The organism is Neorhizobium sp. DAR64872/K0K18, from assembly GCF_050500175.1.
GTDB lineage: Bacteria > Pseudomonadota > Alphaproteobacteria > Rhizobiales > Rhizobiaceae > Neorhizobium > Neorhizobium soli.
In genome coordinates this window covers 2,501-116,902 of the sequence record NZ_CP191445.1, presented here as the reverse complement: position 1 = coordinate 116,902, position 114,402 = coordinate 2,501, and the positions used below count along the sequence as shown (strand labels likewise).

The 114,402-nt window shown below is 59.3% G+C and carries 102 protein-coding genes, 1 tRNA gene, 2 rRNA genes and 4 pseudogenes (1 of these 109 running past the window's edge); 40 read left to right on the top strand and 69 right to left on the bottom strand.

Translation table 11 applies throughout. From position 1 onward, the window contains the following. The 3 genes in view from ACQY1P_RS00560 to ACQY1P_RS00550 are tightly spaced (at most 41 nt apart) and all read right to left on the bottom strand, a layout consistent with a single transcriptional unit that may run on beyond the window. A protein-coding gene (locus ACQY1P_RS00560) for an ABC transporter substrate-binding protein (protein WP_430253407.1) crosses the window boundary here: on the bottom strand, positions 1-1,098 show its 5' portion. It extends 201 nt beyond the left edge of the window; 1,098 of the gene's 1,299 nt are visible here — the first part of the coding sequence; it begins with the start codon at positions 1,096-1,098; its stop codon lies beyond the left edge, outside the window. A gap of 29 nt (positions 1,099-1,127) precedes the next feature. After that, positions 1,128-1,979, bottom strand: coding sequence for a metallophosphoesterase (locus ACQY1P_RS00555; protein WP_113167714.1), 852 nt, complete (start codon positions 1,977-1,979; stop codon positions 1,128-1,130). A 41-nt stretch (positions 1,980-2,020) separates the two neighbouring features. Next, positions 2,021-2,656 carry a TetR family transcriptional regulator gene (locus ACQY1P_RS00550; protein ID WP_430253405.1) on the bottom strand — a complete coding sequence of 212 codons (636 nt, stop codon included), beginning with the start codon at positions 2,654-2,656 and terminating at the stop codon, positions 2,021-2,023. A gap of 198 nt (positions 2,657-2,854) precedes the next feature. Between ACQY1P_RS00550 and ACQY1P_RS00545 the strand changes: the two genes are divergently transcribed. Then, positions 2,855-3,070, top strand: a complete 216-nt coding sequence (locus tag ACQY1P_RS00545; RefSeq protein WP_430253403.1) for an AraC family transcriptional regulator — start codon at positions 2,855-2,857, stop codon at positions 3,068-3,070. After that, positions 3,067-3,207 carry an AraC family transcriptional regulator gene (locus tag ACQY1P_RS00540; RefSeq protein WP_430253401.1) on the top strand — a complete coding sequence of 47 codons (141 nt, stop codon included), beginning with the start codon at positions 3,067-3,069 and terminating at the stop codon, positions 3,205-3,207. Before ACQY1P_RS00545 ends, ACQY1P_RS00540 begins: the two co-directional genes overlap by 4 nt. Here ACQY1P_RS00540 and ACQY1P_RS00535 read toward each other — a convergent pair. Both ACQY1P_RS00535 and ACQY1P_RS00530 read right to left on the bottom strand, forming a co-directional pair. Then, entirely contained in the window at positions 3,202-4,092 is an 891-nt protein-coding gene (locus tag ACQY1P_RS00535) for a hydroxymethylglutaryl-CoA lyase (protein WP_430253399.1), read from the bottom strand. The genes ACQY1P_RS00540 and ACQY1P_RS00535 overlap by 6 nt on opposite strands. Beyond that, a complete protein-coding gene (locus ACQY1P_RS00530) occupies positions 4,085-5,476 on the bottom strand; it encodes a PLP-dependent aminotransferase family protein (RefSeq protein ID WP_430253398.1) in 1,392 nt (463 codons plus the stop codon). The genes ACQY1P_RS00535 and ACQY1P_RS00530 overlap by 8 nt, the downstream gene beginning before the upstream one ends. A 142-nt stretch (positions 5,477-5,618) precedes the next feature. Between ACQY1P_RS00530 and ACQY1P_RS00525 the strand changes: the two genes are divergently transcribed. From ACQY1P_RS00525 to ACQY1P_RS00510, 4 genes are all read left to right on the top strand, one after another. After that, positions 5,619-6,902 (top strand): hydroxymethylglutaryl-CoA reductase, degradative, encoded by a 1,284-nt coding sequence (locus ACQY1P_RS00525; RefSeq protein WP_325265729.1) that lies wholly within the window; start codon positions 5,619-5,621, stop codon positions 6,900-6,902. 101 nt (positions 6,903-7,003) lie between these two features. After that, the gene (locus ACQY1P_RS00520; RefSeq protein WP_113111323.1) at positions 7,004-7,462 is read left to right on the top strand and encodes a hypothetical protein; all 459 of its coding nucleotides are present in this window, start codon (positions 7,004-7,006) and stop codon (positions 7,460-7,462) included. A 1-nt stretch (position 7,463) separates the two neighbouring features. Next, positions 7,464-8,846: a tripartite tricarboxylate transporter permease gene (locus ACQY1P_RS00515; protein ID WP_430253396.1), complete on the top strand. Its 1,383-nt coding sequence runs from the start codon at positions 7,464-7,466 to the stop codon at positions 8,844-8,846. 39 nt (positions 8,847-8,885) lie between these two features. Continuing rightward, the gene (locus tag ACQY1P_RS00510; protein WP_430253394.1) at positions 8,886-9,917 is read left to right on the top strand and encodes an SMP-30/gluconolactonase/LRE family protein; all 1,032 of its coding nucleotides are present in this window, start codon (positions 8,886-8,888) and stop codon (positions 9,915-9,917) included. 216 nt (positions 9,918-10,133) lie between these two features. Here the strand turns inward: ACQY1P_RS00510 and ACQY1P_RS00505 are convergent, their stop codons facing one another. From ACQY1P_RS00505 to ACQY1P_RS00465, 9 genes are all read right to left on the bottom strand, one after another. Then, positions 10,134-11,114 (bottom strand): ABC transporter ATP-binding protein, encoded by a 981-nt coding sequence (locus ACQY1P_RS00505; RefSeq protein ID WP_062460114.1) that lies wholly within the window; start codon positions 11,112-11,114, stop codon positions 10,134-10,136. Continuing rightward, positions 11,111-12,085 (bottom strand): ABC transporter ATP-binding protein, encoded by a 975-nt coding sequence (locus ACQY1P_RS00500; RefSeq protein ID WP_430253392.1) that lies wholly within the window; start codon positions 12,083-12,085, stop codon positions 11,111-11,113. Before ACQY1P_RS00500 ends, ACQY1P_RS00505 begins: the two co-directional genes overlap by 4 nt. After that, a complete protein-coding gene (locus ACQY1P_RS00495; RefSeq protein WP_430253390.1) occupies positions 12,082-13,626 on the bottom strand; it encodes a gamma-glutamyltransferase family protein in 1,545 nt (514 codons plus the stop codon). Before ACQY1P_RS00495 ends, ACQY1P_RS00500 begins: the two co-directional genes overlap by 4 nt. Then, positions 13,619-14,542 carry a polysaccharide deacetylase family protein gene (locus ACQY1P_RS00490; RefSeq protein WP_430253388.1) on the bottom strand — a complete coding sequence of 308 codons (924 nt, stop codon included), beginning with the start codon at positions 14,540-14,542 and terminating at the stop codon, positions 13,619-13,621. The genes ACQY1P_RS00495 and ACQY1P_RS00490 overlap by 8 nt, the downstream gene beginning before the upstream one ends. A 22-nt stretch (positions 14,543-14,564) precedes the next feature. Beyond that, positions 14,565-15,353 (bottom strand): SDR family NAD(P)-dependent oxidoreductase, encoded by a 789-nt coding sequence (locus ACQY1P_RS00485; protein WP_430253386.1) that lies wholly within the window; start codon positions 15,351-15,353, stop codon positions 14,565-14,567. A gap of 8 nt (positions 15,354-15,361) precedes the next feature. Beyond that, positions 15,362-16,225 carry an ABC transporter permease gene (locus ACQY1P_RS00480; RefSeq protein ID WP_430253384.1) on the bottom strand — a complete coding sequence of 288 codons (864 nt, stop codon included), beginning with the start codon at positions 16,223-16,225 and terminating at the stop codon, positions 15,362-15,364. Continuing rightward, positions 16,225-17,151 (bottom strand): ABC transporter permease, encoded by a 927-nt coding sequence (locus ACQY1P_RS00475; protein WP_430253382.1) that lies wholly within the window; start codon positions 17,149-17,151, stop codon positions 16,225-16,227. Before ACQY1P_RS00475 ends, ACQY1P_RS00480 begins: the two co-directional genes overlap by 1 nt. 67 nt (positions 17,152-17,218) lie before the next feature. Beyond that, positions 17,219-18,727 (bottom strand): ABC transporter substrate-binding protein, encoded by a 1,509-nt coding sequence (locus ACQY1P_RS00470; protein WP_430253380.1) that lies wholly within the window; start codon positions 18,725-18,727, stop codon positions 17,219-17,221. Next, positions 18,728-19,507 carry a GntR family transcriptional regulator gene (locus ACQY1P_RS00465; RefSeq protein ID WP_430253378.1) on the bottom strand — a complete coding sequence of 260 codons (780 nt, stop codon included), beginning with the start codon at positions 19,505-19,507 and terminating at the stop codon, positions 18,728-18,730. 713 nt (positions 19,508-20,220) lie between these two features. Here ACQY1P_RS00465 and ACQY1P_RS00460 point away from each other — a divergent pair. Beyond that, positions 20,221-20,664: a hypothetical protein gene (locus ACQY1P_RS00460; protein ID WP_430253376.1), complete on the top strand. Its 444-nt coding sequence runs from the start codon at positions 20,221-20,223 to the stop codon at positions 20,662-20,664. Positions 20,665-20,827: 163 nt separating this feature from the next. Here the strand turns inward: ACQY1P_RS00460 and ACQY1P_RS00455 are convergent, their stop codons facing one another. The 9 genes from ACQY1P_RS00455 to ACQY1P_RS00415 form a co-directional block, all read right to left on the bottom strand. Continuing rightward, complete coding sequence (locus ACQY1P_RS00455; RefSeq protein ID WP_113111311.1) at positions 20,828-21,556, bottom strand: SDR family oxidoreductase; 729 nt, start codon at positions 21,554-21,556, stop codon at positions 20,828-20,830. 57 nt (positions 21,557-21,613) lie between these two features. Continuing rightward, positions 21,614-22,681 (bottom strand): sn-glycerol-3-phosphate ABC transporter ATP-binding protein UgpC, encoded by a 1,068-nt coding sequence (locus tag ACQY1P_RS00450; RefSeq protein WP_325265709.1) that lies wholly within the window; start codon positions 22,679-22,681, stop codon positions 21,614-21,616. A gap of 12 nt (positions 22,682-22,693) precedes the next feature. After that, positions 22,694-24,310 carry an FGGY-family carbohydrate kinase gene (locus ACQY1P_RS00445; RefSeq protein ID WP_430253374.1) on the bottom strand — a complete coding sequence of 539 codons (1,617 nt, stop codon included), beginning with the start codon at positions 24,308-24,310 and terminating at the stop codon, positions 22,694-22,696. A gap of 54 nt (positions 24,311-24,364) precedes the next feature. Next, a complete protein-coding gene (locus ACQY1P_RS00440; RefSeq protein WP_430253372.1) occupies positions 24,365-25,801 on the bottom strand; it encodes an FAD-dependent oxidoreductase in 1,437 nt (478 codons plus the stop codon). Positions 25,802-25,904: 103 nt separating this feature from the next. After that, positions 25,905-27,200: an extracellular solute-binding protein gene (locus ACQY1P_RS00435; protein ID WP_325265706.1), complete on the bottom strand. Its 1,296-nt coding sequence runs from the start codon at positions 27,198-27,200 to the stop codon at positions 25,905-25,907. Positions 27,201-27,226: 26 nt separating this feature from the next. Beyond that, a complete protein-coding gene (locus ACQY1P_RS00430; RefSeq protein WP_325265705.1) occupies positions 27,227-28,060 on the bottom strand; it encodes a carbohydrate ABC transporter permease in 834 nt (277 codons plus the stop codon). Further along, entirely contained in the window at positions 28,050-28,925 is an 876-nt protein-coding gene (locus tag ACQY1P_RS00425) for a carbohydrate ABC transporter permease (protein ID WP_430253369.1), read from the bottom strand. Before ACQY1P_RS00425 ends, ACQY1P_RS00430 begins: the two co-directional genes overlap by 11 nt. A gap of 35 nt (positions 28,926-28,960) precedes the next feature. Further along, on the bottom strand, positions 28,961-30,061 hold the full coding sequence (locus ACQY1P_RS00420) for a LacI family DNA-binding transcriptional regulator (RefSeq protein ID WP_325265703.1): 1,101 nt from the start codon (positions 30,059-30,061) through the stop codon (positions 28,961-28,963). 994 nt (positions 30,062-31,055) lie between these two features. Beyond that, positions 31,056-31,220 carry a DUF2256 domain-containing protein gene (locus ACQY1P_RS00415; protein ID WP_430253367.1) on the bottom strand — a complete coding sequence of 55 codons (165 nt, stop codon included), beginning with the start codon at positions 31,218-31,220 and terminating at the stop codon, positions 31,056-31,058. Positions 31,221-31,443: 223 nt separating this feature from the next. On the opposite strand from ACQY1P_RS00415, the gene ACQY1P_RS00410 reads away from it, so the two are divergent. Next, positions 31,444-32,094: a DUF2461 family protein gene (locus ACQY1P_RS00410; protein ID WP_113166282.1), complete on the top strand. Its 651-nt coding sequence runs from the start codon at positions 31,444-31,446 to the stop codon at positions 32,092-32,094. A gap of 153 nt (positions 32,095-32,247) precedes the next feature. On the opposite strand, the gene ACQY1P_RS00405 is transcribed toward ACQY1P_RS00410, so the two are convergent. Both ACQY1P_RS00405 and ACQY1P_RS00400 read right to left on the bottom strand, forming a co-directional pair. Further along, entirely contained in the window at positions 32,248-32,505 is a 258-nt protein-coding gene (locus ACQY1P_RS00405) for a DUF3253 domain-containing protein (RefSeq protein ID WP_430253365.1), read from the bottom strand. A 329-nt stretch (positions 32,506-32,834) separates the two neighbouring features. Next, a complete protein-coding gene (locus ACQY1P_RS00400; protein ID WP_430253363.1) occupies positions 32,835-33,518 on the bottom strand; it encodes an EthD family reductase in 684 nt (227 codons plus the stop codon). Positions 33,519-33,614: 96 nt separating this feature from the next. Here ACQY1P_RS00400 and ACQY1P_RS00395 point away from each other — a divergent pair. Beyond that, positions 33,615-34,804, top strand: a protein-coding gene (locus ACQY1P_RS00395) for an IS3 family transposase (protein WP_430253361.1) whose coding sequence is annotated in 2 segments (ribosomal slippage) — positions 33,615-33,867 and positions 33,867-34,804 — 1,191 coding nt in all. Because the reading frame shifts where the segments join, the coding sequence is not laid out codon by codon here. Positions 34,805-34,914: 110 nt separating this feature from the next. Here ACQY1P_RS00395 and ACQY1P_RS00390 read toward each other — a convergent pair. Next, a complete protein-coding gene (locus ACQY1P_RS00390) occupies positions 34,915-35,121 on the bottom strand; it encodes a hypothetical protein (protein ID WP_325265701.1) in 207 nt (68 codons plus the stop codon). A 97-nt stretch (positions 35,122-35,218) separates the two neighbouring features. Between ACQY1P_RS00390 and ACQY1P_RS00385 the strand changes: the two genes are divergently transcribed. Further along, the gene (locus ACQY1P_RS00385; RefSeq protein ID WP_062460141.1) at positions 35,219-35,584 is read left to right on the top strand and encodes a winged helix-turn-helix transcriptional regulator; all 366 of its coding nucleotides are present in this window, start codon (positions 35,219-35,221) and stop codon (positions 35,582-35,584) included. 307 nt (positions 35,585-35,891) lie between these two features. After that, positions 35,892-36,178, top strand: a pseudogene (locus tag ACQY1P_RS00380) (IS3 family transposase); the annotation flags it as partial. Positions 36,179-36,267: 89 nt separating this feature from the next. On the opposite strand, the gene ACQY1P_RS00375 reads toward ACQY1P_RS00380, so the two are convergent. Then, positions 36,268-36,717 carry a phage regulatory CII family protein gene (locus ACQY1P_RS00375; RefSeq protein ID WP_430253359.1) on the bottom strand — a complete coding sequence of 150 codons (450 nt, stop codon included), beginning with the start codon at positions 36,715-36,717 and terminating at the stop codon, positions 36,268-36,270. Between the two features lie 396 nt (positions 36,718-37,113). Continuing rightward, positions 37,114-37,803, bottom strand: coding sequence for a permease (locus ACQY1P_RS00370; protein WP_113166279.1), 690 nt, complete (start codon positions 37,801-37,803; stop codon positions 37,114-37,116). 270 nt (positions 37,804-38,073) lie between these two features. Here ACQY1P_RS00370 and ACQY1P_RS00365 point away from each other — a divergent pair, with 270 nt between their 5' ends. From ACQY1P_RS00365 to ACQY1P_RS00355, 3 genes are all read left to right on the top strand, one after another. Continuing rightward, the gene (locus ACQY1P_RS00365) at positions 38,074-38,472 is read left to right on the top strand and encodes a DNA breaking-rejoining protein (RefSeq protein ID WP_113166278.1); all 399 of its coding nucleotides are present in this window, start codon (positions 38,074-38,076) and stop codon (positions 38,470-38,472) included. A 51-nt stretch (positions 38,473-38,523) separates the two neighbouring features. Continuing rightward, on the top strand, positions 38,524-39,261 hold the full coding sequence (locus tag ACQY1P_RS00360) for a CPBP family intramembrane glutamic endopeptidase (protein WP_430253358.1): 738 nt from the start codon (positions 38,524-38,526) through the stop codon (positions 39,259-39,261). A 76-nt stretch (positions 39,262-39,337) separates the two neighbouring features. Continuing rightward, a complete protein-coding gene (locus ACQY1P_RS00355; RefSeq protein ID WP_325265698.1) occupies positions 39,338-39,877 on the top strand; it encodes a hypothetical protein in 540 nt (179 codons plus the stop codon). Between the two features lie 583 nt (positions 39,878-40,460). Here the strand turns inward: ACQY1P_RS00355 and ACQY1P_RS00350 are convergent. The 5 genes from ACQY1P_RS00350 to ACQY1P_RS00330 form a co-directional block, all read right to left on the bottom strand. Then, the gene (locus ACQY1P_RS00350) at positions 40,461-41,639 is read right to left on the bottom strand and encodes an alpha-hydroxy acid oxidase (protein ID WP_325265697.1); all 1,179 of its coding nucleotides are present in this window, start codon (positions 41,637-41,639) and stop codon (positions 40,461-40,463) included. Positions 41,640-41,730: 91 nt separating this feature from the next. Beyond that, a complete protein-coding gene (locus ACQY1P_RS00345; protein ID WP_325265696.1) occupies positions 41,731-43,239 on the bottom strand; it encodes a tripartite tricarboxylate transporter permease in 1,509 nt (502 codons plus the stop codon). 31 nt (positions 43,240-43,270) lie between these two features. Then, positions 43,271-43,732, bottom strand: coding sequence for a tripartite tricarboxylate transporter TctB family protein (locus tag ACQY1P_RS00340; protein WP_430253356.1), 462 nt, complete (start codon positions 43,730-43,732; stop codon positions 43,271-43,273). Continuing rightward, positions 43,729-44,688: a tripartite tricarboxylate transporter substrate binding protein gene (locus ACQY1P_RS00335; protein WP_430253354.1), complete on the bottom strand. Its 960-nt coding sequence runs from the start codon at positions 44,686-44,688 to the stop codon at positions 43,729-43,731. The genes ACQY1P_RS00340 and ACQY1P_RS00335 overlap by 4 nt, the downstream gene beginning before the upstream one ends. Before the next feature lie 51 nt (positions 44,689-44,739). Next, the gene (locus ACQY1P_RS00330; protein WP_062460162.1) at positions 44,740-45,435 is read right to left on the bottom strand and encodes an IclR family transcriptional regulator; all 696 of its coding nucleotides are present in this window, start codon (positions 45,433-45,435) and stop codon (positions 44,740-44,742) included. Positions 45,436-45,566: 131 nt separating this feature from the next. Between ACQY1P_RS00330 and ACQY1P_RS00325 the strand changes: the two genes are divergently transcribed. Further along, positions 45,567-46,589 (top strand): hydroxyacid dehydrogenase, encoded by a 1,023-nt coding sequence (locus tag ACQY1P_RS00325; protein WP_430253352.1) that lies wholly within the window; start codon positions 45,567-45,569, stop codon positions 46,587-46,589. 30 nt (positions 46,590-46,619) lie between these two features. Next, positions 46,620-47,294, top strand: a complete 675-nt coding sequence (locus ACQY1P_RS00320; protein WP_062460163.1) for an RraA family protein — start codon at positions 46,620-46,622, stop codon at positions 47,292-47,294. Positions 47,295-47,568: 274 nt separating this feature from the next. On the opposite strand, the gene ACQY1P_RS00315 is transcribed toward ACQY1P_RS00320, so the two are convergent. Continuing rightward, on the bottom strand, positions 47,569-48,477 hold the full coding sequence (locus ACQY1P_RS00315; protein WP_325265693.1) for a LysR family transcriptional regulator: 909 nt from the start codon (positions 48,475-48,477) through the stop codon (positions 47,569-47,571). 168 nt (positions 48,478-48,645) lie between these two features. Between ACQY1P_RS00315 and ACQY1P_RS00310 the strand changes: the two genes are divergently transcribed. Further along, on the top strand, positions 48,646-49,683 hold the full coding sequence (locus tag ACQY1P_RS00310) for an aldo/keto reductase (protein WP_325265692.1): 1,038 nt from the start codon (positions 48,646-48,648) through the stop codon (positions 49,681-49,683). 84 nt (positions 49,684-49,767) lie between these two features. Here ACQY1P_RS00310 and ACQY1P_RS00305 read toward each other — a convergent pair whose 3' ends face one another. From ACQY1P_RS00305 to ACQY1P_RS00285, 5 genes are all read right to left on the bottom strand, one after another. Continuing rightward, positions 49,768-49,932, bottom strand: a complete 165-nt coding sequence (locus ACQY1P_RS00305) for a winged helix-turn-helix transcriptional regulator (RefSeq protein WP_430253350.1) — start codon at positions 49,930-49,932, stop codon at positions 49,768-49,770. 152 nt (positions 49,933-50,084) lie between these two features. Then, entirely contained in the window at positions 50,085-51,059 is a 975-nt protein-coding gene (locus ACQY1P_RS00300) for an aliphatic sulfonate ABC transporter substrate-binding protein (RefSeq protein ID WP_430253868.1), read from the bottom strand. Positions 51,060-51,106: 47 nt separating this feature from the next. Continuing rightward, a complete protein-coding gene (locus ACQY1P_RS00295; protein ID WP_325265690.1) occupies positions 51,107-51,880 on the bottom strand; it encodes an ABC transporter ATP-binding protein in 774 nt (257 codons plus the stop codon). Continuing rightward, positions 51,877-52,611 carry an ABC transporter permease gene (locus tag ACQY1P_RS00290; RefSeq protein WP_325265726.1) on the bottom strand — a complete coding sequence of 245 codons (735 nt, stop codon included), beginning with the start codon at positions 52,609-52,611 and terminating at the stop codon, positions 51,877-51,879. The genes ACQY1P_RS00295 and ACQY1P_RS00290 overlap by 4 nt, the downstream gene beginning before the upstream one ends. 111 nt (positions 52,612-52,722) lie before the next feature. Next, positions 52,723-54,159 carry a sulfatase family protein gene (locus ACQY1P_RS00285; protein ID WP_113167720.1) on the bottom strand — a complete coding sequence of 479 codons (1,437 nt, stop codon included), beginning with the start codon at positions 54,157-54,159 and terminating at the stop codon, positions 52,723-52,725. A 170-nt stretch (positions 54,160-54,329) separates the two neighbouring features. Here ACQY1P_RS00285 and ACQY1P_RS00280 point away from each other — a divergent pair, with 170 nt between their 5' ends. Then, complete coding sequence (locus tag ACQY1P_RS00280) at positions 54,330-55,412, top strand: LacI family DNA-binding transcriptional regulator (RefSeq protein ID WP_113167721.1); 1,083 nt, start codon at positions 54,330-54,332, stop codon at positions 55,410-55,412. On the opposite strand, the gene ACQY1P_RS00275 is transcribed toward ACQY1P_RS00280, so the two are convergent. Next, positions 55,409-56,905 carry a sulfatase-like hydrolase/transferase gene (locus ACQY1P_RS00275; RefSeq protein ID WP_325265689.1) on the bottom strand — a complete coding sequence of 499 codons (1,497 nt, stop codon included), beginning with the start codon at positions 56,903-56,905 and terminating at the stop codon, positions 55,409-55,411. The genes ACQY1P_RS00280 and ACQY1P_RS00275 overlap by 4 nt on opposite strands. A gap of 161 nt (positions 56,906-57,066) precedes the next feature. Here ACQY1P_RS00275 and ACQY1P_RS00270 point away from each other — a divergent pair, with 161 nt between their 5' ends. Beyond that, entirely contained in the window at positions 57,067-57,738 is a 672-nt protein-coding gene (locus ACQY1P_RS00270) for an SDR family oxidoreductase (protein ID WP_325265688.1), read from the top strand. A 9-nt stretch (positions 57,739-57,747) separates the two neighbouring features. Here ACQY1P_RS00270 and ACQY1P_RS00265 read toward each other — a convergent pair whose 3' ends face one another. From ACQY1P_RS00265 to ACQY1P_RS00215, 11 genes are all read right to left on the bottom strand, one after another. After that, positions 57,748-58,683, bottom strand: coding sequence for a formylglycine-generating enzyme family protein (locus ACQY1P_RS00265; protein ID WP_113167724.1), 936 nt, complete (start codon positions 58,681-58,683; stop codon positions 57,748-57,750). Between the two features lie 78 nt (positions 58,684-58,761). Continuing rightward, positions 58,762-59,514, bottom strand: coding sequence for a TSUP family transporter (locus ACQY1P_RS00260; protein WP_113167725.1), 753 nt, complete (start codon positions 59,512-59,514; stop codon positions 58,762-58,764). Between the two features lie 5 nt (positions 59,515-59,519). Beyond that, positions 59,520-60,668, bottom strand: coding sequence for a mandelate racemase/muconate lactonizing enzyme family protein (locus ACQY1P_RS00255; RefSeq protein ID WP_325265686.1), 1,149 nt, complete (start codon positions 60,666-60,668; stop codon positions 59,520-59,522). Positions 60,669-60,683: 15 nt separating this feature from the next. Then, positions 60,684-61,418, bottom strand: a complete 735-nt coding sequence (locus tag ACQY1P_RS00250) for an SDR family oxidoreductase (RefSeq protein WP_325265685.1) — start codon at positions 61,416-61,418, stop codon at positions 60,684-60,686. Positions 61,419-61,511: 93 nt separating this feature from the next. After that, positions 61,512-62,558 carry a tagatose 1,6-diphosphate aldolase gene (locus tag ACQY1P_RS00245; protein WP_430253347.1) on the bottom strand — a complete coding sequence of 349 codons (1,047 nt, stop codon included), beginning with the start codon at positions 62,556-62,558 and terminating at the stop codon, positions 61,512-61,514. Positions 62,559-62,569: 11 nt separating this feature from the next. Continuing rightward, on the bottom strand, positions 62,570-63,493 hold the full coding sequence (locus tag ACQY1P_RS00240) for a PfkB family carbohydrate kinase (protein WP_325265683.1): 924 nt from the start codon (positions 63,491-63,493) through the stop codon (positions 62,570-62,572). Then, the gene (locus ACQY1P_RS00235) at positions 63,490-64,566 is read right to left on the bottom strand and encodes a sn-glycerol-3-phosphate ABC transporter ATP-binding protein UgpC (protein WP_325265682.1); all 1,077 of its coding nucleotides are present in this window, start codon (positions 64,564-64,566) and stop codon (positions 63,490-63,492) included. Before ACQY1P_RS00235 ends, ACQY1P_RS00240 begins: the two co-directional genes overlap by 4 nt. A gap of 3 nt (positions 64,567-64,569) precedes the next feature. Next, positions 64,570-65,568 (bottom strand): alcohol dehydrogenase catalytic domain-containing protein, encoded by a 999-nt coding sequence (locus ACQY1P_RS00230; protein ID WP_325265681.1) that lies wholly within the window; start codon positions 65,566-65,568, stop codon positions 64,570-64,572. Positions 65,569-65,573: 5 nt separating this feature from the next. Next, a complete protein-coding gene (locus ACQY1P_RS00225) occupies positions 65,574-66,401 on the bottom strand; it encodes a carbohydrate ABC transporter permease (RefSeq protein WP_430253345.1) in 828 nt (275 codons plus the stop codon). 10 nt (positions 66,402-66,411) lie between these two features. After that, positions 66,412-67,287: a sugar ABC transporter permease gene (locus tag ACQY1P_RS00220; protein WP_325265679.1), complete on the bottom strand. Its 876-nt coding sequence runs from the start codon at positions 67,285-67,287 to the stop codon at positions 66,412-66,414. A 78-nt stretch (positions 67,288-67,365) separates the two neighbouring features. Beyond that, a complete protein-coding gene (locus tag ACQY1P_RS00215) occupies positions 67,366-68,721 on the bottom strand; it encodes a sugar ABC transporter substrate-binding protein (RefSeq protein WP_325265678.1) in 1,356 nt (451 codons plus the stop codon). A gap of 175 nt (positions 68,722-68,896) precedes the next feature. Between ACQY1P_RS00215 and ACQY1P_RS00210 the strand changes: the two genes are divergently transcribed. Further along, positions 68,897-69,919: a LacI family DNA-binding transcriptional regulator gene (locus ACQY1P_RS00210; RefSeq protein ID WP_325265677.1), complete on the top strand. Its 1,023-nt coding sequence runs from the start codon at positions 68,897-68,899 to the stop codon at positions 69,917-69,919. A 344-nt stretch (positions 69,920-70,263) separates the two neighbouring features. On the opposite strand, the gene ACQY1P_RS00205 is transcribed toward ACQY1P_RS00210, so the two are convergent. The 4 genes from ACQY1P_RS00205 to ACQY1P_RS00190 are packed head-to-tail and all read right to left on the bottom strand — an operon-like array spanning position 70,264 to position 73,949. Continuing rightward, positions 70,264-71,766: a tripartite tricarboxylate transporter permease gene (locus ACQY1P_RS00205; RefSeq protein ID WP_325265676.1), complete on the bottom strand. Its 1,503-nt coding sequence runs from the start codon at positions 71,764-71,766 to the stop codon at positions 70,264-70,266. Beyond that, entirely contained in the window at positions 71,763-72,224 is a 462-nt protein-coding gene (locus ACQY1P_RS00200; RefSeq protein WP_325265675.1) for a tripartite tricarboxylate transporter TctB family protein, read from the bottom strand. Before ACQY1P_RS00200 ends, ACQY1P_RS00205 begins: the two co-directional genes overlap by 4 nt. A 4-nt stretch (positions 72,225-72,228) precedes the next feature. Beyond that, positions 72,229-73,206, bottom strand: a complete 978-nt coding sequence (locus tag ACQY1P_RS00195) for a tripartite tricarboxylate transporter substrate binding protein (RefSeq protein WP_325265674.1) — start codon at positions 73,204-73,206, stop codon at positions 72,229-72,231. A 26-nt stretch (positions 73,207-73,232) separates the two neighbouring features. After that, the gene (locus tag ACQY1P_RS00190) at positions 73,233-73,949 is read right to left on the bottom strand and encodes a FadR/GntR family transcriptional regulator (protein WP_325265673.1); all 717 of its coding nucleotides are present in this window, start codon (positions 73,947-73,949) and stop codon (positions 73,233-73,235) included. A gap of 208 nt (positions 73,950-74,157) precedes the next feature. On the opposite strand from ACQY1P_RS00190, the gene ACQY1P_RS00185 reads away from it, so the two are divergent. Both ACQY1P_RS00185 and ACQY1P_RS00180 read left to right on the top strand, forming a co-directional pair. Continuing rightward, a complete protein-coding gene (locus ACQY1P_RS00185) occupies positions 74,158-74,700 on the top strand; it encodes a 2,4'-dihydroxyacetophenone dioxygenase family protein (RefSeq protein ID WP_325265672.1) in 543 nt (180 codons plus the stop codon). 95 nt (positions 74,701-74,795) lie between these two features. Continuing rightward, the gene (locus ACQY1P_RS00180) at positions 74,796-75,521 is read left to right on the top strand and encodes an SDR family oxidoreductase (RefSeq protein ID WP_325265671.1); all 726 of its coding nucleotides are present in this window, start codon (positions 74,796-74,798) and stop codon (positions 75,519-75,521) included. Positions 75,522-75,947: 426 nt separating this feature from the next. On the opposite strand, the gene ACQY1P_RS00175 is transcribed toward ACQY1P_RS00180, so the two are convergent. After that, positions 75,948-77,201, bottom strand: a complete 1,254-nt coding sequence (locus ACQY1P_RS00175; protein ID WP_430253866.1) for a type II toxin-antitoxin system HipA family toxin — start codon at positions 77,199-77,201, stop codon at positions 75,948-75,950. Further along, positions 77,194-77,508, bottom strand: a complete 315-nt coding sequence (locus ACQY1P_RS00170) for a helix-turn-helix domain-containing protein (protein ID WP_062460167.1) — start codon at positions 77,506-77,508, stop codon at positions 77,194-77,196. The genes ACQY1P_RS00175 and ACQY1P_RS00170 overlap by 8 nt, the downstream gene beginning before the upstream one ends. A 486-nt stretch (positions 77,509-77,994) precedes the next feature. Here ACQY1P_RS00170 and ACQY1P_RS00165 point away from each other — a divergent pair, with 486 nt between their 5' ends. The 6 genes from ACQY1P_RS00165 (at position 77,995) to ACQY1P_RS00140 (ending at position 85,309) form a co-directional block, all read left to right on the top strand. Continuing rightward, a complete protein-coding gene (locus ACQY1P_RS00165; protein ID WP_062460169.1) occupies positions 77,995-79,020 on the top strand; it encodes a LacI family DNA-binding transcriptional regulator in 1,026 nt (341 codons plus the stop codon). A 29-nt stretch (positions 79,021-79,049) separates the two neighbouring features. Continuing rightward, positions 79,050-80,354 (top strand): ABC transporter substrate-binding protein, encoded by a 1,305-nt coding sequence (locus ACQY1P_RS00160; RefSeq protein WP_430253341.1) that lies wholly within the window; start codon positions 79,050-79,052, stop codon positions 80,352-80,354. Positions 80,355-80,460: 106 nt separating this feature from the next. Next, on the top strand, positions 80,461-81,306 hold the full coding sequence (locus ACQY1P_RS00155) for a carbohydrate ABC transporter permease (RefSeq protein WP_062460173.1): 846 nt from the start codon (positions 80,461-80,463) through the stop codon (positions 81,304-81,306). After that, positions 81,303-82,136: a carbohydrate ABC transporter permease gene (locus ACQY1P_RS00150; RefSeq protein ID WP_062460175.1), complete on the top strand. Its 834-nt coding sequence runs from the start codon at positions 81,303-81,305 to the stop codon at positions 82,134-82,136. Before ACQY1P_RS00155 ends, ACQY1P_RS00150 begins: the two co-directional genes overlap by 4 nt. 12 nt (positions 82,137-82,148) lie before the next feature. Continuing rightward, positions 82,149-84,239: an ADP-ribosylglycohydrolase family protein gene (locus tag ACQY1P_RS00145; RefSeq protein WP_062460177.1), complete on the top strand. Its 2,091-nt coding sequence runs from the start codon at positions 82,149-82,151 to the stop codon at positions 84,237-84,239. A gap of 11 nt (positions 84,240-84,250) precedes the next feature. Continuing rightward, entirely contained in the window at positions 84,251-85,309 is a 1,059-nt protein-coding gene (locus tag ACQY1P_RS00140; protein ID WP_430253339.1) for an ABC transporter ATP-binding protein, read from the top strand. A gap of 710 nt (positions 85,310-86,019) precedes the next feature. Here ACQY1P_RS00140 and ACQY1P_RS00135 read toward each other — a convergent pair. From ACQY1P_RS00135 to ACQY1P_RS00105, 7 genes are all read right to left on the bottom strand, one after another. Next, a complete protein-coding gene (locus ACQY1P_RS00135) occupies positions 86,020-87,462 on the bottom strand; it encodes a M20 family metallopeptidase (protein ID WP_062460182.1) in 1,443 nt (480 codons plus the stop codon). 139 nt (positions 87,463-87,601) lie between these two features. Further along, a complete protein-coding gene (locus ACQY1P_RS00130; RefSeq protein WP_325265668.1) occupies positions 87,602-89,146 on the bottom strand; it encodes an ABC transporter substrate-binding protein in 1,545 nt (514 codons plus the stop codon). A gap of 29 nt (positions 89,147-89,175) precedes the next feature. Further along, the gene (locus tag ACQY1P_RS00125; protein ID WP_062460555.1) at positions 89,176-90,018 is read right to left on the bottom strand and encodes a serine hydrolase; all 843 of its coding nucleotides are present in this window, start codon (positions 90,016-90,018) and stop codon (positions 89,176-89,178) included. Positions 90,019-90,038: 20 nt separating this feature from the next. After that, positions 90,039-91,667 (bottom strand): ABC transporter ATP-binding protein, encoded by a 1,629-nt coding sequence (locus ACQY1P_RS00120; RefSeq protein ID WP_325265667.1) that lies wholly within the window; start codon positions 91,665-91,667, stop codon positions 90,039-90,041. Continuing rightward, positions 91,664-92,482, bottom strand: a complete 819-nt coding sequence (locus tag ACQY1P_RS00115; protein ID WP_184655685.1) for an ABC transporter permease — start codon at positions 92,480-92,482, stop codon at positions 91,664-91,666. The genes ACQY1P_RS00120 and ACQY1P_RS00115 overlap by 4 nt, the downstream gene beginning before the upstream one ends. Next, positions 92,479-93,423, bottom strand: a complete 945-nt coding sequence (locus tag ACQY1P_RS00110) for an ABC transporter permease (protein WP_430253336.1) — start codon at positions 93,421-93,423, stop codon at positions 92,479-92,481. Before ACQY1P_RS00110 ends, ACQY1P_RS00115 begins: the two co-directional genes overlap by 4 nt. Before the next feature lie 180 nt (positions 93,424-93,603). Beyond that, a complete protein-coding gene (locus tag ACQY1P_RS00105; RefSeq protein WP_062460194.1) occupies positions 93,604-94,506 on the bottom strand; it encodes a LysR family transcriptional regulator in 903 nt (300 codons plus the stop codon). Positions 94,507-95,226: 720 nt separating this feature from the next. Between ACQY1P_RS00105 and ACQY1P_RS00100 the strand changes: the two genes are divergently transcribed. The 4 genes from ACQY1P_RS00100 (at position 95,227) to ACQY1P_RS00085 (ending at position 99,132) form a co-directional block, all read left to right on the top strand. Then, positions 95,227-95,670 carry a PTS sugar transporter subunit IIA gene (locus ACQY1P_RS00100; protein WP_062460197.1) on the top strand — a complete coding sequence of 148 codons (444 nt, stop codon included), beginning with the start codon at positions 95,227-95,229 and terminating at the stop codon, positions 95,668-95,670. A 124-nt stretch (positions 95,671-95,794) separates the two neighbouring features. After that, positions 95,795-96,661 (top strand): dihydrodipicolinate synthase family protein, encoded by an 867-nt coding sequence (locus ACQY1P_RS00095; RefSeq protein ID WP_430253334.1) that lies wholly within the window; start codon positions 95,795-95,797, stop codon positions 96,659-96,661. Positions 96,662-96,773: 112 nt separating this feature from the next. Then, complete coding sequence (locus ACQY1P_RS00090; protein WP_062460200.1) at positions 96,774-97,031, top strand: hypothetical protein; 258 nt, start codon at positions 96,774-96,776, stop codon at positions 97,029-97,031. A 190-nt stretch (positions 97,032-97,221) separates the two neighbouring features. Continuing rightward, complete coding sequence (locus ACQY1P_RS00085) at positions 97,222-99,132, top strand: potassium transporter Kup (RefSeq protein WP_430253332.1); 1,911 nt, start codon at positions 97,222-97,224, stop codon at positions 99,130-99,132. A 437-nt stretch (positions 99,133-99,569) separates the two neighbouring features. Here the strand turns inward: ACQY1P_RS00085 and ACQY1P_RS00080 are convergent. Then, positions 99,570-100,490, bottom strand: a pseudogene (locus ACQY1P_RS00080) (IS3 family transposase); the annotation flags it as partial. Between ACQY1P_RS00080 and ACQY1P_RS00075 the strand changes: the two are divergent. The 6 genes and pseudogenes from ACQY1P_RS00075 (at position 100,461) to ACQY1P_RS00050 (ending at position 105,861) form a co-directional block, all read left to right on the top strand. After that, complete coding sequence (locus tag ACQY1P_RS00075) at positions 100,461-101,141, top strand: ABC transporter permease (RefSeq protein ID WP_325265662.1); 681 nt, start codon at positions 100,461-100,463, stop codon at positions 101,139-101,141. The pseudogene ACQY1P_RS00080 and the gene ACQY1P_RS00075 overlap by 30 nt on opposite strands. Next, positions 101,138-102,565: an ABC transporter ATP-binding protein gene (locus ACQY1P_RS00070; RefSeq protein ID WP_430253330.1), complete on the top strand. Its 1,428-nt coding sequence runs from the start codon at positions 101,138-101,140 to the stop codon at positions 102,563-102,565. The genes ACQY1P_RS00075 and ACQY1P_RS00070 overlap by 4 nt, the downstream gene beginning before the upstream one ends. Before the next feature lie 355 nt (positions 102,566-102,920). Then, positions 102,921-103,493 (top strand): annotated as a pseudogene (locus tag ACQY1P_RS00065) (amino acid ABC transporter ATP-binding protein); the annotation flags it as partial. A 330-nt stretch (positions 103,494-103,823) separates the two neighbouring features. Further along, positions 103,824-104,510, top strand: a complete 687-nt coding sequence (locus ACQY1P_RS00060) for a hypothetical protein (protein WP_062460208.1) — start codon at positions 103,824-103,826, stop codon at positions 104,508-104,510. Beyond that, the gene (locus ACQY1P_RS00055; RefSeq protein WP_325265660.1) at positions 104,507-105,052 is read left to right on the top strand and encodes a hypothetical protein; all 546 of its coding nucleotides are present in this window, start codon (positions 104,507-104,509) and stop codon (positions 105,050-105,052) included. The genes ACQY1P_RS00060 and ACQY1P_RS00055 overlap by 4 nt, the downstream gene beginning before the upstream one ends. Positions 105,053-105,570: 518 nt before the next feature. Beyond that, a complete protein-coding gene (locus ACQY1P_RS00050; RefSeq protein ID WP_156466545.1) occupies positions 105,571-105,861 on the top strand; it encodes a hypothetical protein in 291 nt (96 codons plus the stop codon). Between the two features lie 324 nt (positions 105,862-106,185). Here the strand turns inward: ACQY1P_RS00050 and ACQY1P_RS00045 are convergent. After that, positions 106,186-106,337 (bottom strand): annotated as a pseudogene (locus ACQY1P_RS00045) (IS3 family transposase); the annotation flags it as partial. A gap of 356 nt (positions 106,338-106,693) precedes the next feature. On the opposite strand from ACQY1P_RS00045, the gene ACQY1P_RS00040 reads away from it, so the two are divergent. Both ACQY1P_RS00040 and ACQY1P_RS00035 read left to right on the top strand, forming a co-directional pair. After that, entirely contained in the window at positions 106,694-108,514 is a 1,821-nt protein-coding gene (locus tag ACQY1P_RS00040; protein WP_325265659.1) for an ABC transporter ATP-binding protein, read from the top strand. A gap of 382 nt (positions 108,515-108,896) precedes the next feature. Beyond that, positions 108,897-110,086 (top strand): IS3 family transposase gene (locus tag ACQY1P_RS00035; protein ID WP_430253327.1). Its coding sequence is split into 2 segments (ribosomal slippage): positions 108,897-109,149 and positions 109,149-110,086, totalling 1,191 coding nucleotides; the frame shifts between segments, so codons are not numbered across the junction. Between the two features lie 176 nt (positions 110,087-110,262). Here the strand turns inward: ACQY1P_RS00035 and ACQY1P_RS00030 are convergent. From ACQY1P_RS00030 to ACQY1P_RS00020, 3 genes are all read right to left on the bottom strand, one after another. Continuing rightward, positions 110,263-110,339: transfer RNA gene (locus ACQY1P_RS00030), tRNA-Met, on the bottom strand. Between the two features lie 255 nt (positions 110,340-110,594). Then, positions 110,595-110,709: ribosomal RNA gene (rrf, locus tag ACQY1P_RS00025) — 5S ribosomal RNA — on the bottom strand. 254 nt (positions 110,710-110,963) lie between these two features. After that, a 23S ribosomal RNA gene (locus tag ACQY1P_RS00020) occupies positions 110,964-113,928 on the bottom strand. Positions 113,929-114,402: the final 474 nt, after the last annotated feature.

Below are 114,402 nucleotides of genomic sequence, written 5' to 3'. Positions count from 1 at the left end.
GGGGCCGAGCAGCTTTGGATCGTCGACGATGTTGAGGCGAAGCGGCAGATAGCCGATCTTCGAGGTGATGATTGTGTAGCCGTAGTCGGAGGTGAGGAACTTCATCAACTCGTAGGCGGCGCGCTGCTTGACCGGATCCTGCGAGAAGGCATAGAGCGCCGAGCCCGAATTGGTGGGCGCGGTCGGCTTGGTCCCGAAGGCCGGCATGCCGGTCACGCGCAGTTCCCACTTGCCGTCGGCGGATTTGGACAGGGAGTTCTGCAGGGCGCTGGTGTAGAGATACATGCCCAGCCGGCCGGCGGCAAAAGCCTCCTGCGGATTGGCCGGGTCGAGGCGGGCATGGGCGCCGCTGTCGACCATGTCGCGCAGCATCTGAACCGCTTCAATGCCATTCTTGTCGGCGAAGGTCAGCGTGTTGCCATCGCGGACCTTGCCGCCATTCGACATCAGGATCGCCTGATAGACGAAGGTGCCGTCTGTCGGGCCATAGGCGCCGGGAAAGAAGCCGTCCACGCCGGTCTTGGCGACGATGGCTTCGGCTGCCGTCTTCACCTCGGCCCAGGTCTTGGGTGGCGTCTCGGGATCGAGGCCGGCTTTGCGGAAGAGATCAGCGTTGTAGTAGAGGATCGGCGTCGAGAACGTATAGGCAAGCCCATAGGTCTTGCCGTTGATCTTGCCGAGGTCGACGCCACGCGGGATCAGTCCGTCGGTAAGGGCAGCGTAGCCCTTGGCCCCGGCCATGTCCTCGAGCGGCTGTGCACCCAGATCGGAGGCAAGATAGATGAGGTCGCGAAACACCAGCTGGGCAACGTCGGGCTGCATGCCGGCGGCCATATCGGCCTGCAGGCGCGTGATGATGTCGTTGGAGGGAACTCCGACAGTCTTCACCTTGATCAGCGGGTTTTCCTGCTCGAACTTGGCGATCATCTCGCGGGTGGCGTCGGCACCGGCGCTCGCCGTGGCGAGGTTGTAGTTGTAGAAGGTGATGGTCACCGGCTTGGTAATCTCTACAGCCATTTCGGCATGCGCGGCGCCGGTTGTTCCGGCGGCACCGAGGACTGCGGCGACCGCAAGGCCGAGGAAGGTGCGTTTTCTCATCGCGGGAAGCTCCTGTTGGGAGAAATTGGTCATTCGGTGGCGCCCGCCATGGCCGCATCCTGTTTGTGGCGCAGCAGGGACAGGTCGTAGCGGTTGAGTTCGTTGCGGGTCTGCGGCAGGGGAACGAGCGCCATGGTCAGGCCCGAGGTACGAATGGTGCCGATCCCGAAGGAGGCGCCTTCGACCATGCGCAGTATGTCTGTCGTCAGAATATCGGTTGCTGCATGCTGGCCCATGCCGACGATGACGGGGATGCCATGCCATGAGGAGAACCGGTCGTGATGGATATGACCGGAGAGGATCCCGAGGATGTTGCGGCCCTTGAGCACGCCGGCCAGCTGCTGGCTTTGGCTGAACTCGATCGTGCGCCAGTGGTCCCATGGAACAGCGTCGCCCAGCACCGGGGCATGGTGGGCAACGATCAGCTTGGGCAGATCGCCGTGCCGGTCGAGCGCCTGAGCGAGCCAGGCGAATTGCGCCGGCGTCAGGCTGCCGCCGATCTCGCCGGGGGTCGTGGTGTCGAGCGTGACGATATGGATGCCGCCGATCACCTGGTCGTGGTCATAGGGAGCATCGAGATCGTTGGTTCGGTCAAGCATCGCTTCGTAGAAGCCGGCGCGCGTGTCATGATTGCCGATCGCGTAGACGACCGGCACGTCGGTGGCCGCCATCAGCGACCGCAGCTGGCGGTAGCTCTCGACATCGCCGCGATTGGTGAGATCGCCGCTGGCGATAATGAACTGCGGCTTCTGATCCATCGACCCGATCAGCGCGAGCACGCGCGAAAGCGTGGCCGAGGTGTCGCTGAACAGATGGCTATCGGCGACGGAAGGATTGCCGACATGTAGATCGGTGATGTGGATGAACGTCGTTTCGACCATGGGGAGCTCCTGCGTTGGAGCCTGTCTAGGCGCTTCCCGTCTCAGCGGGATGACGGCTTTGAAACGCTGTTTGAAATCGGCGTGGTAAACATCGGCTCCGTTGCTGCAACAACGAGGGCAATGATGCTGCTGGCATTGCCAAGATCGAGCTGGTGGTCCGTCAGTTCGTCGGTGCGGCCGCGGCTTCTCGTCATCTGCGTGCGCACCCCGAGAAGGCACGAGATGCGGAATCCGACATCGACCTCGCTCAGCCATGGCGCGATTTTTCTGAAGTGCGGGACGAACTGGCGATGATGCTCGATATCCTCGACCATCGGCCGGAATATTTCCGGGTCGTCGCTGGATTGTGCAAGCGTCGTCAGATGACGCAGCACCCCGTAACTGGAATGGGGATCGAGGCTCCAGCGGATGGATGGCCCGACAAGCGCTGCGATAAGATCGCCGGCGCAGGCAGGTGCCGGATCGGCCCGTTGAACCGCCGCCTGAAGCAATGCCAGGCGCTCCGCATTGAGGCGGAGATAGACGCGCTCGGCAGCCGAAAAAATCAGATGCTGAAGGGTTCCAAAATGATAGTTGACCGCCGCCACATTGGTGCCCGCAAGACAGGTGATCGTCCGCACCGTCACGGCATCGGGGTGCCGAGCCGCCGACAGCAGTTGCTCGCACGCAGTGCGCAATTTCTCTCGCGTATGGCTTGCTATCATACGGTTGCGTAGCGCAATTCCTGTGACATCCGAGTGAAGGTCCACGGTGAAGGCTGGCGCGGAGCGCCGTTGCCCGATGCATCACTTCCAGCGCCCCCTACTGGTCGCGATGGATGAGGGACAGCGCGCGCGCTAGCAGTCCCGACACCTGTTGATATTGCGACCCGACCGGTGCTGGCCAAAGGTGAGGTACGGCGTGTTCTGGAAGCCGTCCAAACCCTCCGGATGCACTATCAGCAGCCGATCAAAGTGGAAGAGCTTGCCGCTGCAGCCGCTATGAGCCCGCCGTCGTTCTACCAGCATTTCAACGCGATGACGTCAATGACGCCGCTGCAATACCAGAAGCAGATGCGCTCCTGCATGCGCGTTCCTTTGTCACCGCGGTGACTGATAATATTGCACAATTCGCTTACACCGTCGGTTACGGGAGCGTGTCACAATTCCATCGCGAGTACAAACGTGCGTTGGGAATTACTCCGAGACATGACGTCATTCTGCCGATCGCCCCGGATATGGGCTCATGAGGCCGCCAAAATCCTCGAGATCGGAGAGACGGGATCACGTCCGAGTTTTGCCGCCGTCTCCACAGCCACACGTGCCAGCTTCGGCAGGTCGACACCGGTCTTGATGCCCATGCCGTCCAGCATGAACACCAGCTCCTCGGTGGCTACATTTCCCGTTGCTCCTTTTGCATAAGGGCATCCGCCGAGCCCGCCCACAGAGCTGTCGAACACGCTCACGCCCTCTTCAAGGCAGGCCAGGATATTGGCGAGCGCTTGACCATAGGTGTTGTGCTCGTGCAGCGCGATCGATGAAACCGGGATTTCGGCTGCAACCGCTCTGACCATCGTGGCTGCAGCCCTCGGGGTGCCAATACCGATTGTGTCCCCAAGCGAGACTTCGTAACAGCCGAACGCGTGGAGACGGCTTGCGACAGCGACGACGGAACTCAGTGCGACTGGGCCTTCATAGGGGCAACCCAGGACGCATGACACGTAGCCGCGCACGCGCATCCCAGCGTTGCGCGCTCCCTCCATGACCGGCAGGAATCGGTCGAAGCTTTCGGCGATCGAGCAGTTGATGTTCTTTTGTGAAAAGCTCTCGGATGCCGATGCAAAGATTGCGATTTCTTCGGCGCCGGCATCGCGAGCGGCTTCAAAACCTCTGAAGTTCGGGACGAGCATCTGCAGGGTGATCCCCTTGCGATGCCCGACTGAGGACAGAACCTCGGTCGATCCTTCCATCTGCGGCACCCACTTCGGCGAAACGACGCTGCCTGCTTCGATCGTTGTCAGGCCGGCCTCGATGAGACCTTCGATCATCTGCACGCGATCAGCGACGCTGAGTGGACGCTTCTCGTTCTGAAGTCCGTCGCGAGGCCCCACTTCGACCAGCCGAACGTTATCCATCGTGTCCTCCAATGACCGTCAATATTTTAATCTCGTCTTTCAGAAAGGCGCAGAAGCGTGGATCTGCGCCATACGCAACATTCACCCGCATCGCCGCCGGCATGGCTTTCTCGCGATCCGCGTAGAAGACACTTGCCGGCGCGATGAAAATATTGGCTTTCGCAGCCCGGATACAGAAGGCGCTTTCGTCCAGAGCCGCTGGAAGCGGTACCCAGATGTAGAAGCCCTGCACTTTGGGGAGCGAAACTTCCAAACCGACGGCTGTCAGAGCTTGGGCGGTCGCCTTTGCCCCATGCTCGATCCACCCGCGCAAGCGCCTAAGGTTCTTCAGATACTGACCGCTCTCGATCATCTCCAGCACCACCCGCTCGACATGCAGGGACGTGGCAACCATCGTAATCATCTTCAGGTCGACAAGACTACGGATCGTCTCGGGCGCGCCTGCGATGTATCCGCATCGCAGACTTGCCGACAGGGTCTTCGAGAATGATCCGACGTAGAGGACCCGCTGTTGCTGGCCAAATGCCGCGAGCCGCGGCAGTGTCGCGGCGATCAGGTCAGCGAAAATATCGTCCTCAACCAATCGAAAATCGTGAACCTCTGCCATCTGCAGGAGGGCGAAGGCATGCGCGGGCGTGAGCGTGCCGCCGGTGGGGTTATGGGCCTGGCTCTGGGTAAAGAACAGCTTCGGCCGATAGCGCGCGAGCTTCTGGCGCACTTCGTCGAGATCGGGACCGTCATGGAGCCGGCTTATCGAGATGACGTTTGCTTTGGCCAACCGAAGCTTCGCATAGAGGGGATAATAGCCTGGACTGTCGACGAACACCGTGTCGCCAGGCTCGAGGAAATGGCGGATAATCAGGTCGAGTCCGTTATTGACCCCGCTCGTCAGCATGACGCCGTCGGGCTCGGTCGCGATCGACCGTTCTGCGAGCGAAACCCGAAGCCATTCCCTTAGCGGGCCAAGCCCCCAGGAACTGCCGTAGCCGAAATCCACCTCCGCGGTGGCGTTGCGGCTCGTGCGCAGGATACGGCGCATGTCGGAATCTTCCGTCCAGCTGACCGGCGGGCGGCCATCGCCAGGACGCGTTTGATAATTCTGGTCCAGCTGTTCCCGCAACAGCGACATGATGCTGGTCGCCTCGGAGACGTCGGGCTTTATCCTCGGCACCGGCGCTGGGCGGTTCTCCGCCACGTAATAACCGGAGCCCTGCCGCGCAGTGGCCAGCCCTCGGGCAACAAGCCTGTCATAGGCTTCCGCCATCGTGTTCTTGGAAACACCGAATTGCTCGGCCCCACCCCGGACAGACGGCAGTTTCTGCCCGGGCTTGTACAGACCGCTGGCGATCTGCTCGCTGACAACGCCAAGGATCCTATCAACCACCTTCACCGATCGTCCCACCCTTCGGCTGGGACAGTACAGGTAATAATTCTGCCAACTGTCCCTTGCTCATCGCCGACATTCTAGGACAGTTTGCCATCCACGCAAGGGTATGCGTTGATTTGGGAGTGAGCCGTTGAAGAAAATGACCGTGACATCGCGCATTGAGAACATGCGCAATCTGTCTCCAGCCGAGAGGCTGGTACAGGTTGCGGCAGCAACGCAGATGGATGACAGCGCACGCGCCGTCTTGTCGGCACCGGACGCTCTGTCCGTCGAGCGCGCGAACGGAATGATTGAAAACGTCATCGGAACCTTCCAGCTGCCGCTCGGCGTGGCGACGAACTTTCTAGTCAACGGTCAGGAATATCTGGTGCCGATGGCTGTCGAGGAGCCCTCGGTTGTTGCTGCCGCCTCTTATATGGCGCGGATCGTGCGCGGCTGCGGCGGTTTCCAGACGTCATCGACGGCGCCCATCATGCGCGCCCAGGTCCAGATCATCGGCCTGTCGGATCCCAATGGTGCCCGGTTGGCCATTCTGGCCGCGCGCGACGAAATCATCACCCTCGCCAATTCCAAGGATCCGGTATTGGTGAAATTCGGCGGTGGCTGCCGCGACATTGAGGTGCATGTCTTCCCATCGACCTCCCGCGGTCCGATGGTCGTCCTGCATCTGCTGGTCGATGTCCGCGATGCCATGGGGGCAAACACCGTCAACACCATGGCCGAAGCCATCGCACCGATTGTCGAGCGGATCACCGGAGGTGAAGTCCGTCTGCGCATCCTGTCGAACCTCGCCGACCTGAGGCTTGCGAGAGCCCGTATCGAGCTCACGGAAGAAGCCCTTGTGACCAAGGATTTTTCCGGCCGCCGGATGATGGAGGGCATCGTCGACGCCTACGAATTCGCAGCCGTCGATCCCTACCGGGCCGCGACCCACAACAAGGGGATCATGAATGGCGTCGATCCTGTCGTCGTCGCAACGGGCAACGACTGGCGCGCAATCGAAGCCGGCGCCCACGCTTATGCCGCGCGCTCCGGCCGTTATACCTCGCTGACGACATGGGAGATCAGCGCCAAGGGGACACTTGTCGGCACGATCGAGATGCCGATGGCACTCGGCCTGGTTGGCGGCGCGACGAAGACCCATCCGGCGGCGCAGGCAGCCCTGCAGATCCTCAACGTTGCCTCAGCCGTGGAGCTGGCCGAAGTGACGGTCGCGGTGGGCCTCGCACAGAACATGGCAGCGCTTCGGGCGCTTGCGACGGAGGGTATCCAGCGCGGCCATATGGCGCTGCATGCACGTAACATCGCGATCGGCGCCGGGGCTTCCGGTGATGAAATCGATGCCGTTGCGCGCCGGCTTGCAGCCGATCACGACGTTCGCGCTGCGCGGGCCGAGGAAATTCTCGCTGAATTGCGAAAGTAGGACTGACACCGCAAGCCGGGCAAAGGGGGAGCTTTGCCGGCTGCCGGGCACTGATGGGAATTTTTTTCGGCCGACAGGCCGACACCTGGGGAGGTTATCTGATGACAGAACAGAATGGTGCGCGCGCCGCCGGCCCGCACGGTCAACTTGCCGAGATCTGGGGAGACGTCGTATCTCGACCCCAACTCGGAAAGGCCATGATCATCGGCGCGATCTTGAGCGTTGCGATCTACTACGTCACGCTCGCAACGATCGCGCCCATGGCTGCCACTCCGGCCATCGGAAAGGCGCTGGCGATGCTGACCGGCATCGTCGGCTCGGTTGTCAGCGGCGCCATTTGCTCGCGGCTGTTCTTGCCCAAACGCATTGTGGTGGAACAGGCACAGACCGGCACCGAATGGCAGACCGACATCCTCCAACAGCTAGAACAGGAGGGAGGCCCGATCGGCCGGGTTGAGGATCTTCCGCCCGAAGTCGCTCAGGAAATGCGCGAGGTCGGTCTCTACGACCTGTTCAAGACGTACCAGGACCGGCCCGGCGCCGGCCGGCAGGGAGAGTGACATGGACGGCATGCTGTATGAAATCATCGTGGCCATCTCGCTCGGCCTTCTCGGAGCGATCCTGTTTTCAGCCATCGGCCTGATCTCGGGAACGGATGAAACGACCACGATCGCCCCGGTCACGCTCCTCGTCGTTCTTCTGGGTGCGCCGCCTGTTGCCGTCTTCACCTTCTGGATGTGTGCGGCCGTCTCCAAGCACATGACACATGCGGTACCGACCGCCCTCCTTGGAATTCCCGGCGATACCATGGCATTGCCGCTTCTCCAGCAGGCAACGGCGCTTCGCAATCTCGGGGCACCCCATGTCGCTCTGCGAAAGATGCTGGCGGGCTCCGTCATCTCCGCATTCATCGCCGTTCCGCTGGCAGTCCTGTTTGCGGTCATTCTTTCCCCGTTCGGAACCTACATCACGGCCTCGGCGCCGTGGCTATTCATCGGAGCGGCACTCATCATCGCCTATTTCTCGGCCGGTCGCTGGGCGTCCATCCTGGCGCTGATACCGTTCACGCTGCTGATCGTAGCCTTGCAGGGCTACACCGCCACGCACAACGTTAAGCTCGGCGTGAGCTACTTCCTCGGCATCGCGGTGGGGCCTCTGGTTGCGGAGCTCTTCTCGTCCGTGTCGCCGCTCGAGCGCAAACGCATGGACCGCAGCGAGCCTCGGCAGACTACGCTTGCACCCGACGTGAAAGGCTGGGGTGGTTACTTCCCCAATCCGTTCCGCGTGCTTGACCGGAGCCAAGTGGTGACGACCGCGACAGCGGCTGCCGTGACCAGTGCAACCTTCGTGTTCAGCCCTGTCGCCGTCACCGTCATTGCCGGCGAGATCGTCGGCGCGCGCATCAAGCACGCGTATCACCGGCTGACCTCCGTGCTGGCTGTCCGAAACGGCGTGACAGAGTCGACCTATATTGCCGAAGCGCTGATCCCGCTCATTGCCTTTGGTCTGCCGCTCAGCCCAGTCGCTGCCGGCCCGGCAGCGCCGCTGTTCAACGCGCCGCCACGCTTCACGGTCGATGCCGGGACCGGCGTCGTCAACAACCTTCACACGATGATGTCAGTGTCGGAGTTTCTGATCTGGGGGCTGGTGTCGGTCGTCATCGCGGCGGCGATCGCCTATCCCTTCGCTATGAACCATGCACGAAGTGCTGCAGCTTTCGTCGCCAAGTACATCAGCCATGAAGCCATTATCGCGACATTCGTCGGTCTGATCTTGGTGATCGGTCTTTGGGAAGGGGGACTGCTCGCTCTGCTGGTCATCGTGACGGTCGGTCTCGTCGGCGGCCTGCTTTACCGCGTACTCGGCATGAACACCGGCGTCCAGTTCATGGGCTACTATGCCGCGATTCTTAGCGTTCCGGCCATCATGAAGCTGATCGGCTGAACAGCCGGTCAGCATACCGAACGATAAGAGGAGAAAACAATGCCCCTGGATCTACGCACGTCAGCTCTCTGTGTGGCCCTGATCCTGATCGGTGCCGCCGCCCAAGCTGCCGATGACAAGCCGATACTGCCCGCACTCGACATTCCCCAGTCCCTGCAAGGGGTCGTACCCTTGCCGATGGCGGAATCGCAACTGCCTTCGGTGGAGGCACGGGAGTACTTCAAGGTGTCCGACAAAGGCGTTCAGCTTGAATGCCCAACCTTCGATGCGAAAGGCGATCTGCTGTTTTGCGAGGTCTTCGGCGGAACGGTATTCCGTCTCACGCCAGACAAGCAACTGTCGAGCGTCGTGCCCGACCGGGAGCTTCGTCCTGCAGGCTTGGCAGTCCACAGCGATGGCCGTGTCTACATGGCTGAACTTGGGGACTTCAAATCGCGAGGTTCGGTCGTCTCGATGGCGGCCGACGGAATTGACGTGCGCACCATTGTCTCCAGAGATGACGGCTTTCTACCCGACGACCTCGTCTTCGATAAGGAGGGCGGCTTCTACTTCACCGATTTCAAAGGCGGCTCCAGCCTGCCATCCGGAGGCGTCTACTATATCGCACCCGGCGGCGGTAAGCCGGTGATGGTCGTGCCGAACCTGCGGATCGCGAACGGCATCGGCCTGAGCCCGGATGGCAAGACGCTCTGGGTCACGGAATTGGCAGGTGGCCAGCTGCATCGCATCTCCCTTGCCGACGCCACCACCATCGCGCCGTTCGGATCATCTGTCGTCTACAACTTCGTCGGCGGAGGACCCGATTCCGTGCGCGTCGACGCCGACGGGAACGTCTACGTGGCGATGTACGGTCAGGGGCGGATCATGGTTTTCAATCCGCTGGGGCTGCCGATCGCCCAGTACCTGCTGCCCGGTCGCGATGACGGGCACAATCTCCGTTCAACCTCCATGGTTATCCGCCCTGGCACGGACGAGCTGCTGATTTTGACGAATGACTGGGACAAGGGCCGAGGTTCAACCATCTTTGTGGCAAAAGCAGTCGGCAAAGCAGCACCATCATTCCTGCCTTAAAGCTGGCAGCTGTTGTGCGTTACCAGTTGCACTCTCGGCATTCCAGATCGACGCCGCTCGGAGCCTGCTAAGGCTCTCAAGCTTCTGAACGAATACGAACCGACGACCCTGTGATTGCGACAGCTATCTGTTTGAGATCACTCAGAATCGAATGTCAGCCTTACTGGTATGGGAGGCCATTTGAGCTCCCAGAGCGGCGGGAATGCTGCCGTCTGGTCATAATCCGGCGCGGACATGGCAGGCAGCCTCCCTGCCCGGCCCGGTCGAGACCAGCGGCGGGTGCGTGACGTGGCAGATATCGACAGCCAGAGGACAGCGGGTCACGAACTTGCAACCCTTGGGCGGATTGGCGGGGCTGGGCAAATCGCCCTTCAGCACGATCCTCTGGCGCTTTCGCTGCGCCACCGGATCTGGAAGCGGCACTGCCGACAAAAGGGCTTCCGTATAGGGATGCACCGGGCGCGCAAACACATCGTCCGTCCGGCCCGTTTCGATCAGATGCCCGAGATACATGACCGCAACCCTGTCGGCAAAATGCCGGACGACGGAGAGGTCGTGGCTGATGAACAGGTAGGACAGACCGAACCGCCTCTGCAGATCGAGAAGCAGGTTGAGGATCTGCGAGCGGATCGACACATCGAGGGCGGAGACAGGCTCGTCGAGGATCAGCAGTTTGGGGTTGAGCGCCAAGGCCCTCGCGATCACGATCCGCTGTCGCTGCCCGCCCGAAAACGCGTTCGGCTTGCGCTCCGCATGCTGTGGATGCAGTCCAACGAGGGCCAGAAGCTCGGCAACGCGCTCGGCCCTCTCTGCAGCATTGCCGACACCGTGGATCGCCAGCGGCTCGCCGATGCTCTCGCCGATCGACATTTTCGGATTGAGGGCCGAAACCGGATCCTGGAAAACGATCTGTACCTCGCGGGACAGGGCGCGCCGAGACGCGGTCTCGCCATGAACGATTGGCTTGCCCTCGAACAGGATGCTGCCTGCCGACGGTTTGGTCATGCCCAGAATGGCCGCGCCGAGCGTGGATTTCCCGCAGCCGGACTCGCCCACCAGAGCAACGCTTTCGCCGTGGGCGATGTCGAGATCGATGCCGTCGACCGCCTTGACGAACCCGGTCGGACGTCCGAGCAGGCCGCCGCGGATGGGAAAATGCACCTTGAGGCCGGACAGCGACAGAAGCGGTTCAGTCATAGCATTTCTCCCACCCGTTCCGAATGCCAGCAGGCGGCACTGCCCTCGTCACGGCGAGGCGCAAGCGGCGGGATTTCGTCGAGACAGTGCTGGTCGGCCAGCGGACAGCGCGGGCTGAAGCGGCAGCCGACCGGCCACTGGCCGATGTCGGGCACAAGCCCCTCGATCGTCGGCAAAAGCGCCTTCGGCTTCCCGTCGAGCCGCGGGATGGTCGATAGCAGCAGCCGCGTATAGGGATGTTCCTGCCGTGCGAAAATCGTATCGACCGGCGCCTCCTCGATGACCCGCCCGGCATACATGACAGCGACCCGGTCGGCCATATCGGCAACCACACCCATATCGTGGGTGATCAAAAGGATGGCGGTTCCGGTCTCGTCGCGCAGCCGTTTCATCAGGTCGAGAATCTGCGCCTGGATGGTGACATCAAGCGCCGTGGTCGGTTCGTCGGCGATCAGCAGTTTCGGTTTGCAGATCAGCGCCATGGCGATCATCGCTCGCTGGCACATCCCGCCCGAAAGCTCGAACGGGTATTGGCCGGAGCGGATTTCAGGCTCTGGAATACCCACCTCTTCAAGCATGGCGATCGCCGCACGATGGGCCGCCTTGCCGTCGAGCCCGCGATGCGCGACGAGGCTTTCCTCGATCTGCCGGCCGATCTTCATCAGCGGGTTGAGCGAGGCGACCGGCTCCTGGAAGATCATCGCAAGATCATTGCCGCGCAACTGCCGGCGTTTGGCTTCCGGCACCGTCAGCAGGTTTTCTCCACCGAACAGGACGCGGCCGCCATCGACCCGGGCGACCTTTGGCAGCAGGCCCATCACGGAAAACGCCGTCATCGACTTTCCGCAACCGGACTCGCCGACGACGGACAGGATCTCGCCCTGGTCGACGTGGAAACTGACGCCATCGACCACCGGCTGCGCGCCGATCGAAACCCGGAGGTCGTCAACCACAAGCACGGGTCCGGTCATGTGCGCTCCGCCCCGACGGCCGCAAGCGGATGGTTCGGATGTGCCATCCCGATATTCTCTGCGCCGTCGCGAAGAACCGCTGACGGAATGGAGAAATTCACCGGATAGAGCGTATCGGCGATAATCTCGACCGGAAACTCCTCGCCGAGCCGTGATGCGACATCGGGTTTTGCCTTGTCGTTGACCCGCAGCGTGACGCCGCTCGCATCGATCCGCGGCGCATGCATCGCCTCTTCCAGCGACATGCCGAAGGCCGCGACATAGGAAAGGATCTGCGCTACCGCCGGCATGATCTGACGTCCGCCGGCAGCCCCGAGAGCAAGCTTCGGCCGCCCGCCCTGCGTGGCGATAATCGGGCACATGTTGGCCAGCGGCCGAGCGTTGGCCGCGATCGAATTGGGCTGGCCCGGGCGTGGATCGAACCACATCATACCGTTGTTCATCAGGAGGTCGCTCGACGGCAGAACCACTTTCGAGCCGAAGCGTGACAGAAGCGTATTAGTCAGCGACACCATCGTGCCGTCGCGGTCGACAATGCTGATATGCGTGGTGCAGCTTTCTCCGCTGCTGCCGTGGCCGAGCGTGCGCAAGCGATGTTCCGAGGCGCGACGAATGGCGCGACCAAACGCAAGCGCCGTCCCGCCGGACAACGGGCCATCCTGCGGCAGCGTCCCTTCAAGCTCGGAGAGTGCCTCGACGAGCGTTGGACCGCCGGAAAGACCTGGCATCGCATTGATCGTCATGCCGCGGTAATCGATCTGGAGCGGGTCGGACCAACGCGGCTGGTAGTCACGCATTTCGGCAAGGTCGATTGGCGATCCGCCGGCGTTGAGATCGCTGACGATCGATGCTGCGGTTTCGCCCTCGTAAAAATCGCGGGCACCGGCCTTCGCCAGTCGTTCCAGCATGGCGGCCTTGCGCGGCATCGGGATCGTGCTGCCCGGTCCGATTTCCTGCACGCGCGGTGCACGGCCATCCTTCAAGAAAAGCTGCGACGATGCCGGGAAGCGTGCGAGGCCTTCCGTATCGATGGCGAGACAGAGCACCGTGAACCAGTCGAGCGCGAGGCCCCGACGGGCATGTTCGATCGCCGGCTGCAGCGCCTCGGCAAAGCTGATCGTGCCGAACCGTTCCAGTGCCGCCGAAAGGCCGGCAATGGCGCCGGGAAGGCAGATGGAGCTGTAGCCGATCAGGTTGCGATCATCGCGCACCTGCGGCCAGTCGAACCAGTCTCCGTCACGGCCTGCCACGACAGGATAATCGGCTGGATCGATGTTGCGCGACGAGCGGACGTTGAAATCGAGCGTATCGACCAGGCCATCCTGCCCGTCGGCCCGCAGCAAAAACCCGCCACCGCCGACACCCGAAAGCCACGGCTCGACGACGCTGAGTGTCAGTGCAGTCGTGACGGCCGCATCCATGGCATTGCCGCCGCGCGACAGCACATCGGCGCCGCTTTCCGCTGCCATCCAGTTCTGGCAGGCGACGAGCCCGCCGGCACTGCGCCGCTCGCCCTTGTGGACGTTCCAGTGTTCACCCATGGCTGTGTCCAATATCCTGTCCGAACCTGCGGGTTCCGATCGCCTCGGGAGCCTTGCCATCAACGGCAAAGCGGCCGGCATTGCCGGATGTGGCGTGGTGGTGGGCAATCTCGGCGGCCGTCCCGATCCAGCTGGCCTTTTCGGCAGTGATCGTATCCAGCAGCTCTTCGAGAAGCGCGATGCGCTGGGCACGGCCGGAAATCCAGTCATGCACCGTCAGCGTGAACAACCCGCCGAAGCGGTGAAGCGCCTGCCATTCCGCGATCCAGTCCTGCAGCACCGCACGGCCGGACTGATAGGGCCACTTGTCGCGGCCTCCCCCTTCGAACTTGAAGAAGATCGCATCGTCGAGCGCCCATTGCACCGGGATCTCGACCACACCGTCGATCTCGTAGGGATGATCGAAGCCCGAGAGCGATGAATCGTAGGCGAGGCCCACACGACGCAACTCGGTCAGCATATGCGGCGTCATTTCCCAGGCCGGGGAGCGGAAGCCGACGGGCTTTACCCCGGTTTCCCGGGTCAGCAGTTCCATGCTGGCCTCGAGCGCACCGGTAAATTCGTCGTTAGAGACTTCCGAGACGATCTCGTGGAAATAGCCGTGCAGGCCGATCTCGTGGCCGCCTTCGAGGATGGCGGCAAGCATCTCGGGATTGGTCTCGGCCGTCAGCGCCGGCACGTAGAAACTGGCCTTTGCCTCATAGCGGGCGAACAGGTCGAGCAACCGGTAGATCCCCGTGCGCGGACCGAAACGGCGGATTTCAAGCGTGCCCATCCGGTCCGGCACATGGTCCTTGTTCGCCCACATGAACGGCACATGCGCATCCACGTCGACCGACAGCAGCACTGCCGACTGCTTGTCTTGCGGCCACTCATAGGCCGGCCAGGGGGACTTTATCTGCAGGGGTTTTGACATCCGACCTCGCTTGAAGCGCTTGTTACAGCGCCTTTTTCTTTGCCTGGAAGACGACCTGGGAGCCGATCGAATTGCCGCCGTCGACGGTCAAGGTCGCGCCGGTCATGTAGGCGCCGCCGGCTGACGTGACGTAGAGAACCGCTGAAGCGACATCCTGCGCCGACGACGTTCTGCCAAGCGGTATGGAGGCCGTCACCGTGTCGATATGATCCTGCGCCAGCGCGCTGACATCGCTGCCGGAAATGAACCCCGGCTCGACCGCATTGACGCGGATCCCGTATTCGGCGAGTTCCAGCGCAAAACCTTTGGTCAGGCGGTCGAGCGCTGTCTTGGATGTGCAATAGGGAACCACTGTCGTGCGCATTTTCCGCGCGGCACCGGACGAGATGTTGACGATCGAGCCCGGCTTGCCGGCGCTGATCATCTGCTTGGCAAACAGCTGCGACAGCAGGAACGGTGCGCGCAGATTGACGCCCATGATGTCGTCCCAGTCATCGATCGAGATGTCGAGCAGAAACCCCGACGGATAGATGCCGGCATTGTTGACGAGGATATCCGGCGCGCCCCAGCGTCCCGAAACTTCTTCCGCAAATGCGGTCATCGAGCCGGTATCGGTGAGGTCGGCGGCGATCGCCACATGGCCGGTGCCGGGCAGCGTCGCCATTTTCGCCTCAAGCTTTTCGGTATCGCGGTCGGTCAGGCAAACCTCTGCGCCCTCGCGCGCAAACGCATCGACGATCCATCCGCCGATAATGCCGCAGGCACCTGTGACGATGACTTTCTTGGCCTTGAACTCATTTTCGAAATTCATGAAAACTCCTATCGCCCACGCGGATCGAGGCGGTCGCGGGCATGATCGCCAATCAGGTTGATCGAGAGAACCAGCAGAAACAGCGCCAGTCCCGGAAATGTTGCGATCCACCAGGCGGACCCGACATAGTTGCGGCCGGTGGAAAGCATTGCGCCCCAGCTCGCCGTTGGCGGCTGCACACCGAGGCCGAGGAACGAAAGTCCGGCCTCGAACAGCACCATCAGGCCGAACTCGAGCGTCGCGACGACGATCAGGCCGCCGGCGATATTGGGAAGGATGTGGCGCCACAGCAGCCGGAACCACCCGGCGCCCATGAACCGCGAGAGCCTGACATAGGGCATGTTCGCGACCGACAGCGTCTGGCCGTAGGCAACGCGCGCGTAACGGGGCCACCGCGTCAGAGCCAGCACGATGACCACGTTGGAAAGGCTCGGGCCGAGTACCGCAACCGTGATGATCGCGAGAAGAATGGCGGGCACCGACAAGACGATATCGACCAGCCGCATGATGATGGTTTCGACCCAGCCGCGATAGAAGGCAGCGATCATGCCGAGCGCGCTTCCGAAAATGCCCGACAGGATGACCGAGGCGAAGGCAACCAGCAGCGACACCCGTGCGCCATAGATCGTCCGGCTGAGAACATCACGGCCGAGTTCGTCCGAGCCGAGATAATAGACAAGGCCGCGGCTTTGAAACCCCGGTGCCTTCAAGCGCGCCAGAAGGTTCTGGGCATTGGGATCGAGCGGCGCCACGAGAGGCGCAAAGATCGCCATCAGCACCAGAGCGACCAGAATGGCGGCAAAGGGCACCACAGTCCACGGCATGCGTCGTGAACGCGACGCCGTCCGCGGTGCGGGAGTGGTCACTGCCATCAGGCGCTCCCTTCGATGCGGATGCGCGGATCGATGATGCTGTAGAGCAGATCGGCGACGAGGTTGAGAACGATGGCCGTGATGGCGCCGAGCAGAACGACGCCCTGAACCAGCATGAAATCACGCGCGTTGATGGCCTGCACGGTCAACTGGCCGAGCCCCGGCCACGCAAACACCGTCTCGACGATCACGGCACCCGCCAGAAGATTGGCGATTTCGAGAGCTGCAACGGTTACCACCGGAATCGCGGCGTTTCGCAGCAGATGGCGCATGACGATGCGGATCATCGGCAGCCCCTTGGCGTGGCCGGTGCGGACATAATCCTTTTCGAGTTCATCCAGCACCGCGGTGCGCGCCACACGGGCGAAGGTCGCCATGGAGAGAAGACCGAGCGAGATCGACGGCATGATGATGCTTGGCCAGTCGCGCGCGCCGGATGGCGGCAACCAGCCGAGCCACACCGCAAACACCATGATCATCAGGATCGCGCTCCAGAATGTCGGCATCGACTGCCCCGCCAGAACCACGCCCATCATCGCCTTGGCATCCGCCGAGCCGCGGCGCACGGCCATTGCCACACCCAGTGGAATGCCGACACCGAAGGCGACGACGAGAGCGCCGCCGGCCAGCATCAGCGTATAGGGAAGACGGCTGGCGATCAGCGTCCAGACCGGCACGTTCTGAACATAGGAACGGCCGAAATCGAAGGTCAGAAGTGCGCCCATATATTCGAGATACTGGACCGAAAGAGGCCGATCGAAGCCGAGCGACGCCCTCAGCGCCTCGATATCCGCCTTGGTCGCATTTTCAGGCACGAGCAGCAGAACGGGATCCCCCGCAAGCCGCTGCAGAAAGAAGATCAGCGTCATCACGCCGATAATGGCGATAACGGCCTGGAACGCGCGCTTGAGGAAGAATGCCGGCAATATTGCAGTCCACTTCGTGACTTGCGGGCAAAACGGCCCCGCAACCGGGGCCGGCCCTGAACCGAAATCAATCGGTCCACTTCATCCGGTTGAGAAACAGGCTTTCGTTCGCCGTCGGCTGCCACTCAAGGTTTTTGGCTGCTCCGTAGATGATCGCCGCCTGATAGATCGGCACCATAGGCACCTCCTCAACGACGTAGGTGCTCACCGTCTTGTAGGCTTCGAGGCGTTTCTTCTCATCCAGCGTGTTGCGGGCGTCTTCCAAGAGCTTGTCGATCTTCGGGTCGGCGATCGAAGCCCACGCGCTGGACGAATGCAGCAGCGAGAACAGCACGCCATCGACATCCTGGCAGGCGCAGGACCAGCGCCCGAAGGAAATTGGCGGCTGGCTGGCCGGCGCACTCTGGGCCTTTTTTAGATAGGTCGCCATATCCGTCATCTCGATGTTGACGGTCAGGCCGGTATCGCTGATCATTTGTGCCACCGCCTGGACGATGCGCTGGTCGAATGTCGGAGATGTCGCAAAGGCGACCGACTTGCCGGCCGCACCCGCTTCCTTGATCAGGCGCTTGGCCTCATCAAGATCATAAGGGTAGCCTTTCAGGCCTTCCACGTAACCAAAATGCGCCGATGTCGCCATCTGGTCGAGCGGCTTGTCGACGCCACCCAGAAGACCGTCGACGATCCCCTGCTTGTCGATGGAGCGAGCGACCGCTTCACGCACGCGCTTGTCGTTGAATGGCGGAAGGTTCGGGTTGAGCTTCACATAGCCGATCCGCTCGGTCAGAACCGATAGCGGCTTGGCGGCGCCGGAGCTCTTGAGCTGCTCGGAAAGATCCGCATCGAGACCGACGACGAGGTCGCTGGCGCCGGCTTCGAGGTTGGAAATGCGCGTGGCGGCATCCGGCACGGCGCGGAATTCGGCGGTCGGGAACACGCCCTTTTCGCCCCAGTAGTCGTCGTTGCGGGCAAGCGAAACCGAAACGCCACGCTGCCAGGCGGCGAACTTGTAGGGGCCGGAACCGACAGGCGCGGCATTGAAGCCGTCATTGCCCTTTTCCTCGACGACGTGCTGCGGCACGATCGACAGCTTGACGAGCTGGGCGAGCAGCACCGGATAGGCGCCGTCCGTCTTGATAGTGACCTCGTGTTCGCCGGTCGCTTCCGCCGACAGGATCTTGTTGAACTGGCCGAGCTGCGGGCTGGCGAATTTCTTGTCGATGATGCGGTTGACGCTGAACGCGACGTCCTTGGCAGTCAGCGGCGTGCCATCGTGGAATTTGACGTCGCTGCGGATCGTGAAGACGATTTCGCTGTCGGAAGAATATTTCCACTCGGTGGCGATCTGCGGCGCGATGGCACCGGCATCGTCACGGGTGACGAGATTGTCGAAGATATTGCGATAGACATAGTAGCTGTCCGGGTTCCACTGCTTGTGCGGATCGAGCGACGAAGGCTCGTTGACGAGATCGACGACCAGCTGATCCTTGGCCATTGCCTGTGACAGGACCATTGGCGAACAGGCCAGAAGCAGGCCTGCCAGAGAGGCGCGCATCGAACGACTGACTATCATCATCTACAATGTCCTTGTTTTTCCAGTGGGCGGTTGAGGTCGCTGATTGCGACCCGGTTTATCTTTGTTCGCGGTGCGACGGGTGGAGTTGCGTCCAACCATCGCGTCGGTCTCAAGAAAACGATCCAGCAGATAGGCTTCCAGCGCAGCGCTGGCGGACGCGAGATGTGCGATTGCATCGGCGTTGCGGCCCTCGACGAGAGCCTCCGCGAAAGCCGAAAGCCTCGTCGGCAGAAACTTTGCGCGCCCGTTCCGCTCGAAGAAGTTCACGAGCCTGTTGGAGCGATCCCAGAGGTCCGCAAGAAAACCCGCAACGACAGGCATGCCGAGGGCGTTGGATAGCAGATCCAGCATGTCCCGCTCGCAGCGACGAATGGTGGGAAGCACATCGCCACCCACATCCGGCCGCTGCAGCAGCGCCATATGCATCTGGGACAGCGTGGTCAGCCGCCGTTTGGCGGCGTCGTCGAGAGCAGCCGAGCACAGTATCGGATCAAGGTGGCGGCGTGCGGCTATCAGTTCGCGGATCTCTGCCGCGGAAATCGGAGCGACCTCCCAACCACTGCGGGCAGTCGAGGATACAAGCCCACTCGCCTTCAGCCGCGCCAGTGCGGCGCGTACGGCACCGCGACCGAGCGCGAATTCGGTGGTCAGCGAAGTCTCCGAGAGACGCTCTCCCGGCATCAGAACGCAACCGACGATCGCGCTCCTCAACGCCCGTTCCGCCACTCCCGCTTTGCCTTCCGGCGGCGCGGGAGACACGTAAGCCTCAGTATCAAGCATGCTCTCGTAACCTCTCAGTTTTCCAGTCTGACATCGCAGTTAACAGAGTGGAAGCGAAATTTTTCTATTCTTGGTATGAACCGTAGAATTCAATCACGCTGCTTGCGGCAGGCTCACGAAGGAAGTGACAGGCCCACTCCCGCAAAACATCTGTCTCAGGACGTTCTAGAGGTGGAATGGGATTTCCCGGATACGGTTTGTTTTGGAACACGAAGAAATTGTTGGTCAATCGACGCCTGGCAGGATGTATTTTGATATTGCAGTGAAACCAACTGATGTCAGTTGGCACTACCAACTGATGGCTTACTGGTGATTATAGTCGGGGACCCGACGCCTCTGTCGGAAAGAGACAAATCCATGCGCATGAAAAGTCTTACGTATGCAGCTATGCTGGCCGCATCGTCGCTCATTGAAGTTCCTTACATGGCGACGGCGAAGGACTTGCTGGTCGTGGACAGATGATGAGAGTGGGACCGAAGTTAAGGATACACACCTTTTGTCGGAAGAGCCAATTTGTATTGGTGATCGACAAGCCTCCTGCGCCACTTCGTCCAAGAACATCATAACCTCGGTTCCAGCTCGACTCTTGGATTGTCGCGGAAGCAAGCAGGCGCGCTGAGGGTCGCCGCCTTGCCATCCTCGATGACGAGCTAGATGAACTGGAAGCCACGCGTGAAAAGCTTGTCCTGGAACTTACCGGCATATACACGCCGGTGGAAGACTTTGAGGAGAAGATCGGCAATCTGAAACAGCAGTTCAATACCAACAATGTCGAGGTTGCCATCCGCAAGCTGTTGTTCCTCGCCCGTAACAATGGCGACGAAGAAGCCAAGCGGCGTCTAATGGTGATCGTTCGCGACCTGGTCCCGACGGTGGCGACCGGCAAGACACCAGGCCACCAGCCGGCATTCCTGCAGATGCATCGCGCAATTGCCAACATCATGGCTTCGATGGGAGTCCTCGATCCCTTGCAGCAGCAGTTCATGGCAGCCAGCAACGGTCTGATAGCCCGAATTGCGGCCGGCGAGATCGACCCGCGGGACAAACTGAAAAAGCTCCTCAACTTCTGCGGCGAGGAGCTTAAAAGCAGATATTTGGACTGTTCGAAACAGCAAGTTTTGTTGGTTACGGGGGCGTTGACGTACCGCGACTTGTAAAATCACCTGCTTTGAAGGGATTTGAACCAACGATCTGTCAATTGTCGAAGTCAACATCAAACGTGTCTTTTAAAAACTGCATATAGAGCATCTGATCCGCCAAAAGTCGATTCGTCCTCGCTTTCGCGCCGACTGCCAAAACGGTCCCGTTGTCCGTTGATGGTTAAAGGTCTGTTCCATTGGGAAGAATGACCAAATCGCGCACAGTGACGTTGCGCGAGCGCGTCAGCATGAAATAGACGGCATCTGCGACCTCCTCGGGCTCCATGAGACTTCCTGCCGCCAGCGCCTCATCCATCTTTTCCTTCGGCCAGTCTTTCAGAAGTGCGGTAACGACCGGGCCGGGCGCGACGGCGCCGACCCTTACGCCGTGCGGAGCAACCTGACGGCGAACCGTATGCACGAAAGCCTGAACGGCATGTTTCGAGGCGGTGTAGATCGGCTCCCAAACGACGGGGACAAGGCCGGCAATGGAACTGGTAAAGATGATGTCACCGGTCTTGCCCTCGATCATGTGTGGCAATACGGCGTGCACGGTCCTGAAAGCCGAGTTGATATTGAGGTTCAGCATACGATCCCAAGCGTCGGGATCGCCACTGGCGACCTCGCCACCTACATAGGACCCGGCGTTCGCGTGGAAGATGTGCAGGCGCTCACCATGCTCCAGAATCCCCGGTAGCATTGTTGCGACATTCGCTGGGTCCATAAGATCGATAACGAGGGGATGCGCCCGGGACCCAAGATCCGCACGAGCCGCCTCCAGTGCACCCGCATCCCTATCCACGAGAACGACATCGGCGCCACTGGCGACAAGCTTGGCGGCACAGGCAAGCCCTATCCCAGAGGCCGCGCCTGTGATGGCGGCCAATTTACCGACCAGTTCCTGAGACATGTGGGAATTCCTTTTCGCTGGGATGGATAGATTTGATGGGAATACCGGTCGTCGGTTTTACGCCCTTGGGAACAACACGGCCTGTGCAGGATCGAAGACGCAGGTAATCTGGCTTCCCAGTTCGACTGCCTCATCCTCAAAAAAGGCAGCGCAGATGTTTTCACCGGACGGCATCTGGAATCCGATGATCGTCTCCGTTCCCAGTCTTTCGACAAGCGTCACGACACCACCCAGCGATGCGGCAGACTGCACCCCCTCGCCGCGCTTCAGATATTGCGGACGGATGCCGAGGATCGCCTTGTCACCCTTGACAAATCCCTGCCCGTCGACCGCGATCGGGCGCAGAATGTCGGACGACACGTCAACCTTTCCAGAGCTCACTCCATCGACACGCACGTCGAGGAAATTCATCCTGGGCGAGCCGATGAAGCCGGCGACGAATTGATTGGCTGGTTTCTTGTAGATCTCCATCGGTGTGCCGATTTGGCGGACCACTCCGCCTTCGAGCACGACGATCTTGTCGGCAAGCGTCATGGCCTCAACTTGATCATGGGTAACATAGATCATGGTTGCGCCGAGCTCCCGGTGCAGCCGTGCGATCTCCACCCGCGTTTCCATGCGCAGTGCTGCATCCAGGTTTGACAGAGGTTCGTCAAACAGAAACACGGCCGGCTTTCGGATAATCGCCCGGCCAATGGCGACGCGCTGACGTTGACCGCCCGACAGTTGGCTCGGCTTTCTGTCGAGCAAATACTCAAGCTGGAGGATGCGCGCCGCCTCCTGAACGCGACGCTCCACCTCGGCTTTCGGCGTCTTGTTCAGAGACAGACCGAACGCCATGTTATCGTAGACCGTCAAATGCGGATAAAGCGCATAGGACTGGAAGACCATGGCAATGCCGCGTTCGCGCGGTTCGGCCTCGTTGCAGAGTTTCCCATCGATGTGGAGCTCTCCACCGGTGATGTCTTCCAGCCCGGCGATCATCCGCAGCAACGTGGACTTGCCGCAGCCAGATGGACCGACGAAGACGACGAACTCCCCGTCCGAGACCTCGAGATCGACGTTCTTGATTACTTCCAAACTGCCAAAACTCTTGTTTACGGATTTAAGTGCAAGACTTGCCACTGTGGTTCTCCTTCAGGACATATCGCGTACAAGGCGCGCAGTGTGTTGCAGGGCCTCGAAGGCCCGGTAGCGGCGATGATGCAGTTCGGCGATGACGCCACTTGCCGGCAGGAAGGTCTCTCCCGGCTGCGTCATGGCCTTCATCGCCGCCTGAAGGCTCAGCATCGAGCCGCTTGCCGCTGCACCGAGCATTGCCGCCCCCAGCAGCACGGGATCGCTCTCGCGATGAACAAGCACCGGAAGCCCCGTGCAATCGGCCAGCAACTGGCGCACGAGCGGATGGCTGCCGGCGCCTCCGCTAATTGCTATCGAGTCTATGGATGCGCCCTTTTGCCGGCTCGTCTCGATGATCTGGCGAAGGCCGTAACCGATGCTCAAGATGCCAGCCACGTAGAGCGAGACGAGGCTATCGATGCTTCTGTCCATGGCAAGTCCGGCGATCAGGCCGCGTGCCTGCGGATCCGCCATCGGCGACCGGTTGCCCAAGAAGTCTGGGACGACATGCAAGTCACCGGCAAGCAATGCCGCATCCGAGGGAGTTGAAACGCGTCGCGTCGCTTGATCCGCCAGCCAGGCAGGCAGCGGGCTTTGGCAACGGGCGGCCGCATCGCAGCCCTCCTGATACGCTGCGTGATGTGTCACCAGATGGTCGATGGCAGCCCCCGCACCTGACTGGCCACCTTCGTTCAACCACAGGCCGGGGATCATCGCGGAAAAGTAGGGTCCCCACACGCCCGGTATGAACAATGGCTCCATACTGCTCGCCATCGTGCAGGCGGAGGTTCCAAACACGTAGGCAAGGCGTGTTGTGGCTTTGCCCTCCGCACGTGAATCGCCAAGCGACCCGACACCGCCCGCATGCGCGTCGATCAGTCCAGCGCCGACAGCAGTTCCCGGGGTCAGCCCTAGTTCTGATGCGGCTGACGCCGTCAATCCCGTGCCGAGCGCCTGGCCGCCGGGCACGACCGTTGTGCCGATCCGCTTGAAACCGTCTTCTGTAAGATCGCCGAGCCCGACCGCCTGGAAGTAAGTGTCGTCCCAGCGGCACTCATGCGCGAGATAGGTCCACTTGCAGGTAACGGTGCAAACAGACCGATCCAAGCTTCCGGTGGCCTTCCAGGTGAGAAAGTCCGCGAGATCCATGAATTGCCATGCGACGTCATAGGTCGTCGGCAGGTGCTCCTTCAGCCAGAGGATCTTGGGCGTCTGCATTTCCGGCGAAATCGTCCCGCCGACATATTTTAGAACGGGATGGCCGGTTGCGTTGATGCGCGCAGCTTGGTCAATCGCACGGTGGTCCATCCAAACGATGATGTTGCGGTCCTCATTCCCATGGGCTCCGACCGCCAGAGGCTTTCCCTCCCGCCCTAAGACCACAAGCGAGCATGTCGCATCGAAGCCGATCCCGGCAATCTCATCTGGCCGTAGGTGGCTCTGCGCCACAGCTTCACGAACGCTGGAGCAGACCGCACTCCAGATGTCGCGGCTCGACTGCTCGGCCAAATGCGCGCCGTCCCGGAAAAGCTCGATGTCCCGCTTGGCGGTCGCGATCATTTTGCCACGCGCGTCGAAGATTGCAGCGCGCGCGCTACCAGTGCCGACATCGATGCCGATGAAATGGTTGGTCATGAGAACAGCCTTCAAGAGAAAGGGTGCCGGGCGAGTTTCGCCCGGCCCGACGGTTCAGGCCGCTTTTTCGCGTCCGCCTAGCGGCGTCGCACGCGTGCCGTCCGGATTTCGCAGATAAACGCCGTGCTCGAGCTGCTGTCGGCGAAGTTCGTCGATATCGATGTCCGCCGGCGCGCGATTGCCCCGCACGGAGATTTTTGCCGCGCGGCCCGCCGCCTCGCCCATTGCCATGCAGGTTGCCATGACGCGGATGGCGCCCATCGCCTCGTGCGTGGCGGAAATGCTGCGCCCGGCCACGAGTAGATTGCTCACCTTCTGCGGAACGAGCGACCCGTAGGGAATATCGTAGCAGTCACCGCACCAGATGAGCGTGCAGCCCTCGTCCGACGGTCGATGGATATCGATGGGATAGCTGGCGACAGCGATGGAATCGTCGAAGTGGCGGCAGCTCAGCACGTCTTCCTGCGTCATCATGTATTGGCCAACGATCCGGCGTGTTTCCCGGATGCCGATAAACGGCGCGGTCTTGGTGAAATGAGCGTGCTCGAAGCCTGGCACATAGTTGATCAGATAGGTGACGATGTCATCGATCTGATGACGACCCTCGATCTCTCCATTGGTCAGGCTTTTGGCATCGGTCCCGTCGGTTCCGGTGACCCGGGTCATATTGATCCACACCTCGCCCTTCTTCAGGCCAGTGATGATGATCGTGCGCTCATTGGGGATGTGAAGGCCACGTTCCTCTTGCGCCTTGGCAATCAGCTCGCGAAGTCCGACCACGATGAACTGGTTGTTTTGGCCGAAATATTCGGCAGGGATGAAATCGGTGAGGTAGGTCCGCTTCTCCGTTGCGATGCTTGTCCTAAGCTTTTCCGTATCGACGCCTGCCATGCAGAACATCAGGGTCGGCGGCTGCATGCCGCCATTGGCGTTGCCCTTTTCAGTCGGAACGCCGGCCTGGTAGGCAACGTCTGCGTCACCCGTACAGTCGATAACGACTTTCGCAAGAATGGCGGTGCGTCCGCTTTTGCTTTCGGTGATGACGCCGCGGATAGTATCTCCATCCATCACGACACCAGCAAAGAACGTGTAGAAGGTCACATCGACGCCGGCTTCGGTCAGCATGTCGAGAGCGACGGTCTTGACCGCTTCCGGTTCGACAAGCGTAATCCCCATGTGCAACGGACATGGCCTGTGCTCACTGGCACCATCCCTTTCGGTGCGCAGCCGCTGAATGAACTTCTCGGGCAGGCCATCGATGATTTGGTTGCCTTTCTGTCCAAGGAAGCCGAGCACCGGCAGGCCGATTGTCATATTGCCACCGACAAAGCTGCGGCTTTCGATCAGCCCGACGCGGAGACCATCTTCGGCCGCCGCCAGAGCGGCAGTCAGACCGGACGGTCCACCGCCGACGACGAGCACGTCGTATTCGGCGGACACCTGAAGGGTGCGGGCCGGTTCTTCGATGGAGCGGGTTGCAGGATTCAACATGATTCAAACCTCGGTCATTGCGCGCCAGCTGTCTTGTGCGCGGTTCACTGTCATCATTGGTTCGGCGGCGCGCCTGACGCTGCGCCGCCGACGGGCTGTCTCATTAGGCGGGCATCATGTGCTTCACGCGCTCGGCGATCGCGGCGACGGCCTCCTTCACAGGCTTGCGTCCGAGCACTGCCAGTTGCACCTCTTCAAGCATGGTAGCCTGCGCTCGCGCGGCCTGCGGAAAGGGCGGAAATGCACCTCGCGCGTTGGAAAGGACTGCCGCTTCCGTCGCGGCAAGCGGGTTCTTGGCCTTCAACGCGGCATCGCTGTAAGCCGATACCCGCACGGGTCCATTGCCGTTAAGGGCCATGCCGGTGGTGACGCGCTTGCTTGAAACCTCCTTGATGTATTTCCAGGCTAGCTCCTTGTCTTTGGCATTCTTCGGGATCACCATGCCCCAAGCCTCCACGACCGAAGCCATAGGCATCTTGCCTTTCAGGGCGGCAGAGATTGGAAATTCGACGGCCTTGATCCGGCCCGGATACTTGCTCTGCTCGGGATTGTTCAGCTGACCGTTGCGAGCAAACGGAAGCACCGTGAAAGCGGCGCGGCCCTGCTGCAACCAGGTGACCTGATCGTCATTCTTCGTCGTTGCATAGCTGCGTGGCAGGTTACCGGCCTCGAACAGTGTCCGCAGCACATCGAGCCCTTTTTCGAACGCAGCTGGCTCCGGCATCAGCTTGAAGTCCGGGGTGATGAAGTCTCCGCCGAAGGCACGAGCGAACATCACCGGGAACACCGCCAAATCGCTTGCGAGGATCATACCGACAACCGGCGTTCCAGCCTTCGAGGTGAAGGTCGTTTTGCGCGCCTGCTCGACAAGCTGCTCAAGGGTCGTGGGAGGCGCCGTGATGCCGGCCTCTTCCAGCAGCGCCTCGTTGTAGAAGAGGCCCTGCGTCGCGTGACGGACGGGAATCCCGATTAACTTGCCGTCTACCGTCATGCCTTGGACCAGACCCGGCGCGATATCAGCGAAATCCTCGATCGCATCTGTCTTCAGCATCTCGTCCAGCGGTTCGAAGAGTGCAGCAATCTCTCTGGTCGGACGATTGTCGACCATGTAGCCGACGCCGTACTCAGTTTCCCCGAGGCTTGCTTCGCGGAACAACCGATCCTGAAGCGGATTTGAATCGAAGGTCGTGAAGGTCGGCTCGACACCGTTTGATGCCTTCCAGTCCTTTAGCAAATCGGCGTCGCCGGTGCCGAGAACCGTCTGGTGCACCTTGTGGCTGAGGATGTTCAGGACCTTTCCGGCTGAGAAGGACGGCCCGGCCGCCAAGACGGCAGCTCCCCCCAGGGCCGTACCCATGAACCGACGGCGCGTGACTGCATATGCGGATGTATCTGACATAGTTTCCTCCCTTGGCAGATTTTGGTTCACCCCTTCGTCGCACCGGCTGTCAGGCCGGCCACGAGGAAGCGATTCATGAAGATAACGAAGAGCAGCACAGGCGCGAGTTGCACGGTCGATGCCGCAAAAAGGATGCCCCAGTCGACGCCATCGATCGAACCGATCATCTCCGAGATGACCAGTGGAGCGGTCTTTGCCTTGGTCGCGGTGAAGATGAAGGCGAACAGAAACTCGTTCCAGGCGAACACGACGACGAAGACCGCGACAGCAAGGATGCCCGGGGTCGACAGCGGCACGATGACCCTGCGCAGGATCGTCAGTCGCCCTGCGCCATCGATCATGGCCGCCTCGTCAAGTTCGCGCGGAATCTGATCGATGAAGGTCCGCATCAACACGGTGCCAAGCGACACGAAAAACGTCGCGTAAAGCACGATCAGCACGATATGCGTATCGTTGAGCCCCATCGCGTTGACGATCGGAAAGAGCGGGAGCGTGACGACAATCGGCGGTATGAGCCGCACGACGATCAGGAAAAGGACACTTCCGTTGAGAAGCCGGCTGCTGTTGCGGGAGTAGACGTATCCCGCGCAGGTGCTGGCGACAACGGCCAGCGCCGCAGCGCCGGCAGTGATGACCGTGCTGTTCAGCAGGCCCTGAAAGAACACGCCCCATTGGTTCCAGAGGGATGCGTAGTGCTGCAAGGTCGGGACGAAGAGGTACTTTGGCGGCACCGCAAAGATGTCCTGGCCGGGTTTCAGCGACGACATGACGATGAAGGCGATCGGAAACAGCGACCAGAACAGGATCACAAGGACAGCAAATGCCTTGGCAAGACGCACGGTGAGGCTTTTAGTGCGCATTGGCGTTCACCTGCTTGCGAAGAATGAAGATGTAGCCGGCCGCCAGCAACAGCGAAGACAACACCATGATCCAGGCCGTGGCCGCCGCCGTGCCGAAGGCATTGAAGCTGAATGCTTCTTGGTAGAGATAGACGGCAACAACCTCCGTCGAACGCGCTGGCCCGCCTTGCGTCAGCAGCCATACTTCCGAGAAAATGCGGAAGGCGAAGATGTAGCGAAACAGCAGCGCGACAACAATTGCCGGCCCCATCAGCGGCAACGTCACCCGGCGAAACCTCTGCAGTGGGGTAGCGCCATCGATGCGAGCGGCTTCGTAAAGATCGCTCGGAACAGCAAGCCGTGCCGCGTAGAGGATAATGAACGTGAACGGCAGGTGCAGCCAGATGGTCAGCAAGGCGATCAGAATCATTGCGTGCGTGGGCTCAAACGACCAATCGAGGATCGGCAGGCCCAACGCCTGCAACATCAGCGTGATTGGCCCCGCATCCGGATCAAACAGGAAGCGCCACATGACGACGGCAATGACTTCGCTCACCGCATAGGGCGCCAGAACGGCAACCAGTAGAAACCGCCTAAACGGAATGCCGCTTGCAAACAGCAACGCCATGCCCAGGCCGATGGCAAGTTCGACATGCACCGCAACCACGACCAGCACGACCGTGTTCCAGAGGGCCCTGTGAAAGGCAGGATCGGAGATGACTGCGAGATAATTGCGCCAACCAACGAAAGACGAGGATTGGCCAAAACTCGATTGTCCAAGGCTGAGCCAGATCACGTAGATTGACGGCACGACGATCACGCTCAGGATCAGAATGTGAACGGGCGCCAGCAAGGGCAACAATTGTGGCAGACGTTTAGCGCGCAAGTTTGGTCCTCCCGACCTTATTGCAAATGGGTATCTCAGACTTTGGGGGTGGCCCCAACAATGTCCTTATGGTGGATCTCGTAACCAGCCTTCTCCTCGATCGCCTGGTCGTCCGAGTGCAATGGGTCGCTGCCGATCTGACGGACTGAGTTCCGCGCTTGCAGCGACACGTTCAGAACGGTGTGGTGAGGTTCCTCGAGCTCACCTGCCATGCGAATGCGTAGCCTCTGCCAAATGGCTTGCGCCATGGCGTCAATTGGCTGGCGCACGGCCGTCAAAGGCACCTTGCGGGCGCTCATCCACACGTAATCGTCAAATCCAACCAAGGCGCTTTGTTCGGGCACATCAATGTGGTGACGAGCAAGTGCCGCAAGCACGCTAAGGGTGGTGACATTTGTCAGCCCAAAGATCGCGCTCGGCACCGAATTTGCCTCGAGCCAATTGGCGAAAATTTCTGCACCGCGCTCGGCATTGGATCCCAATTCAACGACGGTAGGCTCGCGACCATGCTGCAGGAAGACGTTGCGGACACCCTGGATCCGGTCCCTGATCGGCGCGACGGAAAGATCGGAGGCAGCGATGACGACATCGCGGTGACCGAACTGCCGAAGGTGGTCGGCGACCATCTCACCCGCCTCGATATTGTCGATTGTCACCGTATCGGCGAAGGCCTCCGAAAGAATGACACGGTCGGCGAATACCAAAGGGATCGAGCCGGCTTCGTCGCGCAACAGATCCGGTATAGTGTCCGAGCACGGGATAGCCACCAGGCCGGATGGGCGCCATCCGAGCAGCGCCCGCAGCCTTGACTTCTCCACTTCGACATCGTCGCGTGAGCTGGTCACGATGACATCATACCCGTCCTTGCGTGCCATAACTTCGAGCCGCGACACCAGGGAAGTAAAAAAAACGTCGTCGAGATCCGGCACCAGTACGCCGACGACCCTCGCCTGCCCTGATCTCAGCTGTGAAGCAGCACGGTCGATCTGGTAGTTGAGGTCCTTCGCGGCCCTTTCGACCCTACGGCGCAGATCATCATTCACCGGCTTGCTGCCGCTGAAGACATTCGAAACCGTCGCAATCGAAACGCCTGCGAGAGCCGCAACTTCTTTTATCGTGGATCTCTTTTTGGCCATAGGACTCATGTGTTAAACGTTTTACCGTTAAACGTTTAACAGCATGATCTGGTGTTCGCAAGCAAAAATTAATTTAAGACGGCGGCAGAACTGTCACCGCAGCTTTCCGCGGATCCCAGTCGCCGAAACGCAGGGCATCGTCAGCTTCAACCGGCAAGGTCCGAGCCTCCAGTTTCCGCGGCTCTGATGAGAAAGTTCATCGCCGTTCGTGGCGACGCGAATCAGTGGCGCGTGTCTCGCGGTGCGAGTGTAACTGCCTCTTCGCCGCAGGTTTTTAAGGAAGATGCCGGAGCCATGCCGCGGTAAAGGTTCGAATGTCAGTGTACCACGGGAACGTAAGAGACGATCGGCGATACTGTGGCGTTGGCAGAATAAGCCTCGACTATTCTGCATCCTCAATACCGTCGTGACCACAAAAGCAACGCCATGCCGCAAGCTGCTGTGAGGGCCCCACCGACGATTTAGGGTCGTGGGTCGATCATGAAACTCTTGGCGGGATAGGGAAAGAAGCCGCTCCTTGGGCCGCCCAGATCAGCCCGGCAACGATCAGCAGTAAGCCGAAACCCAATAACGCTTTTTCAGCCATCGCTGCCCCTTGCCGGCACGGTAGGCACCGCGGTGAATCGATCGGTAAAACTTTGCGTAGCTGTCGTAAAGACTTGTGTCAGACCTTGGGGCTCTGCGCGACTTACCCGGTCTTACTGGTGGTACGATGCAGTAAACTCGGCAGTCTTTTCCGGATTGTGTCGGCTGTGACTGGGCGCGAAGTCGTCACGACCTGATCGGGCCACTGTTGCGCCAGGGGTCAATACGACCCGCAAAGCAAGAGGATCAAAGGCATTAGGATCATCTCTTCGGCAGCCGTGATGGTGCCGGGACACTTCGCCTCCATCTTTCGTCACCGAAAATAGCTCAGAATGTCCGAAGTTTGCTCCACCATAGCCGGAAGCGGCTTGTACGGCAGCCTTCGAAGCATCTGCAGGCGGGCAGGATTCTATAACTTTGGATGTGGTGGCTTGAGCTTAGAGCGGCGGCAGCGTTCAGAACAGTACTTCACGTCGCTCCAGTTCTTGGCCCACTTCAGCCTCCATGCAAAAGGTTTTCCGCATGTCGCACACGTTTTTATTGGCAGATCCGCTTTCTTGACCTTTCTCGCCATATGGATCCTCTCCTACTCAACGTGTTTACGAAAATGCGAACGAACCACTCGCCGCTCAGTTACCGAAGTGGCACTTCCACGAGCCCTACCCTATCTGGGGGAAGCAATCAGCGATTGGAAGCACCCGACTTCCAACTCTTTTCATGTTCGCTCGATCTATTTCCGTTCACTTTACGTTCCGCCTGCCCTATGACAGGCCAGTTTGCCATGTTTGAGACAGTGGATGATCAACCGATCGACTTTTGAATTTCTAGAGGAAGCCTCCAGTAATCACTTCGCCGAGTGGCTTGACGACAACCGAGCTAGACTTGATTGCGCGCGCCGCGACTTAATTGAATTCACCTTAGCGTTGGCTAATAGCACAGGGTCGATCGACAAGCGCGTAGATGAGGCCAACCGAGATCCCCGCAAATGTTTGAGTGCCGCGTCTATCTCGAAAGGCACATGCTGCATCACGTTGCGAGTTTCGCCTTCGAAGAACGCAGCCGCGACATATTTCGTGCAAATCTCTCCGCACAGCTCATACAGTGGAGGCGGAGCGCTGCTACCCCCGCCACGGCTTGCCCGCATTTTGCGGCAAACAATCGCAAGCCACACCGGCAAATGGAGAGGGATCGTCGAGGGTCCATTATTTCGGACATATTTCCCAAATGGTCTGACGGGCGGTCATGATTTGAGCGCCAGCGGGTACGTCAGAAATCACGACGCGCTCGACTTTTTCAATCTCAAAAACTTCGGAGCCTGTCGCAACGTTTCTGACGAGATGCTCGTGTCCTCCAATCTCGTCGAGGAAATAGTAAAATCATTCGCCGCTGCCCGCGGCCTGGTCGATTACATCAATCGGGCAACGACTAAGCTCCCCGAGTCCCGATAACCGGACCGCTCTTGCGCGCACACTTACTGACCCGAAGCTTATAGAGATGCTAAATTGGGCTCGCGACTATCAGCACGGTCGCGATGTGCTTGAACGGTTTCCTGTCATTGAGCTCGTCTAGGGCGCTAAAAAGTGGCTGCAGACGTCTCGGCATTAGAGATTTTGCTTGCGAGCGCTTATACGGTAGGGACCGGTTCTCTCCCCCATTACGACAGATTTCCAGGAAAGGGTGATCTCCTTTCGCGCAATCAAGGCATCAACCGCTTCATGGACGGCTGGCATGTAGTCACGCCACTCAAGCGGGGCGTTGTGATCATTTGCAAGGCTGCGCGCAACTTCGCTCGGGCACGTCGTCCCATCAGGTCGACTGGCAACAAAACTCAAAATGGTCGATTCCGCATTCGCTCTCATGGCTCGTCCCCATTTAATTGAACTGTCTCGCGGGTCATTTGACAGTTACATTGTCTCAGCAAAGCATCAGACAAGACCATCTCTGCGGAATACACCTCACAGCGGTGGTGGTGGACTGGACGGCTCCGTGTTGAGCTGGGGAGAGATCGACCTCCTTAAGGCAAAGCGATACGAAAACCTCTCACCCCCCTATGGCGACCTTCAGCGCTCCCCTTCAGTCCGATTAACCCGCAGCGGCTTGACAGTGTCTCTGCGGGTTAGTCCGATCAGATAAGACGTAAAGGGTCGGCAGGGTTAGCGCCCTGTCGGCCGCTCCAAAAAACTCCGCCTCACCGCACAAACCGCTCTGAGACCGCCAACATGGTGACGGCTTGACCGGCTCGGGTGAGGAGCTCGTCGAAGGCGGCCCGATCGGTGTCCACGCCGTCCTGGAACGCCGTCAATGTAGGCCACCACAACTGGCGGGCGCCTAGGAACGGTGCGCCGTCGCCGTGCACCTCGGCGCTCGGCCGGTTCACCGCGTGACGCAGCGCGCCGATCCGCAGGCCGAGCTCGGCGTCATCAGCGCCCACCCAGTCAGGATTGCCATCAAGGTGCACGAATTGCAGGAGATGGATGCTCGTCGGCCGCTCCAGCACGTCCCATTGTCGATCAACGTCGGATACGGCACCCATTGGAGGCCGCGAGACGATTACATCCTCCTCGGTGATGAAGAAGATGACATTCGGCAGGTCTTGGAACAACGGCTCGTCGGGGCGGATGTTGTCGACGAACAAGGGCTCGTCGACCAGTGCGGCGGCGTCTTTCGGGGAATCGAACGACGGCATGGCAACGCCGTCGTACTTGTCCTGACCCGGGCCGAGGCGGTCGGTGTCGAACTGGTGCCCTTGGACGTAGGTGAGCATGCCCGGGATCTGGCGGCCCATGGTGCCGTGCGGGTGACGCCAATGGTCGTGGAAGCGCTGGCGGTCGATATTGGGGCGGCGGGGGAGGAGGGCGAAGAAGCGGATCACGGAAGGTTCCTGACTGTGTTGTGTCGATTGACTTTGACCTGCCACTGAGAATTTCCTCCAGAATGGATTAGAGTCCGGCTCATCGAGGACGGACTTATGAAGAAGCAGAGATTTACGGAAGAGCAGATTATTGGGGTGCTGAAGGAGCAGGAGGCAGGCGTTAAGGCCGCTGATCTTTGCCGCAAGCACGGGATTTCTGAGGCGACCTTTTATAATTGGAAGGCCAAATACGGCGGCATGGAGGTGTCGGAGGCCAAACGTTTGAAGGCGCTGGAGGACGAGAATGCCAAGCTGAAGAAGTTGCTGGCTGAGCAGATGATGGATGTTGCCGCACTTCGTGAGCTTCTCGGAAAAAAATGGTAGGGCCTGCCGCCAAGCGTGAAGCTGTCGCGCATCTGAAGGTCACAATGGGGCTTTCGGAACGGCGGGCCTGCCAGATCATATCAGCAGACCGAACGACGGTCCGCTATCGATCCTCTCGACCGCCGGAAGTCGATCTGCGAGCGAAATTGCGCGATCTGGCCAATGAGCGCCGCCGTTTTGGCTATCGTCGATTGTTCATCTTGCTTCGACGAGACGGAGAGCCCTCCGGCGTCAATCGCATCTACCGGCTCTATCGCGAGGAAGGGCTTTCCGTGCGCAAGCGGAAAGCCAGACGTCGTGCTGTTGGCACACGAGCGCCGATCCTGGTCGAAGCAAAGGCCAATGCCCGCTGGTCGTTGGATTTCGTCCACGACCAGTTCGCCTGCGGCAGACGCTTCCGCATCCTGAATGTGGTCGATGATGTCACGCGCGAATGCCTGGCGGCGATCCCGGACACATCGATCTCCGGTCGCCGTGTCGCGCGAGAACTGACGGCACTTATCGAGCGACGGGGCAAGCCCGGCATGATCGTTTCAGACAACGGGACCGAACTGACCTCGAATGCCATCCTTGCATGGTCAAAGGATCATAAGGTCGAATGGCACTACATTGCGCCTGGAAGACCAATGCAAAACGGCTATGTCGAGAGTTTCAACGGCCGCATGCGCGATGAACTGCTCAATGAAAGTTTGTTCTTTGGTCTCGATCATGCCCGCAGCGCCATTGCGGAATGGGCCGACGACTACAACAACTTCCGGCCCCACTCATCGCTCAGATACCAGAGCCCGGCGGACTATGCCGGGATCATCGCCGCAACCGACTCCAACGCTACGCAAAGTGGAAACTTCGCGTTTCCGCCGGTTGCTCCCATCGCGCCATTTGGCGTATCAAAAACCGCCGAGGCTCTAGTCGCAGCCGGATGAAACTTCAGTGGCAGGTCAACTTGGTTAAATTGATTAGCTGGCTGACTTTTCCCGGCTGTGGATGATCTTGCTGCTTGGGAGTGACTGAACGCCCCAACTTGATCGGCCGATCACGTTACTTCACCGACGTTAGACGAAGCGGATCGGTCGAGCAGGCCGACGACGCCTGCCGCCCGCAGCCGGTAGTACGCGGGATGCGCCGGGCCGGGAGTCCGGGTGGGAGCGAAGCTGTGCATTATCAGCGGCATGACGATCCAGTTCGCTAGCTCCATCGAGCCGACGCGGATGGATCGGAACAGACCGTCGGTTGAAGTCATAGGGAGCCTCCCTCCTTGATTTGCGAGATAGGTATACTTCTGCTACTAAGTTGCAAGAACGCACTTACAGTCGCCTAGGTATCACCAAGGAAACCCTATGCCCGTCTGCCAGCACTTTGATGAGAACTGTCCCAGCCGCTCGCTGTTCGACAATATCGCCGACAAGTGGTCGATGATGGTGCTCAGCGTGCTGGACGCGGGACCTATGCGCTTCAATGGCATCAAGCGGCACCTGGGGGGCGTGACGCAGAAGGCGCTGACACAATGCTTGCGGCGGCTGGAACGCAACGGCCTCATTTCCCGCCGGGTCATAGAGACCTCGCCAATTGGGGTTGAATACACCATCACGCCGCTTGGCTGTTCGCTACTCGGCCCTTTTCAGGCACTCCATGCCTGGACCATGGAGCATCTGGATGCGGTGGAGCGGGCGCGCCAAGCGTTCGACGGCCGCGACGCCGCGTAACCGGATGCGCCGCCGAATTGACCTCAACAGCGACGTCCCGGCCTCCAAGGATTGCTGGACTTTGCTGGTCGAAGGTGAACAGGAAATGGGCTGGTCATAGGAGACAGTGAACCGCCGGGTTTGCCGGAGGCTCCAACTTCAGAGAAAGTGGAGCCATCATGACCAAGACAAAGAACGAGTTTTCACCTGAAGTCCGTGCGGTTGCCATCCGTATGGTGCTGGACCGCCAGCCGAGAATTCATCACGCTGAGCTGCCGTTTCATCTATAGCGGCCAAGATCGGCTGCTCGCCAGCCACGCTGCACGAGTGGGCGGGCGAGCCGACGGCGAATGCTCGCTTTGTCCTCGATGCATTCAAGCAGGCTCTTCGAGCTCGGCGTGCCGCTCATGGAGGCGGCCTCGTGCATCACTCGGACAGGGGCGTTAAATACACCATGCAGTTGGCAGAAGCTGGCATCAAGCTTTCTATCGAAAGCGTCGACGACAGTTACGACAACGCCCTCACCGAAACGATCAACGGTTTCTACAAGCCGAGGTCATCCATCGGGGCGGGCCTTGGGGGAACTTCGAAGCGGTCGAATTCGTGATCAGTTGGAAAACACGGTTTCAGGCGGCTACAACCGTTCAATCTTGCAGCTTGGATCAGAACCGCTTGTATCGTTGATGGCCTGCTGTCTCCGTCGGTCAAGCATCTGCGATCTGCAACCGAAGTGTTGCAAGCGCTCGTTCGGCCTCAACGATATCCTTCAGTAGAAGCCTCTTGTGACGGTGGTCCAGCCCGCCGCCTGCCAACACAGCGTCCACAAGCTCAAGGATATCGGCCGCTTCGACCACGACCTTTGTCGCTCCCCTTTGTACCGCTTCGTTGGCAAGGCGTCCCTCGACCGGAGGCATTATACGCTCCGCTGCCACAAAGACGCTTCCGTCCAGAAGATAAGACGCCAGCCTCGGGTCCGGTAACAATCTGATCAGAGCCTGGATCTCGTCGGCGGAAAAAGGGCTGCGAGCAATCAGTCGCGAGTGAAGCGAGGCGTAGCTCATCCCCAAGGCGGCCGCCGCTTCCTCAACCGACATCTGCTTCTCCACCACGAGAAGCGTGTAGACGATGTGGGCAAAATCTTCGCCGCGGTTCATGAGGTCCCTCCTGAGTGTTGGATCGTCACACAGAGACCTTGATGCTGCAAGGCCATCAAAACGGCGCACGCGTTTTGATCGCGGGAGCCGGTTTGAGATTCTATCTGCGCCAAGGCCGGCGTGACCCCCGTCGGCAGGGATGGTCCTGCGAAGTACCGTGCCGATCACATCATCATGGAATCACAATGCTTTTCTGGATCATCATGTCCGCCACAGTCTTGGTAACAACCGTAGCGGCCGTTGTCCTCGGCATATCACTTGCCGTAACAGGAAGACTTCACTTCGGTGCCTTTGTGCTTCTCTGGGCCGTCATCGGAGTTTTCATCCCCTTGTGGCTGATCATCCGTCAAGGACGAAAATGACGACATGGCACGGTCGCGCATCTCCGCCAGTCAATCAACCAGGGGCGGGAGCGATGCTCTTAGCGTCGAGAGTAATCACCGCTGCAACGGTAAACGCCGCGATGGTGGCAAACAGGAATGCGCCGACGAAAATAGCGATCGCTTTTAGCGCGCTGACGCCAAGGTCGTGCCTGAACCAGCGGACCTGCGCCTGCGCGTACCAGATGGTGGCAACCGCCACTGCGACGCCGCCGGCGAGATTTCCCTGCTCCTGCGGCATGCTGAAGAAATCGAAGCCCAGCACGAGAAGGAAGGCGAAGGGTGCCGCGACATAGCACTGGCTGAAGAAGGGCGGGCGGAGCGAATTGCGGGTGATTCTGACTCTCTTCGATCGCAGCAGCGTCACCGCCATGCAGAGCGGAAAGATACCGAAGATCACGCCTCTTGCGATCAGAAGATTGGAGCCCGAGCCGAGCTCGCGGGCCGCTTCTGTCGGATCGTAGACCGATGGCAGTGCTCCAGACAGCGCCTGTGAAAGAAGCAGCGTAATGAGCAGGAACAGGGGCGGACTAAGCGTGTCCTGATACTGTTCTTCCGGCTCGTCGGCGAGTTCGATGTCTGCGTAGCGCATCATGCTGAGTGGCCTGACGACTGCACGCCACATTGTGACGGGATAAAAGACCAGCCATGACACCAGCTCGTAGAGGAGCTCTTCGAGCGACTTCAGCAATTTCATGAAGTCCACGTGCCAGTCCTTTCCGTTGATGCCTGCGTGTGGTTGCACCCTCTTACCAGCGTCGGCACCAGACGTCACTGTGCAGTGCCCTGTCTTTGCGCGCAGGCGGGCACCTGCCACGGTGAAGGACTTGGCCGAACAGGCTTCCCATGCCGATTCAGCTAATGTAGGTTTTTGAAATAGACACCGTGAGGTCGTCACATGAACCCGAACAACTTCGCCAAGGCGCTAAGCCGTGCCTGGGACTTTGCTCGTAGATCGAACGGGAGGAGCCAGTCGATGAAGATGATGAAAAGCCTGATATTCGGGGTCGTCATGATGGCAGCCGTGCCCTCTGTCGCCGACGAAATGCGGCGCGAGACGGTTCGTTTTGCTACGGGATCCTCGAGCTCGACCATCAAATCGTCGGTCAAAGGCTACCAGACGGTTCAGTACGCGCTGTCGGTTACGGCCGGCCAGAAGATGAGCGTCCAGCTCGATTCCCGCAATACAAGCCTCTACTTCAATGTGACCGCTCCGGGCGCCGATGCGGCGATGTACAACAGCTCGATCGATGGAAACGGCACCAGCATCACGATCCCGTCGAGCGGCAAGTACCTCATCGACGTCTATCTGATGCGCAATGCCGCAAGGCGCAATGAGACCGCGAGTTACGATCTCACGCTCTACGTCGAGTAGTCATCCGAACCGCGTGCGACACGGTCGTCCGGAAATGTCGAGGTTCGAAGGGTGATTTCAACCGATCGCGATTTCCCGTTCTACAACGGCAAGCCCGTCGAAATTGATGGACTGGGCTGGCTCCTTGTCATTGTATCGTTGGCGAGCGCTCTGCTTGTGCTCACCCTCGTTCCCCTTCGCACCTTCCCCTACAATCTCATTCCGGCGCTGCTGTTCGTCGCAGTCCCCGTGTTGGCGCTTCGCAAGGTAGCCGGGCCACACTGGAACTGCCTGTTCCGTCCTGTCGGATTTCGATCCGTGGGGCTGATGGTGCTGTTCGGGGTTGCTACGCTGCTGGGATCCATGGCGATGGGCTTGGTCCTGCAACAGTTTTTCGAACTTTACTCCAATCCCGTCGCGGATGCGATCGCCGCGATGTCGCCAACCCAGGTGAGTGCCACGCTTCTCGTGACCGGCATCCAGTTGGTAGGGGAAGAGCTTTTCGGAATACTGCCTTTCCTCGCTGTTTTGTGGCTGTGCGTACAGCGTTTGCACCTGTCACGAAGGTTGGGGATCGTTATCGCCGTTGTCGTTTCGTCTCTGCTCTTCGGCGCGGCGCATCTGCCGACCTATGACTGGCACTTTGCACAGTCTCTCATCGGCATCGGTTTTGCCCGCCTGATACTCACGCTCGCCTATATCGTCACGAGAAATCTCTGGGTCTCCGCGGGCGCCCATATCATCAATGACTGGACTGGATTTGTCTTCATGTTGGAGTTCGGCCACGTGCCGATCAACGCAGTGGAGTGAACCTCGAAGGCCAGTGGTCGCTAAGAAATCCACCTCATGGCCTTCGTGCCGCAACGTTCGAACGAAAGGACTTGGAATGCGTCTCGTAGCGAAATCTCTCATGGGCGTGGTCCTGCTGTCGGCCCTCCCCGCGTCCGCAAACGACGTTCACCAGACGAAGTGCAAGGGCAACAGCGGAGCATGCATCCAGGAAGCCCAGCGCGTCTGCGGTGGTGAATACCACGTTCTTTTCAGTGAAAGCCACGCCGGAGGGCTCCTCGGCGACAGCGTTCCAGGACCGGTGACCTGGTACTCCATGAGCTACGAATGTCCGAACTCCCGTGGCGACAAGCCGGACTTCCCGTTCCGCGGCAACACGTATTCACCGCCGCCGGAACGCGACATCGAAACGAAGTCGCGGCAGAGGGTCTCCATCGGAAGCATGGGTAAATTCTGCCAGGGAGAAGCATCAGCCACGTTCGGCCGCAGGCCTCAGGAAATCCTTACTCTCCCGGTGGAGCGCACGGGGGGCGGGTTCACTGTCTACGGCCAGTTCCCACCCGAGGGATCGCGGGTCACCACGTTCGAGTGTCGCTTCGATTCGTCCGGTGCATTCAGACGCGTTGTTCGCGATTAACGGCATGTAGCCGCAAATTACGAACCCATTATAATCGCATTCCCGACCTGACTGATCGCCTGAGCTCTCAAATTAGAAACTAATGTCTTGAGTGGGCGGTCAGCATTCTCCATTCGGTCTCTATTCATGACAATTCACCTGTACTGGTGTAACGGGGAAGAAGATGGCAGCAATGGGAGGGCAGCCTGCGGCGTTCTAAAGTCATCGCGGCTGCTCATCCCCGGCATCCTGGGCGCGGGTGTTCCAGTCTTGGGAATGCTGTGGATCACTTGGGCCTTGGTCCGAAGCGACGAGCAGACAATGCTCGACACGGTCGCCGAACGATCCTTGTTCGTGCCACTCGCTCTGCGGCGGAAGCGGACGCTGCAATTGCCATGCTGACCAACAGTGAGGGTGAGCCCTGCTCCAGTGCTGATATCGCGCTCATGCAGCGGGAAGTCTCGATACGCTGACAATCGAAGAGATAGGACTGATGGCCGCTTTTAAAAGCACCATACGAAAGCGTGAGCAATCATCATACTAATAGCATTCGTCCGTTGCGGCCAATGACGATGGATTTTCGAGTTGAGCGGCGGAGCGAAATTCAGACGCGAATAGAAATTGATGGAAGCTCAATAATTTCTGTCACACCCAACAGCCCCATATTCCTATGCAATTCATCCGCAAGGATGCTTGCGGCTTTCGCGACACCGTTATTTGAACCTACTGCTGCGGCGTAAAGGAATGGCCTCCCTACGAATACGAATTTCGCACCAATCGCGAGGGCTTTTGCGATATCTGTCCCCCGACGAATGCCACCATCGATCATGACAACCGTTTCTGATCCTACTCTATCCACTATCGCAGGCAGAGCTTTCATAGGTGCTATCGCGCCATCAAGCTGCCTGCCGCCATGGTTGGAAACTATGATGCCATCCGCCCCACGCTCTGCGGCAATGGCTGCATCTTCGGGATGAAGTATCCCCTTCACGACCAAGTTCCCGGTCCATCTTTGTCTGATCCGGCTGAAGTGGTCCCAACTCAGATGATCCTTTTTGCCGAAGTCGCGCATGACGTTCGACGCAATAATCGGCGCACCGCGCGTCGCATACGAGTTCTCAAAATGGGGAATGCCGTAATTGAGTATCGTACGTGCGAAAGTTCCAATCGTCCATGCCGGATGGGTCATTCCCTGCCAGGCAAGACGGAGGCTTGGCCGAAGAGGCGTCGAGAAGCCAGCGCGGATGTTATTTTCCCGGTTGGCCAGCACGGCGGTATCCACCGTCAGAACTAGAGTTTTGTAGCCTGCCGAAGCCACTCGATCTATCAATCCATCGATCCGGTCCGGCTCTCCCGGTAGATAGGCCTGAAACCATGATCGAGGTGCAGCTTCGATGATCTCCTCCAACCGTATCAGGGATGAGCCGCTCATGATCATGGCAATCCCGGCATCCTGCGCAGCTTGGGCAAGAACAAGATCGCCGCGGTACGCTATTAGGGCGCTTATACCCATCGGCGCTATCCCAAACGGTGCGCTCCATTCCTCGCCGAACAAGATTGTCTTTGTGGTTCTGGTCGACACGTTTCTTAGAACCCGTGGCGTGAGGCTTATCTCCCTGAACGCCGCTTCATTCATGCGCAGCGAGGCATTCGTCTCGCTTGCCCCGGCGATGTATCCAAAAAGCGGCGCGGGCAAATGACGTTTCGCCAGAAGCTCGAAATCACCAAGAGACAGGACATCGCGCAGGCGGTGCCCCGCCGAAGCAGAAAGAGCGGAAACCATAATTTTCAACCTTCACCGATGACCACATCGGCGGCGTTTCGATTTGAGTTTAAGACAATGAAAAAGGGCGCCCCTAAAGGCGCCCTCTTCTCTAATCTTCGCTCGCCTCGAAAGCGGCTTTTCTGTTCTTGCGAATGGTGGGCAGGATCAGCGTCAGCAGCATCAGAGCTGTGATGACAAGGAGAACGGCACTGATCGGTCGCTCGAAGAAAACCAACCAGTCACCCTGAGACAAGAGCATCGCGCGGCGCAGGTTTGTTTCCAGAAGCGGGCCCAGAACGAAGCCGAGAAGCAGAGGACCCGGCTCGCATTTTGCCTTCCGCAGGACGTATCCAAGGATACCGAAGAGGATGACCAGTGCCACGTCGAAGCCACGATTGCTGACGCTGTAAACACCCACGCAGCAGAAAAGCAAAATAGCCGGATACATCAGGCGGTAAGGGATCTGCAGCAGCTTCACCCACAGTCCAATCAGCGGCAGATTGATGACGAGCAACATGGCGTTGCCGAGCCACATCGATGCGACCAGACCCCAGAACAGTTCCGGCTGGTTCTGGATGACCGATGGGCCGGGGGTGATGCCGTGGATGGTCATCGCGCCCAGCATCATGGCCATGATCGAATTCGAAGGGATACCCAGCGTCAGAAGCGGAATGAACGATGCCTGGGCACCGGCATTGTTCGCAGCCTCGGGTCCGGCAACACCTGCAATCGCGCCGTGACCGAATTTCTCCGGCGTCTTCGAAATGCGCTTTTCGACGGAATAGGCGCTGAAGGCGCTTAACGTGGCGCCGCCGCCCGGGAGAACGCCGAGGATGGTTCCAACGCCGGTGCCGCGCAGAACTGCTGCCCAGCTGTCCTTGAATTCCTCCCGCGTCGGCCACAGCCGACCGATCTTGCTTTGCAGAACGCCGCGGATTTCCTTGGATTCAAGATTGGTGGCAATCTCCGCGATCCCAAACAGACCGACGGCGATCACGACGAAATCGATACCATCATAAAGGTCGGTTGAGCCGAAGGTCATGCGGGCCGAACCGCTGTTGACGTCGATGCCAACCATGCCGAGCACGAGACCGAGGCAAACCATGCCGATGGCTTTCACGACAGAACCGTGGGCGAGAATGGTGGCAGCGAGGAGCCCGAAAATACACAGCGCAACATATTCGGCTGGTCCAAAGGACAGTGCGAAGGCAGACAGCGTCGGTCCGGCAACGGCCAGAGCGATCGTTGCAACCGTGCCCGCGAAGAAGGAGCCGAGCGCTGCAATCGCCAGGGCGGCACCCGCCCTGCCCTTTCGTGCCATTTGGTACCCGTCGATCGCGGTTACCACCGCTGAGGCTTCCCCGGGAAGATTGACCAAAATGGCTGTCGTCGAGCCACCGTATTGCGCGCCGTAGAAAATGCCGGCCAGCATGATCAAAGCCCCAAGCGGCGGCAGGAAGAAGGTCACCGGCAGAAGAATAGCCACCGTTGCGGTCGGGCCGATACCCGGCAAGACGCCGATCAGGGTTCCTAAAAGCGCGCCGATGAAACAAAACATCAGATTGGTGGGTGTCAGGGCCTCGGAGAATCCGAGCATAAGGACGTCGATAAAAGCCATCGAAATAATCCGATCAAATAAGGAAAGGTCGTCAGAAGGGCCAGATCGGCATCTGGACGCCAAGTCCGTAAACGAAGAGAAGCGCACCGAGCGTCGTCAGAACTGCGGTCGAGACGAAAATCTCCTTCCAGCGCGATTCCGGATCGGCAAGACTTCCCACAACCAGAAGCCAGATGGTTGCAGCGACAAAGCCGAAGCGTTCGGCTGCAAACGCAAATCCTGCGATGGCGGCGACCAGAATAAGCAGCGGCTTGGGGTTAACCGCATCCAGTGCCTCATGTGGCTTGGACAGTGCCTTGATGAGGACGATCACGCCGATGAGCGCAATGATGGCGCATAGGGACTTCGGAAGGAAACCGGGGCCCATCATTGCCGGAGTGCCGTATGTCAGGTCGCGCCCGGCCCAAAGGCCAAGCGCTCCCAGAAATATCAGTACGCCACCCGCAAGAATATCGGGAAAGTCCCGACCGTTTGCTGCAGGCTTTATGCTCATTGCTGCACCCAAGGTGTTGTGTCCCAGATCTTCTGGAAGCGAGCGAGACGCGTTGGCATTTCCTTTTCCCAATCAGGACCGCTGAGATAGGCAAGTGGCAGCGCCATCTGCTTGGCTTGCTTCTGGAACTCAGGGTTATCCAGAGTTGCCTTGACGGCGGCAGCAAAACGGTCGGCGATTTCAGCCGGCACTTCGCGGGGAGCAGCGATGCCGCGCTCGGATGTCATCTCGACATTGAATCCGGATTCGATGGCTGTCGGGACGTCCGGAAGCTGAGGCGAGCGTTCCTTGCCGAAAGTATTGATCATCCGCAGGCCGGACGTATCGTTGCCGCCGAACTCGCTGACGTTGAGACCGCCACCGGTCACCTGTGCGCCAAGGATCGCGGTGCGGGTTTCGCCGGCACCGTTGAACGGAATATGCGTCATCTTAGTGCCCGTTTCGGCCCCGAGAATGATGATGGCGAGGTGATCATCCGTGCCGATGCCGGATGAGCCGAACGAAACCGCACCGGGCTTTGCCTTCGCTGCTTCGATGAATTGCGCGATAGTTTTGATTTCTGACGCCGCAGGAACGGCGATAGCCGCAGGGTCGTCTACGATACGGGCAATCGGCTTGATGGTCTTTGGATCATAGCCGAGCTTTCTCTGCACCTGCATGGACAGGAAACCGGGCGTGTTGATGTAGGAGAAGGTGTAGCCATCCGGCTTGGCTTTTGCCAACGCCGTATACGCGATTTCGCCCGATGCGCCGGGGCGGTTTTCGATGACAATATCTGCGCCGAGTTCTTTTTCAAGATAGGGCTGCATGGCACGCGCCATGACATCCGTGCTGCCGCCCGGCGCAAAGGCAACGATCATCTGAATGGGTCGATCCTTCGGCCATTCGGCATGGGCCGAGCCAATCGTTGCAAGCAAAGTGCCGGCTGCCAATATCGCCGTTCTCATCATATTCATCAATATGCTCCTCCCAAGGAACGCTATGCGGGCCCGGCACCCGCTCTGGAACTAGCCGGGGTGTCCTCCAAGCGCAGCGCTGAGCTTGCGCGCGGCAACGCGGAGAATTTCGAGATTTTTTGACACGGCCTCGTCGTTGAAACGCGATGGCGGGCCGGTCAAAGCCAATGAGCCGAAGAGGGCTTGTCCGTCGCGGTAGACGGGAACGGCGACGCTCGCGACCTGTGGGTCACGCTCACCGATGGTGACATGAAACCCCTTGGCGCGAATATCGTCGTAAAGCTTTCCGGCGGATCCGGTGAACGCCAGAATGACACGCCCAGGCGCGCCACGATCGAGCGGCATGGAATCGCCAACACGCGCCGAGTGGCGGATCGATTGTGTGGAATCGTGCCGATGAAGGCAGACGCGGACATCTCCCTCTTTCACGTAGACCGCAGCGCTCTCGCCGCTCTCATCGCTGATCTGGGCAAGCAAAGGCTCAACGATGGCAGCTGATTTGAATGTAGATTGATAAAGCCCGCCGAGACGCACGAGCTTCGGGCCTAGCCGCCAGCTAGCATCATCATTGCGAACGAGCATGGAGGATTTCGCGAGCGAGCGCGCGATGCGCAGCACCGTGGATTTGTCGAGTTCCGTGCGACGCGCAAGCTCTCCGAGCGTCAACGAATAGTCGACATCGGTAAAAGCTTCCAGCATCGAGACAGCGCGTTCAACAGCTGCGACACCTGAAGAATTGCCTGGCATTGGTTCAAACCTCCCTCAAAAAGATATTGTACTAGGTACAACACCTTTTCATCCAGTACAATAACCGATAATGAGGATTCGTCAACCGTCGCTTACCTGTCAGGCGACGCACCGGAGTTCGGGAGGATTTAGTGAACAAAATCAATGCAGCGGAAGCTGCTGAAAACCTATCAACGGCGAATGCGAGGGGTCTCAAGGTTCTTGTGACTGGGGCGGAATTGGCGCCTGAAGCAACAGAACTTCTTAAACGACATGCAATCGAGATCGTTTATGCGGACGGCTACAGCGGCTCGGAAAATCTCGCTGAGATCGCAAGAACAAACGCGGTCGATGCGATCCTCGTCAGACAAGGCCAGATAAACGATCAGGTCATCGCTTCCTCCTCCCGACTTCGCGTGATCGCAAAACACGGCAGTGGTGTGGACAATATCGATCTAAACGCCGCCACTTCCCACAGCATCCCGGTTCTGCGCGCCCTCGCAGCGAACGCCCAGTCGGTCGCTGAACTTGCGATCACCCTGTCCGTGACGCTGATGAAAGACATCGGCAGCCTGAGCGACACCGTGAAGGGCGGCGCCTGGCCGAAGACGAAATATGTCGGACGCGACCTCGCGGGCGCCTGCTTCGGCATTATCGGATTTGGCGAGATCGGGCGCAGGACGGCTAAGCTTGCGCAGGGCCTCGGTATGGAAACCATCGCATACGACCCGTTTGCGGAGGATGCAGATGGCACGCGCGTGAGCCGCGACCTGTCGGAGGTCCTCGCGCAGAGCGATATCGTCAGCCTGCATTGCCCGCTGACACCGCAGACCCATCACCTTATCAACGCCGACCGGCTGAAGGCGATGAAATCCACGGCCTTCATCGTCAACACGTCTCGTGGCGCCGTCATCGATGAGGCTGCTCTTCTGGATGCATTGAAGGACGGCAGCATCGCAGGTGCCGCACTCGACAGCTTCGAGCAGGAACCACCCGCGACCGATCACCCGTTCTGGGTTCTGCCAAATCTGATCGCAACGCCTCACGTGGGCGGGGCAAGTCGATCAGCGCTGAAGAACATGGCCGTACAGAGTGCGCAGCACATCGTCGATGTCCTCACCGGCGCGCCCTTTGATCGTCGGGCACTCGCCAACCAGAACCTCGCTCAGAACTAAACCACCAAATTTGAAAACAGAGGAATCGAAATGTTGGGTTTCAGAGTATGCAAGCGTAACCAGAATGTCAGCGCGGAATGGGTCGAGAAATTCAGAACTCTGCCTGTCGCCAACGTGAGTGATGTCATGTCCCGCATGACGGCGGGCGGCGCGCCGCTTCGACCGTTCTATACGGGTCCGAGAATGGTCGGCGCCGCGGTGACGGTCAAAGCGCGCCCAGGCGACAACCTGATGGTCCACAAGGCACTCGACATTGCCGAGCCTGGTGACATCGTCGTTGTCGATGCCGGTGGTGATCTCAGCAATGCGATCATTGGGGAACTGATGGTTGCGCATGCAGCACAGCGCGGTCTCGGCGGCATCGTTATCTTCGGCGCCATCCGCGACAGCGAAGAACTGCTGGCCGGATCATTCCCCGTCTTTGCAGCAGGTGTCACCCATCGCGGCCCCTACAAGGATGGTCCCGGCGAAGTCAACGTGCCTATCGCCATCAACGGCATGGTCATCGAGCCGGGTGACCTCATCTGCGGCGACGCCGATGGCCTGCTCTCTGTGCCGCTGTCCTCGGTCGAAACGGTCTTCGAAGCCGCATCGAAGAAGCACGCGGCAGAGACAAAGCAGATGGAAAACATCAAGCTCGGCAAGAACGACCGTGCCTGGGTCGACGCGTCTCTCACGCGGCTCGGCTGTGTTATAGAAGCCTGATCAAAACGAGGCGTGGAAACACCCACGCCTCGTTCAGCCGAGTTGTCTCGCCTTGAAGGGATTCGAACCACAGACCCGTTGTTTCTCAGTACCGAGAACAAGTTTAGCACAAGGTGTCAGGCCATTCCTGCGCACCATGGAAGACGCGAATACGGCCCGCTGTTTCGGAAAACTTCATATGCCGCGACGTACGGCGTCCCGTTAGTGACGAGTTCGGGAAAATTTATCAGTACCAACTCACACTTAGCAGGCGACAACGAACAGGTCTTCAGCGTTAACCGCGCACTTTCCCACGCTCGGCGAGAAAATCCAGGAGCGCACGCACCCGCGAAGGGAGCAGTCCACCTTGGCCGGTGTGGATCGCATGGAAGGCCTCGCGATCGCCAGGATTGAAGTCCTCCAGAACAGGCATGAGACGCCCGGCATCGATGTCGTCCTGGACCGTGAATCGGGCAAGGCGCACGAGCCCGACACCGCAAAGCGCCAGACGGCGCAGCGCTTCGCCGTCGCCCGCCTGAACCCGCCCGACGGCCGGAATGACGACAGTTCCGGCAGGCGTCTTCATCGGCCATCCATCCACGCTACGGACATAGGAGAAGCCAAGACAGTTGTGGTGATCGAGGTCTTCAACGGTCTGCGGCTCACCGAAGCGGGCTATGTATGCAGGGCTGCCTGCGACAATCATGGCTGTATCCCCAAGCTTGCGCGCCACCAGGCTTGAACTCTTTAGCGCTCCTGCGCGAACTGCCACATCCGTTCGCTCCGCCATCAGGTCTACAACCACGTCGGTCTGCACGAGATCAAGGGTGACGCCGGGATAGCGCTCCAGGAACTCCGGCAGGATCGGAGCGAGAATATGCGTGGCGTAGGATGCGCTGGTGTTGAGACGTATGCGTCCCACCGGCTGCTCGCCGGCACCGGCGCTCCGCTCGGCATCGCCGATGTCGGCAAGAATAAGGGTCGCCCTATCGTAGAACGCGCACCCCTCGGCTGTGAGCTGGAAAGCCCGCGTTGATCGGTTGACCAATCGAGCCCCAAGCCGTGCCTCTAGCCGGGCGACAAGCTTGCTGACCGCGGACGGCGTCATGTGGCAAGCGCGCGCTGCGGCCGAAAAGCCGCCGCGTTCTACCACGCAGACAAAGACCTCCATTTCACCGGATCGGTTGATATCAGAGCGCGCCATTGGTCTTTCAATTCACAGATGATGTTCTTCTGGGCAGACTATATCGGAAATTGGCAAGCGTCTACTTTGTGGTCTGGTCACCAGGGGTTGCCAGACAGGTCGTGGCCAACGCTCTCGACCTGCCACTTGAGCGACCGCTGAACCCCCGCTCGTTGCAAAGGACAAACAATGGATTATCGCTATCTCGGCCGCTCCGGTCTCAAGGTCTCGGTGCTCAGCTTCGGCGCCGGCACATTCGGTGGTTCAGGGCCGCTGTTCGGCGCATGGGGCAACACAGATGTTGAGGAAGCGCGACGGCTGATCGACATCTGCCTGGACGCCGGTGTCAACCTGTTCGACACCGCCGATGTCTATTCCAACGGCGCATCCGAACACGTGCTCGGTGCCGCCATCAAGGGACGTCGCGACAAGGTTCTGATCTCGACCAAGGCCAGCCTTCCGATGGGCGATGGTCCAAACGATGCGGGGTCTTCGCGTTTCAGGCTGATGGGATCGATCGAGGACGCGCTAAAGCGGCTCGGGACCGATTACATCGACATTCTGCAACTTCATGCCTTCGATGCAGCAACGCCGGTCGAAGAGGTCCTGTCCACGCTCGACACGCTTGTTCGCGCCGGAAAGGTTCGCTATATCGGCGTTTCCAACTTTTCCGGCTGGCAGATCATGAAGGCGCTCGCCGCGGCCGATCGCTACGGCTGGCCGCGCTACATTGCCAACCAGGTCTACTATTCGCTGGTTGGCCGCGACTATGAATGGGACCTCATGCCGCTCGGAGCAGACCAGGGTCTTGGCGCTCTGGTGTGGAGCCCCCTCGGCTGGGGACGGCTGACCGGCAAGGTCAGGCGCGGTGATCCCATTCCGGACGGAAGCCGTCTCCACGATACGGCAAGCTTTGGCCCACCCGTAGACGATGAGCTTCTGTTCCGTGTCGTAGATGCGCTGGAAGCGGTTGCCGCAGAGGTCGGCAAGACAGTACCGCAGGTGGCACTCAATTGGCTGGTCCAGCGGCCAACCGTGTCATCCGTCATCATCGGCGCGCGCAACGAGGCTCAGCTTCGCCAAAATCTCGGCGCGGTCGGCTGGACCCTTTCTGCCGAACATGTCGCCAAACTCAATGATGCCAGCGAGGTGACGGCACCCTATCCGCATTTCCCATATTACCGGCAGGAAGGGTTCGCACGGATCAACCCGCCGATTGCGAGATAACGGTTCAGCCTTGCTCAGTGGGTCAGGCGTTTCTAGTCATCGATGACGCTGACCTCCTGCTTCCCATGATCATAGACGCACGGCTCAAGCGCCTTGTCGTGCGTCAAAGCTCTCCTGCGCAAGCTCGATCTGATGTTTGCTGTCTCGGCTCCATTCAACAAGTGCCGCGACCTGGCCAGCGAAGGGTTGGCCAAGTTGCGTGAGCTCATAGGTTACGCTTGGTGGAACGCTCGCTTCGACATCGCGCATATGACCCGTCGTCTGGTCTGCTCGTCTAGATCAACAAGCCAGCGTCTACAGTAAGGCTTTCAGCTTCCCCAAGAATTGCGCGCTGGTAGAACAGTCGGGAGCCATTCCCGACTGTTCTACCAATCCCTGACGTTGTCTTCTGTCGGCAATGATCAAGCGCTCGTAAAGAGGTCGGCGGTGTAGAACTTCTCCGGCGCCAGCGGGTCCTTAACCGTGCCGAAATCCTGGAACATCTTGTTGAAGTCAGACAGCCATTTGTTGACCGTGCCGTCCTTTGTAAAGCCTTCCAGTTCCTTGGAGGTCAGCATCTTGCGGCTGCGGGCAACCTTGTCGGTTGCTTCCTTCGGTGCGTTGAGAAACGCCGTGGTGATCTCGATAGAGTGATCGAGGTTGGCGACGCGGTAGTCCATCGCCTTCTTCATCACCCGCAGGAATTTCTTCACCACGTCCGGGTTCTGTTCGATGATTTCGTTGCGCGCCACGAACGTATTGATGAACGACGTCTGAGGATAGAAATCCTGGTTCGAGGCCAGTTCCTTCATGTCAGGCACGCGCGGCTTGATCGTGTCGATCAGGGGGTACCAGATGCCCGCGCCATCGATTTGTTTCGACGTGAAGGCCGCGACAACGGTGGACGGGTCCATTGGCACCATCTGGATGTCAGAGACTGTCATGCCAGCTTTTGTCAGCGCCATGCGCAAGATCATATCGCCAGACGTTCCCTGCGGAACGCCGACCTTCTTACCCTTGAGATCGGCCATCGACGCGATACCGGCTTGGGCGATCACGCGGTCAGAAAAGCCGATATCGTTGACGCCCACCACCTTTGCGCGGCCACTCGCCGGCAACCAGAGGGCGCCGGGGCCGATCGTCCCGAAGTTGAGACTGCCCGCACCCATCGCCTGGATCTGGATCGGACCATTAGTAAAGACCTTCACTGTTGGCTCGAGACCTTCTGCCTCCCACAGCTTCTGGTCCTTGGCGATTGCCAGCACACTGGCATTGGGGAAATCGGCGATATAACCGATCGTCATCTCGGCGGACTGGGCACGGGCCCGGCCGCCGATGGAAAACGCGCTAGCGCCGGCAAGTGCGGCGCCCGTTACCATAAGATTTCGTCTCGTCAGCATGGTCATTCCTCCTTTGACGGGCTGTAAGGTTTTTTCGGCAAGGATCAGGCGGCTGCGGCAGGGTGATACACCGCCCGCCAGACCTCGTTGCGCAATTCTGAAAATTCGGACGAGAGCCGCATATCCTCCGTGCGAGGATAGGGCAGGTCGACATTGACAATCTTGTGAAGCCGGCCCGGCCGAGCTGCCATGACAACGACACGGCTTGCGAGATAGACGGCCTCGTCGACATCATGGGTTATGAACATCACCGTGCGCCGTTCCTTGCTCCACATCGTCAGCAACTGATCCTGAAGCTGCACGCGGGTCAAAGCATCGAGCGCTCCAAACGGCTCGTCCATGAGCAAGATCTTCGGATTGACCGCATAGGCACGGGCAATCGCGCAGCGTTGCTTCATGCCGCCAGACAGAGTCTTCGGCAGTGAATTCGCAAAGTCGGTTAGCCCGACAAGGGCGATGAAATGATCGGCGATACGCCGCCGCTCATCCCGTTTATGGCCGGCAATCTTCAGGCCGAACTCGACATTCTGCCGCACTGTCAGCCACGGGAAAAGCGCATATTGCTGGAAGATCACGCCGCGTTCCGGTCCCGGCCCTCTGACTGGCGTGTCATCGACCAGAACCTGTCCGGAGGACGGCGCGGTCAGGCCGGCTGCAATATTCATCGCCGTCGACTTGCCACACCCGGAGGGTCCGACGACGGTGACGAACTCGCCGTCCGCGATATCGAGGTTCAGTCCCTCAAGCGCCGTAAACGCCGGCCGACCGGCGATATCAAACGTCTTGTTGACATTTTTGAACGAGATTTTCGGGGTCATAGCTTCTCCTGCCAGGCGGTCAGAACACTGTCGATCGCCATGACAATGCGATCCATGATCAGCCCAAGAATGCCGATCGAGATCAGGCTGACGAAGATGGTCGCAAGATCGTAATAGAGTTGTGCCTGCTGCATCCGGAAGCCGAGGCCCGACTGTGCTGCGATCAGCTCGGCAGCCACCACGGTCGACCACGACGAGCCAAGACCGATACGGACGCCCACCATGATATAAGGCAGCGAAGCCGGCACGATGACGCGCCGGAAGATGGTGAAATCGTTGGCACCCAGCACCCGCGCCGCATTGATCATCGTCCTGTCGACGCTGATGACGCCCTGATAGGTGGCGACAACGGAAGACAGGAAGGATGCGAGGAAGATGACGAAGATCTTCGGCGTCTCGTCGATTCCCATCGTCACGATCGCCAGCGGAATGATGGCAAGCGGCGGAATAGTGCGGAAGAACTGGACGTAGGGCTCGATGATGGCGCGGGCGACTTTGTACCAGCCCATCAGGAAGCCGACTGGAATTGCAACGAGAATGCCGAGCGCAAAGCCGGTAAAGACGCGGCCGAGGCTTGCCAGCGCGTCGGACCATAGAAGGCCGCTTTGCGCCTGGATCACAGCTTGCCTGGCGACCGCCAGCGGGGTCGGCAGTCCGACGACGCCATAGGATGTCGCCAGGGCCCACATCGAGATACCGAAGACGACGGCAACGATGTTGATCCCCAGCATGGCGAGGGGGCCAGTCGGCAAAGGTATCCCCCTTGCTTTATCCGATGTGTTTCCACTTTCCATAACTGCCAAGATCACTCCTCCCGAGCTTTCGGCCAGTCCGTCATCCGGTCAGCGTGCCGCTGCCATAACATCCCGTGTCTTGAAGTTCGATTCGATCAGCCAGTCGCGCATCACGTCCAGAAGCTCTCGCTTGTGATCCTGATGGTCCGGATCGCTCCAGAGATTTCTTACCTCCTTCGGATCATTCTCGAGGTCGAACAACTGTCCGTCGGTCGAGCCCTTGAAATGCACCAGTTTCCATCTGTCGCTGCGCACACCGGTCATGAACTCGGTGCCGCCGGCCATCGCCACGTCGCCGATCTGCTCGCAGAAGACGTGCGTGCGGGGCGTCCAGTCCTTGCCTTCCAGTGCAGGCCGTAGGGTTTTCGCCTCGAACGTGTTCGGCGGCGTGATGCCGGCATAGTCGAGAATGGTCGGCCCCAGGTCGAAAAGCTGGCAGAGCCCGTCGACGGTTCGGCCGCCCTCGAACCGGCCGGCAGTCGACCAGATGACTGTCGGAACACGGGTCACGATATCGTACATCGACCATTTCTGGATCAGGCCGTGCTCTCCAAGGCACTCACCATGATCGGAGGTGAAGATGACGATTGCATCTTCCAGATATCCACGCTCCTTCAATGAGGCGAGCAGCTCGCCGACCTTCTCGTCGATCAGCGTCACATTGCCGAGATAGTGAGCCCACAGTCGCTGCATCTGGTCTTCGCTCGGATCCAGGCTCCAGACGACGGAATCGTGGTCAACCTCGACATCGTGCTGACGCTTGTCCTTCAGCTCCTGATGCAGGCTGTCGAGTTCCTCTTTCGTCGGCTTCGGCAAGGGCAGATCGTTGCGCTTCAGATAACGGTCGCTATAGCGCGCCGGCGGATCGAATGGCGGATGCGGGCCGGGAAAGCCGACCTGCAGGAACAGCGGCTCTGTTGGCGGGTAGGTCTCGACCCACCACTTCGCCATGTCGCCGACGAAGGCGTCGGAATGCATGTTCTCTGGAAGCTCCCAGTCAAAACATCCAAGCCGCTCCCGATAGTCCGCACGCTCGCGGTAGAATTCGCGCTGCTGCTTGACGAGACCTTGAGCGGCGAGCGCCTTGTCCCACTCGTCAAAGTACCAGCGTCCCTCCATGTAGCGGTCCTTGTTTTCCACGACGTAACGCTCGTGGAAACCGCTGTCCGAATTATAGGGGATGGTGTGCATCTTCCCGACATTGACGCAGCGATAACCGGCGTCGCGCAGGCTTTCCACCCAGGTCCGCTGCCATTTCTGGCCGTTGGCGAGCACGCCGGTCGTATGCGGGTAATAGCCAGTAAACAGGCTTGCGCGTGATGGCACGCAACTCGGCGCGGTAATGTGGCAGTTGGTCAGCGCCACGCCTTTTTCGATCATCGCATCGATATTCGGCGTATGGGCGTAAGGGTAACCGAGCGCCGAAATGGAATCGTAGCGCTGCTGGTCAGTCATGATTAAAATGATGTTCGGCTTGTCAGCCATCAAATCGCTCCTCCCCGCTGCAGCCAAACGGCGCGGCGGACATTACAACATGCGAAGGAACAATCCCCCTCTTTCGCTTGCCTCTCGAAGCAATGGATGACACAAAGTTATCGATAACGCAACGATCACTATCGCTGCTTGAACGACGTTAGTTGGCAGGTTTTGGACCTATGACGATCAGTGCGAAAGCCAGGGACGGGGACGACGACCGGAGTACGAGTGAGAGGAAGGACCGCCCTGCCCCAACGCTCGCCTCGATCGCCGAACGGGTGGGCGTTTCCGTCAACACCGTATCGCGCGCACTTCGGGCACCCAATACGGTAAGGGTCGAACTGCGGAAACGCATCAATGTGGCGATGGAAGAGCTGAACTACGTACCCAACCGGCTGGCCGGTGGCCTGTCCGGCACGCGCACCGATATCGTCGGCGTCGTGGTGACCTCGCTGTATTATTCGGAATTTGCCAGCGTCATCGATACCCTGCAGTCATCCCTGCTCGAACACGACCTGCAGGTCATGCTTGCCAATACCCGCTACAATCCCGACCAGGAGCTGAAGCTGGTCCGCTCGATCCTGAGCTGGCGGCCGGCGGCGGTGGCAATTATCGGCATCGACCATCCGCCAAAAGTGGTCGAGCTCCTGAAGTCCTCCGGCATTCCGATCATCGAGATGTGGGATACGAGCGGTCCAGTGATCGACACGGCGATCGGTTTCGACCACCAGGCGGTGGGGGCAGCCCAGGCCCGCCATCTGATCGATCGCGGCTACCGAAAACTCGCCTTCGTCGGCAGCCTGCGTGAAAACGACCGGCGCGCGCGAAAACGTCTTTTCGGCCTCGAAACCGAAGCGGTCAAAGCCGGGATTGCACCGGTCGTCACCTGCACGGAACCGATAGGTGGCAGCCCCGATCTCGGCGAGAAGCTGGCGCTTGACGTGCTCCAAAGCCATCCCGGCATCGATGCCATCGTCTGCAACAGCGATGTCGTCGCCTTCGGCGTGCTGCGCGGCCTGAGAAAGCTTGGCAAACGCGTGCCCGAGGACATCGGCGTGATCGCCTTCGGCGACAACGAAGCCGCCGCCTGCATCACCCCGCCCCTCACCACCATCCGTCCTGATCGCGAGCGGATCGGTCGCCTGACCGCCGATGCCATCGTCACCCGCATCAACGGCGGCGAACCGCAGACGACCATCGTTGACTGGAAACTCGTTGCCCGCCAGAGCACGCAACGGGACGCAACTGAGGAAGACGGCTAGGCGCCGTCCTGCCGCGATCTGCTTTCCGGCGTGCGGCTGGAATTGGCGCCAAGTCGCACACTTGCAAGCGTCCAGCCTTGCGTCTTCAGCGAACTTTCGATGCGCCAGGTGAGGATCGCGCTGATCAGTTCCTGCTTCACGGCCTGGTGCGCAGGGTCGGACCAGAGATTGTTCACCTCCGTCGGATCGAGGTCCATGTCGAACAACTGGCCTTCGTGGCTGTCGACGAAATGCACGAGCTTGTAGCGCCGGCTGCGGATCATCGTCATGAACGTCGTGCCGCTGAATATGCGGTCGCCGGCATGTTCGGAAAAGACGTATCGTCGGGGCTCGCACTCCTCACCGCGCAGATAAAGCATCAGCGACTGTGCCTCCATCCAGTCCGGCACCGGCACGCCAGCCATGTCCAGAACAGTCGGAGCAAAGTCAAAGAGCGAGACGAGATCGTCGACCACCCTGCCCTCGGCCACCCGCCCCGGCGCCCAGACAATTGCCGGCACGCGGACACTGTGCTCGTACATCGACCACTTCTGGCTGTGGCCATGGTCGTTGAGGCTGTCGCCGTGGTCAGACGTGAAGATGATGATCGTACCGTCCAGTACGCCGCGCCGCTCGACGGCCTCGATCAGCTTGCCCATCTGCGCGTCGATCATCGAGACATTGGCGAAATAGTGCTGCCGCTGGCGGCGCGTCTGTTCCCTTGTCGGCTGGGACAGATGCACGACGGCGTCGTGGTCGACCGCCAGATGCTGGTCACGCAGCTTTTTCAGCGCCGCCGGCTGGGCCGCGATGTCCGCGTCGCTGAGAATGGGTTCCGGCAGCTCGGCATCCGCATACATGTCGAGGAACTCCTGGGTCGGATCATAGGGCGGATGCGGCCCCGGGATACCGATCTGCAGGAAGAAGGGTTCATTGCCGGTATAGGTATCGAGCCACATCTGGGCGAGCCCGGAGACGAAGTTGTCGGAATGCAGGTCTTCCGGCAGGTTCCAGACGAAGGCGCCGAGCGAGGAGCGGTAATCCTCCCGCCGGCGATAGGTCGCACGGCTCGGCTTTTCCAAGCCACGCGTCCAGATTGCCTTGTCCCATTGGTCAAGGAAAAACGGCAGCCGCGGCGTGGCGCGATCCTTGTTTTCCACCACGTGCCGCTCGTGAAAACCGAACGAATCCTCGAAGGGAGACGTGTGCATTTTGCCGACGTTGACGCAGCGATATCCCGCCTCGGCCATCAGTTGCACCCAGCTGAACGCCCAGGGCTCGTCATTGCGGAACACGCCGTTGGTATGCGGATAGACGCCGGTAAACAGGCTTGCGCGCGACGGCGCACAGGAGGGCGAGGTGACATAGGTCTGGCGGAAATAGGTGCCTTCCCTGACCATCCGGTCGAGATTGGGCGTCTTCATGTAGGGAAAGCCGCCGGCAGCAATCGTGTCGAACCGCTGCTGGTCGGTGATGACAAAGATGATGTTCGGCTTCTTCTTCTCGTTTGACATGATGTTCCTCCCTGTCCAACACCAGCTTGCAGTCCGAGCGACCCCAAGCCCCTCATACTCTCAAGAACCAGCTGTTCTCGTCTGCCAAAATCTGTAGCACCATATAATGATGCTGCGCCCGATGTGGACGCAAGCCATGCCGGCGGGGAGGAGGAGGACCAATGGCGACCGTTTTGATCACCGGCTGCGATCGCGGACTTGGCGAAGAATTCGCGCTTCAATACGCGGCCAGAGGCGACCGGGTCATCGCCACCTGCCTCGATCCCGACGCTTTTGGCAAACGGCACAGAAATTTCCCCAATATAGAAGCCGTCAAGCTCGACGTAACCGATGAAACATCCGTCCTGCGCCTCGCTGCGGAGCTGAACGGCGTTGCGATCGACGTGCTGGTCAACAATGCCGGCATTCCCGGCCCGCATCCGGGCCTGCAAGAAACAGACCTGACGCTCTGGCGAAATATGTTGGAAGTCAATCTGATCGCACCTTTCGTCGTCACAAGGGCCTTCACCGAGCACGTAGCCAGCAGCGAGCGCAAGGTGATCGCCTTCATAACAAGCCGCATGGGGTCGATCGGGCTCAACAATACCGCCAGCTCCTATGCCTATCGATCCAGCAAGGCAGGCCTCAACATGGTAATTAAGAGCCTTGCCATCGATCTCGGTCCCCGCCAGATCTGCGTGCTTGGCCTTCACCCCGGCAAAGTCGCCCGCCAAGGGGACGGCGGACTGAGCATATCCGAGAGCATCGCGCGGATGCGTGAGGTCATCGATCATTCCGGCCCGCACCAGACCGGGAGCTTCTACGATTACAATGGCCAGATCCTCCCCTGGTAACAGATACGGTTAAGGCAGCACGTCATACGCGACACGAAAACCCGTATTGCTCGACGCACTGTCGGCCGAAAGGCCCATGCGGGCAGCGATCCGATAGCGATAGCAGTAGCTCTTGTGGCACAAGAAAGAGCCACCCTTCAGGACCTTGTCAGCGGACTTTTTCGCTTGGTCGTTGCGAAGCTTCGCAACCCTAGACAGCGAGCGTATCTTAAAGGGATCCGCGGTCCATTCCCAGACGTTACCGGAAAGGTTGTAGAAGCCTGCTTCTGATGGTGCGAAGCTGCGTGCCGGTGCCGTTCCGAAATAGCCGTCGACAAGCGCATTTTGGCTCGGGAACCGGCCCTGCCAGATATTGCAAAAAGTCAGATCGTCGCTCGGCTCAGCGTCGCCCCAGGGATACCGGCGCCTGCGGTTGCCACCGCGAGCGGCATGCTCCCATTCGGCTTCGCTCGGCAAGCGGCCACCCACCCATGCAGCAAATGCCGCAGCATCGTGCCAGGAAACATGCGTCACCGGATGATCCAGACGGTCCTCGATCGAGCTGCCAGGGCCTTCCGGCTCCTTCCATGTCGCGCCGTCGACGCGTGTCCACCAAGGCGTGTTGACGACCCCGCCGGTCACGAGGGCTTGGTTCTTGAGGAGCGGCGAGAACACGGCCGACATGCCGAACCGCTCCGATTCCGTCACATGGCCCGTCGCCTCGATGAAGTCCGCAAAGCGGGCGACCGTGACGGTCTCGACTTCGAGATGGAAATCCTGCAGCAAGACCTTCCGCTCCGGTCCTTCACCATCGGCGGCGATGACGGGATCATGGGTGCCGACGAAGCTCTCTCCACCGTTCACCGCAATCGTCCGGCCCGCTCGACCTCGAACCGTGAAACTTTTCGCTCCTACCGACGCCTGGCCTTCCCCGGCTCGCGCCGCTCCCGAACAACATTCACCCATGGGTTCCTCCCAGAAAGCGCTCAGATCCGCCTTAACTCGCCAAACCTCTATCGGCCTTCGATGCCGACAGCGCAACACTCATCCCGCAATCACCGGGACAACCAGAGACAGGCCCGACATCAGCAACAATACAAAAGCGAGCCGTCGCATTGTGTTCTGCGAAAGTTGCGGTGGCCATCGGCGCGCGGCATAACTCGCAACCAGCACCCCGGGAAGTCCGGCCAGTGCCCACGTCGAGGCAAGCGCTGGCCATTCGCCTGATGCTGTTACCAGCACGAGACGAAACATGGCATTGATCGCGAAAACCGCCACAAGCGTCTCGCGGATCGCCGCATGCGACAGAGGTTGCCTGTAGAAGTGGTAGACCAGCGGCGGCCCTGCGGTCGAAAACAGGCCTCCCATGAGACCGCCAAGCGCACCGAAGAAAACGAAACTTGGTTTCGATGACAGGCTTCCACGGGCCGCTGGCCGGAGGATCAGCTGTAGGCTGGACATGATAATGACGAGACCAAGCACCAGCCGCAGCGCCACCAAAGATGACGAAGCCATGAGGTTCAGCAACACATATCCAACAACGATCAGTGGGATTGCACCGAGCAATGACAGCAGAAATGGCATCAGGGCTATTGCGCGCCAACCTTTGGCAAGCACGACAACCGCGTTGGCCAAGGTGAGGAAGCCAATGATGACGGCAGCGTCTGGAAGCGGAATGAGACCCGTCAGAGCGATTGCACCCATCAGCAACAACCCGAACGCGAACCCCGTGAGTGTCTGGACATAGGCCGCAGCAAACGAGAGCAAGATGAAAAGGGCAACGCCGCCGCTGGGCATTGCGACTACCCTTCTGCGCTAAGACTTAACGTTTCGAATGGTGCCAGTTGGTCGAGGTCGGGTTCGACACCGAGCCCTGCACCTGCAGGCAGCTCGACCAAGCCCTCCCGGACGACCGGCCAGCGGGGCACGATGGCGTCACGCAGCGGATTTGGATTGACATCGATCTCGAGCAATCCATCGCCGCCGGCCGCTGCAAGAATATGGGCAGAGGCAACCAGGCCGATGCCGGCACCCAGAAAATGCGGGCAATAACGTCGCCCCGCCGCGCGGGCTGAACGGGCGACGGCAAGGCAACCGCTCGGACCTCCCCATTTTGCCGCATCCGGCTGTATGACCGAAAGGCTGCCGGCTCTAATCGCCGCCTCAAACGCCTGCTCACCGACAAGGTTTTCGCCGCCGGCAAGCGGCGTCGACGTTGCTCCACCGAGTTCTTGCCAGACCGTATCCGGGCAATCCACCCGTAACGGCTCTTCCATCCATCCGAGGCCGAGATTGTCGGTAGCCTGCAAAAAGGCGCGTGCTTTATCCAGTGGAAAACCCTGGTTTGCATCGGCGTACAATGTCTCGCCCAGGCGGAGATCTGCATGCAGGCCACGCAGCAGATCGAGATCGCGGTCGAAATTGAACCCGACCTTCACCTTGAAGTCGCGATAACCATCAATGCGTGCCTGCGCTATCATCTGTTCGGCATCGAGAATATGGATGCCGCTGGCATAAGCGCGCACCCTTTCGGCGGCACCGTCCGCCATCGCCTTTCCCAGGGGCACACCGGCGCGGCGCGCTGTAATGTCCCAGTACGCCACGTCGAAACCGGCGATCACCTGCGCGTAGGGCCCCACCTCGCCTGTCTGCAGCACGAGGATTTCGGTGGCGGCAGTCAGTTGCCTCCATACTTCCGGAGGCGCAGGTAAAGGTCGGCCAAGAATGCGCGGAGCGATATCTGTCGTCAGCAACCGGGCGCGATGGTCCGCGCCGCAGGCCGGCCAGTTGCACCAGATCTCTCCCCATCCGACGGTTCCAATTTCATCTTCCAGTCGAACGAAAACAGCGGGCCGATCGAACATGGTCCCGAAAGATGTAGAAACCGGTTTCGCCAATGGCACGCGAAAAACAAGCGTCCGCGCGGAGATGATCGTTACTGGATCCATCATGTGACCTCCTTCATTTCACCCAGCCAGAAAGCCGCCATCCACCGCAAAGACGGTACCGGTGGCATAGTCAGATGCCGGCAGGCACAGGAACACGACGGTGCCCGCCACGTCCTCCGGCTTGCCCCATCGCTTTACCGCGGTGCGTGCCGCGATCCGCTCGTGATGAGCGGCGTCCTTGCGCCCCTCGGCATTGATCGCCGTCTCGATATAGCCAGGCGCCACGGCATTGACCCGAATGCCGTCCTCTGCCCATGCGAGCGCCAACGATTTGGTTAGCATCACGACGCCGCCCTTGCTGGCGCAATAGGCAGGAATCCGGGGGAGCGCGGCGAAGGCATTCATCGAAGCAACATTGACGATCGAACCGCGTGAGGCGACGAGATGTGGCCGAAACGCCATACAGATGCGAAATGTCCCTGTCAGGTTGACGTCCAGCACCCGCTGGAACATCTCGATCTTGAACTCTTCATCGCGCGCCAGAATGCCAGCGCAGTTGACGACGGCATCGACACGTTCGAATCCGGCGGCAAATTTCTCGACGCCGGCATCCGAGGTAACGTCCAGTATTTCGACGACGACACCCTCCTGCCCTTTCAGCCGGCAGCGATCGAGCGCCGGCTGGTCGTGTCCGGTGACCGTGACGGTCGCTCCGCGTGCCAGGAACAGTTCGGCGATCGCCGAGCCGATATCGCCGGCGCCTCCGACGACGACCGCATGGAAGCCGGGCGAAAAACTAAAAGGATCCTGCATGCTTGCCTCGTTTCCGAACATCATCAATGGCAGTGATCCGGCTTCCCGAACAAGCATTTCGGGACGCCGGTTATTTAGTGCGGTTCAACGCCCTCAGGCGGCAGCGTAGCTGCTGGCCAGATCACCTTCCTTGCTGATCGACTGGAAGGCCGGGGCCGGGGCCCTCCAGCGCGGCGCCTTCTCTTTGGTAAGCTTGCTGAGGCTATCGACCACGCCGACGCCCTCTTCCGACAGCGCCTTGGCAACGGCTGCGGTATCTGGAAAATGCGAGCGGATGGCATTCAGCCAAATCGTTCGACCAGCGAGGAAGCCGCCAGCACCGGCCGCATAGGCGTATTCCAGCACCAGTTCGAACTTGGCAGACGCAGCGCCCCCCGAAAGCAGCACCCAGGGAATGCCGGCATCGGAGCAGATCTTGCCGACCGCATCGAACTCGCGCTGGGCAGCCTTCGAAGCCTCGCTGCCGTCGCGTGGCGGCAGGCTGTTGGCGGCAAGCGGGGTTTCGAGCTTCAGCAGATCAACGCCATATTCCGGCTTGGCGAACTCGCGGACACTTTCGATCACCAGCTCCGGCAGCTTGGTCGGGGATTCGACATAATCCGCGGTATGACCTGCCTGGCCAAGGAATGGAAAGACCAGCAGCTCAAGCACATAAGGGATGTCGTAGCGCCTGCAGTCGTCGCCGATCTGGCGGACATAGGCCTTCTGGTGTTCGATGACCTCGGCAGAGGCATCCGGCCTGTACCAGACCAGAACCTTGACCGCATCGCCCCCAAGACGGCGGATCTTCTCGACGCTCCAGTCCGCGATCGATTTTGTCTTGCGGCCCCCTTCCGTCTCTTCCGTGCGATGGTCCTCGAGCGTGACAATCAGGCCGCAATCGGCGGGCAGAACATCGATTGCCGCGGGAATTGCGTAGTTCGGATCAAACAGCATCGAGCTGCAATGCGGCGACAGGTTTTCAACCAGCAGCCGTTTGGCAGTGATCACGTCGGAAAACGCGACTTGCGACTTGTCGATCTTGCGGGCTGCAGCGATTGCCTCGAACAACGGCGGCCGCTGGTCGAGGGCGACCATGCAGAAATGCCCTTCGTTGTTGGCCAGACGAGCAAGGCCGCGGGTTTTACCGAGTGTAAGCATGACGTTTCCTTTCAAGAAGACCTGAGTTCATCGAGTGTCGGGATGGCGGCACGGCCGCCTGCGCGGGTGCATTTGAAGGCGGCGGCAGCGCTGGCGAACGCCATGCTGTCACGGATTTCGAAGTGGGCGCCGATCGCAAACGCGTAGGCGCCGTGGAAGACATCGCCGGCAGCCGTCGTGTCGATCGCACGGACACTGGGCGCCGGCAGGTCGTGCACCACACCGTCCTCGCGCCAGGCAACGCCCTTGCTACCGCGCGTCACCGCCACCATGCGGGAACCGAAGGACGCTGCCTTTTCAAGAGCCGACCCGATATCGGGGCCGGCGAAACCGGACAGGCCGGGTTCGGAAAAGATCGCGTGATCCGTCAGTGGCAGCAGCCGTTCGAAGATGTCTGCATCGGCGACATCGCCATCCAGCACGGTCGGAATTCCCTGCTCCCGCGCCTTGGTGAACAGGGCAACGGCACCTTCCGGCCAGCGGGGATCGGCAAGAACGCAGTCGGCATCGAGGGTTGCCAGCGGCAGCCATGCGGGATCTGTCGGAAAGGAGCCGCGGAAATTGACGATCTGCCGTTCGCCGGTCTGATCAACGATGATGCCCGAGACGGAAGACGCACCATCGTCGAACAGCCGGAAGCAGCCGACATCGACGCCCTCAGCGACAAAAGCCTCGGACATGGCGCGACCGGCATCGTCATTGCCGCCCCTGCCCCAGAAGGAAGCGCGACCACCGAGCCTTGCGACCGCGACGGCCGCATTCGCCGCCATGCCGCCCGGCTCCGTCAGATGTTCCCCGGCTCGAATCTTTTCGCTGCCGCCGGAAAATGGCGCTTCCACCCGCCAGATGCGGTCGAGTGCCGATAGCCCCAGGCAAATGACACGGGGATGCGCCGCATCTGGGATCGTGACAGGTCCGATCTTCGACCCGCTCACCGGATTGCCTCCCCTGAAGCCTTGTCAAAGACATGCGGCTTGCCTGGCTGGGCTGCGAGTTTTAGCGTTTCGCCTACCTTCGGCCGAAGCTCCGGATTGACTCGCGCCACCGTCTTCACGCCGGCCAGCATGAAATGCACAAGCGTATCGGAACCGAGCGGTTCGACGAGGTCGATCGTCACCGCAAAGGCACGTGGGTCCTCCGGCGCGTGGATGAAGTGTTCCGGGCGTATGCCGAGAACGGCAACCTGCGCCCCTGCGAGCACCGCCAAAGTGGCAGCCGGAACGGGCGCTGCCAGATCGGATGCTCCAACCAGCGAAAAGCCCTCGCCCGACCGGCGGATATCAAAAAAGTTCATCGCCGGGGAGCCGATAAAACCGGCGACGAACTGGTTATTCGGCCGTTCGTAGACGTCTTCCGGCGATCCGTACTGTTGCACTTCGCCACTCTTCAAGACGACGATGCGATCCGCCATCGTCATCGCCTCGATCTGGTCGTGGGTAACGAAGATCATCGTCGTTTTCAGTTCCTGCGACAGCCCCTTGATCTCGGTGCGGACCTGGTTGCGCAGTTTTGCATCGAGGTTGGACAGCGGTTCATCGAACAGGAAGACCTTCGGATCGCGAACAATCGCGCGGCCCATCGCGACGCGCTGTCGCTGGCCGCCGGACAGGGCCTTTGGCTTTCGTTCGAGGAAAGGTTCGATGTGAAGCAGACCGGCAGCGCGGCGGACACGCTGGTCAATTTCCGCCTTTGTCATGCCGCGCAGTTCGAGCGCGAATGCCATGTTGTCGTAGACGGTCATATGCGGATAGAGCGCGTAATCCTGAAACACCATGGCGATGTCGCGTTTCGACGGCGGCACGTCATTGACCTTGGTATCGCCAATAAAGAGATCACCTGAGGTCGACGGCTCGAGGCCAGCGATAATGCGCAGCAGTGTGGATTTGCCGCAGCCGGACGGACCAACGAAGACGACGAATTCCTCGTCCGCAATCTCCAGATCGAGACCGGGAATGATGGTCAGTTCGCCGAATTTCTTGACGAGGTTCTTGATGCTGATGGAGGCCATGGTTCACCCGAATGAGAGGACAGGTTTGATCAGCTTGCCTTCGGCAAAGCGGGCGAAATAGTCCGGCAGCGCGTCCAGACCGAAAGACGCGTCGACAAAGCGCCGGTACCGCTCCTTGTTGCTACGCAGCAGTTCGACATTCGGCGCAAAATCCCGGATCGGGAAATAGAAGGTGCGGATCATGTAGAAGTCCTTTCGGCGGAAGATCTTTCCCTCTTCGATCGTCCAGGGCGCTGCATTCTCGCCGACCAGCATCAACGCGCCGCGCGGCAGAACCAGCTCGATGCCGAGATTGCGGGCGGCATGCGCGCCCGAGCATTCGAAGATCAGTTTGAAGCGTTTTTCCCGAGAGCCGACGGGGTGTGCCTTGGCACCGAAGGACAGTGCGATCGACAGGCGCTCCTCGTTGGGGTCGGCGACGTGGATATCCTTGTAACCGAGGCTCTGAAGCGCCAGCACGACGCCCAGGCCGACCGGCCCGGCCCCCATGACCAGGATAGGTGCATTTTCTTCCGGCGGGACAAGCGGCATGGCGAACCGGACAGCGTGGGCGGACGTGCCGATCGTATCGAGCAGCAGCGGCGCGAGGTCGTCTTCGATGTCGTCCGGCACGGGGAGCAGGCAGTTTTTCGGCACCGGCACATATTCGGCATAACCGCCCGGCCGGTTCCAGCCGATCAGACTGGAGACCTCGAGGCACATCTGCGTATCGCCGGCCCGGCAGGCCTCGCAGTGATCGCAATGAAGCGGTATATAGACGACGTTCCGTTCGCCATGGCGTGGATGGCCAGGCTGGTCGACGATCCCGAAGATCTCGTGACCGGCGGTGAACTCAGCGCCCTTGTACCATAGCTTGAAGTCGGAGCCGCACAGCGCGGTTCGCAGCACCTTGACGAGGACTTCGCCCAGCCCGACCTCGGGTATGTCCCGAGTATCGACCGTGATCTTGCGATCGCCATGAAAGACCGAGGCACGCATGCGGGATTTTTGTCTGTCTGTCATCATAGTCATCCTTTGACGGCGCCGAGAGTGAGACCGGCGACGAGCCAGCGCTGAACCAAAATGGCGAGCAGCAATGGTGGCAGCGCGATCAGCGTCGCTGCAGCCATCAGCGATCCCCATTGGGTCGAGCCCTCTCCGACGAAATTGAATGCGGCGGCGATCAGGGTCTTCGTGTCTGAATCCGAGAGGATCAGCGCGAAGAGAAAGAAATTCCATGAAAAGACGAAAGCGAGGATCGACGCGACGGCAATGCCCGAGCCGACCAGTGGTATGGCGATCTTCCAAAGGACGCGGGTTACTGAGCATCCGTCGATTTGCGCCGCCTCAAATATACTGCGCGGAATATTGTCGAAGAAGGGCATGAGCACCCAGATGACGATCGGCATGGTGATAACCGCATGGCTGAGGATCAGCGCCGTGTAGGAGCCGATTAGCCCGACCTCACGAAACATGATGTACCAGGGCAGCAGGAAGAGCGTTCCCGGCGCCATGCGCGCGGCAAGCGTCAGGATTGCCGGCCAGGTGACGCGCGACCAGGAGACGGCGAAGGCGGCTGGGATGCCGAAAATCAGACCGAGCAGTGTCGAGCCGATGGTGACGACAAAGCTGTTCACCGCATAGGAAAGGAACGGCGTCGTCTCCCAAAGGATGACGTAGTTCTCGAAAGTCGGCTGAAAGATTACAGTCGGCGGATAGGAAGTCACCTCGAAGGAGGGCTTAAACGAAGACAGCACCATCCAGACAGTTGGGCCCAAGATCAAAATGCCGGCAATCGTCAGCTGGATTGTGTTCAGCCAGTGGATCCAGCGGTCAGAGCGGTTTGTTCCGTTCATCGTCTTCTCCTTACCAGGCGACTGCGGCGCGCAGACGGTTGAGCATCAGCACCGCCACCAAGACGATGGCCGACAAGGTGATCATCAGGGCGCTGGCGTAACCGATGTTGAAGAACTCGAAGCCGACCCTAAAACCGTAGATGTTGAGCGTATTGGACGCATTGCCGGGGCCGCCCTGGGTAGTGATGTAGATGATGTCGAAGAACCGAAGGAGATCGACGCTGCGCAGAACCGCCGCAGTGACGATCGTCGGAAGCAGAAGCGGCAGCGTGATGCGGCGAAAGATCCGGGCTGGAGATGCTCCATCGATCTGTGCTGCTTCGTAGACACTCGGCGGCAGCGACTGAAGGCCACCCAGAACGATTAGTGCCACGTAAGGAGCCCACTGCCAGGTGTCGATCAATGCGATCGTTGGAATGACCCAGGTAGGCGACGCCAACCATTCGGATGCCGGTAGACCGACGGATTCGAGGATGTAATTGGCTGCCCCGAGGGACGGATCGAGAATGACAAGCCACATCATGCCAGCAACGACCGGCGGCATCATGAAGGGTGAAATCAGCAGTGAGCGCAGCAGACCCGACAGCTTTTTGGAATGAAAAAGCAGCATCGCAAGATAGATGCCAAGCACCAGCTGCAGGATCATCGAAAGAATATAGAGCGCTAACGTAACATAGAGACCGTTCCAGAACTCGCCGTCGCCGACCAACTGGGAGTAGTTCCCAAGCCCGGCAAAGCTCGACTCGCCGGTGCTTGAGAAGGAGCGAAAACTGAGCCAGATAGTATAGACGATCGGAAAGGCGATCATCGCGACGGTGAACACCACCGCCGGAGCGGACAAGGCAGCAAGCTGCCGTCCCTGGCTGTTGTTCGAGCCTGAGGTCATGAACCGGTCTCCGGTATCGCATTGGGATTGAGAGCTCCGCCGAAGCGGAGCGCATTTCACAAGGCGCCTAAGCGCACATCATTTGCGGACGATCAGCCCGTCGAGCGCCGCGTCAGCGGCAGCGCAGGCCTCCGCGACCGGCCTCTGGCCGAGGAGCACGTCCTGAACCGCCTGACCGATATAGTCTCGCGATTCCGGGTTGGCGACGATCGGATAACCGACCTCCGATGAACCCTTGGTCGCCAGCACATTGAGCGCTGACTGCCAGCTCGCGCGCACCGGCGCCTCAGCGATCCACTTCTTGTATTCCGGATCGTCCGAAACCGAAGCACGCGGCGCTGCGACTCCCTGGATCGCCAGGCGCTTCTGCATTTCCGGGCTCGATGCCCACTGGATGAAGTACCAGGCTGCGTCCTTGTTAGCGCTATTGGCCGAAACCGACAGGCCCCATCCGATCGCGGTCGGCACGCTGCCGGCCTCACCGGCAGGCAGCGGGATCACATCGGTATCCTTCAGCCGCTCGCCGCCTTCCATGATGGTCCGCAGTTCGTTGGAGGATTCGAACGCCATGGCGGCGCGGCCGGCACGATAGAGCGCGGAGATCTGATAGAAGCTGTAGTTGGACGACCCCGGAGGTCCGTAATCCTTGAGCAGCTCGCCATAATAGCCGATCGCCTTCTGGCCGGCTGGGGAGCAAAGCGCAGACTTGCCGTCGACGACATACTGGGCGCCCATGTTGTGCAGCACATTGCTGAACGTATAGGCAAGCGCCGCTTTCAAGCCGCGCGACGTGATCGGCGAGACGCCGCTTTCGCATTCGCTGATCTTCTTAGCTGCGGCTTTCACATCATCCAGGGTCGCGGGCTTGGCGATACCGCATTTCTGGAAAATGTCAGTGCGATAATAGAGCAGAGGGCCTTCGAGATTGAGGGGCACGCTGGTCAACTTGCCCCCGAACGTCGCTGCCTTGACCAGAGCCGGGCTGATGCCGGCGAAGTCGTAATCGGGTGCAACGTCCTTCTGGGTATAGGCGGAGAGATCTGCATACCAACCGGAGGCGGCGAACTGCTGACCTTCGCGCGACGCCAGCGTCATGAACACATCGACTTCGTCGCTTTTGGAATTCAAGACAGTCACCAGACGCTGGCGCATCTGCTGTTCCTGGTACGAATCGACCTTGAGCGTAATGCCGGTCAGTTTGGTAAACTCGTCCTTGTAGGACAGCAATGCCTGAGACCAGGGATTGTTGTTGGCAAGAAACGAAACGGTGTCACCGTCATGCGCCTTCCAGTCGAAGGCAAGTGCTGGGCTGGCAACGCCGGCCAGCAGAACTGATGCGAGCACGATACGGGCTGCGGAGATATTCGGCATGCTTTCCTCCACTTCGCCGCCTTCGAAGGCGGTGTTCCTCCTACGCTCCTCCTTGAGCGACATCGATCTGCATTCCTCCCGAACGCACATCTTGTAACCGGTTACATAGACCCTATCCGAAAACGCTGTCAACAGAGTATTCGCAGTCATCACGACTGCTGCAGAGCAGCGTACAATCCATTTGACAGACGACTGGAAATGATTGCTAGGGTATGTAACGTTACATATAGGCTCGCAGATGAGTGTTGAAAAAGAAAAAACCGGGATACGCGCCATCGCCCGACTTGCGGGAGTTTCCACTGCGACGGTCTCGCGCGCCCTGAACAATCCGCAGAGCGTCAGTGAGGAACTGCGACTGCGTATTACGAGTATCGTCGATCAGACAGGCTACGTGCCGCATGGCATGGCCAGGGCGCTTTCAAGCAATCGCACCCGCACGATCGGCGCGATCATCCCGACGATCGACAATGCGATGTTCGCCCGCGGCATTGAATCCTTGCAGAAACACCTGTCGTCGCGTGGTTACATGCTCATTCTGGCCACCAACGGCTATGACATCGATGTTGAGCTGGAGCAGGCACGCAACCTCGTCAGCCGCGGCATCGACGGTTTGATCCTGCGCGGTGACTGTCATCATCAGGCGCTGCGGGATTTGCTCGTCGCACGGGACCTCCCATTCATCAACGTCGGTGTCTACAACCCGAGCGGCAGCGCACCCAGTATTGGCGTCGACAATGAAATTGCTGCATACCGCGCGATGATGCATCTGGTTTCGCTCGGCCACAAAAGGATCGGCGTCGTCAGCGCCTTGCAACGCAACAATGATCGCGCAAGTGCCCGCATAAGAGGATTTCGCCGCGCTCTGGGCGAAAACGGTCTCGCGCTTCCAGCCGAATGGCACCTGGAAGTGCGCTATACATTGGACGATGCCCGCGAAGCCGCACGTCAGATTCTGACCGGGTCAGATCGTCCAACGGCGATCGCCTGCGGCAATGACGTGCTTGCTTATGGCGTCATGCTTGAAGCTGAGCGTCGAGGACTTGGCGTCCCGACAGACCTCTCGGTGATCGGGTTCGATGACCTTGATTGGAGCCGTCATTTGCGGCCGGCTCTAACAACTTTGCACATCCCGACAGATCTGACGTGGAAAGGAGCCGGTGAATATCTTCTTGCTCGGCTGGAGGGACATCGCATCCCAAACCACTACGAGGTGGACTATTCACTGATTATCCGCGAATCCACGGCGGCTCCTAGCGCGTAGGTTATGCTATTGCTATTGAAACAGCATCAGACCACCGATCCAATGATATGCCTTTGCCGCCACTGTAGTTCAGGCCGGATCGGATAGCAGTGCTCGATCACCGTTTGATGCACTGTACGACAATCTTGAGCCCTGCGCGCCACTCAACAGAGTCTCGAAAACCGTCGGTTATCCCTCAGGCGTCTTGACGGAGACAAGGGCCCACTCCCCCTTTGGCATCGGAGATCCTGCACAGCAACCAGACCCGGCGTCGATAAACGACTGCCTTCGTCTCACGATCCCGCAATCCAGTGAAGGTGCCCGACGTCGGGCATGGTAGCAGGTTCTTTTTTTCGGGAATACGGCTACGCCCTCCCTGACTTTGCCACTGAGCGGCGCCTGACAATCGCGGCAATCAGCGGATAAGACCATACGATTAGTGTCACCACACCAAGCGTCCCTGAAATCGGACGGTTGAAGAAGTTGATGTTGTTCCCGTTCGCTTTGATGATCGAAGACATGAAGTTCTGCTCGACCACCTGTCCCAACACGAGTCCGAGAATGAGCGGCGCCGCCGGATACTCGTTTTCCTGCATGATCCAGACGAGAAGGCCGATGGCCAGCACCACCCACAACTCGAATATATTATTACTAACGGCGTAGGTGCCGTAGATGCAGAGCAACAGAATCAACGGATAAAGGATCTGCTCACGGACAGAAATGACGAACCGGCCAAGATAGATGGAGGCGATGCCGAGCGGGATCAAAATGATATTTGCCAGCAAGAAGATGATGTAGATCGCGTTGACCATGTCAGCCGAATTGACGAAGACAAGAGGTCCCGGTTGTATTCCCTTGAGGATCAGCACACCGACGACGATTGCCGTAATCGAATCTCCTGGAATGCCAAACACCAAAGTTGGCACATAAGAGCCAGACAGAGCAGCGTTATTTGCTGAAGCAGCCCCCGCCACGCCTTCGGAAGACCCCTTGCCGAATAGCTTCGGTTCACGGGCGAAGCGTTTCGATACCGCATAAGTCACCCAAGCCGCAATGTCGGCTCCAGCGCCTGGCAGAGCACCGACAAGAGTTCCTATAACGCCACCCCTGGCGATATGTTTACGCTCGCGCCAAAGCGATGCCGCGCTTGGATATGGCCGACCCGTAATTTTAATCGAAGCATCAAGGCTGCTACCATCGAAGCTTGACGCCTTTCGGAAAATTTCGGCCAACGCGAATGCGCCAATCATCACCGGAATAAATCCAATACCCCCTTGGAGGTTCATGTTACCGAACGTGTACCGCTGGGTTCCGGTGACGAAATCAAGCCCGACGACGGACAGAAATAGGCCTAGCATCAGTGAGATCCAGCCTTTGAGCGCGTCATCGCCTGCTACCAGAGTGGCGCAGGACAGACCAAGCAATGCGAGCCAGAAATATTCGTAGCTCGAGAAATTCATAGCAAAATCTGCCAGGAACGGCGCGCCGAACATCAGCACGATCGTGCCCATGATGCCGCCGATGGCAGAAGACATTACCGACATCCCGAGCGCATCGCCCAGGCGGCCAGAGCGCGTTAAGTCATTCATGTCGCTGGTATACGCAGCAGATGCAGGCGTCCCAGGAATACGCAGGAAGGCGGCGGGAATGTCGCCCGCGAACATCGCCATACCGGAGCAGGTAATGATCGTGGCGAGTGCGGCGACCGGCGAAAGTGTAAACGCCACAGGCACCAGCAATGCTACGGCCATGGTCGCACTGAGCCCTGGAATCATGCCAACGAAGAGCCCAAACATGGCCGAGACGAGCATTGTCACGAGCACATCGACCTGCATCACGAGGGCAAGCCCATCAAGAAAACCTGTCATCCGATCATCTCCTCTAGAATGCCCTGTGGCAATGGTATTCCGAGCAGGTGACTGAACAGGAGTGAGACAACCAACCCAGCTGCGACTCCGACAATCGCTGCGGTGAGCGGCTTGACTCCGTAGAGTAGACAATGCGCAGTCACGATGACAACCGCCATAATCATCGACCCCAGCACCGGTGCAAGTACTGCATAGGCGATGATAGCCACCGGAATGAAGGCGATCAGCGCCATCTGCCGCGGTGATGAAATCCATGCAGGCATTGCAACGTCCCCTGCGTTGCGCCAGCCGCGCAACGCGATCAGGCCGCCCAAGACGGCCATGATGCTTCCAATGATCGTCGGAAGAAGTTTTGGGGAGGCCGCGCCTGCCGAAACGTGAAAGCCTTGTGCCAGCAATGCAATGGTGACGCCAAAGATTGCAAAGGCCAGGCCCGTCCAGAAGTCGGGCAGGCGCATTGTACTACTCCTTGCGCTGGGCGATGCCCAGATCGTTCATGATTGTACCGACCTGAGTGTATTGCTCGGTCAGAAACTGTCCGAAGCCCGCTGTATCAAGAACGCGGATGCCAAATCCTTTATCGTTCATGAACTTCATGAAGTCTTCAGAGCTGGCCACCTTGACGACAGCATCGCTGAGTTTCTTCTGGATGTCCGCAGGAAGCTTCTGAGGTCCAACCACCCCACGCCAGGTGCCACCGCTGAACGCGACGCCCGTTGCCTCTTCGGCAGTCGGTACATCCGGAAACGCTGCGATGCGCTTTTCGGCAAACACGGTCAGCGGCTTTGTCTTCCCCGCCTGCATCATCGCGATGCCTTCAGGTAGCGAAGACAAAACGACATTTGAGCCCCCTGCCGCCAGTTCCTGGAAACCGGGTGCAGCACCTTGCGACGGCACGAGCGTAACCGAAAGCGGATCGACCCCATTTGCTTTCAGGAACCCGGCAAATGCCAGGTGGTAGGCTGCGCCTGTGCTCGTGCCGGTCACGGTGTAGGTGCCGGTCGGCTTCGACTTGATATCCGCGAGAGCGGATTTGACATCCTTCCAGTCACCAGACGTCGATACGTGGAAGGCGCCAGAGTCAAAGTTCACAAGAGCGATTGGATTGAAATCTGTTGCCTTGTACTGGCTCTGGCCAGCCCAATAGAAGCTTGCGAGCTCAGCTGTCGCGAATCCCAACGTATAGCCGTCAGGTTTAGTCGACAGCATTTCCGAATGGCCGATGACGGAACCGCCGCCGGGCTTGTTGACGACGTTGACCGAAACACCGAGTTCCTTCTCCATACCGCCGGCCAGAAGGCGTGCGATCGCGTCCGTACCGCCGCCAGCGGCCCAAGGAACGATGAGCGTGATTGCTTTCTCCGGATATTCCGCAAGAACTGCGCCTGCGGATACGCCAAGGACGGCGGCCGATATTATCAGGGATTTCATAAATGGCATTGGTTTCTCCTCCTCTATGCCTTGGTCTATTCGATCAGCTTCGCGACCTTCATTTTCTCCGTCGTGAACTGGATCGTATCGAGCATTGCGCGCTCGGCGGCCGTTGGATCACGAAGCCGTATGGCTTCAAGAACCGCCAGGTGATTGCTGAGATTGGCGCGAAAATTTTCCATGTGGTTGGCGGTGACCCCGAACAGCACCCCGAGGATGCTATCAATCGCACTATCGAACGCCTGCAGGATCGGGTTGCCGGTTGCCTTCAGTATGGCGAGATGGAACTCACGGTCGGCAAGTACCGCTGCCTCCGCGTCGCCACGAAGGGCTGCGTCCTCCATTTGTGCGTAGGCAGTCTCGATGTCGATAATCTGCAACCGCGTCGCCCGTTTTGCCACAAGAGCGGCGGACGCCGGCTCGAAGACCCGCCGTGCCTCGTCTATCGCTTCAAGAATGCCCGGGGTCATGACCTTGCTGTCCATCAACCAGCGAAGCACATCACGACTGAGCGTATTCCACTCCGAGCGATTGGTGACGGTCGTTCCACGGCGGGGTGCGGTTGTGACCATGCCGAGACCGGCCAGTGTCGAGACCGCTTCGCGCACCGAAGACCGTCCCACGGAGTATAGCTCCATCAGTTCGGTCTCGGTCGGTATCGTCTGTCCGGTTGTGAGACGACCGGCGGCAATATCGGCGCCCAGCCGATCAAGAACATTATCCGAGCGACGTATCCGCGCGGTTACGGACATATCAGATGTATCCTCCCAATTATGAGATGATTTTTCACATTCATCTGATGATTGTCAACTTCATTCGTGTTAGCGTTCGCAATCGGAGGAAATGAGTGAGGGGAAAAACGGACGCCAATGTCTCTACTCTTTGTTCGTTTTCAGCTTTCATCAATTTTCGTTGGGGTCGCAATGAAGCAATTGACCCGACCGCATCAAGGAGGAAATCATGGAAAATCTGACGCCGGAACAGATGAATGCGGAAACCATCCGCCGGATGCCGTATCAGAAACCGCAACCTGAGGGCATGCTCCCTGACCTCGTCGTTCCGGACGCAATTCCCAAGGATGATCGTATTTGGGTGCCGCAGTCCGAAAATGTCTGGTTTCGCCCGCTCTGTCTGAACCGATCCGCCGGCTACTGGATGAACCTGCTTAAGGTCCGCAAATCCGGCGTGCTCAGCCGACATCGGCATCCAGGCCCGGTTCACGCACTGGTATTGAAGGGAAGCTGGCGCTACCTCGAACATGACTGGGTGGCGACAGAAGGTTCGTATGCATTCGAACCCCCGGGCGAGATCCATACGCTGGTAGTCGACGAGGGCGTCGAGGAGATGATCACTTATTTCCAGGTAAACGGCTGCATGTATTACGTTGACCCGTGGGGTAACAACAACGGCTACGAGGACGTCTTCACCAAGATCGACATGTGCCGAGCACACTACGAGTCCGTCGGGCTGGGACGCGACTATGTTGAGCAGTTCATTCGCTGATCAGTATTCTGGCCTGTCCATTCCTGGCCCTGCAAGGTCTCGGATGGTCGGTCCTTTCATCGACGCATTCTGTTTTCATTGCACGAGAAATTACCATGACATTCCAAACGGATCTCTTCTCCGGAAAGGTCGCCCTCGTCACCGGCGCCACCACGGGCATTGGCGCAGCAATTGCCACCCATTTAGCCGAATTGGGGGCGACCGTGGTTGCCGCGGGGCTAGGCGCCAGCAAGTTTGAGGGCCGGCCGGAGCTAAAACTGTCCGCACAGGAACTGGACGTGTGCGATCAAGCTGCCGTCACCTCTCTGGTTGAGGACCTCGATCGTATCGACATCGTCGTCAATTGCGCAGGCGTTATCCGACGTGCGGAAGAGCATCAGATTGACGTCTTCGAAAAGGTATTGTCGATCAACCTGACGGGCACGATGCGCGTCTGCTCGGCTGCGAGATCCAAACTTGCAGCCTCCGGCGGAAGCATCGTTAACACAGCGTCGATGCTGTCCTTTTTCGGTGGCGGCCTGGTTCCTGCATATAGCGCCAGTAAAGGCGGAGTTGCGCAGCTGACAAAGTCTCTTGCAATTGCCTATGCAGCGGAAAAGATCCGAGTAAACGCGGTGGCTCCAGGCTGGATCGCAACTCCTTTGACCCAGGCACTGCAGGATGATGCCGCTCGCTCGAAACCCATTATCGACAGAACTCCCCTAGCAAGATGGGGCCGACCGGAGGATATCGCAGGCGCTGTTGCATTTCTTTGCAGCCCCGCAGCATCCTTCGTTACCGGCGTGGTCTTGCCGATAGACGGCGGATATCTAATCAGCTGAGGTAAGTGCACTCCCGCCTAAGGCATGCGGGTCCACACCTTCCCGTGTCGGTTGGGTTCATCCGGCATATTCAGCGTCGGGCGGGCAGCTGTCCCAGGTGCCGATGCATGACACCGAAGGCGCGAGAACGCGAGAACGCAATGAAGTCGCCGGTCAAAAAAGGGCTGTGACGAAACTGGGGCGCCCCCGTTCTGACACAAGAATCCGCTGGGGGGGGGCAGGACGAAGCGCCCTCGAGCGTTTCCGGCGTAAACCAGCCATGGAACTTTGACCCGACTTTGGCTTAGGCGTCTCGGTGCTTCTTCGCCTTGATGGGATTCGAACCTTTGGCACCCAACGTTAAGCGGAAATTATTTCCGCTTAACGTCCATTTGCGGCTCAGTCGCCTTGAACGGACATAAACCGTCGATCCGCGGAACCACAGCGCTAGTTGGTGTGCATGCCGATGATTGGCGTCATCAATTTGATGTGCGCATCGATACGCTCGAGCACCCTTGGCGGAACGACCTCACGCTCTGGCAGTGACCACCATGCTTGGTTCACCCGCTCCACAGTTTCGGTTGCGGCTTGCAGGACGGCGGCCTCCGGCAGGCGCGCACGATTGGCGAATGCTTTCCATCGGTGCACATTCAGCGCTTTGAAGGGGCGCTCGCCTGCAAGCGATAACGCCATTGCGTCTGCCGGAATATAGGGAATGGTCGAGAGTACGTCATAGACCGGCGAAAGCCCAGGTTTGTCGCCCTTATCCCGATAAATCACTGACCAGTTTTTCAAGTGCATGTCACCGTTCCCAGTGATGGCAGCGAGAGCCAGCCGACGCACGAATTCGAGTGCGGCCGCGGACGATACGGCAACGTTCAAGGCTGCCGCGATATCATGATAGGCGGCACCTTCGTATTTCCGCGAAGGATAGACGCCGAACACCTGCGCGAAATCCTCAATATGTATCCGATCGCCACCTGCCTCGCGATCGAAGCGTTTGACGAGCAGCACTTTCCCATCCGACAGCGTCTCGAACTCCTCCGGGATACCTTCGAACTCCGATTGCTCGACCAGTTCGCGTTCCGGAACCTCCATGCCGATGGCTTCAGCTAATGCGAGATTGGCATATTCGTTTTCCGACACCCCGGGAAACGAGGTCGATGGAAACTTGGCGATGTAGGATCCCTGGTCATCACCGAGCGGCAGTGTCAGTCCGCCGCCCTTCCCCGTATTTTTGATGACCGAAAGCTTCATCTGGACGCCGGCAAGCGAGAACCGCGCCTTCGGCTTCGGAACAGGCAGCTTGTCGAGACTCGCAATCGTTCTGTCACTCGGTACGACGCGGACAGCGCCAGGCAGATCCGAACCCAGCGCGACGAGCAAGTCGAAATCGTTTCCTGCACGAATACTTCCCGCGTGGTGTTTTTCCATCGCCTCGCGCAGTTTGTCTTCCGGGAGCAGATTGGCGAAGAACGCTGGCAACGCTCTGGCGACAGGTTTCGGATTCTTGCGCAAGCCTCCGGTGGCTGCGCGAAAAGAAAGGCTGACCACAGGAAAGCCGCCAGTTGCGCGATAGTTATCCTCGAAACTGAAGACGTTGAAATCGCCGGGCGTCCTGACGATCGTGCCGACCTTCAAATGGTTCAGCAGCACGTCGAGCGACGAGATGGATCTCGGATCAGATAAAACTTCAGACATTCTCATCCCCGTCTGGATGAGCCATGAACGCCGGGAGATCATCAAGATCGTCATGCGGCCGCAGCAACGCATCGACGGCCGGAACCATCGCCTGTGGGATGAGCATTAACTCAAGTCCGAGAGCGCGAGCAATATTGATGAGGGTTGTCGTACGCGCAGCAGTGCTTCCGGCTTCTATCTCACGATAGCGGGGACGCGATATACCCGACATGTCGGCAACCTGCTCCTGGGTCAATTGCAGGCCTTTACGCGTAGCCTTCAGCAACTGCCCGATTTCCAGCAAGGCATCTGACTCAGACGGTGCCATCCTACCTACCTAAAAGTTCTCCGTGTAGCAGAGCCAACTATCTGCAAAAATTCTGAGCTCAGTCAACAGGTAAGATATAAATACGGATCATTATGCCTTAATTGATCTGTTTATATATCATTAATTTTGTCTTCTTGAATGCCGCGCCACACCTGGCGAGATGCACTCACCATAGATGCTTTGTTAAAGGCGCGTCCCTATTTCCGCTCGCCCTCGGCACTGATGCCAGAGAGAAACGGAATGAGCATGTCCAAACACGATCTTTCATCACGTCATTTTCAGCGAAAAATTTTGGAATTTTGCGAGGTGCGTATTGCACCGATATCCTCGACGCGGGTGCTGGAGAATATCCGTTACCGCAGGCGTCGCCGCAGCTTTCCTGGAATCCCTCGCCTTCCCGCCGTTTAGGGTAGGATGTTTTTTGTCCTATCCATTGACCGGTTGATACGTAGCAATTATAGTTATTACGTATCAACCGAGGAAATCATGCGGGATCGTAGAGTTACTCAACGGCAGGTCGCTGAACGAGCAGGCGTCGCGCAAGCTACCGTTTCACTTGTCTTGAATGGTGGCCGCGATAAGGTCACCACTGAAACGGCTGAGCGTGTAGAAACGGCTATTGCGGATCTCGGCTACCAGCCAAACCGCTTTGCTCAAGCGCTTCGAACGCGTCGCACCTATATCATTGCCTGCGTTGTCCCGGACCTTGCCAACCCCTTTTACCCGTCCCTCGTTGTCGCAGTGCAACGGGTTGTTCGAGCTGCCGGCTACGAAGTCATCACCATCGACACGGAAGGTGAGTTGACCAACGAAAGACAGGTGGTGGCGGCCGCGCAACAGGGGCGCTTCGATGGCATTGTCGGCGTTTTCTTCAGACTCGGCGCAAAGGATCTCGCCCCGCTTGAAAAGGCGGGTATCCCAGTCGTCCGGATCGAAGCCAGCCGCAAATCCGGCGGACCGCTCCCGATCGACGATCTCTTCATAGACAACGAAGCCGCCGCGCGTGCGCTAACGACACACCTTGGAGACCTGGGCCATCGTGCGATCGCAATGATCGCAGCGCCGGGTGGCCCGCAGCAGGTTCGCCTGAGAGGTTATCTCAACGCAATGGAAGCAATCGGGGCAGAACCAATCGCCTTGGAGGCGTCTCACTTCACGGTCGATGGAGGCCGCAAGGCTGCCGATGACCTGGTGGCCAGCGGCCGCCCTGTCACCGCGATCATCGCTGCCAACGATCTCATGGCAATCGGGGTCATGCAAAGTCTCATCGCAAACGGCCTTTCCATCCCCGCTGACGTATCGGTGGCAGGCTTTGACGACATTCTGGCATCTGCCCTGGTCACGCCTGCGCTCACGACGGTCGCACAATTCCAGGATCGGATGGGAGCGCACGCTGCGGATTGCATGCTTGCGCGTCTTGCCAGCGGGCACATCGATCCCGGACGTACCGAGGAAATGCCATTCGAACTGATCATCCGGGCTTCCGTTGCCGCACCTCGACAGCCCCAATAACACCAGATCAAAACAGGGAGGAAAACTTAATGAGGAAGAGTTCACTTGCCATCGCAGCTATGCTGCTGCTCGGCACCGCACAAGCAGCATTCAGCCAGGGAGGCGTTTCCTGGTGGTATGAACAGGCCACGCCGGAGCAGCAGAAACTTATCCAGCAGAACATTATAGCGCCCTTTAACGCCGCTCACCCGGACAGCGTCCTCGCCGTCGACTATCGCGGCAGCGAACTCGACAAGCAGTTGCGCGTCGCCATGCTCTCCGGCAATGGCCCTGATGTCGTCTACACCGCAGGCCCGAGCTATGTCGCCCCTATGGCCCAGTCCGGCCAACTCATGGCACTTGACGACTATGCCGCCAAGTTCAAATGGCAGGACCGCATTCTCCCGGTCTTCCTGAAGATGGGTGAGTACAACGGCAAGATCTATGCGCTGCCGAAGACGTACGAAACAGTTGGTCTTTTCTTCAACAAGACCCTGTTCGAGAAAAACGGCTGGCAGGCACCCAAGACGCTCGATGAGCTGGAGACGCTGGCCGACGCTATGCTCAAGGCAGGTGTAACGCCCTTTGCGGCCGGCAATGCCGACTGGCGCGGCGCCAACGAATGGTTCGTGACGCTTGCTCTCAACTCGGTCGCCGGCCCGGAGAACATGAATAAGGCGCTGCGCGGCGAGCTGCCCTGGACGTCCGAACCTTTCGTCAAGGCTATCGACCGGCTCGACGGCTGGTGGCAGAAGGGCTATTTTGGCAAGAACTACTTTTCGCTGACAAGCAGCGAGCAGGCGGCCGACATGATGGCTTCCGGTCGCGCCGGCATGATGCCGACCGGCACCTGGCAATTCCAAAATGTCGCGAGCTACGGCAAGAAGGCAGGAACGGAGCCCGGTTTCGTGGGCTTCCCAAGTGCCAGCGGCGATCCCGTCTTCCCCCTCGGCATCGGCTCCACGTTCTCCATCGCCACGCGCGCGAAAAACCCGGATGGCGCTGCAGCGGTCATCAACTACGTCTTCTCGCCCGAAGTCTACGGGACCATGAACTCCGCCTGGCAGGGCGAATGGAACATTCCCTTGAAGGACATCTCCACCGTAAAGATGGCGAGCGAGGTCACCCCGCTCTTCACTGAAACGATGAAGACCCTGACTGCCGCCGTCAGCGATGGTGACTACGGCTACACGACCTGGACCTTTCTGCCGCCGGCGACGGACAGCTACCTGATCAACGGCATCGAGGAGGTGTGGCTGAAGAAGAGCACGACGCAGGACTTCCTCGCCAAGCTGGATGCGTCCTTCCAGAAGGAAAAGAAAGCCGGAAAGGTGCCCGCCGTCCCGGCACGCTGATCCTCGTCATCCCGAACCGCCGCGCGCCGACCACGGTGCGCGCGATCCGGCTCCCCCATCACGCAGTGGGTGCCGGCGGACTGGTCGGTTTCAAAAGGTACACCTCATGCACCGTCTCTATGTCTTGCCGACATTGATCATCAATATCGTCATCATCGCCATACCCGCGCTGATGACGGTCATGCTCGCCTTTTTTGAGTGGGACGGCATCAGCGATCCGATCTTCGTCGGCCTCGACAATTTCCGCACACTCTGGGACGACAGCGTCTTCTGGACCGCGCTGACCAACAATGTGGTGTGGACGATCATCTTTCTCATCGTTCCCATCACGATGGGGCTCCTAGCCGCAACCATGATGCTCGTTGCGCGGCGGAGCGCCAATTTCTTTCAGGTCATATACTTTCTGCCCGTCATTATCGCGACGGCGATCACGGGCCGCGTGTGGCAGGGCATGATCTACTCCCCCGTCACGGGCATTACGGGCCTCCTCCAACGCTACGGCATCGATGTCGCAAACCCCCTGACGGAAACTTCGAGCGCGCTTTACGGCATCGCCGTTGTCGATCTCTGGCATTGGTGGGGGTTTCTCTGCGTCATCTTTTTTGCAGCGCTCCGGCAAGTTCCCTCCGAGCAGATCGAGGCCGCCCGGGTTGAAGGCGCCACGTTCTTCCAGACGATCCGTTACGTGCTTCTGCCCGGCATCATGCCGACGATCACCCTGATGATGATCATGACCGTGATCTGGTCCTTCCTCGTGTTCGACTTCGTCTACATCCTGACGCAGGGAGGTCCCGCCTATTCCTCCGAAGTGCTGTCCACCTTCGCCTACCGGTCAGCGTTTTACGACCTCGCCGTCGGCAAGGCTGCTGCAATTTCCGTCGTCATCAGCCTGTTCGGCCTTGCAGCCACTGTCGTCTATATCCGCGTCCAGGCCAGGGAGTTCGATCAATGAACATGACCGAAAGCCGACTTACGCAGTGGATGGTCCACATCACGCTGGCTGTGTTGCTGATCATCACGCTCTTCCCAATAGCCCTGATGGTGCTCAACGCCGTCAAACCTTCGGCGGAGATCGTCCAGAACCCGCTAGCCTGGCCTACGCACCTGCGATGGGACAATTTCACGCGAGCCTGGAGCGACGCGAATTTCGGTCGCACACTCTTCAATTCGGCCGTTCTCACGGCCATGACCATCGTCCTTGTCTGTGCGACCGGTTCGCTGACGGCATACGTTCTTGCCCGACGCAAGATCAAGACGTGGAAGATCCTGACCTTCTACCTGCTGGCCAGTACGACGGCGCCGATCCAGCTGTTCTTGTTCCCGCTCTATTTCGGCTTTGCCCGCTTCGGCCTGATCAACAATCCCATTGCCGTCGCCTTCATCTACACGGCGGTCTACTCCCCCTTCGCGATCATGCTGTTGCGAACCTATTTCCTCGCGGTGCCGAAGGAGCTGGAGGAAGCCGCGCTGATCGATGGCGCAACCCACTGGCAGGTCTTTACCAGGGTCTTTCTGCCAATCGTCTCGCCCGGCATCCTTACCGTCGCGCTCATCATCGGCCTCTATTCGTGGAACGAGTTTCTGATCGCGACCACCTTCCTGCAGGGACAGGATCAGCTGACGGCTGTCGTCTCGTTCTTTCTTCTCTCCGGCCAGTACGCGTCCGACTGGGGCGTCATCATGGCCGCCGCCCTCATTATCGTCCTTCCCATTGTCGTCCTCTTCGTCCTGCTGCAGCGCCGTTTCATCGACGGCATGGCTGGCGGCTCGGTGAAAGGCTAACAGGAGCATAACATGTCCATTCCCACCGACTACACCAACCGCGTATACGCGGGCGTCCTCGGCAAGCTCATCGGCGTCTATCTCGGCCGTCCCTTCGAGAACTGGCGCTACAAGGACATCCTCGAGAAGCTCGGCCCGATCACCTATTACGTCCACGAGCGGCTCGGCGACCCACTGGTGGTGACCGACGACGATATCGCCGGCACGTTCACCTTCCCCAGAGCGCTCGACGACTATGGCATCTCGCCGGATCTCTCCGCGGAAGATATCGGCAAGGCCTGGTTGAATTACATCATCGAGGAGCGCTCGATCCTCTGGTGGGGCGGCGCTGGAAATTCGACCGAACACACGGCCTGGCTCAATTTGGCGCGCGGCATACCCGCACCGGCCTCAGGCTCGATCGAGACCAACGGCGCCACTGTGGCAGAACAGATCGGTGCGCAGATTTTCATTGACGGCTGGGCACTGGTCTCGCCGGGAAACCCGGCCCAGGCCGCGAAACTGGCTCGTGCCGCCGGCTCGGTCAGCCATGACGGAGAATCTGTCAATGCGGCCGTCCTCTGGGCAGCCATGGAGGCGGAGGCCTTTCTCAGCAAGGATGTCGATCATCTCCTCGATACGGGTCTGTCCTACATTCCAAAGGACAGCCTGATCGCCAAGCTTGTCGCCGACATCCGCGCCTGGACATCGGGCAACGAGGACTGGGAAGCCACGCGACAGAAGATCGAGGATACGTACGGCTACGACAAATACCCGGGCAACTGCCATGTGGTGCCGAACCATGCATTGATGATCATGGCGCTGCTCCACGCGCCGCACGACTTCCAGCGCGGGCAGATGATCGTTAACACATCCGGCTGGGACACAGACTGCAACGCTGGCAACCTTGGTTGCCTTCACGGCATCATGCTTGGACTTGAAGGGCTCGAGGCCGGTCCCGACTGGCGGGGACCCGTTGCCGACCGCCTGTATATCTCCTCGGCAGATGGCGGCCGTTCGATCACTGATGCGGTCGATATCTCGCTCTGGCTTGCCAATCTCGGCCGCAAACTTGCAGGCATCCCGGCCCAACCGGCACCCAAGGACGGCGCGAAGTTTCATTTCTCGCTTCCCGGTTCCGTTCAGGGTTTCCGTCCGCAGCCGAGCCAGATTGCGGTGGACGATCTGAGGGTGAGCGGTAACGATACGGCGCTTGCGATCGACTTCAAGGCGCTCGCTCCGGGCCGCGAGGCAGCAACCACGACGCCGGTCTTCATACCCCACGACGTCCTCAAGATGCGAACCTACGACCTTATGGCGAGCCCGCGCCTTCACGCCGGGCAGATACTTCGCGCCCATGTCCACGCCGATAAGGCGAACAGAGGGACGGTCGAAGCGAAGCTTCGTATCCGGCACTACACGAGCGACGACACTCTGGCAGACATTGACATGCCGATGGGCAAGCTACTGTCGGCGGGAGAAACGGTTACGCTCGAATGGGTCGTGCCGGAAACGGGCTACCAGCCGATCGCCGAGGTTGGCGTGGTGCTTGTCTCGCGCGATGGACGCGCCGACGGGCGTATTCTTCTCTCCGCACTGACCTGGGACGGATGCCCGGATGTCACATTCCGCCGGCCGCAGGGTGCGGGCGATTTCTGGCGGCGGGCTTGGGTTTCCAACGTCCATTTCTTCTCGAAGCACTTTCCGCAGGATATCCGGATCAGCCAGAACCGTGGTTCCGGCATCATCCTGCAGGGAACACGCGACTGGACGGACTATGCCGTCGAGGCGGACCTGATGCTGCACCTGGGCGACTACGGTGGCCTTGTCCTGCGGGCGGAAGGACAACGGCGCTATTACGCGGCACGTGTCACGCGCCAGGGCGAGCTTCAAGTCGTCCGACGTCGCGATGCCGACGAGACCATCCTTGCGTCCGTGCCGCTTGAAACGGCCTTCGAGACAGCGTTCACCATGGTTGCTACAGCCAAGGGCGATCGCCTGAGCGTTACCGTCGGCGAAGTCACGCTCGAGGCGCAGGATGACGCCTTTGCCGGCGGCGCAGCCGGCATGGAGATCTACGAGGGCGCCTTGTCGTCGACCCGTATCCGTATCCGGGCAGCCTAGGAGAACGCATCATGGGGAACGTCACGATCAGCAAGGTCGTCAAGACCTACGGCAGCCTGGAAGTGGTTCACGGGATCGACGCGGAGATCGCCGACGGCGAATTCGTGGTCCTGGTGGGGCCGTCGGGCTGTGGCAAGTCCACGCTCCTGCGCATGATCGCAGGCCTAGAAGACATCTCCGGCGGTACGATCTCGATCGGCAACCGGGTCGTCAACGACCTGCCGCCAAAGAGCCGCGACATCTCGATGGTCTTTCAGAACTACGCCCTCTATCCCCATATGACGGTGGAAGAGAACATGGCCTTCTCCATGACCCTTGCCGGTGCCAGCAAGGAAGAGAAGTCGAGGCGGGTACGGGAGGCGGCCGAAATCCTCGGCCTCGTACCTCTTTTGGAACGCAAGCCGAAGGCCCTCTCGGGTGGCCAGCGGCAACGCGTCGCCATGGGCCGCTCGATCGTGCGCGATCCACAGGTCTTCCTGTTTGACGAGCCCTTGTCCAACCTGGATGCCAAGCTACGGGTGCAGATGAGGGGCGAGATCAAGTCGCTTCATCGTCGGCTTCGCACGACAATGGTCTACGTCACCCACGATCAGATCGAGGCCATGACCATGGCCGACAGGATCGTGGTGATGCAGAGCGGGCGGATCGAACAGGTCGGCACCCCGCTTGAACTTTACGATCGGCCCGCCAATGCTTTCGTCGCGCAGTTTATCGGTTCGCCGGCCATGAACCTGTTCCCGGCTGTCGTCGCCGATGGCGGCCTCGTCCTTGCAGGCCGCCGCCCTACGGGCATCCGAGCCCCGGCAGACGCCCGGCCCGGTCAGAAGATCCTCGTCGGCAAGCGCCCGGAGGAAATCGATATCGGCGCCGAGACCGGTCTGGAAGCCACGGTGACAAACATCGAGCCGACCGGATCTGAGACATTCCTGGAGATGCTGATGGACGGAGATTCAATCTCCGTCGTTCTTCGCAACCGGCCTCAATTCGACGTCGGCAGCCGTCAGAAGCTGTCCCTCTCACGGGGCGCAATCCATCTCTTTGATGAGGAATCAGGAAGGCGTATTGGTTAGGACGAGTTGATGGTCAACAGCTCTCGCCTTACAATGACCGTGTGCGGCTTTAAGATGCATCGACTATCTACCAACGCTCCCCACGTCTTGATGGGGATCGAACCAGTGACCCCTGCCCCTTGTATTCTTAGGCTGCCGTAGTTGGATGATCTTAGGATGGCTGGCTGGCTGCTCTCCCCTACTGACCTAATAGGAAGACCTGCCCAGCAGTCTCAACAGTCGGCCCAAACCGTCCATCAAGCTGCTGCACAAAATGGCTCGCGGATAATCCGGAGCCCATAAGGTATGAAGGTCGAAACCTCCAGAGGGGAACAGCAGACAAGCGAAACTGGGAGGAAGCCGCTATGCATCTGCTGGTGGCGTTAAGCTTGTTTATTGATCAGGCCAAAACCGTCTGTGCAGTCCAGCTATGGTTCAAACGCCCGCCCTTGAAGCGGCTATCATAAAGGCTGTGTTCGCGCCCTTGGGACGATCTCCGGGGAGCCAATGCACCACGAAGGTGGATCTGTCAAAATACCGACCACCCGAAGCCCAGTTGTGCGGCCGTTGGCGTCCTTTTTTCCAACCCAACGCCGGAGTGATGAAACAGGTTGCAGGCACAGAAGAGCATGAAAAACCGCCTGGTCGCAGAAGCCGGTGTGCCTCCTGCATCGCGCCAGGCCTCTACATTGGCTGTTACTTGCCTAGTTAAGCTGCTGCTGCGGTCTGACCTACGACTGCATCCCTGGCACGATGTCCGCCGGGATCGGGCAAACATAGGCCTTGCCATCGGTCTTCTCCGCCCACTCGGCCTTCGCAGCCGCCAAGAGTTCCGGCGAGGTCATCAGCGACAGGCCGGTGGTTGCGATCGCCTTTGCCGCATGCGCCATCGCCTTGTGGGCCGCCGGGCTCTTGCCTTGCGCCACCACCTGCCAGGTGTGCGGGTTGGTGCCGATCGCCCATGTCGGCGTCCAGCATTGCGCCGTCGGAGTGACCCAGCTGACATCGCCGACATCGGTCGAGCCGGCGCGGAAATGCGACTGGCCCTCGAAGTCGCGCAGACCCAGATGCAGCGGCGTCGAACCGTCTACCTTGGCGTTGGAGAAGACGTCGCCCTTGATCTCGTAGAGCCGGATGCTGCTCTTGATCGCCTCGTCGGTGAACGTGTCCTGGACCGCCTTGGCGAAGGCGAGATCGGCCTCGTCGAAGGCAACCGGGCCAAGCGCCACCATGTTCTCGTGCATGGCGGTTTCGAGTGTGATGTTCGGCAACAGGTTGGTGGAGGCCGTGTCGAAGACGATCTCGACCTCGGTCTCGGTCATCATGGCAGCGCCGCGCGCCACCTTGTCGACGCGCTTGGCAAGATCGAGCGCCTGCGGCATTTCCGGAGCGCGGATCAGGTAGACGACCTCGGCCTGCGCCTGCACGACGTTCGCCGCCCGGCCGCCGGTATCGGTGATCGCATAGTGGACGCGGCAATCCTGCGGCATGTGTTCGCGCAGGAAGTTGACGCCGACATTCATCAGTTCCACGGCGTCCAGCGCCGAACGGCCGAGATGGGCGGCGTTCGAGGCATGCGCGGCAAGGCCCTTGAAGCGGTAGTAATATTCGAGAACGGCGAGATTGTTGGTCGAGCGCACGCCGTTGAACGGCGCCGGATGCCAGGTCAGCGCTGTATCGACGTCGTCGAACAGGCCGGCGCGGACCATGAAGGTCTTGCCGGAACCGCCCTCCTCGCCCGGGCACCCATAGTAGCGCACGGTGCCGGCGAGGTTGTTGTCCTTCAGGTGCTTTGCCAGCGCGATTGCCGCCATCAGCGAACCGACGCCGAGAAGATTGTGGCCACAGCCGTGGCCGGTACCGCCCGATACGAGCGGCTTGTGCTCGGCAATGCCGGCGGCCTGGCTCATGCCGGCCAGCGCATCGAACTCGCCCAGAATAGCAATCACCGGCTTGCCGCTGCCAAACTCGCCGATGAAGGCCGTCTCCATGCCTGCTACGCCGCGCGTTACCGCAAAACCGTTCTCCCCGAGTTTTTCGGCAAGCATCGCGGACGATTGCCTTTCATCGAACTTCAGTTCGGCAAAATCCCAGATGCTGTCGCTCAGCCTGGTGAATTCGGGCTTCATCTGCTCGATTGCGTCGGCAATCGACGTCACGGCGTCGCGGTTCATGGCATGTCCTCGTAGTCGGTCCCAGGCCCGTTCAACGGGCGCAGAAAACCTGCCGGCGGTTGAAGTGCCGGATCATCTCGATGAATAAGGAATGCCGCGCCGGATCTGCCGGTGCGGCACTGTGGTCAGTGTTCGGGTGTCAGTTTTCGACGGAGACTTCCCAGAGGCGGGCGTTCGACTGCCAGACCGGCATGCCCTTGAGCTTCTTGGTGGCGCCCCAGACATCGACCATGTCGTAGAGGAAGATGCCCGGCATCTCCTTCAGCATCAGTTCGTGGAATTCGTCGAAGATCTTCTGACGCTTTTCTTGGTCAAGCTCGACATAGGCGGCCCTCATCAGCTCCACAGCCTTCGGGTCGTCCCACATCAGCGAGGCGTTCTTGTCCTTGTTGCCGACGTAGAAGGCGTACATCAGAGCCGGGTCGAGGCGCGGCGCGACCGACTGCGAGATCACCTGATAGTTGCCCGAGCGGCGGCGATCGACCTGGGTCGCATAATCGAGCACCTCGATCTGTACGTTGAGGCCCGCCTGCTGCATCATCGCCTGGGCCATGATGGCGGCCGGGAAGCTCGGCACGTTGCCGCGCTTGTTGGCGATGATCGAGATCGGCTCGCCCTTGTAGCCGGCGGCTGCCAGTTCCTTCTTGGCAGCCTCGACGTCGTAAGGCAGGCGCTTCTTCTGCGTGTGATTGAAATAGACGCTGTCCTGCGACACCATCGAGCCGTTCGCCTCACCGGTGCCGTTCGACGCGGCAGCAACCAGCTCATCGAGATCGAGCGCCATGGCCATCGCGCGGCGCACGCCCGGATTGCTTAAGACCTTGTCGCGGGTCTGGATGTAGAAGAGGTTCTTGCCGTTGTTGCGCGACACGATCAGCTGCGTCTTCTCGCTCGACTTGAATTCCGGGATCAGGTCGGGCGAAATCTCGGCCGTGTCGAGCACGCCGGATTCAAGCCCCGCCTTGACGGTCGAGGCATCGGGAATGATCATGAACTTGACGCCATCGGCGAGCGGCCGCTTGGAGCCGACCATCCCGTCCGGCTTGCCGTCGTTTTCGGGCGAAACGTAATCGGCGAACTTCTTCAGGTGGATGTATTCACCCTTCTTCCACTCGTCCCACTGGAACGGGCCGGTGCCGATCGGCGTGACGAAGCTGCCATCGGCAGCCACGGAGTCCGGCGAGATCATGCCGGTATAGCCGCATTCCGGGCGCGACATCAGGCCGAGGAAGACCGCCGATGGCTTTTCGAGCGTAATGGTCACGGTCGAGGCATCGGTCGCCTTGACGCCGGTGACGTGGGCGGCCCCGCCTTGAGCGAAATCGGAGAGGCAGCTCCACTTGGTGTCGGGCTTCAGATAGCGCGTCCAGTTCCACACGACGTCTTCGGCGGTCAGCGGCTTGCCGTTGTGAAACTTCACGTCGGTGCGCAGCTTGAACGTATAGGTCAGGCCATCGGCCGACATGTCGAAGCTCTTGGCCAGAAGCGGCTTCACTTCGCCACTGTTGTTGTAGCCGACGAGGCCCTCGACGATGTGCAGGATGATACCGTCGGTATTGCCGTCGCGGTTGACGCCCGGATTGGCGCTGCGCAGGTCCGAACTCTGGGCGATGGTGATGTCGCGCGCGCCGGCGCCGTGCGTAAAGGCAAGCACTGCAACGCCCGCAAGAAGAAGCTTTTTCATTGTTCTACCCTCGTTTCTCTTGTTGATTTTTAAGATTGAAATCCGTTCCAGGCCGCCTCGGCGAGCCTGCCGATCGTCTCGAGCGACACCGTGTAGCCGGGTGTACCGTCCGCCATCACCTGCGGCACATCGTCGGTGTAGGCGGTGATGATGAAGAACGGCGCGCGGTCCTTGTAGACGATGCCCGCATCCATGCGGCCACGCTTGCCGCGACCGCTCTTGCTCGCCACCAGCGTCTCGAACGGAAGGCGCGAGCGGATGCCGTAGCGCAGCACCTGATGCTTCAGCGTGTCCATGGCAAAGCCACAGAGATCGGCGCTGCAGCCGAGCTTTTCCTGCGCTTGCGTGGAGGATTGCGCGTCCAGGATGGTCTGCAGCAGCAGCACCTGGTCGGCGGCAGACGTCGTCGTCACCGTCGTCAGCGCGTGATCGGCGGGCAGCGCCAGCGGCGGAATGAGAAAGCGGTGATGGGTGTTCACCATGCCGAGAGCTTTGCAATAGCCATCGACCTCCTCGAGCGTCAGCCGCTCCAGCACCATTTTCGTGCAGACATTGTCGCTCAGCACCATCATGCCGGTGATCGCGTCGCGCAGCGAGATGACGATGCCCGGCGTCATGAAGCGGAACATGCCGCTGGCGACTTCCTCGGCCAGCCGCTTCTCGTAGGTGATCGGCTCGTCGAGGTTGATGCCGCCCGCGTGCGCGGCCTCCAGCGCCGCCATCATGATCGAGGTCTTGCGAGTGCTGCCGGACGGCGTCTCATCGTCGGCGCCGCGGGTAATCTCCTCGCCGGTCAGCAGATTGCGCACCATGAAGCGGGTGACGAAGGGTTGCGCATCGCAGATTGCGTTCAGCGTGTCGGAGGTTGTCATGATCGGGGTCCTGTTCAGCATCAGTTGTCGAAGCGCCACTTGAGGGAGACGCCGCCGGTCGCGTTGTGGTCGAGCGCCGGAATGGCGGAGAGGAGCCGGCGCGTGTAGCTTTCCTTCGGCCTGTCGAAGATCGCGTCGCGGTCGCCCTCCTCGATGATCCGGCCGTCCTGCATGACGACGACGCGGTCGGCGACCTGTTCGACGACGCCAAGGTCGTGGCTGATGAACAGGCAGGAAAAGCCGTAGCGCTTCTGCAAGTCGGAGAAGAGGTCGAGCACCTGCGCCCGCACCGTCACGTCGAGGGCCGAGACCGGCTCGTCGGCGATCAGGAAGCGCGGGCGGCGGGCCATCGCGCGGGCGATGGCAACGCGCTGGCGCTGGCCACCGGAAAGTTCGTGCGGGTAGCGGCTGGCATAGCTGGCATCAAGGCCGACCTCCTCCAGCGTTTCCAGCGTCCGCTTGCGTTTGGCTGCCGCATCGAGGTTCGGCACCAGGCGCAGGGCTTCCTCGACGAGAGCGAGGATCGTCATGCGCGGATCGAGCGAGGAATACGGATCCTGGAACACCATCTGGCAGTTCATCCGGTAGTCCTGCCAGTCCTCGTCGCGCGCCCTTCCCTGGAAGCGGATCTCGCCTTCGTTTTCCCGGACGAGACCGGCAATGGTGCGGCCAAGCGTCGTCTTGCCCGATCCGGATCCGCCGACCAGCGCGACGACCTCGCCCTCGTGAATATCGATACTGACGCCGTGCAAGGCACGCTTCGCCTTGGCCTTGCGGAACAGCGACTTGCGGCCCGGGTAGTCGACGACGATATTCTTCGCCGACACCATCGGCGCCTTCGACATGTCGACCATGCGCGGTTCGCCCCGGAACGGCAGCGAGGACAAGAGCTTCTTCGTATAGTGGTGCTGCGGTGCTTCCAGCAGGTCTTCGGTGCGGCCGTGCTCGACGATCGAACCCTTTTCCATCACGACGATGCGGCTCGTATACCGGGCCACCATCGGCAGGTCGTGGCTGATCAGCAGGACGGCGGTGCCTTCGGCGCGGGTGAGCTCCACCATCAGTTCCATGACGTCGCGCTGGATGACGGCGTCGAGCGCCGTGGTCGGCTCGTCTGCAATCAGCAGCGCCGGCTTCAGCAGCATGACGGAAGCGAGCATGATGCGCTGGCGCATGCCGCCGGAGAATTCGTGCGGATAGGCGCCGAGCGCGCCCTCCGGATCGCGAATGCCGACGCGGCGGAGCATTTCGAGGATGCGGGCGCGCCGTTCGTCCGGCGAGAACTTTGTGTGGAGGATGAGCCCCTCCTCCAGCTGCCGGCCGATGGTCATCGACGGGTTGAGCGAGGTCATCGGCTCCTGGAAGACAACGCCCACTTCGGCACCGCGCAGGCGGCGAAGCTGACCGGCGTTGAGGCCGAGCACGTCGCGACCCTTGTACGAAATGGATCCGCCGGTGACCTGGATGGCCTGCGGCAGCAGCGAGATCAGCGCGCGGGTGGCGAGCGTCTTGCCGGAGCCGCTTTCGCCGACGATGCCGAAGATTTCGCCGGAAGCGATATCGAAGGAGATATCGTTGACGACCTCGTGGCCGGTGCGCGCGACCTCCAGCGATAGGCCGCGAACGCTCAATAGCGTTTCCGTCGTCATTTCAGACCTCTCATGCGCGGGTCGAGCCGGTCGCGAAGGGCATCGCCCAGTAGATTGATGCCGAGCAGGGTCAACGCGATGCAGAGACCGGGGAAGAGGCCGAGCCAGACGGCCTGCTGGATGAAGGGTCGGCCGGCGGCCAGCATGTTGCCCCAGGTGGGCGCTGGCGGCGGCACACCGAGACCGAGGAAGGAGAGCGCGCTTTCCGATAGAATGGCCCATCCGAACATCGAGGTGGCGAGCACCGTGATCGGCGCTAGACAATTGGGCAGGACGTGGCGGAACATGGTGAACAGCTCGCCATTGCCCATTACCCGTGAAGCCTCGATGAACTCCCGTTCCCGCAGTGACAGAACCGCGCCGCGCACCACACGCGCCATCGACGGCGTATAGGCGATGCCGAGCGCAAAGATGATGCCGTACTGGTTGGCACCGAAGACGGCAAGCAGGCCGAGCGCCAGGAGGATGCCGGGAAAAGCCAGCAGCGCATTGTTGATCGCCATGATGACGCCATCCACCCAGCCGCGGGCATAGCCGCTGACAAGCCCGATCAGCGTGCCGCAGATAGTAGCAAAGCTAACGGTCAAGAAGCCGATCCAGACGCTCGCCTTGGCGCCAACCATCAGGCGGCTCAGTTCATCACGGCCGAACTCGTCGGTGCCCAGTAGATGCGCGGCACTGGGGGCGGCCAGGCGCGCGGTGAACGAGAGCTTCATCGGATCGAAGGGCGTCCAGACCATACCGAGGGCAGCGGTGGCGAGTAAGACGGCGATTAGGATCCCGCCGATGATGCCGTTGAGGGTGAACGTCTTCATTCGGCAACAACCCGCGGATCAAAGAGGGGATAGAGTAGGTCAACGGTGAGATTGACCAGCACGTAGCACAGGGCGACGAACAGCAGGCAGCCCTGGATGACCGGGTAGTCGCGGGCAAAGATGGCGTCGACCATCAGGCGTCCGAGGCCTGGGATAGTGAATACCGTCTCGATGACCGCGATGCCGCCGAGCAAATTGCCGAGGATGAGGCCGATCATCGTCCAAGTCGGGCCAAAGGCATTCTTGAAGGCGTGGCGCCAGAGCACAGCACTCTCTGACAGGCCCTTGGCGCGGGCATGGGTGATGTAGTCGAGGCGCAGCACTTCCAATGTCGAGGCGCGCGCCATGCGGATCAGCACGCCGGCCTCGTGGATGACCAGCGTCATGACCGGCAGCACCAAGTAGAGCAGCCCGCCGACGACGTTGGTTCCAATCGACACATAGCCGAGCACGGGCAGCCAGCCGAGTTTCAGACCGAAGAATAGGAGCAGCAGCAGGCCGAGCCAGAAGGTCGGGATCGACAAGAGAACCGTTGCTGTCCCGACTAGCGCCAAATCGATGACACTGTTCTGCCGCCATGCGGCAATAACCCCTGCCGGGACGGCGATCAGGCTGGCGAGCAGCACCGCCACCAGAACGATCTCGGCGCTGACAGCGAAGCGCGACACCACCAGCGGTAGCACCGGCTCGTCGTTGACGATCGATTTGCCGAAATCGCCCTGCAGTACATTGCCAGCCCAGATGACAAATTGCTGCGGCATCGATTTGTCGAGCCCGAGTTCGGTGCGCATTTGGGCGATCTGCTCGGGCTGGGCCATGTCGCCCAACATCAGGGCGGCCGGGTCACCGGGAATAAAGCGAATGAGGGCAAAGACGGTGATCGAAACGAGCACGATAGTTGGAAGCGCCATCATGAGACGGCTCAGGATAAATCTCAGCATAGTATCCCCGCGATTGATGGCCGGCTTTCCCTCCGGTCACCATCGGTTTCATTGCGGCAGACTATGAGGACACTGAGAGAATTGCGCAATAGTATGACAAATTTCATACGCTTATGCGGCGTACACAGAATCTGTCCGCGAATAGCAGCGACTGCTTATGATCAATCACCTGAATTTATATTAGCTCATTTGCGAACGCAGGATCTGTCGCTCCAGCGCGGCGCTGAGGGCTTGAGCAGCGATCGACAAAGGAACTCCTGCTGCCCGGGCTAGGCCGAAGTCCTGTGAGGCTCGTGGCACAAACGGTCTCTGGACCACCGGAAGATGACGGTAAAGGTTGGCGTAAAAGCTGCTGATGATCGTGACGCCTAGCCCGTGCGCTACATAGGAGCAGGCGGAGCTGTTGGTATGCGTCTCGATCTTCACCATCTGCTTGACACCGGCCCGCTTGAAGGTCTGGTCGAGCGACATGCGATTAGGCCGTTGCCGCCCTATCAGGATCAGAGGCACGTTACGAAGGTCCTTCGGGGAGACCTCTTCCAGCTGCGCGAGCGGGTGATCCTCAGGTACGACGCAGACGCTGGTGCCGCTCGCGACTTTTTTAACAGCGATGCTGGGTGCCGTTTCGCCCTCCATGCGCAGAAAGCCGATGTCTATCACCCGCTCACCGACCAGTTTGTTGATCGCCGTCGTTGTTTCGAAAAAGGTCTCGATGCGAACGCTGGGGAAATCGCGGACGTAGTCCATTAACATAGCCGGGGCAAAGTTCTCCCACATGCTACTTGGTAGACCGATTCTAACGATCTCCGGGCCGGACTTGCCGGCCCGCAGGTCTTCAGCATGGGTAGTCATGCGCTCAACGGCCAACAGCACATTTTCTGCATCGCGCCCCAGCGCTAGCGCCTCTGGTGTGGCGACGAGCCGTCCCTTATCACGGGCAAAAAGCGTGATAGAAAGATCCTGTTCTAGCTGCTGCAGCATGCGGCTTACGCCTGACTGGCTAAGCCCCATCACCTTTGCCGATGCAATCGTCGAGCCGGTTGCCAAAAGCGTCCGCAGCACTTCCATCTGCTTGATGTTCATGCCGCGGACATCCTTATTTATAAGTTCCTCGTATCGGCTGGCTGTGCCGCAAATGAGGAAATTGGCCACCGATCGTGAACATGTGGTGGCACTGACGCAGCATTAGGTCAACTGGCAGCCCTAGCTCAAGCTTTGTGAACGCTGGGTAACACCGGAACCCGCCTGCCGTTCTCAGATGGCGAAACTAGAGTTAGATCCGGACTCAGAGGAAGTTCCTGCGTATGACGCGGCGGCTAATGACGCGCCGAAGTGCGACTAGCTGTGCTAAGTATCTCACTCATGTCGCGTATGGATCCGTAAGATCGGGTTGTGCAGTCCGCCTAGAAAATCACTATGAAGCCTATATACTCTTGTGCTTCTCCCCGTCTCGAATTCCTATGCCGATTGGTCGCATAAAGACGAAGACCCTCCGCAACCGGCGCCTGGGCATCGACCAGCGAAAGGTGCGAGATGATTTTCGACGATTCGAGTGGCGCTGCGACCATCGTGGCTTGTGCCGCCCGCATTCAGTGGTGTCGGGAGCGGCTTCAGTGCGTTTCGTAATATTCGCCCGCTTTTTCCGCCAATCCGTCTTTCCCCGCCGCGACGTAACGAGGGCATGCCGTGGCTCCGACGTCATCTTCGGAACAGTTTGCGTTCTCGGTGCGGTCACGGTTGTGGCGATGATCATCTCCAACATCGCAACGAGCTGAGCTCTAAGAATTTGACGGAGTACAGGAAATGTTAGTCCAAGATTTTCTCCTGGCGGAGAACGTCTCCGTTGGGTTGAGTTCGTCGTCGAAGCAACAGCTGTTGCGGCAGATATCTGAGAAGGCTGGCAAAACGACTTCGGTTTCGTCGCATCTCATCGCCAAAGCGCTATCCGACCGCGAGGGCCTGGGCTCTACGGGCATCGGGGGCGGTGTGGCGCTTCCCCATGCGGCAGTCGATGGACTGGAATCGGTATTTTGCCTCGTGGTTCTTCTGGCGCATCCGATCGACTTCGAAGCCGTGGACGACGAGCCCGTCGACATCGTCATTCTGCTCCTGACACCAGCTTCGTCGCGGACGGAAGCTCTCAATGTCCTATCATGCGTCGCCAGGCGCTTTAGAGAGGGCGACGCTGTTCGAGGGCTACGGGCGGCGAGGACCGGTGACGAGGTTTTTGCAATCCTGACGGGGTGACGCCCTGCTGGAACACGGAAAATCGACGCGTTCGCCGGCTCCATCCATCTGAAAGACCAACCCCATCCATCTGAAAGAGAAGCGATCGGTTCGACGTCTGATCTGGTCTCAACGGAAAATCACCATGACTTGTTTTCAGGGCCCTGGCCCTTTCGCCATCACCGCGATGCTGACGCCGTTCTCTGGGACCGGGATCGATATCGCAGTCTTCGAGACCGAAGTCGGCCGCCAAGTCGGAGCAGGCATCGATGCTATCGTCGTTCACGACGTCATCGGGGAGGGCTGCGCACTCGATCACAGGGAGCAGGACCTGCTTCTGACAACGGCCGTCCGCCGTGCGGACAGCAAATTGACTGTCATCGCCGCGACAGGATCGAACTGTACGGCAAAGACGATCGAACACTCCCTGAGGGCGCAGGAGCTCGGTGCAAAGGCCTTGTTGCTGACGGTGCCCTATTACACGAAGCCAACCCTAAAAGGCGTGATCGATCATTTCCGACAGATCGAAGCTGTTGTCCGGCTTCCGATCCTGATCGACGACGATCCGTCAAGGACGGCGCGAGATTTCGGGGAAGAGCTGCTGGTCGGTCTTGCCGACCTCGCCGGGATTGTCGGTGTTTGCCACGGCCCCGGACGTCTCGCCCACTTCGCCAATCTCAAGACCTCGCTGCGCACCCGGTTCAACCATTTATCCCGGGACGACCACTCCATGTCTTCCTTCCTGGCGCTGGGTGGATCGGGCGTCATATCGGCGCTGACCAACATCCGCCCAGCGCCGATGACGTCATCGAACCGGACCGTCGATGCGAGGTCTATCCCCCAGCTGGATGCGTGCGACGTCGCGGCACTAAAACTTGCCGTCTCGCTGGATCGCCCCTTTCCCACCAACGTTCGGCTGCCGCTGGTGCCGCTCGAGCGGGACGAAGAAATCGCCCTGCGCGCTGCATGCGCGGAGACTTTCGGAGCGACCGTGAACCACGCCGCAGCCTGAACACTATGCGGTCTATATTTCTTTGCCACGAAGCCACATCGATTTCCACATGCCCTCGGGCTTAGTTTCTTTTGGCGCTGTTGAACGCGCCTTAAGCAGAAGGAAAAACGAAATGACGATCGAAGAACAGTCCGCCGACATGAGCGTTTCCCACCCGGGCGACATGGCTTTCGCCGGACCGAGATTTCTGATTGGCAGAGGTCGTCGGGGTGGATGGATCGTCAACGACCGCCTCGGGCTGGTCGGTGGCATTTTCGTCAACGAAGCAGCAGCCCGTCATTTTGCAATCGAAGAGGCTGACAGGCACCCAGAACTCATAGCCGTACTGGACGATGCGGCGATCGAGCTGGAGTTCCGCAAGGCGGGATAACCAGCCTCGTCTTATTCCCTTTCGAACTGTGGAAGTGCAGTGCTGCCTTTGGTAGAAGCGCGCCGCGGACTATAAGACCGCGCGTGCTATCTGAAATTGCGGCGATCGCTCCTGAAGCGTTTGCCCTATGATCGGATTGCTCCATATAGCCCGAAGGGCCAGACGGCCGTAACCGCCTGAAAGGCCCAAGATGACATCCCACGCGCCTGCGTCCGCCGATACGTCCGAGACGCGGAAGTTTCTTGTGCTCTTGCTGGGATCGATCGGTGTCGTCTACGGGGATATTGGCACCAGCCCGCTCTATGCTTTCCGCGAAGCCCTGCGTCCTTTTTCGGGCGACGGCATCCAGCATGTGGAAGTGGTCGGCCTCATCTCGCTGATGATCTGGACGCTGACGATCATCGTGACGTTCAAATATGTCCTGTTTCTCCTGCGCGCAGACAATGATGGCGAAGGCGGAACGCTGTCACTGCTTGCCCTCCTGATGAAAAAGACGGGGAGCTACATGCCCGTTCTTTTCTTCGCGGGTCTGATTGGCTCGGCGCTGTTTATCGGCGATGCGATGATCACGCCGGCACTGTCGGTGATGTCCGCACTCGAGGGCATGAAGCTAGTGACGCCCGCGTTCTCGGATTACGTCATTCCTCTGTCTGTTGCCATCATGGTCGGCCTGTTTGCGGTGCAGTCCAAGGGTACGGAAGCCGTCGCCAAGTTCTTCGGTCCGATCACGGTCGTTTGGTTTCTGGCCATGGCCTGGGGTGGGCTGATCCATATCGGCGACGACCTGACCATTTTGGAAGCCCTTAATCCCGTCAACGCCCTGTGGTTCGTGACGCATGCGGGATGGGCGGGACTGATCGTCCTCGGCGCCGTCTTTCTGACCGTCACGGGGGCGGAGGCTCTCTACGCCGATCTCGGCCACTTCGGCCGCAAACCCATCAGCGTCGCCTGGTTTATTCTGGTGTTTCCGGCGCTGGGGCTGAATTATCTCGGCCAGGGCGCCCTCGTTCTCAGCAATCCGGCGACCATCGACAATCCCTTCTACCTGCTTTACCCGGAATGGGCGCTGCTACCCATGGTCATCCTGGCAACGATGGCGACCATTATCGCCAGCCAGGCGGTCATCACCGGCGCGTTTTCGCTTGCCCGGCAAGCGGTCCATCTGGGCTTCCTCCCGCGCCTTGTGATCAAGTTCACGTCAGAGACAAACACCGGACAGATCTACGTGCCAGCGGTGAACATGCTCCTGCTGATCGGCGTCATCGTGCTGATCATTTCGTTCGGCTCGTCGGAGTCGCTAGCGACCGCCTACGGTATTTCGGTGACGGGTGCGATGGTGGTGACGACGCTGATGTCGTTCCAGTTCCTGCGGTCGGTATGGGGTTTCAAGGCGGTCACTGCCGGCCTGGTGCTCGCACCGCTCCTGGTGATCGAGACCGTCTTCTTGATGGCCAACATGGTGAAAGTGCATGATGGCGGTTGGGTCCCGCTTGCTCTTGCAGCCGCGATCATCCTGGTCATGTGGACCTGGACCAAGGGTTCGCGGTGTCTGAGAACCAAGATCGCCAAGAACGACATTCCGCTTGAGACCTTCATCAAGTCAATCGAAAGCTCGATCGGACGAGAAAGTGCCAGCGCTCCCGTGACAGTTCCAGGGACCGCAGTGTTTCTGACGAGCGTCCCGAATATGACGCCCGGCGTTCTCCTCCACAACCTCAAGCACAATCACGTCCTTCACGAGCAGAACGTGATCCTGACCATCACGACGCAGGACAAGCCCTATGTGCCGGAAGAGGAGCGCGTAAACCTGACGCGGCTCTCCAAGCATTTCGTGCGGCTTGAGATGAAGTTCGGGTTCATGGACGAGCCGAACGTCACAAAGGCTCTCTCGCTGTCGAGGAAGGCAGGCTTCAAGTTCGAGATCATGCAGACCTCATTCTACCTTGGGCGCCGAAACCTGGTTTCAACCCCGAACACGGGCCTGCCGCGTTGGCAGGAGAGCCTGTATATCGCGCTTGCCGACTTTGGGATTGACCCGTCGGCTTACTTCAAGTTGCCTCCGAACCGTGTCGTTGAGCTTGGAGAGCAGGTTGCGATCTGACGTTTAGATCGCAGCTATGCGAACGACCACACTTGCAGCCAAGAGCATGCCAAGCGTCGCGACCGTCAAGCAGAAAACCACTAGCGATGCAGTGAGCCGCTTTCTGCCGGTTGCTTCGACGCAATCTTTTCTCGCGGCGGCTGAGGTGGCGGCGAGCCTTTGTCTTTGTCCTCGAGCTTCAGCGAGATGAAGGTGGTAGAAGTATCCCAGGCGTCCATACATGTGTGATGTCCTTGTGTCAGTGCCCGCATCAGCGGCAAGACAAACCTAGCGACATGCCCATATGTTTTCGATCATGACTGGATGACAAAGAAATAGGGATCTCATAGGGTTCGGTAGGCCCTCGCTTTGCATGTCGCCTTCTGATCAAATTCGGTGGAGTCCGCTGCTTACGGGACCAGACAACTGTTACGCGGTGTTGACCTGCCACTGAACTTTCATCCGGCTGCGATTAGAGCCTCAGCGGTTTTTGATACGCCAAATGGCGCGGTGTGAGCAATCGGCGGAAACGCGGAGCTTCCATATTGCGAAGCGTTGGAGCCGGTTGCAGTGATGGTCCCGGCATAGGCTGCCGGGGTCTGGTATCGAGCGATGAGTGCGGCCGGAAATGATTGTAGTCGGTCGCCCATTCAGCAATGGCACTTCGGGCATGATCGAGGCCGAAGAACAGGCTTTCATTGAGCAGCTCGTCGCGCATGCGGCCGTTGAAACTCTCGACGTAGCCATTCTGCATCGGTCTTCCCGGTGCGATGTAGTGCCACTCGACCTTGTGATCCTTCGACCAGGCAAGAATGGCATTCGAGGTGAGTTCAGTCCCATTGTCGGAGACGATCATGCCGGGCTTGCCTCGCCGCTCGATCAGCGTCGTCAGCTCTCGGGCGACACGGCGACCGGAGATGGACGTGTCCGGGATCGCGGCGAGGCATTCGCGTGTGACGTCGTCCACGACATTGAGCACGCGGAAGCGCCTGCCACAGGCGAACTGGTCGTGAACGAAAATCCAGTGACCATCGCGCATTGGCCTTCGCCTCCACCAGGATCGGCGCACGCGTGCCGACAGCACGCCGCCTCGTTTTGTGCTTGCGGACCGAAAGACCTTCCTCGTGATAAAGCCGGTATATGCGGTTGACGCCGGACGGCTGTCCCTCCCGCCGAAGCAGGATGAACAGTCGCTGATATCCGAAGCGTCGTCGCTCGTTGGCGAGATCGCGCAGCCTCGAGCGCAGTTCGACTTCCGGCGGGCGCCAGGACCGATAGCGGATCGTCTTTCGGTCAGCGGATATGATCTGGCAGGCCCGCCGTTCCGAAAGGCCCATGACGGACTTCAGATGCGCGACGGCGTCACGCTCGGCGGCAGGTTTCCACTCGGGACTGACCATCTCGGAAGAGATGTCCTCGCCCGTCTCTTCCATGCCTTGCCGCGGTCCATCGGAATTTCCGCAACCGCGATGGCGGCGGCGGCAATCGTCGGTACGCTGGCAGGACTTGTAGCCGCCTCTTCAAATCGATTTGTCGATGGTGCGCTGATGCGCGTCACCGATCTCGCGCTCGCCTTTCCTGGTCTTCTGCTGGCGATGGTGCTGGCGGGCTTGATGGGAGGCGGTACCCTCCCCGTCCTTCTCGGCATTGCCCTGGCCCAATGGCCTCAGTTTGCCCGAATGACGCGCAGTATCGCCGCGACCATCCTGACCGAGGCACACATCGAGGCATCGCGCCTTGCGGGCCTCGCCGAGTGGCGCATCCTCATGCGGCAGGTGATGCCGAGTGTTCTGCGCCAGACTGCGGCGCTGGCCACGCTTGGCGTAGGTGGTGCCGTCATGACAATCTCGTCCCTCGGCTTTCTCGGACTGGGGCTACAACCGCCGACCCCAGAATGGGGTGCAATGATCACCGAGCTTCTGCCCCACATTGACGTGGCGCCGGTTCAGATCGCCGCACCCTGCATCGCTCTCTTTCTCACTGTTCTTGCCTGCATGTCAGCGGCGCGGCGATTCTCGGAGGCACGATGACACGCCCGGCACTCTGCGTCAGCGACCTGTCGGTTTGGGACCGAGCGGGCGCCTTGCTTATCGATGCCGTCAGCTTCTCGGTGGATCGCGGCCAAGCTTTCGTCCTCATCGGCGAAACCGGGAGCGGCAAGAGCCTCGTTGCGCAGGCCGTGCTCGGTCTTCTGCCGGAGGGACTCACCGTCAACGGGCAGGTCGAATTGGCTGGGCGGAGCGTGGATCTCACAGACAGGCCGGCACTTCGGCGCCACTGGAGCCAGCATCTGGCGCTCGTACCACAAGAGCCGCGGGCCGCACTTGATCCCACCATGCGGGTGTTGCCGCAGATCGCCGGAGCGCATGGGAAAGCGCGTGCGCGCACCGCCATGTTCGATGTCAGTCTGCACCCTGCCGTCGAGCAACAGTATCCATTCATGCTATCTGGCGGAATGGCGCAGCGTGTCCTGGTAGCCGGCGCCCTGACTACCGACGCGACCGTCATCGTTGCCGATGAGCCGACCAAAGGTCTTGACGACGACCGTGTCGAGGAAGCCGTCGCGCGCCTGCGCCAGATCCTCGACGACGGCCGTGCCGTCCTTGCGATCACCCACGACATTCGCGTCGCCCGCGGGCTTGACGGCCAGATAGCGGTGATGCGCGAAGGCCGGATGCTGGAACACGGTCAGGTGAATACCGTGATCGCGTCGCCGAGCCATGCCTACACCCGCGCCTGGCTCGCTGCCGATCCAGATCGCTGGCAACTGCGTCCGGCGTCCGCAGGCAATAGCCCCGTGGTCGAAGCCCAAAATCTTGCCTATCGGATTGGCGACCGTGTGCTTTTCCAGGATCTGTGCGTCAAGCTCTTCCGCGGGAGCATCACTGCCGTGATCGGCCCGAGCGGAAGCGGCAAGACGATGCTGGGAAATGTCATCCTTGGCCTCGCACGCCCTTCAACCGGGACGGTGCGCTGGCAAGACGGCACAGATCCTCACTGCGTCCGCCGACCGCGTCTTCGCTCGCGCTATCAGAAGCTACATCAGGATCCGGCCTCGGCATTTCTGCCAGGGCGCGTGCTGCGGCGGCAGTTTGCCGACCTCGGCTCGGTCCTGCAGCCGGGCTCTATGGAACGCGATCTGCCACCGCTACTTGAGCGGCTTGAACTCAACCCGGCGCTGCTCGACCGGAGGCCAGATGAAGTGTCAGGCGGGCAGCTACAACGCATCGCCATCGCTCGCGTGCTGCTGTTCGATCCTCTGTGCCTGGTCGCGGATGAACCGACGTCGCGGCTGGACCCGCTCGTCCAGCGTGACGTAATGCGCCTACTGCGCGAACTCGTCGATGAAAGAGGCATGAGCCTTTTGCTGACAAGTCACGACCGCCGGCTGGTACGTGCCGTAGCTCATCAAGTGATTCAGCTTGGAGGGAACCTACATCCAGCGAAACGTTAGATTTCGTCAGAGAGATGGCCGATGGTGCCATATATGCCACCGCGGTCTGCACAGAATCATTGGTGCTCGGTGCGGCTGGCGTGTTGGAAGGTAAGCGAGCCGGAATACTTTGGAACATCCACCTTCTACTTTCCACATTCGGCGCTATCCCTGTCCACGATAGGATCGTTGAGGACGGCAGGTGATAACAGGGGGCGGGATAACAGCCGGTATAGATTTTGGTCTTGATATTGTCGCTCGACTGTTTGGGATAGACGCCGCAAAACGCCTCCAGCTAGCCATCGACTGTCATCCGCGTCCACGTTTCAACGCTGGTAGCCCGACAAGGCAGGACCCAAAATCACAGAATCAATCCCAGCACCAGCGGGGCAGTATTTCGGTCAATGGCATCACGCTTGGCGACAGCGTCAAGAACCTGGATGCGATCCGGCGGGAGGTCGGGATGGTGTTCCAGCACTTCAACCTCTTCCCGCATCTGACCGTCAAGGAGAACTGCGCCCTGCCGCAGATCCTGGCCCGCGGAAAACGTCGACGAGACGCGGAAGAGATGGCCATGCATTTCCTGGCGAAGGTGCGGATCCCCGAACAGGCCGACAAATACCCCGGTCAGCTGTCCGGAGGGCAGCAGCAGCGCGTGGCGATCGCAAGGGCGCTTTGCATGACGCCGAAGGTCATGCTGTTCGACGAGCCAACCTCGGCTCTCGATCCGGAGATGGTGAAAGAGGTTCTCGACACAATGGTCACGCTTGCAGAAGAAGGGATGACCATGATCGTCGTCACCCATGAGATGGGCTTCGCACGAAAGGTGGCAGACCGTGTCGTGTTCATGGAAGCAGGAGAGGTGATCGAGGTCAATGAGCCCAACGCGTTCTTCGACACTCCCTCGCATGATAGCACGCGGCGATTTTTGGCGAATATCATGCACTGAATGTGTCACCGCCAAACGTACAAACGGATCGGAGGCGCGCCGACACAGACCGTCCGATCGGCCGCCTTGAAAGGAATCGAACCTACGACCCACTCCTCACTAATGAATTGAAAGCTCTCTGTTGCCCAATTTGCACCTTTGAGTTGCCATTGAAAGCGACCTCCTCAACTTCGGAAGTATCACGCACGGGGCACGGCTAGTCAGGATGCATTAGCGCAAAATAGCTGTTACAAAGTTAGCCATCGGGTTAACCCATCGGCAATCGCGGCGTGCATATGGTAGTCCCCGTCCCTCGGTCTGAAGATGGGACACATTGGGAGCGGCAGCTACATGATCCCCGAGCGCGTCCTAGAACTTGCCTTTGCACCGCTAGTTCTGCTTATCGGCTTCGGAGTTGTGTACTGGGCGAGTCCTCCGACCACGCTCAACCCCCTCTGCACTTACGTGAGCCAATATGAGCTCCAAGGCACAATCAGGGTCGGCGGCGAGGTCCTGCACTCGACCGTCTATCGACAGCGGAGCATCTCAAGACGGTGGGTAGCAACAATCAACTATGGGGGCTGCCTGCAGAGATACGGCACGTTGCTCTCCTTCAAGGCGCGCGACGGGCGAGTTTTCCTTGTTCCGACGGAGTTATGCGGGCTCGCGGAGCGCGTGCTTCTCGACATCGGAAAGGTTGACGTGCTGAGGACCTGCAGTGCCAAACTCGGAAAGCTGAGTAGGCAGCGCGAGAAATACGGCTATGTCGTGTCTACAGCCGACAACCCCACGTCTTGGTCTCCGTTCGAACTAGCGGCGAACGGTCCGATCACCATCGTGTCCATGCTGGCAACTGCCACAAAAAAATGGCCGGGGGACGACCTCGAAAGCGTGGCACCGAACCTCCTGAAGACACAGTTCGTATTCGACTCGAGCTGGTGGAACAGTCCAGCGCGTTTCGTCTTGCGCGGCGAGAAGCGTACTTTTCGGGCGACCAAACTGGATATCGGCACCGGGCTACGGGAAACTGTCCGGTGAAGTTCGTCTTGCGCGTCGTACTATGCATCATCGCCTTGCCGATCATACTGATTTCCTACACAATTATTTCCGCTCAATTAGCCAAGCCTGCCCACCTGGACCCAGACATGTTTAAGCCGATCGGCCTGCGGATCGAGGGGCCCTTCTCTGGAGAACCAATCAAGGTTCGCGGCTATGGTTCAGGTCGGATACAAACCTATAATCTCGAAGAGGACCTCCGGCCGATTCTTGGAGAAATGGGGCTGGAATATCTGAACGCGTTGAAGCCGTTCCGAGGCGGAGACGATGGGTATTCGCCCTGGATAGCAGGTCCGCTCGATCCCGCCAAAGTGGCTTCGTCCTATCCAGTAAATGCGAGCATTCTCGCCGGAATGACGAAGAACTGCCCTATGACCTGGGAGGGCCCGGACCCCTCCTGCGTTTCTCGCCAGGCCATCCTCACAAAGCCGAACGTCTACTACGCTTATGGCGCGGGCCGGATCGCCATCGTTGATCCCACCCAGCCATACCTCCAGGTCGTGTATATTGAACCCTATCCATAACGACTCATTGCTGGGTGACAACACAGCTAACGTCCAAGACGCCTGCTGCATGAAGTACCCGCGTCAGAAATCTTGCAGCGCAGCTACATTCCACTTTCATTTCTTCCCTCGCAGCATCGATATAACCTTCTAAGATACCAGCGTTAGCATGACCGCCAGAACGCGGTTTTTCTGCATAGCAACCGCCAGCTCATTAGAAGTCGGCGGTAGGTCGGCTTTCGGCGCAAGCGGTCGTCGGCGTTGAAGTTATCCCGCCCACGATGAATGGGAACCCTATGCATCCCCCCGACACTTCATAGGGACCGTTGTCGCAGCCGACCAATCCAGTATTTTCCATCGTCACGTGTCGTTTTGCATTTAACCGTGGGATTCTGCCCCCTAATAGTTTCAACAAGTTAGCCTGGCGCTTAATTTGAGACTTGGCACTTAACTTGAGATTCCATCTTGGAATTTGGCACTTAATGTGAGATTCACCGCCAGGAAAAGATGGCTGTTTACGGCCACGCCTCAATGAGAAAATGACCTATATTACAGATGGATATCGCCGCGCAGGAAGGCGTTTTGCATGGAAAATCACACCGACTAATCTCAAATTAGGTGCCATCACCAGTCTGAATGAGCGCATTCTCACATTTAAATGCCAAACGACAGCTTGGATACGCCGCTCGTCAGACCCGGAGACTTTTGCCGAAGCTGTAGTCGTTGACAGTGCAATGCACGCCATCACCGAAAAAATACACGCCTTCAAACATGTGGCCATTATCGCCGCCCCTCCCGCTATAGTCGCTCATAGGGACTGCCGATTGTGACCCAATGACGGCTTCGGGGCCCTGACCGCCACTGCGCCGATGCGCCGATGCGCCAAAAGCGGCCGATGGCGGCGACCGTCATCACAACTCGCACAACCCACTTATCGACGAACGCTACTTTCCTACCACGCGTCAACATATTTGATTTGCTGCCATATTGCGTTGTCGCCTAGCACTAATACTGAACCGTCAACGTCGAATTTAAAAGTCCATGCGAGTCTTAACGTCCGCTCCGGGCCGGAAACGGACCTTTCTGTCTTGGAAGCCGGGCTCGGATTAAGCTGCCATAGAGCGTGGCAGCTCTTTGGACAGCAATCCGACCAGACCACGCTTGCGCACCGTCAGCTTCTCCTCCCGATAGAGACGTCGAAGCTTCTTCAAGTTCATGACGATCCCTGCCGGTCCAGCATCACATGGATGCGCCGATACCCGAAGCGTCGGCGCTCGGGCGCCACTTTCTTCATCGCCTCGCGGATGGACGTACGCCCCAGCATCTCCTGCATTTTGTTCCGTGTTTGTCTGAGCAACCTTTTTTAGCTGTTGCAAGTATGCCGCACCTCACGGCTCAGGCGAAAATTTTGCCCGTTTGACTTGGCCTGCGCGTCCAATCGATCTAGGGTTTATTATTATCAACACGGTTTTGGGGAGTTTTTGATGGCTGTTTTTTCCAACTCCCCAGCGGCTTCCGCGAATATCGCCTGAAGCCTGCAGCGTTTTCTCACGCCCAGAACCTGATGAAGTGGCGATAAGCCCCTCTTCAACCGTTCCTCACCAAATCATTTTGCGCGAAAATATTTCTCTGTGAAGGAGCCGGCGAAGGCCGGATACATCAATGGCATTTGGTTTCAAATCTCGCCGTGGCGGAGCTTTTCGCAGTGTTTTCCGTTATTGCTGGGCTCATTGGAAGCGCCAGCCTTGCCGCGCGTCCTTCATGTTGTCTACAGTCATGCTGTCAACACTCGCGGATGTTCTAACGCCCCTATTTTCCGGTCGGCTGGTCGATGCCGTGGTATCCGGGGAAGCGAGCGATGCCACAACATGGAACAATGCGGTCAACGCGTTTTGCTGGCTTATGGTGCTTTCGATCGGCGCCGTCGTTCTACGGCATGCGACGTTCACCGCCATCATAGGCTTCACTCTGAAGTCGATGTCTGAGATTGCCGCAGACTCCTTCGCCCATATCCAGCGGTTTTCGAGCGACTGGCATGCCAACAGCTTTGCGGGGTCTACTGTCCGTAAGGTGACGCGCGGCATGTGGGCGCTTGACGTCCTCAATGACACCGTCTTCGTAGCGCTGTTCCCGTCGCTGGTGATGCTCATCGGCTCGACGATTCTAATGACATGGTACTGGCCGATGATGGGATTGCTGGTCGGCGCCGGGTCAGTCTTCTTCATCGTGTTCACCGCGGTCATGGCATTGCGCTATGTTGCGCCGATGGCAAGCATGGCCAATAACTGGGATACGCGCCTTGGCGGCGCGCTCGCCGATGCAGTGACCTGCAATGCGGTCGTTAAGGCCTTTGGCGCCGAAGACCGGGAAGACGAGCGTCTTTCCCGGGTCACTCGCAAGTGGCAAGATCGCACAAGGCGCACCTGGACGCGGGGCACCCTGAATGGCACGTCCCAGAATGCGCTGCTCAGCCTGTTGCGTGGCTGCGTGCTGGGTCTTGCCCTCTGGCTCTGGGCCAATGGGATGGCAAACGCTGGCGACATCACCTTCGTCCTTACCGCGTTTTTCATTCTGCAGGGCTATCTGCGCGAAATCGGCATGCATATCCGCAACCTGCAACGCTCGGTCAACGATATGGAGGAGCTTGTCACCATCCATGCCCAGCCTTTGGGCGTGGAAGATGTTACAGGCGCGCCAGATCTCGAGGTGAAGGCTGGCCTGATCACGTTCGATCGCGTCACTTTCCACTACGGCAATCACCATGCTCCGCTCTACAATGATTTTTCGGTCACCATCAAGCCTGGCGAACGGGTGGGTCTCGTCGGCCATTCCGGCTCGGGAAAGACGACTTTCATCAAGCTGATCCAGCGCCTGCATGACATCAACAGCGGAATGGTTTCGATCGACGGGCAGGATATTTCCAAGGTGACGCAGACATCTCTTCGCCGCCAGATCGCCATCGTGCAGCAGGAACCGATCCTGTTTCACCGCTCGCTTGCGGAAAATATCGCCTATGCGAGACCAACTGCTACGCAGGCAGATATCAAGACGGCTGCGCGGCTCGCCAGCGCCCATGACTTCATAGAAGCGCTGCCGAAAGGCTATGCGACGCTTGTCGGCGAACGCGGCATCAAACTTTCCGGTGGCGAACGGCAACGCATCGCTATTGCCCGGGCATTCCTGGCAAACGCACCTATCCTGATCCTCGACGAGGCGACCTCAAGCCTCGATTCAAAATCGGAAATGCTCATTCAAGAGGCAATGGAAAAGCTAATGGAGGGCCGCACAACGCTCGTCGTCGCTCACAGGCTGTCAACGGTTCGCGCGCTCGATCGGCTGCTAGTCTTTGAACATGGACGTATCGCCGAGGAAGGCACTCATGCAAGCCTTATACAGCGCAAGAGCGGGATCTATCGTGGACTCTTCGAGTTGCAGGCGCTGGAGCTGACGAAGGGCATCGCAAGCAAAGGGCTGATAGGCTAGTAGGCGTGCAAGCAGGCCATTCCCGCACAGGACGATCGCCTCGACAGGCGAGAACCAGGCTCGCGACTGACAGCATTGCTGCATCCCACACAATGGTTGATGTTTAAACGCTTCACCGCGACGCAAGGTAGTAAACCTGTATTGGTCTTGAGCGGGTACGAACCTTCGACCAGCGTCTTAGATTCGCTAAACACTTGATTCTCACCGAACGACTGCGGCGTAAAAGGCGTTCTGCCAAGGCTTCAAGCAACGGCTAACGACTTGACGCGGATGTTGGCCATCATGCCGTCATCTATAGGGGACAAGCTCTTCAGAAGATCTGACCTACCACTGAGAATTTCCTCCAGAATGGATTAGAGTCCGGCTCATCGAGGACGGACTTATGAAGAAGCAGAGATTTACGGAAGAGCAGATTATTGGGGTGCTGAAGGAGCAGGAGGCAGGCGTTAAGGCCGCTGATCTTTGCCGCAAGCACGGGATTTCTGAGGCGACCTTTTATAATTGGAAGGCCAAATACGGCGGCATGGAGGTGTCGGAGGCCAAACGTTTGAAGGCGCTGGAGGACGAGAATGCCAAGCTGAAGAAGTTGCTGGCTGAGCAGATGCTGGATGTTGCCGCACTTCGTGAGCTTCTCGGAAAAAAATGGTAGGGCCTGCCGCCAAGCGTGAAGCTGTCGCGCATCTGAAGGTCACAATGGGGCTTTCGGAACGGCGGGCCTGCCAGATCATATCAGCAGACCGAACGACGGTCCGCTATCGATCCTCTCGACCGCCGGAAGTCGATCTGCGAGCGAAATTGCGCGATCTGGCCAATGAGCGCCGCCGTTTTGGCTATCGTCGATTGTTCATCTTGCTTCGACGAGACGGAGAGCCCTCCGGCGTCAATCGCATCTACCGGCTCTATCGCGAGGAAGGGCTTTCCGTGCGCAAGCGGAAAGCCAGACGTCGTGCTGTTGGCACACGAGCGCCGATCCTGGTCGAAGCAAAGGCCAATGCCCGCTGGTCGTTGGATTTCGTCCACGACCAGTTCGCCTGCGGCAGACGCTTCCGCATCCTGAATGTGGCCGATGATGTCACGCGCGAATGCCTGGTGGCGATCCCGGACACATCGATCTCCGGTCGCCGTGTCGCGCGAGAACTGACGGCACTTGTCGAGCGACGGGGCAAGCCCGGCATGATCGTTTCAGACAACGGGACCGAACTGACCTCGAATGCCATCCTTGCATGGTCAAAGGATCATAAGGTCGAATGGCACTACATTGCGCCTGGAAGACCAATGCAAAACGGCTATGTCGAGAGTTTCAACGGCCGCATGCGCGATGAACTGCTCAATGAAAGTTTGTTCTTTGGTCTCGATCATGCCCGCAGCGCCATTGCGGAATGGGCCGACGACTACAACAACTTCCGGCCCCACTCATCGCTCAGATACCAGAGCCCGGCGGACTATGCCGGGATCATCGCCGCAACCGACTCCAACGCTACGCAAAGTGGAAACTTCGCGTTTCCGCCGGTTGCTCCCATCGCGCCATTTGGCGTATCAAAAACCGCCGAGGCTCTAGTCGCAGCCGGATGAAACTTCAGTGGCAGGTCAGATGGAGCAGCAGTTCATCGCTGCGGCAGGCAACGATCTGATGGCGCGGATTGCGTCTGGTGAGATCGACACCGAGGAGAAACGCGAAAAGCTCCTCGGCCAGTATGCCGAGGAGCTTCGTCTTCTTTACCCCGAGTGGGAGAATTTACAAGTTACAGTGGTTGCGGGGGCAGGATTTGAACCTGCGGCCTTCAGGTTATGAGCCTGACGAGCTACCGGGCTGCTCCACCCCGCGCCAAGCGAATTTGGCATTGCCAAATTTCGCGGTGCGTCACAGCAAAGCTGTGATGCCTCTGCCGAAGCAAATCCGAAGGATTTGTCTCCTTTGAGGGACGCACCGACTACGAGCCAGACGTCCCTTCGGCAATTCTAAACCCCAGCAACGACAAAAGGCCGCTTTGGGAGCGGCCCTTGGTTTGGCCAGGGGCCGGTTTGTTATGTGTGAGAAGATTGTTTGGTCCATCCTTATGGATGGCATTGCCTTTAATAGACCTGGCAGCGACCTACTCTCCCGCGTCTTAAGACGGAGTACCATTGGCGCAGGGGTGTTTCACGGCCGTGTTCGGAAAGGGAACGGGTGCAGCCACCCCGCAATGACCACCAGGTCGATTAAGGGCAATGTATGCGTGGCAATGGGCGACCATTGCAACGCTTTATCGAGAAGCTGGCGGGGGCGAACCCCCATTTGTCTTAGTTGAACACGTCTTGTTTGCCGTCTGGTTTGTCGGAGCGTAGCTCCGCAAGGCCAGAGGCCGTCGCCGAACGTTCGGCGGCCCGTCCGGAGCGTTTTTCACGCGTCAGGACAAAACAGATGTCATCATCGAGGTGCGCAGCACCTTGATGAGCATAGTCAATGAGAACGATGAAGCCAATCGGGCTATTAGTAAGGCTAAGCTTCATGCATTACTGCACGTCCACACGCCTCCTATCAACGTGGTCGTCTTCCACGGCCCTGATAGGGAATACTCGTTTTCAGGTGGGTTTCCCGCTTAGATGCCTTCAGCGGTTATCCCTTCCATATATAGCTACCCTGCTATGCCGTTGGCACGACAACAGGTCCACCAGAGATATGTCCATCCCGGTCCTCTCGTACTAGGGACAGATCCTGTCAATATTCCTACACCCACGGCAGATAGGGACCGAACTGTCTCACGACGTTCTGAACCCAGCTCACGTACCGCTTTAATTGGCGAACAGCCAAACCCTTGGGACCTGCTCCAGCCCCAGGATGCGATGAGCCGACATCGAGGTGCCAAACAACCCCGTCGATATGGACTCTTGGGGGTCATCAGCCTGTTATCCCCGGCGTACCTTTTATCCGTTGAGCGATGGCCCTTCCACGCGGGACCACCGGATCACTATGACCGACTTTCGTCTCTGCTCGACTTGTCAGTCTCGCAGTCAGGCGGGCTTATGCCATTGCACTCGACGACCGATTTCCGACCGGTCTGAGCCCACCATCGCGCGCCTCCGTTACTCTTTCGGAGGCGACCGCCCCAGTCAAACTACCCACCATACACTGTCCCGGATCCGGATAACGGACCGCGGTTAGACATCCATGACGATAAGGGTGGTATTTCAAGGATGGCTCCACGAGAACTGGCGTCCCCGCTTCAAAGCCTACCACCTATCCTACACATGCCGACACGAATGCCAGTGTAAAGCTATAGTAAAGGTGCACGGGGTCTTTCCGTCTAACCGCAGGAACCCCGCATCTTCACGGGGAATTCAATTTCACTGAGTCTATGTTGGAGACAGCGGGGAAGTCGTTACGCCATTCGTGCAGGTCGGAACTTACCCGACAAGGAATTTCGCTACCTTAGGACCGTTATAGTTACGGCCGCCGTTTACTGGGGCTTCAGTTCAAAGCTTGCACCTCTCCCTTTAACCTTCCAGCACCGGGCAGGCGTCAGGCCCTATACGTCGTCTTTCGACTTCGCAGAGCCCTGTGTTTTTGATAAACAGTCGCTACCCCCTGGTCTGTGCCACCCCTTTCCACTTGCGTAAAAAGGGGTCACGCTTCTTCCGAAGTTACGCGTGCAATTTGCCGAGTTCCTTCAACATAGTTCTCTCAAGCGCCTTGGTATGCTCTACCTGACCACCTGTGTCGGTTTCGGGTACGGTCTATACGGTGGAGCTATTTCCTGGAACCGCCCCGCTGCACATCCAATCCAATAAGGAGGTACAACTTACGCGATCCGTCACTACCACCAGGCCCACGAATATTAACGTGGTTCCCATCGACTACGCATTTCTGCCTCGCCTTAGGGGCCGGCTAACCCTGCTCAGATTAACTTTAAGCAGGAACCCTTGGTCTTTCGGCGAGGGGGTCTCTCACCCCCTTTATCGTTACTCATGTCAACATTCGCACTTCCGATATCTCCAGAGGCCCTCACGTGTCCTCCTTCACAGACTTACGGAACGCTCCGCTACCACATACACTTGCGTGCATATCCTCAGCTTCGGTGCATGGCTTTAGCCCCGTTACATTTTCGGCGCAAAGACCCTTATTTAGACCAGTGAGCTGTTACGCTTTCTTTAAATGATGGCTGCTTCTAAGCCAACATCCTGGTTGTTTTGGGATCCTCACATCCTTTCCCACTTAGCCATGACTTGGGGACCTTAGCTGGAGGTCAGGGTTGTTGCCCTCTTCACGACGGACGTTAGCACCCGCCGTGTGTCTGCCGACTAGTACTCCTCGGTATTCGGAGTTTGGTTAGGATCAGTAAGACGGTGAGTCCCCATAGCCCATCCAGTGCTCTACCCCCGAGGGTATTCGGTCGACGCTCTACCTAAATAGATTTCGCGGAGAACCAGCTATCTCCGAGTTTGATTGGCCTTTCACCCCTAGCCACAAGTCATCCCAATCTATTGCAACAGATGCGGGTTCGGCCCTCCAGTTGGTGTTACCCAACCTTCAGCCTGCTCATGGCTAGATCACTCGGTTTCGGGTCTAATGCATCTAACTAAATCGCCCTATTCAGACTCGCTTTCGCTGCGCCTACACCTACCGGCTTAAGCTTGCTAGATACACTAAGTCGTTGACCCATTATACAAAAGGTACGCCGTCAGGCCCCTTACTAAAAAGAGCGCCCTCCGACTGCTTGTAGGCATCCGGTTTCAGGTTCTATTTCACTCCCCTTGTCGGGGTGCTTTTCACCTTTCCCTCACGGTACTTGTTCGCTATCGGTCATGCACGAGTACTTAGGCTTGGAGAGTGGTCTCCCCATGTTCAGACAGGATTTCACGTGTCCCGCCCTACTCAAGGACAATGTCTGTTCTACGCTTACGGGGCTATCACCCACTCTAGCCAGGCTTTCCAACCTGTTCAGCTTTATTCAACATTGCCACTGGCCTGGTCCGCGTTCGCTCGCCACTACTTACGGAGTCTCGGTTGATGTCCTTTCCTTCAGGTACTTAGATGTTTCAGTTCCCTGAGTTCGCTTCTTACACCCTATGTATTCAGGTGTAGATACCTTATTAGCGATATCTAGAAACCTCTTCTGCTGAACCCTCGAACCCGGTATTGCCGGGTCTGTTCTGTCCTCACGCTGTCGCGACCTTGCGGTCGCTGCGCTGCGGACGGCGCGCCAAACTGTTGGCGACGACCTAAAGGTCTGTATGGGAAGTCCCACGCAAACCGTTCAGAACATTAAAGGTGTCTAGCAAAACAGATTTTCTAGATATCTAAGGTGGGTTGCCCCATTCGGAGATCCATGGATCAAAGCTTATTCGCAGCTCCCCACGGCTTTTCGCAGCGTATCACGTCCTTCTTCGCCTGTGCATGCCAAGGCATCCACCAAATGCCCTTAAAACACTTCATCGTTCTCATTGCCAATGCTCATCAATATAGCTCGCTCCAGAAGAGCAAGCGGAAGGGCTACCTTTTACAACCCAACCTTCTCATGATGCCATCAACGTGTTCGATCAGGCCACTTTATTGGAACCACGCCGAGCGGTTCACTTGTGTCCTGATCTTTAAGACCAGCTTCTCGAGATTAAATCCGGGTCCGCGCGGTTAGCAAACGGACATCAATAAGTCGTCAGAGGTGGTTTAGGGCAAAGCCCCAAAACACCAACAACGACCGACCAGAGTGACATGCTTCCTACCTACTCCAGCTCTTCCTCCAGATCCGACCGGCTAGGTCATCCTTGGTATCATCAGAACCGGGCTCGGACATCTTTGGGTCAAAAACCCAAAAATACCTGGAAGCATCCAGATCAATCTTCTCTTCACAATTTTGCAGAACAGGCAGCACTCCTAAAAGTGATGCAAACTTTATTTTCTTCAGAAGACA

Excerpts from the sequence above, each read along its gene's own strand:
- ACQY1P_RS00555 (WP_113167714.1), bottom strand. The coding sequence starts at position 1,979 with ATGGTCGAAACGACGTTCATCCACATCACCGATCTACATGTCGGCAAT.
- ACQY1P_RS00535 (WP_430253399.1), bottom strand. The coding sequence starts at position 4,092 with ATGGATAACGTTCGGCTGGTCGAAGTGGGGCCTCGCGACGGACTTCAG.
- ACQY1P_RS00525 (WP_325265729.1), top strand. The coding sequence starts at position 5,619 with ATGACCGTGACATCGCGCATTGAGAACATGCGCAATCTGTCTCCAGCC.
- ACQY1P_RS00520 (WP_113111323.1), top strand. The coding sequence starts at position 7,004 with ATGACAGAACAGAATGGTGCGCGCGCCGCCGGCCCGCACGGTCAACTT.
- ACQY1P_RS00515 (WP_430253396.1), top strand. The coding sequence starts at position 7,464 with ATGGACGGCATGCTGTATGAAATCATCGTGGCCATCTCGCTCGGCCTT.
- ACQY1P_RS00510 (WP_430253394.1), top strand. The coding sequence starts at position 8,886 with ATGCCCCTGGATCTACGCACGTCAGCTCTCTGTGTGGCCCTGATCCTG.
- ACQY1P_RS00505 (WP_062460114.1), bottom strand. The coding sequence starts at position 11,114 with ATGACTGAACCGCTTCTGTCGCTGTCCGGCCTCAAGGTGCATTTTCCC.
- ACQY1P_RS00500 (WP_430253392.1), bottom strand. The coding sequence starts at position 12,085 with ATGACCGGACCCGTGCTTGTGGTTGACGACCTCCGGGTTTCGATCGGC.
- ACQY1P_RS00495 (WP_430253390.1), bottom strand. The coding sequence starts at position 13,626 with ATGGGTGAACACTGGAACGTCCACAAGGGCGAGCGGCGCAGTGCCGGC.
- ACQY1P_RS00490 (WP_430253388.1), bottom strand. The coding sequence starts at position 14,542 with ATGTCAAAACCCCTGCAGATAAAGTCCCCCTGGCCGGCCTATGAGTGG.
- ACQY1P_RS00485 (WP_430253386.1), bottom strand. The coding sequence starts at position 15,353 with ATGAATTTCGAAAATGAGTTCAAGGCCAAGAAAGTCATCGTCACAGGT.
- ACQY1P_RS00480 (WP_430253384.1), bottom strand. The coding sequence starts at position 16,225 with ATGGCAGTGACCACTCCCGCACCGCGGACGGCGTCGCGTTCACGACGC.
- ACQY1P_RS00470 (WP_430253380.1), bottom strand. The coding sequence starts at position 18,727 with ATGATGATAGTCAGTCGTTCGATGCGCGCCTCTCTGGCAGGCCTGCTT.
- ACQY1P_RS00465 (WP_430253378.1), bottom strand. The coding sequence starts at position 19,507 with ATGCTTGATACTGAGGCTTACGTGTCTCCCGCGCCGCCGGAAGGCAAA.
- ACQY1P_RS00455 (WP_113111311.1), bottom strand. The coding sequence starts at position 21,556 with ATGTCTCAGGAACTGGTCGGTAAATTGGCCGCCATCACAGGCGCGGCC.
- ACQY1P_RS00445 (WP_430253374.1), bottom strand. The coding sequence starts at position 24,310 with ATGACCAACCATTTCATCGGCATCGATGTCGGCACTGGTAGCGCGCGC.
- ACQY1P_RS00440 (WP_430253372.1), bottom strand. The coding sequence starts at position 25,801 with ATGTTGAATCCTGCAACCCGCTCCATCGAAGAACCGGCCCGCACCCTT.
- ACQY1P_RS00435 (WP_325265706.1), bottom strand. The coding sequence starts at position 27,200 with ATGTCAGATACATCCGCATATGCAGTCACGCGCCGTCGGTTCATGGGT.
- ACQY1P_RS00430 (WP_325265705.1), bottom strand. The coding sequence starts at position 28,060 with ATGCGCACTAAAAGCCTCACCGTGCGTCTTGCCAAGGCATTTGCTGTC.
- ACQY1P_RS00420 (WP_325265703.1), bottom strand. The coding sequence starts at position 30,061 with ATGGCCAAAAAGAGATCCACGATAAAAGAAGTTGCGGCTCTCGCAGGC.
- ACQY1P_RS00415 (WP_430253367.1), bottom strand. The coding sequence starts at position 31,220 with ATGGCGAGAAAGGTCAAGAAAGCGGATCTGCCAATAAAAACGTGTGCG.
- ACQY1P_RS00410 (WP_113166282.1), top strand. The coding sequence starts at position 31,444 with ATGATCAACCGATCGACTTTTGAATTTCTAGAGGAAGCCTCCAGTAAT.
- ACQY1P_RS00405 (WP_430253365.1), bottom strand. The coding sequence starts at position 32,505 with ATGAGAGCGAATGCGGAATCGACCATTTTGAGTTTTGTTGCCAGTCGA.
- ACQY1P_RS00390 (WP_325265701.1), bottom strand. The coding sequence starts at position 35,121 with ATGACTTCAACCGACGGTCTGTTCCGATCCATCCGCGTCGGCTCGATG.
- ACQY1P_RS00385 (WP_062460141.1), top strand. The coding sequence starts at position 35,219 with ATGCCCGTCTGCCAGCACTTTGATGAGAACTGTCCCAGCCGCTCGCTG.
- ACQY1P_RS00375 (WP_430253359.1), bottom strand. The coding sequence starts at position 36,717 with ATGAACCGCGGCGAAGATTTTGCCCACATCGTCTACACGCTTCTCGTG.
- ACQY1P_RS00365 (WP_113166278.1), top strand. The coding sequence starts at position 38,074 with ATGAAGATGATGAAAAGCCTGATATTCGGGGTCGTCATGATGGCAGCC.
- ACQY1P_RS00355 (WP_325265698.1), top strand. The coding sequence starts at position 39,338 with ATGCGTCTCGTAGCGAAATCTCTCATGGGCGTGGTCCTGCTGTCGGCC.
- ACQY1P_RS00350 (WP_325265697.1), bottom strand. The coding sequence starts at position 41,639 with ATGGTTTCCGCTCTTTCTGCTTCGGCGGGGCACCGCCTGCGCGATGTC.
- ACQY1P_RS00345 (WP_325265696.1), bottom strand. The coding sequence starts at position 43,239 with ATGGCTTTTATCGACGTCCTTATGCTCGGATTCTCCGAGGCCCTGACA.
- ACQY1P_RS00340 (WP_430253356.1), bottom strand. The coding sequence starts at position 43,732 with ATGAGCATAAAGCCTGCAGCAAACGGTCGGGACTTTCCCGATATTCTT.
- ACQY1P_RS00335 (WP_430253354.1), bottom strand. The coding sequence starts at position 44,688 with ATGAATATGATGAGAACGGCGATATTGGCAGCCGGCACTTTGCTTGCA.
- ACQY1P_RS00330 (WP_062460162.1), bottom strand. The coding sequence starts at position 45,435 with ATGCCAGGCAATTCTTCAGGTGTCGCAGCTGTTGAACGCGCTGTCTCG.
- ACQY1P_RS00320 (WP_062460163.1), top strand. The coding sequence starts at position 46,620 with ATGTTGGGTTTCAGAGTATGCAAGCGTAACCAGAATGTCAGCGCGGAA.
- ACQY1P_RS00315 (WP_325265693.1), bottom strand. The coding sequence starts at position 48,477 with ATGGCGCGCTCTGATATCAACCGATCCGGTGAAATGGAGGTCTTTGTC.
- ACQY1P_RS00310 (WP_325265692.1), top strand. The coding sequence starts at position 48,646 with ATGGATTATCGCTATCTCGGCCGCTCCGGTCTCAAGGTCTCGGTGCTC.
- ACQY1P_RS00305 (WP_430253350.1), bottom strand. The coding sequence starts at position 49,932 with ATGCGCGATGTCGAAGCGAGCGTTCCACCAAGCGTAACCTATGAGCTC.
- ACQY1P_RS00295 (WP_325265690.1), bottom strand. The coding sequence starts at position 51,880 with ATGACCCCGAAAATCTCGTTCAAAAATGTCAACAAGACGTTTGATATC.
- ACQY1P_RS00290 (WP_325265726.1), bottom strand. The coding sequence starts at position 52,611 with ATGCTGGGGATCAACATCGTTGCCGTCGTCTTCGGTATCTCGATGTGG.
- ACQY1P_RS00285 (WP_113167720.1), bottom strand. The coding sequence starts at position 54,159 with ATGGCTGACAAGCCGAACATCATTTTAATCATGACTGACCAGCAGCGC.
- ACQY1P_RS00280 (WP_113167721.1), top strand. The coding sequence starts at position 54,330 with ATGACGATCAGTGCGAAAGCCAGGGACGGGGACGACGACCGGAGTACG.
- ACQY1P_RS00275 (WP_325265689.1), bottom strand. The coding sequence starts at position 56,905 with ATGTCAAACGAGAAGAAGAAGCCGAACATCATCTTTGTCATCACCGAC.
- ACQY1P_RS00270 (WP_325265688.1), top strand. The coding sequence starts at position 57,067 with ATGGCGACCGTTTTGATCACCGGCTGCGATCGCGGACTTGGCGAAGAA.
- ACQY1P_RS00265 (WP_113167724.1), bottom strand. The coding sequence starts at position 58,683 with ATGGGTGAATGTTGTTCGGGAGCGGCGCGAGCCGGGGAAGGCCAGGCG.
- ACQY1P_RS00260 (WP_113167725.1), bottom strand. The coding sequence starts at position 59,514 with ATGCCCAGCGGCGGCGTTGCCCTTTTCATCTTGCTCTCGTTTGCTGCG.
- ACQY1P_RS00255 (WP_325265686.1), bottom strand. The coding sequence starts at position 60,668 with ATGATGGATCCAGTAACGATCATCTCCGCGCGGACGCTTGTTTTTCGC.
- ACQY1P_RS00250 (WP_325265685.1), bottom strand. The coding sequence starts at position 61,418 with ATGCAGGATCCTTTTAGTTTTTCGCCCGGCTTCCATGCGGTCGTCGTC.
- ACQY1P_RS00245 (WP_430253347.1), bottom strand. The coding sequence starts at position 62,558 with ATGCTTACACTCGGTAAAACCCGCGGCCTTGCTCGTCTGGCCAACAAC.
- ACQY1P_RS00235 (WP_325265682.1), bottom strand. The coding sequence starts at position 64,566 with ATGGCCTCCATCAGCATCAAGAACCTCGTCAAGAAATTCGGCGAACTG.
- ACQY1P_RS00230 (WP_325265681.1), bottom strand. The coding sequence starts at position 65,568 with ATGACAGACAGACAAAAATCCCGCATGCGTGCCTCGGTCTTTCATGGC.
- ACQY1P_RS00225 (WP_430253345.1), bottom strand. The coding sequence starts at position 66,401 with ATGAACGGAACAAACCGCTCTGACCGCTGGATCCACTGGCTGAACACA.
- ACQY1P_RS00220 (WP_325265679.1), bottom strand. The coding sequence starts at position 67,287 with ATGACCTCAGGCTCGAACAACAGCCAGGGACGGCAGCTTGCTGCCTTG.
- ACQY1P_RS00215 (WP_325265678.1), bottom strand. The coding sequence starts at position 68,721 with ATGTCGCTCAAGGAGGAGCGTAGGAGGAACACCGCCTTCGAAGGCGGC.
- ACQY1P_RS00210 (WP_325265677.1), top strand. The coding sequence starts at position 68,897 with ATGAGTGTTGAAAAAGAAAAAACCGGGATACGCGCCATCGCCCGACTT.
- ACQY1P_RS00205 (WP_325265676.1), bottom strand. The coding sequence starts at position 71,766 with ATGACAGGTTTTCTTGATGGGCTTGCCCTCGTGATGCAGGTCGATGTG.
- ACQY1P_RS00200 (WP_325265675.1), bottom strand. The coding sequence starts at position 72,224 with ATGCGCCTGCCCGACTTCTGGACGGGCCTGGCCTTTGCAATCTTTGGC.
- ACQY1P_RS00195 (WP_325265674.1), bottom strand. The coding sequence starts at position 73,206 with ATGCCATTTATGAAATCCCTGATAATATCGGCCGCCGTCCTTGGCGTA.
- ACQY1P_RS00190 (WP_325265673.1), bottom strand. The coding sequence starts at position 73,949 with ATGTCCGTAACCGCGCGGATACGTCGCTCGGATAATGTTCTTGATCGG.
- ACQY1P_RS00185 (WP_325265672.1), top strand. The coding sequence starts at position 74,158 with ATGGAAAATCTGACGCCGGAACAGATGAATGCGGAAACCATCCGCCGG.
- ACQY1P_RS00180 (WP_325265671.1), top strand. The coding sequence starts at position 74,796 with ATGACATTCCAAACGGATCTCTTCTCCGGAAAGGTCGCCCTCGTCACC.
- ACQY1P_RS00175 (WP_430253866.1), bottom strand. The coding sequence starts at position 77,201 with ATGTCTGAAGTTTTATCTGATCCGAGATCCATCTCGTCGCTCGACGTG.
- ACQY1P_RS00170 (WP_062460167.1), bottom strand. The coding sequence starts at position 77,508 with ATGGCACCGTCTGAGTCAGATGCCTTGCTGGAAATCGGGCAGTTGCTG.
- ACQY1P_RS00165 (WP_062460169.1), top strand. The coding sequence starts at position 77,995 with ATGCGGGATCGTAGAGTTACTCAACGGCAGGTCGCTGAACGAGCAGGC.
- ACQY1P_RS00160 (WP_430253341.1), top strand. The coding sequence starts at position 79,050 with ATGAGGAAGAGTTCACTTGCCATCGCAGCTATGCTGCTGCTCGGCACC.
- ACQY1P_RS00155 (WP_062460173.1), top strand. The coding sequence starts at position 80,461 with ATGCACCGTCTCTATGTCTTGCCGACATTGATCATCAATATCGTCATC.
- ACQY1P_RS00150 (WP_062460175.1), top strand. The coding sequence starts at position 81,303 with ATGAACATGACCGAAAGCCGACTTACGCAGTGGATGGTCCACATCACG.
- ACQY1P_RS00145 (WP_062460177.1), top strand. The coding sequence starts at position 82,149 with ATGTCCATTCCCACCGACTACACCAACCGCGTATACGCGGGCGTCCTC.
- ACQY1P_RS00140 (WP_430253339.1), top strand. The coding sequence starts at position 84,251 with ATGGGGAACGTCACGATCAGCAAGGTCGTCAAGACCTACGGCAGCCTG.
- ACQY1P_RS00135 (WP_062460182.1), bottom strand. The coding sequence starts at position 87,462 with ATGAACCGCGACGCCGTGACGTCGATTGCCGACGCAATCGAGCAGATG.
- ACQY1P_RS00130 (WP_325265668.1), bottom strand. The coding sequence starts at position 89,146 with ATGAAAAAGCTTCTTCTTGCGGGCGTTGCAGTGCTTGCCTTTACGCAC.
- ACQY1P_RS00125 (WP_062460555.1), bottom strand. The coding sequence starts at position 90,018 with ATGACAACCTCCGACACGCTGAACGCAATCTGCGATGCGCAACCCTTC.
- ACQY1P_RS00120 (WP_325265667.1), bottom strand. The coding sequence starts at position 91,667 with ATGACGACGGAAACGCTATTGAGCGTTCGCGGCCTATCGCTGGAGGTC.
- ACQY1P_RS00115 (WP_184655685.1), bottom strand. The coding sequence starts at position 92,482 with ATGAAGACGTTCACCCTCAACGGCATCATCGGCGGGATCCTAATCGCC.
- ACQY1P_RS00110 (WP_430253336.1), bottom strand. The coding sequence starts at position 93,423 with ATGCTGAGATTTATCCTGAGCCGTCTCATGATGGCGCTTCCAACTATC.
- ACQY1P_RS00105 (WP_062460194.1), bottom strand. The coding sequence starts at position 94,506 with ATGAACATCAAGCAGATGGAAGTGCTGCGGACGCTTTTGGCAACCGGC.
- ACQY1P_RS00100 (WP_062460197.1), top strand. The coding sequence starts at position 95,227 with ATGTTAGTCCAAGATTTTCTCCTGGCGGAGAACGTCTCCGTTGGGTTG.
- ACQY1P_RS00095 (WP_430253334.1), top strand. The coding sequence starts at position 95,795 with ATGACTTGTTTTCAGGGCCCTGGCCCTTTCGCCATCACCGCGATGCTG.
- ACQY1P_RS00090 (WP_062460200.1), top strand. The coding sequence starts at position 96,774 with ATGACGATCGAAGAACAGTCCGCCGACATGAGCGTTTCCCACCCGGGC.
- ACQY1P_RS00085 (WP_430253332.1), top strand. The coding sequence starts at position 97,222 with ATGACATCCCACGCGCCTGCGTCCGCCGATACGTCCGAGACGCGGAAG.
- ACQY1P_RS00075 (WP_325265662.1), top strand. The coding sequence starts at position 100,461 with ATGCGCGACGGCGTCACGCTCGGCGGCAGGTTTCCACTCGGGACTGAC.
- ACQY1P_RS00070 (WP_430253330.1), top strand. The coding sequence starts at position 101,138 with ATGACACGCCCGGCACTCTGCGTCAGCGACCTGTCGGTTTGGGACCGA.
- ACQY1P_RS00060 (WP_062460208.1), top strand. The coding sequence starts at position 103,824 with ATGATCCCCGAGCGCGTCCTAGAACTTGCCTTTGCACCGCTAGTTCTG.
- ACQY1P_RS00050 (WP_156466545.1), top strand. The coding sequence starts at position 105,571 with ATGACCTATATTACAGATGGATATCGCCGCGCAGGAAGGCGTTTTGCA.
- ACQY1P_RS00040 (WP_325265659.1), top strand. The coding sequence starts at position 106,694 with ATGGCATTTGGTTTCAAATCTCGCCGTGGCGGAGCTTTTCGCAGTGTT.